Origin of the sequence: Lentzea sp. NPDC020367, from assembly GCF_044387305.1 — a bacterium.
Classification (GTDB): domain Bacteria; phylum Actinomycetota; class Actinomycetes; order Mycobacteriales; family Pseudonocardiaceae; genus Lentzea.
This window is the reverse complement of the sequence record NZ_JBIRVV010000001.1, coordinates 513042-628384: the sequence shown is the minus strand read 5'-3', so window position 1 is coordinate 628384 and position 115343 is coordinate 513042. Positions and strand designations below refer to the sequence as shown.

Here is a 115343-nt window from a genome sequence, read left to right as displayed (position 1 = left end):
AAGGGGTTCTCCCGCTCCCGGCCGTCCTGGCTCACCGCGGTGGCGTAGCCGCCCGGCACCTCGTTCAGCCGCACCTTCGCCGACACCGTGTAGTCCTTGGTCGTGTCGACGACCGGGCCGTAGGTGTCCGCCGAGCCGTTGCGGAACTCCAGCGCGCCGTCCTTCCAGGTGGCGCCGGTCGGGCTGAGCGTCAGCGGGTTCTTGCCGGTCGAGTCCTTGGCCGTCGCGCCCTTGGTCTCGCTCAGCTTCCACTCGCCGCTGCCCGCGTAGTCGTACGGCTTGCCCGCGTTCGCCCCGGCCTCGATGACGCGCCGGTTGATCTCGCGGACCGGACCGGGATCGACCTTGATGCGCTTGCGGTCGTAGGTCCAGAGCCCGTTGAGCTCGCCTTCCAGGTCGGTGACCTGCGTGTAGACCGACGCGGACATCTCAGCGCGGGCCTGACCGAGGTAGAACGTGCGGGTGTTGTCGACGTACTTCGCCGTCAGCGCCGCCTTGTCCGCCACACCGCTGTAGATCGCGATCGGCGCACCGGGCCACTGGTGTCCCGGCGTGCGCAGCGTGAAGCCGCCGTGCTCACCGTCCATCACGACGCGCTTGCCGTCCGGACGGGCCGGGTCGGTGTTGTTGTAGTCGTGGTGGTCGATGACGTCGCCCTTGCCGCTGTCACCCTTGGAGGCGCAGCAGTTCACGCCGCTGTGCGCGCTGACGATCCGGCTCGGGTCGATGGCCTTGACCTCGTCGGTGATCTGGCCGGTCACCGTGCGGTCCCACTCGCCCCAGCCCTCGTTGAACACGATCCAGGCGTAGATGGACGGGTAGTTCTGGAGCTGGTGCATCAGCTCCTTGCCCTCCTTGACGAACCGCTCCTGCGAGAGCGGGTTGTTGCCGTCCTCGAGGGCCACGAAGTCCTGCCACACCAGCAGTCCGAGCCGGTCAGCGTGGTAGTACCAGCGGGCGGGTTCCGCCTTGATGTGCTTGCGGACCGCGTTGAAGCCGAGGTCCTTCTGCGCCTTCAGGTCGAAGACCAGCGCCTCGTCGCTCGGCGCGGTGTTCAGGCCGTCCGGGTAGAAGCCCTGGTCGAGCTGCATCAGGTTGAAGATCGGCTGGCCGTTGAGCGTCAGCTTCGGCGTGCCACCGATGGTCGTCATGCCGGTGGACCGCATGCCGAAGTAGCTCTTGACCTTGTCCTTGCCGAGCGTGATGTCGAGCTTGTAGAGGTACGGGTCGTCCGGCGTCCACAGGTGCGCGTTCGGCACCGGCAGCGTGAGCTTGGAGTTCGCCGGTCCGGTGACCGTGCCGACCTGCTTGCCCTTGGCGTCCCTGGCGACCGCCGTGACGGTGGCGTTGCCCGCGGACTTGACGGTGACCGCGAGCGAACTGGTGGCGAGGTCGGGGGTCGTCTTGATCTCGTCGATGCCCTTGTCCGCGACCGGTTCCAGCCACACGGTCTGCCAGATGCCCGACGACGGCGTGTAGAAGATGCCGCTGGGGTTGGGCGACTGCTTGCCCTTGGGCTGGTTCGGGCCGGTGGTGTCGGTGACGGCGACGACGATCTCCTGCTCACCGCGCTTGAGGGCGTCGGTGATGTCCGCGCTGAACGCCGTGTAGCCACCGGTGTGCTCGGCGACGAGCTTGCCGTTCACCCAGACCTTGGCCTCGTAGTCGACCGCGCCGAAGTTGAGCTTCAGCCGCTGCCCGGAACCGATCTTCCAGTCGTTCGGGACGTTGACCGTGCGGCGGTAGAACATGTGGTCCTCGTGCCGTTCGAGCCCGGAGAGCTGCGACTCGATCGGATAAGGCACGACGACCTTCTCGCGCAGCTTCTTGCCGAACACCGGCTGCTCGCCCGCCTTGGCGCCGGCGAACTCCCACGGGCCGTTGAGGTTGAGCCACTTGTCGCGTTCCAGCTGCGGCCTCGGATACTCCGGCAACGGGTTGCGCGTGTCGACCTTCTCGCCCCACGGCGTCCTGAGCCGTTCCGTGGAGACGTTGCCCGTCGTGCGAGCGGTCTTCTCGACCTTCTTGCCGTCGACCGCGAGCGCGCCCGCGCCGTCGTAGTAGATGCGGATCCGCTGACCCTTCAGCACCCGCTCGCCCAGCCGGATCGTCACCTTGTTCCGGCTCGTGGTGATGAGCGAGATCGGGAACGGGGTGGCGTCGACGTCGACGCGCAGGTGGTCCTTCAGGTCGTTCGCGCCCGTGACGCGGCCACCGAAGTCCGCGGTGAGGGTGCGCCCGTCCTTGGAGACCTCGGCCGTGCGCGGCACGACCTGGAAGTCTGCGGGCGGCGTGAACGCGGACTCCGGCACGAGCTGCTTCGCGATCGTCGGGCTCGACCAGCGCAGGAACATGTTGGCGCCGCCGACGTCCTGGAACATCTCCAGCTTGAACGCGTACTGGCGCCCGGCGGTGAGCGTCACCGGCGCGCTGGTCTGCTCGCGGTCCCAGTCGGGCACCCAGTGGTCGATCACCGGTTTGTCGTCGATCAGCAGCCGGAACCCGTTGTCGCCGATGGCGTGGAACGTGTAGTCGCCGGACTGCGGCACCGCGATCTGCCCGGTCCAGCGGGCCGTCGTGTGCTCGGTGCGGCCGTTGAGGAATCCGAAGACGCCGGTGAGGTCACCCTGGTTGACGTCGGCGTCCAGCACGGTCCCACCCAGGGTCGCGAAGTCCCGCGCACCCGGTGCCGACATGCTGAAGTACTCGCCCTTGAGGCCGTGCACGGGCTCGGCGGCACTCGCGGACGGCAGTCCGGGCGCTATGCCCAACGCCAGCAGCAGAGCGACGAGTACGGGGGCGGCTTTCTTCATCAGCGAAGATCCCCTTCGTTTTTACAACGTTGTAAGAGCGCTCCCCTACATCCACGCACACGGTTCTGGCGCCGGGCTACGTCCGAACGGAGGTATCGGGCATGTCAAACCGGACAAGTTTCCGGGAAGTTACGGATGGTGCCTGGATCGTTTGACCTGGAGACCCACCGGACAGGCCGCAGGTCACGCACGACAGCGGCGGGCTCGGCGCGCGCGTTCGGCGGCGACCGTCGAGTCGACCAGCGCCCCGGCAGGCCGGGTTCATCGGTCTCCTCACCACGCCGGCAACGTCGTCCTGATCGAGTCGTGGCCGTCGCGCAGGCGCCGCCCGGACCGCGCGTTGCCCACCGCCACCACCTCCGCGAGGATCGACAGCGCGGTCTCGGCGAGCGACGTGCCACCGAGGTCGAGCCCGGCCGGACCGCACACCCGTTCCAGTCCGGGCACTCCCGCCAGCCGCCGCAACCGCTGGGCGTGCGTCGCTCTGCTGCCCAGCGCGGCGACGTGCCCGGCTCCGCTGCTCAGCGCGGCACGGATCGCCCGGTCGTCGATGCGCGGGTCGTGCGTGAGCGTGACCACGGCGTCCCCCGGACCGAGCGAGGTGATCCACTCGTCCGGCCACGCGCGGATCACCTGGCAGGACACCGGAAACGCTCCCGATTCGACGTGGCCGGGCCGGGGATCGAGGACGACCACCCTGTGGTGCGACGACTCCGCCAGCACGGCCACGCTCGCGGCGAGGTCGGTGGCGCCGACCAGGACGAGCGTGTTCCGTCCCGGCAGATCCTCGACGAACGCCGGACCGTCGCCGGGAGCGGTCCCCACCGACCACGCGTACGGCGGCGTGAGGTCGATCCGCACCGACAGCGGCCGGTCGTTCGAGATCGCCGAGGTGATCGCCGAACGCACCGGATCATCCGGTACGTGCGTGAGCAGCACCCGCAGTTCTCCAGCGCACGCAGGGGTTTCCTCCCACGGCATGAGGTGCGCGCCCGGCGCGACGACGGCGACGCCGGGCGCCTCGCCGTCGAGCACGGCACGGGCTGCGTCGAGCACCATCCCCTCGACGCAGCCGCCGGACACCGACCCGCGCCACGTTCCGTCCGCGGCGATCGCCATGGTGGCGCCGAGCGGGCGCGCACCCGGACCGTCGCGATCGACGAGCCGGGCGAGCACCACCGGTTCGTTCTGCTTCTCCAGCACGAACGGCCACACCTCGCGCAGCACGGTCAGTCCTCGATCACGCGGTCGAGCGTGATCGGCAACCGGCGCTGCCGCTTGCCCGTCGCGTGCCACACGGCGTTCGCGACGGCCGCGGCGACCGCCACCGTGCCGATCTCCCCTGGTCCCTTGAGCCCCAGCGGGTTGTCCGGCTCGTGGTCCTCCACGACGTCGGCGTCGATGAACGGCACGTCCGCGTTCGCCGCGAAGTGGTAGCCGGCGAAGTCCGCGTTCACCTGTCTGCCCGTGACCTCGTCGCGCACGACCTGCTCGTGCAACGCCATGGACAGCCCCATGATCATGCCGCCGACCAGCTGGCTGCGCACCATCAGCGGGTTCACCACCCGCCCGACCGCGAACCGCCCGACCAGCCTGCGCACCCGCACCTCCCCGGTCGCGGGATCGACCGCGACCTCGGCGAAGATCGCGCTGTAGGCGTGCCGCTCGCGTGGCGGCAGGCTGAAGATCTCGTTGGTCGTGTCGGACGTGACCGACACCGGCAGCGGCGGCTTCGACTCCAGCAGGGCCAGCAACTCCCCGGCCGCCGAGGAGATCGCCCAGGACCACGACGTCGTGCCGAGTGAACCGCCCGCGCCCCAGGCCGGTCCCAGCGCGCTGTCGCCGATCTTCAACCGGATCTTGGAACGGTCGACGTGCAGCACGTCGGCGGAGATCGCGGTCAACGCCGTGCGGGCGCCGGTCCCGATGTCCATCGCCGCGATCGCGACGGTGAACGTGCCGTCCGGCTCCGCGGTGATCGTCGCCGAGGACGGGAAGGCGGTGGTGAGGAACGAGGTTCCGGCCATCCCGGTGCCGATCAGCAGGTGGCCTTCACGACGCCGTCGAGGCCGGTGGTCGCGACCGGCCCAGCCGAACGTCCGCGCGCCCTCCTCGACGCACAGCAGGAAGTTGCGGCTGGTGAACGGATGCCCGCTCACCGGACCGACCTCGGGTTCGTTGCGGCGGCGCAGGTCCAGCGGGTCGACCTGCAGGCGTTCAGCCAGTTCGTCCATCGCGGACTCCAGCGCGAACGAGCCGGGCGCGGTGCCGGGTGCGCGCAGCGAGTTCGGCGGCAGGATGTGCAGCGGCACCACGTTGATCCGGGTGCGGATGGCATCGGCGGCGTAGAGGACCTTGGCGACCTCGACGCAGTTCTCGATGTACTCGGCCTTCACCGAGAGCTCGAACGCGGCCTCGTGCCCGATCGCCCGCAACCGGCCGCCGGGGTCGGCGCCGAGCCGCACGCGCTGTTCGGTCGCGGCCCGCGCGGACGTCGTGAGGAACACCTCTTCCCTGGTCAGAGCAACCCGGATCGGCCGGTCGAAGACCATCGCCGCCATCGTCGCCAGGATCAGCTGTGGCCCCACACCCGTCTTGCCGCCGAACCCGCCGCCGAGTTGCTCCGCCTCGACGCGCACGTCCGTCAACGGCCGGTCGAACAACACCGACAGCATCTGTGCCGTGCCGAACGGGGCCTGGTTCGTGTCGAACGCGCGGATCTTGCCGTCCTCCAGCCACACCGTCGCCGCGTGCGGTTCCATCGCGCAGGCGGACTCCGGCGGCGTGAAGTACCGCTCGTCCACCGTGACGACGGACTGGGCCAGCTCGGCGTCGAGATCGCCCTTGTCAGCGTCCGGGCCGAACGAGGACAACGCGGGCCGCAGCAACGGGTGGCCGGCCGAGAAGCCGATGTCGTGCGGTTGCTCTACACAGGACACCCGCAGCCGCTCGGCTCCCGCTCGCGCCTGCTCCGGCGTCTCCGCCACGACGAGCGCCACCGGCCAGCCGCCGTGCTCGATCTCGTCGTTCTGCAGCAGCAGGAACTGTCCGTCCGGGCCGAAGAACGGTGAGCCCGCCTCCGGGTTGAGGCGCGGGGCGTTGCGGTGGTCGACGACGCCGATCACGCCTGGCGACGCGAGGGTTTCCGCGGTGTCGATGCCGGTGATCCGGCCGCGGGTGATCGTGGCCGTGACCAGGGCGCCGTGTGCCATGCCCTCGACCGGGATGTCGGCGGTGTAGCGGGCGCGGCCGCGCAGCTTGTCCTCGCCCTCGACCCTGGTCCACGACGAGCCGATCGCCTCGGGGGTTGTCGTCATCGTGTCACTCCGCTCGGGTCAGGTCGGTCAGCACGGCCTGGACGAGGTTGCGCGCGAGCGGCACCTTGTAGCCGTTGTGCGGCAACGGGGTCGCGGCGGCCAGCTCGGCTTCGGCGGCGGCACGGAACATCTCGGGCGTGGCCGGGCCGCCGAGCAGCCGTTCCTCGGCGATCTGCGCCCGCCACGGATGCGAGGCGACACCGCCGAGCGCGATGCGGACCTCCCGCACCCGGCCGAGCTCCACGCTCAGATCCGCCGCCACCGACACGTTCGCGAAGGCGTAGGACGCGCGCTCACGGACCTTGCGGTACCGGGATCGGCCGCCTTCCCTGTGCGGCAGGGTGACCGAGGTGATCAACGCACCGGCGGGCAGTGTGGTCTCGACGTGCGGGGTGTCGCCGACCGGCTGGAAGAACCGCGCGATCGGGATCTCGCCCGTGCCGGTCAGCGTCTCGTACCGCACGACCGCGTCGAACAGCATCAGCGCCACGGCCATGTCCGACGGGTTCGTCGCGACGCAGCTCGGCGACGTGCCGAGAACGGCGTGGTTGTGGTGCTCGCCCTCCAGAGCCGCACACCCACTGCCCGGCACGCGCTTGTTGCACGCGGAGGCCAGATCGGCGAAGTAGGCGCATCGGGTGCGTTGCAACAGGTTTCCGGCGGTGGTGGCCATGTTGCGCAGCTGCCCGGACGCACCCGCCAGCACCGCCTGCGCCAGCGCCGGATAGCGGCGGCGGATCTCCGGATGCGCGGCGGTCTCGCTGTTGGTCGTCGTCGCGCCGATGACCAGGTCACCGTTGGAGGCCTCACTGATGCCGTTCAACGGCAACGCGCGCACGTCGACCAGGCGGGCAGGAGTCTCGACACCGCGCTTCATCAGGTCGACGAGATTGGTGCCACCGGCCAGGAACTTCGTGTCGGCCTCGGCGACCGACGTCAACGCTTCGTGGACGGCGGTCGCGCGACGGTAGGCGAACTCCTTCATCGCTTCACCTCCTCCCGCCCGGCGGCGTCGAGCACCGCCCGCACGATCGACGGATAGGCACCGCACCGGCAGAGGTTCCCGCTCATCCGCTCGCGCACCTCGTCGGCGTCGAGTTCACACCTGTGCTCCGGCGACACGTCGGCCGTGACCGCGCTCGGCCAGCCCGCGCGGTGTTCGGCGAGCGCCCCGACCGCCGAGCAGAGCTGCCCCGGCGTGCAGAACCCGCACTGGAACCCGTCGAGCCGCAGGAACGCCTCCTGCACCGGCCGCAGCTCGTCGTCGGACGCGAGCCCTTCGACCGTGGTGACCTGGGCTCCGTCGGCGGCGACCGCGAGCGTCAGGCACGACACCACGCGCTTGCCGTCCAGCAGCACCGTGCACGCGCCGCACTGGCCGAAGTCGCAGCCCTTCTTGGGGCCGGTGTTCTCCGTGTCCTCGCGCAACGCGTCGAGCAACGACCTGCGGTGGTCGACCGTCAGGCGGTGGGTGTTTCCGTTGACCTGCAACGAGATCTGGCTGCGAGTGGCGTCAGTCATCGCCCTCCCCTTCGACTGATCCGATCGAATCAGCGAACGGCGGCCGGGACGTGAACGATGCTCTCGCGCTCTTGCCTGATCGTGCCGCGTGTCAGCGCGCCGGGCCGGTCGACCCCCTCTCCACCAGGTGGACGTCCAGGGTGGCGGGCCCCGGCGGTTGTTCGTCGCGTTCGATCTCGCCGATCAGCATCGCCACGGCCGTCGCGGCCTTCGCCGGGAGGTCCTGCGCGATCGTGGTCAGCGTCGGCCGGACGTACCGGCACAGGTCCAGGTCGTCGAACCCCATCACCGACACGTCGTCCGGCACGCTCGCCCCGGTCTCCTGCAACCCGGCCACGACGCCGATGGCGAGGATGTCGGCGGTGGCGAACACGGCCGTGGCCGACGGGTGGTCGGAACGCAGCCGACGGCCCAGCGCGACGCCGTCGTCGTAGGTGGTGTTGGCCGCCTCCACCGCGCAGTCGCCGCCGAGCGCCTCCTTGAAGCCCTGGAAGCGTTGCCAGACAACGCCTTGACCGGCGAAGCGCGGGCCGGCGAAGACGACGTCGACGTGGCCGAGGGCACGCAGGTGCTCGGCGGCCAGCCGGCCTCCGGTGGCGTCGTCGGTGCGCACGCCCCTGGTCACCGGGTTGTCCGCGTAGCTGTCCACCGCGACGATCCGGGTGCGGCCCGCCGAGCTCGCGGTGAACGTGGCGATCTCCTCGTCGAGGAAGCCCAGCAGCAGTGCCCCGTCGAGGTTCCACGCCCGCAACGCCTCCGCGACCTCGCCGGGCCGGGCGATGCCGCGCAGCAGCACGTCGTAGGCGCGTTTGCGCAGCTCTCGTTCCAGCTGGCCGATGATCGCGACGTTGTGCGGGCTGATCGTCAGGCTCTCCTCGTCGGCCGCCGGCACCAGCACGCCGACCATCCGCGACGACTTCGCGGCGAGGCTGCGCGCCGAGTGGCTGGGCACGTACCCCAGCTCCACGACGATCCGCTGGATACGCTCGATCGTCGCGGGAGAGACCCTCGCGCTGTTGCCGTTGATGACGTTCGAGACCGTCATCATGCTGACGCCCGCCCTCTGGGCGATGTCCTTCAACGTGACCCGCACGCTCGCGTTCCCGCCTTCCCCGCTCGGCTGCCGCTCGGTTGACAGCATGGCACGGGTCACATTACCGTCATTTCAGGTTGAGCGCTAAACCTACTTTCAACCTTCCCAGCGAGAACGGGGTCGACGTGAGCAGTGGCATTTCCGTCGCACCATCCGTGACCAGGCCCGCGAACAGCGCGGACTGGTGGCGGGACGCGGTGATCTACCAGATTTACCCGCGCAGTTTCGCGGACGGCGACGGCGACGGCGTCGGTGATCTCGCGGGCGTGCGATCGCGGTTGCCGTATCTCGCCTCGCTCGGCGTGGACGCGCTCTGGTTCACGCCCTGGTACGCCTCCCCGCTCGCGGACGGCGGCTACGACGTCGCGGACTACCGGGCGATCGACCCGGCGTTCGGCGACCTGGCCGCGGCCGAGCAGTTGATCACCGAGGCCGCCGGACTCGGCATCCGCACGATCGTCGACGTGGTGCCCAACCACGTGTCCGACCAGCACGCGTGGTTCCAGGCGGCGCTGGCGGCGGGGCCGGGGTCGCCCGAACGGGAGCGCTTCTGGTTCCGGCCGGGCCGCGGCGAGCACGGCGAACTCCCGCCCACCGACTGGGTGTCGAGCTTCTCCGGCGGCACGTGGACCCGCACCGCGAACCCGGACGGCACGCCCGGCGAGTGGTACCTGCACCTGTTCGCGCCGCAACAGCCCGACCTCAACTGGACCCACCCGGACGTGTGGCGCGAGCACGAGGCCGTGCTGCGCTTCTGGTTCGACCGCGGGGTGGCGGGCATCCGGATCGACTCGGCGACCATGCCGGTCAAGGATCCCGGGTTCCCCGAGGTCGCCGAGGCGGCCGGCCATCCGTTCGTCGACCGCGACGAGGTGCACGAGATCTACCGGCGCTGGCGCGCGGTCGCCGACTCCTACGCCGAGCCGAGGGTGCTGATCGGCGAGGTTTGGCTGGCGGACCAGCAGCGGTTCGCCCGCTACCTGCGTCCCGACGAGATGCACACGGCGTTCAACTTCGACTTCATGACCCGCCCGTGGGACGCCGCCGCGCTGCGCGCCTCGATCGAGTCCACACTGGACGCTCATCGGCCGGTCGGCGCGCCCGCCACGTGGGTGCTGGCGAACCACGACGTCACCCGGCCCGCCACCCGCTACGGCCGCCAGGACAGCTCGTTCGGGTTCGAGGCGCGGAGGTTCGGCATCGCGACGGATCTGTCCCAGGGCACGCGCAGGGCACGCGCGGCGGCGTTGCTGACGGGTGCGTTGCCCGGCTCGCTGTACGTCTACCAGGGCGACGAACTGGGTCTGCCCGAGGTGGAGGACCTGCCGCTGGACGTGCTGCAGGACCCCATGTTCTTCCGTTCCGACGGGGTCGATCCCGGCCGGGACGGGTGCCGCGTCCCGCTGCCGTGGACCACCGGCGGCAGCGCGTTCGGGTTCAGTCCACAGGGGACGGTCCCGGCGCCGTGGCTCCCGCAACCCTCCGGCTGGGGCTCCTACTCGGTGCAGCGGCAGGAGGCCGATCCCGGCTCGATGCTGAGCCTGTACCGCGCGTTGCTGTCGCTGCGCCCGCGCGACGCGGAGTTCGCCTGGCTCGACGCGGGCGAGGACGTGCTCGCGTTCCGCCGTGGCGCGGACTTCGTCTGCGTCGTGAACCTCGGTTCCACCCCTGTTGCCCTTCCGCCGCACACCGACGTGCTGCTCGCCAGCTCCGAAGTGCGCGACGGCCACCTCTCCCCCGACGCCGCCGCCTGGCTGCGCGGGTAAGCCGCCCGCAAGGAGTGACGATGAAGTCCTCGAGAATCAGCGCCGTCGTACTGGCCACGGCGCTCGCCGTCACCGGGTGCGCCGGTGGCGAGCCGGAGGGGTCGGGCGGCCGGCTCGCCCTGACCGTGGCGATCGACCCCGGTCTGGAGAAGGGCGCGGTCGACGCGTTCAACGCCAGGGTCGCCGAGTTCGAGAAGGCGCACCCGGACGTGGACGTGCAGCCCCAGGAGTACAAGTGGGACGCGACGACGTTCACCGCGCAGCTCGCGGGCGGCACGCTGCCCGCCGTGTTCACTGCACCGTTCACCGACGGCCGCGGGCTGATCGAGCGCAAGCAGATCGCGGACATCAGCGGCGAGGTCGCGAAACTGCCGTACGCCAAGGGGTTCAACACGTCGGTGGCCAAGGCCGGCCAGGCGGCGGACGGCGCCATGCAGGCCGTGCCGATCGCCGCGTACGGCCAGGCCCTGCACTACAACCGCACGCTGTTCAGGCAGGCGGGCCTCGACCCGGACAAGCCGCCCGCCACGTGGGCGGAGGTGCGCTCGGCCGCGAAGCAGATCGCCGAGCGCACCGGCCAGGCCGGCTACGCCCAGATGACGGCGGGCAACACCGGCGGCTGGATCCTCGCCACGCTCGACTACGCGTTCGGTGGCCGGGCCGAGCAGCTCTCCGGTGACAGCGCGAAGTCCACGCTGAACACGGATGAGATGCGGGCCGTGCTGAAGCAGCTGCAGGACATGCGGTGGACGGACAACAGCATGGGCGCGAACTTCCTCTACGACTGGGCGACGATCAACCAGGACTTCGCGGCGGGCCGCATCGGCATGTACGTCTCGGGCGGCGGCAACTACGGCTCGCTCAAGGCGCAGAACGCCTTGAAGGCCGAGGACTACGGCATCACCACGGTTCCGCTGGCGGACAAGGGCACGGCCGGTGTGCTCGGCGGCGGCTCGCTCGCCGTGGTGCGCGCGAAGTCGTCCGCCGCGGTGGTGTCCGCGGGCGTGCAGTGGATCGACTTCTACTACCTGTCGAAGCTCACCGCGCAGGACCAGGCCGTGGCCGACGCGAAGACGACGGCCGAGTCGTCCCAGGCGGTCGGCTCGCCCGAGCTGCCGGTGTTCGACCGCGCCCTGCACGACCAGCGGCAGCAGTGGATCGCGCAGTACGTCAACGTGCCGGTGCAGCAGATGAAGCCGTACACCGACAAGATGTTCGCGCAGCCTCTCGTGCCCGAACCGACGAGGTCGACCCAGCAGGTCTACGCGTTGCTCGACCCGGTCGTGCAGGCGGTGCTGACCGACCGGAACGCCGACGTGACCGCGCTGCTCACCCAGGCCGAGTCGCAGGCGCAGGCGCTGCTGGACCGCAAGTGACCACGACCGCCCCGCCCCGGCAGGCCGCGCCTCCTCGCGCGGCACGGCCTGCCGCGCACCCCCGTCGTCGACGGCGCCGCGGTGGCCTCGCGGCCCTGGTGTTCCTGCTGCCGATGTTCGCGGTGTTCGGCGTGTTCTCGTGGCTCCCGATCCTGCAGACCGCCGTGATGTCGTTGCAGCAGACGAACCTCGTCGACACCCCGGAGTTCGTCGGCCTGGACAACTTCGTGACGGTCCTGAACGACCCGCTGCTGTGGACGGCGGTCCGCAACACCCTGTGGTTCGCGTTCCTCGCGTTGCTCATCGGCTACCCGGCGCCTCTGGTGCTCGCGGTGCTGATGAACGAGGTGCGCAGGCTGCGCGGCCTCTACAGCGCGCTCGCCTACCTGCCCGTGGTGGTCCCGCCGGTGGTGGCGGTGCTGCTGTGGAAGTTCTTCTACGACGCGGGCCCGCACGGTCTGTTCAACACGGTGCTGGGCTGGTTCGGCATCGCGCCGGTCGCGTGGCTGCAGGACGGCGGCACCGCGATGGTGTCGCTCGTCGTGGAGTCCACCTGGGCGGCGATGGGCGGCACGGTCATCATCTACCTGGCCGCCCTGACCCGCGTACCACCCGAGCTCTACGAGGCCGCAGAGATCGACGGCGCCTCGGTGTGGCACAAGGTCTGGCACGTGACGCTGCCGCAACTGCGGGGCGTCCTGCTGATCACGTTCATCCTGCAGATCGTCGGCACGGCCCAGGTGTTCCTGGAACCGTTCCTGTTCACCGGCGGCGGCCCGGCGAACAGGACCACCACGATCCTCCTGCTGATCTACAACTACGCCTTCGCCTCCAGCCTGGGCGGCGACTACGGCGCCGCCACCGCACTCAGCCTGATGCTCGCCGTCGTGCTGGCCCTGCTGTCCGCCCTGTACTTCCGCCTCACGCGTTCGTGGAGCACGTCATGACCGACCGCAGCGGGGAGAGCCCTGCCGTGCGGCCGCCTCTCCTGGCAGCGCGAGAGCCGCTACCGGGTCAGGCGGCCCCACCAAGCCGGCCGCTCGCCACCTCGGACCACATCACCACCCGCCACGGTCGCCACAACCCGGCAGCCGCCACCAACCACCTGCCCGCCGCCGCGATCACCCCGTCCTCCGGCCTCCACCCCAGCCCGCGGAGCACACCATGACCGACCGCGGAGTCCTCTCCACCCACGACCGCAAGATCCCGGCCGTCCGGCGAACCATCCGGACCGTGCAGACCCTGCTGCTGGGCGGCCTGCTGCTCATCGGCCTGGGCCCGGTGCTCTGGCTCGCGAAGGCGGCGATCACCCCGACGCAGGACACCCTGCGCGCACCACTCGCGTTGTGGCCCAACGGCTTCGACTTCGCGAACCTCGTCACGGCGTGGACGCGGGTGGAGATCGACAAGTACTTCCTGAACACGGTGCTGCTCGCGTTCGGCGCGTGGGCGGTGCAGTTGCTGGTCGCGATGACGGCCGGGTTCGCCCTGTCGGTGTTGCGGCCGCGCTATCGGAAGGTCGTCACCGGTGTGGTGCTGGCGACGCTGTTCGTGCCGTCGGTGGTGCTGCTGGTGCCGCTCTACCTCACGATCACCGACCTGTCGCTGATCAACAGCTTCTGGGCGGTGTGGCTGCCGGCGGGCGCGAACGCGTTCAACGTCCTGCTGGTGCAACGGTTCCTCGACGGTCTGCCCCGCGAGGTGTTCGAGGCGGCGACCGTGGACGGCGCCGGTCCGTTGCGGTTGTTCGTCTCGGTCGTGTTGCCGATGTCCCGTCCGATCCTCGGGGTGGTGTCGGTGTTCGCCGTCATCGCGTCGTGGAAGGACTTCCTCTGGCCGATGCTGGTGCTGCCTGATCCGGCAGTGCAGCCGTTGTCGGTGCGTCTGCCCGCACTGCAGCGGTTCGTCGAGCTCGACGTGTTCCTCGCCGCGCTCGCCATCTCGACCCTCATCCCTGTCGTGCTCTTCCTCGTCTTCCAGCGCCTGTTCCTCAACGGCAGCGCGCTCAGCGGAGCGGTGAAGGGCTGAACGAACGGAACCCCCACATGGCAACGTCGCCATGGTTGCGCGCGCTCGCAACCGCCCTGGTCACCCTGACAGCCACAGTTCTTCCGGCCACCGCCACCGCGGCCACCACCCGTCTTGAGGCCGAGAACGCCGTTCTGACCGGTGGCGCGGTCGTCCAGACCGATCACCCGGGCTTCACCGGCAGCGGATTCGTCGGCGGCTTCACCGACGCGAACCGCAGCACCGCCAGCACCTCGTTCGCGTGGTCCGCGACGACCGCCGGCACCTACTCGCTCGCACTCAAGTACGCCAACGGCACCGGCTCGCCGCGCACCCTGACGCTGCGGGTCGACGGCACCGGTCCACGCCAGATCACCCTGCCCGCCACGGCGAACTGGGACACCTGGGGTTCGGTCTCGACAGCGGTCCAGCTGACGACGGGCGCGCACACCTTCGCGTACAGCTTCGGGTCGGCGGACAACGGCAACGTCAACCTCGACCACCTCGAGGTCGCGAACAGCGTGACCGAGGCCGGTCCCGCGTACGAGGCGGAGAACGCGACGCTCAGCGGTGGCGCGGTCGTCCAGTCCGATCACCCCGGCTACACGGGTGGCGGATTCGTCGGCGGGTACACGGACGCGAACCGGGGCACGGCGCGCACGACGTTCCGGGTCACCGCCGCGACCGCAGGCCAGCACGACCTCGCGATCCGGCTGGCGAACGGCACCGGGTCCGCCCGCACCCTCTCGTTGTACGTCGACGGTGCGAAACAAAGGCAGATCAGCCTTCCCACGACGGCGAACTGGGACACCTGGGCGACCTCGAGCGAGCAGGTCACGCTGACGGCCGGGCAGCACGACGTGGCGCTGGCGTTCGACTCGGGCGACTCCGGCAACCTGAACCTCGACAGCCTCACCGTCAGCACGGCGGTCCAGGCCGGTCCTGGCGAGGCCGAGTCGGCCTTCCGCTCCGGCGGAGCGACAGTCCAAACCGGACTCGCCGGCTACGCGGGTTCCGGCTACGTCGCCGGCTTCGGCACGGTCGGCGCCCGCGTCGTCCGCACGCTCAAAGCCGACAACGCCGGGAACTCGACCATCACCGTGCGGTTCCAGAGCACGTCGAACGCGACGCTGGCGCTGACGGCGAACGGCCGCGACGCGGGCACCATCTCGTTCCCGGCAGGCAGCGGATGGCGGACCACGACGGCGACGGTGCCGTTGCGCGCCGGAGTGAACACCATCGGCCTGACCAGCACGACAGCGGCAGACGTGGCCATCGACAGCATCTCGGCCACCGGTGAAGGCGCTCTCACCCAACGCGGCGCCACGGTCCCGTACACGACCTACGAGGCCGAAGCCGCCACCACCAACGGCACGGTGCTCGCGGCGAGCCGCACGTACCGGCAGATCCAGTCCGAGGCCAGCGGCCGCCGGGCGGTGGTTCTCGACGCCGCGGGCGAGCACGTCACCATCAAGCTGACCGCACCGGCGAACGGCCTGGTGCTGCGCTACTCGATCCCGGACAACGCGGCCGGCACCGGCCAGCGCGCGCCGATCTCGTTGTACGCCAACGGAACAAAGCAGCGCGACGTCACGCTGACGTCCGAGTACAGCTGGGTGTACGGCGACTACCCGTACTTCAACAACCCGGCGATGGGCGGCGGGCACCGGTTCTTCGACGAGACCAGGATCCTGGGTGACTGGGCGGCCGGCACCGAGCTGAAGTTCCAGGTGGACACCGCGAACGCACTGGCCTACGTGCTCGACTTCGTGGAGGCCGAGGCGGTGCCCGCGGCAGCGACCGCGCCGGTGAACGCCGTCTCGATCACCTCGCACGGTGCCGTCCCGAACAACGGCTCGGACGCCACCGCGGCCATCACCGCGGCGATCGCGGAGGGCGCTGCCCAGAACCGGCCGGTGTGGGTGCCGGCGGGCACGTTCCGCATCTCCTCGCGCATCAACGTCGGCAACGTGCGGATCATCGGTGCCGGTCCGTGGCACTCGGTCGTCCAGGGCACCGGCTCCAAGGGCGGTTTCCTCGCCACCGGCAAGGTGACGATCGCGGACCTGGCGATCTTCGGCGACGTCCGGGTGCGCGAGGACAACGGCTCCGATCCCGCGCTGGAAGGCAACTTCGGCTCAGGTTCGCTGCTGCAGAACCTGTGGATCGAGCACACCAAGGTCGGGCTCTGGGGCGACAACGGCACCAACGGCCTGTACGCGGTCGGCCTGCGGGTGCGCAACACGTTCGCGGACGGCGTGAACCTGAACGGCGACGTCGTCGACACCAGGATCGACCAGTCCACCACGCGCAACAACGGTGACGACGGCCTGGCGATGTGGTCCGAGGGCGCACCGGTGACCAGGACCGCGTTCACCAACAACACGGTCCAGTTGCCGGCGGGCGCGAACGGCATCGCGGTCTACGGCGGCGCGGACAACCGCATCGAGGACAACCACGTCTCGGACATCGTCACCTCGGGCTCCGGCATCGCGGTGAGCACCTGGCACCAGCCGGTCCCGTTCAGCGGCACGACGACGGTGCGCCGCAACACGTTGCTGCGCGCGGGCAGCTTCGAGCCGAACTGGAACTCGGCGATCGGCGCGCTGTGGATCTACACGGCGGACCACGAGATTCGCACGCCAGTGGTGATCAGCGACCTGACCATCACCGACAGCAGCTACCAGGGCGTGCTGATGAGCTGGCAGAAGACGATGACCCCGATCACCTTCGACAAGCTCACCATCGACGGTGCCACGTGGGGCTTCGAGATCCAGGCGGCCGGTAGCGGCACGATCTCGAACACCAAGGTCACCCGTGCGTCCTCCGGCGGACTGCTCAACGCCCAGGGCTTCGCGCTGACGCTGGGAGGGGGCAACTCCGGTATCTGACGGGGCACCCCGCTGCCGTCCTCACGGGGACGGCAGCGGGATCTCCAGGCTCACCGTGCCGCGCAGATCGAGCCACGCGCGGTCGCGTCCGCGCACCAGCCGCAGCACGACCTCCTCGCAGTGCGGGCAGCGCGCGACGATCCCCGGCGCGTTCTGGTAGACGCGCAGGGTCGCCACCGAACCCCGGTAGCCGCAGCCGGAGCACTGGCCGGTCGCCACCGTCAGGTCCACGGCGAAGATCTCCCGCAGGTCGCCCGCCAGCGCGTTGCCGTCGACGTGGTCGTCGCTCATCGGTGCTCTCCTGTCAGCCGAAGCGTTCGGTGCGGACGCGGCGGGGGTCGTGGCCGAGCGCCACGAAGATGTCGGACACCGTCTCGACGAACCCGGTCGGCCCGCACACGAACACGTTCGGCGCGAAGTCGGCCGGCCAGGCGTGGGTGTTCAGGGTGGCCAGCCCCAGACGTCCTGGCGGCGTGGGCGAGCCTTCCGGGGCCTGCCGGGTGTACACGACGTGCACGTCGAGGCCTGCGTCCTCGCGGGCACGGCGGCGCAGCTCGTCGGCGTAGTAGACGTCCTCGGGCGTGCGCACCGAGTAGATCAGCCGGAACGGCACCCGGCTGCCTTCCGCGGCCCGCGTGCGGACCATCGCCATCAACGGCGCGATGCCCGATCCACCCGCCACGAGCGTCACCGGTGCCTGGTCGGCCGAGCGCCACACGAACCAGCCGCCGACCGGGCCGCGCAGCTCGATCTGGTCGCCGGGCGAGAGCACGTCGCACAGGTACGGCGACACCTCGCCGTCGGCGACCTGCTGGACGCTCAGCTCGAACCGCTCCCCGTCCGGTGCGGAGGAGATCGAGTAGCTGCGCTGCACCGAGTAGCCGTCCTCGGCGGTCAGCCGGACGTCGACGTGCTGCCCCGGCAGGTGACCGGGCCAGCCGGGCACGTCGAAGACGAGGCTGCGCGCGCTCTTCGTGATGTCGGTGGACTCGGCCACCGAGGCCACCCGCCAGGTCAGTCGCCCTGATACCGCTGCTCGCGCCATGGGTCTCCGTAGTCGTGGTAGCCCGCGCTTTCCCAGAAGCCGGGTTCGTCCTCGAGCAGCAACTGGATCCCGCGGACCCACTTCGCCGACTTCCAGAAGTACAGGTGCGGCACCAGCAACCGGGCCGGGCCGCCGTGCTCGGGCGTGAGCTCGTCGCCGTCGTAGCGGTAGGCGATCCACGCCTGGCCGTCGATCAGGTCCTCCAGCGGCAGGTTCGTGGTGTAGCCGCCGTAGGACTGGACGAGCGCGAAGTCCGCCGCCGTCTCGACGTCCTCCAGCAGGACGTCCAGCGAGACGCCCTTCCAGCGGGTGCCGAGCTTCGACCACTTGGTGACGCAGTGGATGTCCGTGGTGATCTTCTCCGCGGGCAGTTCGATCAGCTGCTGCCACGACCAGTCGTAGCGCTGACCGGCCTCGGTGTTGATCGTGAACTGCCAGCGGTCGGTCGTCACTCGCGGCGTCGGCCCCGCCGTGAGGACCGGGAAGTCCTCTGCCAGGTACTGACCGGGCGGCAGCTGCACGTCCGGTGACTGGCGTCGCCCGGTGAAACCGGGAGAGACGATTGGCATCGTGTCAGTAGACGCCAGTGGCGCGCCGAACGCCACTGCTGATCACGGAGGTCACATGGACGTCAGGGTGGAGATCGCCGGCACCACGACGCTGATCTGGATGAACCGCCCGGACCGGCGCAACGCGGTCGACGGGCCGATGGCCGCGCAGCTGCGGGACGCGTTCCTGGCGTTCGAGGCGGACCCATCGCAACGGGTCGCGGTGCTCGCCGGCGAGGGCGGCACGTTCTGCGCGGGAGCGGATCTGAGCGTCGTCGGGGATCCCGCCCGGCGCAACGAGCTCGATCCCTCTGGCGGTGGCGCGGGCCCGATGGGACCGACCCGGTTGGAGCTGGGCAAGCCGGTGATCGCGGCGGTCAGCGGGTACGCGGTGGCGGGCGGGCTGGAGCTCGCGCTGCTGGCCGACCTGCGGGTGGTCGAGAGCAACGCGGTGTTCGGGGTGTTCTGCCGGCGGTGGGGTGTGCCGTTGATCGACGGGGGCACCGTGCGGCTGCCTCGGATCGTGGGGCTGGGTCGGGCGTTGGACCTGATCCTCACCGGACGTCCGGTGCACGCCGAGGAGGCGTTGGCGATCGGGCTGGCCAACCGGGTGGTCGAGCCCGGTCAGGCGGTGGCGGCCGCGCTGGAACTGGCCGAGCAGATCGCCGGGTTCCCGTTCGAGTGCGTGCTGGCAGATCGGGCCTCGACCTACGGCGGGCTCGACCTGCCGTTGGCCGAGGCGCTGCGGGCGGAAGGGGCGGCCGGGGTGCCGATCGTGGCTCGGGAAGGCGTGGCCGGCGCCGCCCGGTTCGCGGGCGGCGCCGGCAGGCACGGGAAGTTCAGCGGAGACGGCGAACGGTGAGATCGGGGTTGCGGGCGATCTCCCGTTCGGTGAACTCGCCCTTCACCCACTGCTTCTTCGCGTAGAGGCGTGCCTGGTCGGTGTGGTGCGGAGAGGCAGGATCAGCGGACTGGCCGTAGACCAGCATCGAGCTCATCCGCGGTCCGTTCTTCGTCAGCTCGACCGCCATGACGAAGCTGGTGCCGTGCGGGATCTCCGGGACGACTCCCGGCCGGGGCGGTCCGGGCACCGAGATGACGTTGAAGCAGCCTTCCGGGCCGCGGCAGCCGTGGATCGGGATGCCCTCGTACTGCTGGACGGCGTCGAGCGGCACGTCCACCGCGACGCCGGCGACGCCGAACGCCCGGACCGCCTCGGCGAAGGCGCGCTGGACGCCGGGATCGGCCGCGTTGATGCCGCGCGGGGTGTGGACGGGGTCGGCCGGGTCGAACGGCACCTGCCACAGGTTCGTCCCCGGCCGGCCGGTCAGCGTGATGAACGACCGCCAGAAGTAGGCGCCCCTGCTCGCTGAGCCGGTGTCTCCGGTGCCGGGCCAGGCGGCCAGGGCGGAGCAGGCCGCGCGGACGTCGACGGGCCGGCCGTCGTTCGCGGGCAGGGTCGGGTTGGCCTGGCACATCGCGACGACCGCGGCGCGTCCCTGCTCGGCGGTGAGGTTGCGGTCGCCGAACATCGCCTGTTCCAGAGTGGACAGTGTGAAGGTGTTGGCGCCGATCATGTCCAGGCCCATGCGGGTGCGCGCGGACCGTTCGGTGCCGACGTCGCCGACGATGGACGGGTAGCCGGTCAGCGGTGCGGCGGGGTTCGCGAGCCACGGGCTGTCGTTCATGTTGCTGACGTGGTCGCGCCGGATCAGCGTCGGCAACCGGTGAGGGCCGAACCTGCCCGACGTCACGGCGTCGGCGTCGGTGCCCCAGCCGCAGTCCGACCGGCTGCCGTCGAGGACCACCAGGCCGATGGGCACGTCGGTGCCGCACCGGGCGCGCTGCTCGTCGGTGACGTGCGGGACGACCTGGACGTCGCCGTAGTAGGCGGTGCCGGTGGAGTCCGAGGCGATCGTGTTGACCCACGGGAGGGCCTGGTGGCGGACGAGTGCCTTCTCCAGATCGGGCACGCTGCGGGCGCGGGCGATGGCCAGCCACTGGTCGATGATCTGCAGGTTGCCCTGGTTGGCGTCGCGCAGCACGAACGCGGTGGTGTCCGTCCACTGCAACGCGCGGTCGTCCTCGACGATCGGGCCGTCCGGGGTGCGGTAGAGGGTTCTCGTGGTGCCGCCGGCGGTGACCTGTTCGGCGATCATGCGGTGTGCCTTGCCGTCGACGAGGTAGCTGGTCGGGTCGCCGGGGACGAGCGTCAGCTTCGAGAGCGTCATCGTGTGCGCCTCGGACGCGGTGTGGGTCCAGCCGAGCCGGTCGTTGTGGCCGATGTTGACCACCGGCACGCCGAACAGGCCCGCGCCGCTGACGTTCAGCTCTCCGGGGATCGTGAGGTGGTGCTGGTAGAAGCGCCAGGTGTCGGCCCAGTCGAAGTGCGGGTTGCCCAGCACCATCCCGGTTCCGGCGGCGGTCGCCTGCTTGCCCAGCGCGATGCCGTTGCTGCCGGGCCGTTCCTTCTCCACCCGCGCCGGTGCCGCCAGAGCTGTTCCGGGCGGTTGAGCCGACACGAGTTGCTCCTGGAAACCCTCGCTGCCGGTCAGCCCGGCGACCTGGTGGACACGCCGCCACACGTCGATCTCGGTGATCGGCCGCGCCCAGTTCCGGCACGCTTCGGGTGCGCCGTTCTGGCCGAGGTAGCGGTTGAACCCGGCCACGTAACCGCGCACGAGGTCACGCGCCTGCTTCGACTGGCCGCCGAGCTGCCGTTCGACCACCTCGGACTGGTTGAGGCGCTGGTAGTAGAGGTCACTGGCCAGGTTGTCGGGTCCGAACCAGCGGGAACGCTCGGCGGACAGCGTCACGACGATCTCCGCCATGACGCAGGCGTTGTCCTCGGCGAACGCGTAACCGAGTCCTTGGCCGACGCCTCGGTAGTCGTGCGCGAGCACGTGCGGAATGCCGTAGGACGTTCGTCTGATCACCGTGCCGCTGTCGGCGACGGCGGGTGGACTTGTGGCCAGAACTCCTGCTGCCACAAGTGACAACGCGATGAACCTGCGCATTCTGCTCCCCCTATTCGTTGTGCAGGACGGTGGCGATCGAGAGACGCGCCGCTCCCCTGGCCGGCACGACCGCGCCCAGCACGGCGATGACGACGCCGGTGAGGGCCAGCAGCGCGAGCAACGGCGCGTGGTAGACGTTCATGAGGATGTCGACGGCGTCGGCCTGGCCTGCGTGGGCCATGGCGGGCACGACCAGTTGGTGCACGACGATGCCGACGGGCACGCCGATCAGTCCGCCGAGCACGCCCAGCGCGCCCATGGACGTCACCAGCAGCACGGTGACCTGGCGCGGGGTCATGCCGATCGACTTGAGCATGCCGAGGTCGCGGCGCCGTTCGCGGGCGTTGAGGACGACGGTGTTGAACACCCCCAGGGCTGCGACGGCACCCAGCACCAGCGTCAGCACGACGGCGGCGCTGATGATGATCACCGCGGTCGACGACGTGCCGTCGCGGGGCGGCAGGACGCGCAGTCCAGGATCTGCGGCGCTCGCGGCGGCGGTGTAGGCCGCGCGGTCGGTGCCAGAAGCCATTTGCGTCAGGTACGAGGTGGCGCGGGCACCGGGCGCGAGAACGTCCACAGTGGACCAGTCGGCGAAGATCTCGTCGGCGTTGTTCGTCAGCACGACGCCGACGATCTTCACCTGAGTCCGGTTTCCCCGCGCCTGCACGGTGATCGTGTCACCGACGGCGAGCCCGCGCTGGTTCAGGAACCTCGACGGCACGACGACCTGTCCCGGTCCGTCCGGCCAGTGTCCGGTGAGCACGCGCGGGCCGAGGGTGGCGGTGTCCCCGCGGTAGAAAAGGATCGTGGCCTTCTGGGTGCCGCCCGCAACCTCGGCGTCGAGCTGGGTACTGGCGAGGAACGCCGTCGTGCCGGGCAAGGAGCGCAGCATCGACTCGTCCTCGGCGTCGCCCAGTGTCGCGGCCGGTGCCTCCACGCCCTGCGGACGGACGGCGGGCAGGCCCGGCGGTGGTCCGGCCATCAGCTCGACGCGGTCGGTGAAGTGGGGCCGGACGGCGTCGTTGTAGGCCGTCATCGACATCGTCACGCCGGCCGCGAGGGTCACGGTCATGACGCCGAGCACGACCGAGGCCAGCGTCAACGCGCTGCGGCCGGTGCGGGCGAACGGCAGCCCGAGGCCGAGGCTGATCGACCGCGGCAGCCGCGTGCTCCCCAGCCAGCGCTGAACGCGCAACGCCCGGCCGGTGTGCGTGGTGGTGCCCGCGCTGATCGCCCGGGCCGCCGGAAGCCGACGGGCCCTCAGCGCCGGAACGAGCGCGGCCGACGCCACCAGCAACGGCATGCCGAGCGCCGCGACGATGTTCACCCACGGTGCGAAGCTCAGCTCGTCGACGCCGAAGCCCTCGACCGCGTCCTGCACGATCGGTTTGGCGACGAGGTTGCCCGCGATCGTGCCGAGCACGCAGCCGGCGAACGCCGGGATCGAGACCATCACCAGGTAGACGGCCATGACCTGGTTCGGGGTGAAGCCGATCGCCTTGAGCATCCCGATGTGCCGCAGGCCCGCCACGACGGCGCCGCTCACGACGTTGGCGACGATCAGGACCGCCACGGCGAGCCCGAGAATCCCGAAGATCAGCAGGAACGGGATGAACACACCGAGCTCGGACGTCGCCTTGTCCTTGACGGTGAGGTGCGACAACGTGCCGAGCAGTCCCTCCTGCGGCAAGGTCGCGGCGAACGCGGCCACGTCGACGGCCGTGTCCGCCTTGTCGAACCGGTAGAGCATCTGCAGCGCGTTCGGCTGCAGCGCGGCGATCTGCCCGGGAGTCACCCAGGCGTCGGCTGATCCCGTCACCGAGTGGGCGAACCCGACGACCTTCAGCGTCGGACGTCCTGGCAGCCGCAGCTCGAAGCCGATGCCCATCCGGCCGACGGATCCCGGCGTGCGGTTGAGGACGATCTCGCCGGCGTTGGTGGCCCATCTGCCCTGCCACACCGAGACGCGGTCGACCTGGCCACCGGGATCGGCCCGGCCCACCACGGTGAGCGTGCCGAGGAAGACCTCCCCGGTCGAAGTGTCCACAGTGGCCTGTTGGAGCGGCCCTGCCGTGGTTCCGGCCGCCTGCTTCAGCTGGGCCTCGGTCACCTTCGCCGGGTCGAACGCCGCCGCCAGGTGCGCGCCCTGCTGGGCGGCGAAGGCCCGGTCGAACGGCGCGGCCGACGCGTCCAGCAGGCCCAGCGCCATCACGAGCGTCGCACTGGCCGCGCAGACCACGACACCGATCACGATGGTCTGGAGCTTGCGCCGGCGCACGGCCGCCCAGGACGCCGACCACACCGCGCTCATGCGCGTTCCATGGTGTGCTCGCGGGCGATCCGGCCGTCGACGACCTCGATCACCCTGGTGGCGCAGCGGGTGGCGAGGCGTTCGTCGTGGGTGACGAGCAGCAGCGTCTGGCCGATCTGGTTGAGGTCGAGCAGCAGGTCCATGACCTGCTCGCCGGACCTGCTGTCGAGGGCGCCGGTCGGTTCGTCGGCGAGCAGCAGGGCGGGGCGGTTCATCAACGCCCGCGCCACCGCGACGCGCTGCCGTTCGCCGCCGCTGAGCTGCGCCGGGTAGACGTTCTTGCGGCTGGAGATGCCGAGCTCTCCGAACAACTCCAGGGCGCGTGCGCGGGCCTGGCTCGCCTTCATGCCGGTCAGCTGGGCGGCGAGGGCGACGTTGTCGAGCGCCGACAGGTCGTCCAGCAGGTTGAAGAACTGGAAGATCATGCCGATGCCGCGCCGGCGGAACAGGGCGAGGCCGGTCTCGCTGAGCACGCCGAGGTCGGAACCGTGCACGACCACCTCGCCCGACGTCGGGCGGTCGAGCCCGGCGATCATGTTGAGCAGCGTGGACTTGCCGCTGCCGGACGGTCCCATCACCGCGACGGCCTCCCCGGCGCGGACGACGAGGGACACCCCGTCCAGCGCGGTCGAGTCGCTGTACTCCTTGCGCACGTTCGTCAGCTCGACGACGGCGTCTGCGTTCTGCATGGCGGCCATCTTGCTGAGCCGTGCGTGCGGAGGCGTCAGTCTGCGGAGGTAACTCGGCGGGCGGGTCATCCTGGGGATGTAGGGACTGCATCCGGGGTTTGATGCGCGGGTGATCGCCGCTCTGGGACAGTGACGGGGTGTGGGAGCTGGTGGTGGCCGTCGTCGCCTGCCTGGCCGCCGGGTACTTCGCGGTGCGGCTGGTGGCGGCAAGGCGCGCGTACACCCGTGCGATGGAGGAACGCGGCTGGTTGCTGGAGCGGGAACGGGAGACCGCCGCCCGCACCGCCGTCGACGCCGAACGTGCCCGCATCGCACGGGAACTGCACGACATCGTGAGCCACAACGTGAGCGTGATGGTGGTGCAGGCCGGTGCGGCACGGCGGGTGATGTCCGCCGGTGACGCCACCGACGCGTTGCTGGCCGTCGAGAACGCGGGCCGCGACACGATGACCGAACTGCGGCACATGCTCGGACTGCTCGCCCCGTCCGCCGACAGCGACGACCTGCTGGCACCGCAACCGGGTCTGAGCCGGTTGAGCTCGCTGGTCGACCGGATGTGCTTCGCCGGACTGCCGGTCGAGGTGCGCATCTCCGGCGAGCCGCGGCCGTTGCCGTCCGGTGTCGACCTGACGGCGTACCGGATCGTGCAGGAGGCGCTGACCAACGCGTTGAAGCACGGCGACGGCCGCAAGGCGGAGGTGACCGTGCGGTACGCGGAGCACCACCTGCGGGTCGAGGTGCTCAACTCCGGGCCCAGCACGCTGTCCGGCGACCCGGTGTCCTTTGAGGACGGTCAGGGGCGGGGGCTGCTCGGGTTGCGGGAGCGCGTGGCGGTGCTGGGCGGCGACCTGGACGCGCGCCGGCGGCTCGGCGGCGGGTTCCGGGTCCGGGCCAAGATCCCGGTCGAGTCGTGACCGCGCCGCGCGTGGTGATCGCGGACGATCAGGCGTTCGTGCGCATCGGGTTCCGGATGATCCTGAACTCCGGCGGTGTCGAGGTCGTCGGCGAGGCGGCGGACGGGGCCGAGGCGGTGTCGGTGGTGCGCTCGGTGCGGCCGGACGTGGTGCTGATGGACATCCGCATGCCGGGGATGGACGGACTGGAGGCGTGCCGGCGGATCGTGAGCTCGGAGGGTGACTGCCGGGTGCTGATGCTGACGACGTTCGACCTAGACCGGTACGTGTACGAGGCGTTGGCGGCGGGTGCCAGCGGGTTCCTGCTGAAGGACGTCACGCCAGAGCACCTGATCGCGGCCGTGCGCCTGGTCGAGACCGGTGACGCCCTGCTCGCGCCGTCGATCACCCGGCGTCTCGTGGAACGCTTCGCCTCTGGCGTTGCCGCTCCGGCCGTGCACCGGGATCTCGCGGTGTTGACGCCACGGGAACGTGAGGTGCTCACGTTGGTCGGGAGTGGACGGTCGAACTCCGAGATCGCCGCGCACCTGACGTTGAGCGAGGCGACCGTGAAGACGCACGTGGCACGCATCTTCGCGAAGCTGGAACTGCGCGACCGGGCCCAGGCCGTCGTGCTGGCCTACGAGACGGGTCTCGTCACGCCCGGCGCGTGAGTTCCCAGGCGGCGATCTCGGTCCGGGTGCGCAACCCGAGCTTGGCCAGGACGCTGCGCACGTGCGTCTCGACGGTCCGTTCGCTCAGGTGCAGTGTCGTCGCGATCTCCCGGTTGGTGAGCGCCTGCGCCACCAGGTCCACGACCTCGGATTCGCGTGGCGACAACGGATCCCGCGCCTGTTCATCGGTCTTGATCTGCTTCAGGAGCCGATCGGCCTGAGCGAGCCGGATCGGCATGTCCAGCGCCCGGAACTCGGCCGCCGCCTCGGTCGCGAGCGTCCGCGCCTGCGCCGGGTCGGTCAGCGTTCTGGCGAGTCCGAGCCTGCTGAGCGCGGTGAACGGCCGCGCGCCGATGCGGGCGTTCATCTCCAGCGCCAGCCGGTAGTGCTCCGCCGCGGCCTCTCTGCGGCCGCACGTCAGCGCGAGATCGCCGAGCAACTGCGGTGTGGCGGCGTTGGAGAACACCGCACCGGACCCGTCCGCGCCGTAGTGCGGCTCCAACGCGGCCAGCACCTCGTACGCCCCGGCCGCCGCCTCGGCGTCGTCCAGCAGGCACGCGACCGCGCCGATGTGCGAGACCAGCGGTGCCCACGTGGGCGCGACCTCCAGCACCGCCGGCAACGCCCGGAACTCCTCGAACGTGGCCCGCGCCTGCTCGGTCTCCCCGAGCAGCGCGTGCAGGAACGGCACGTAGACACGGGCCAGCGGAATGTCGCCGACCTGTGCGAGCACCTCGAACGCCTCCCGCGCCGCCGCCTCGTCGATGCCGCCTTCGAGCTGCGCCAATCCGTTCTGGAACGCGTAGTACATGCCCTTGGTGGCCGTCGCCCCGATCCGGTCGGCCACGGCCTTCGCGGTCTCGTTGCACTCCCGCGCCCTCTGCAACTGCCCGACCAGCGCAGCCCTGGTGGCCCGCAACCGGTGCAGGTGCCACCACGCCACCGCGTGCTGCCGCGCCGCCGCGAACTGCTCGATCAGGTCCAGCTGCCGGTCGAGCTCGCCCAGGTCCCCGGCCTGCAACGCCGCGTCGACCAGCCACACGTGCCCCCACAGCTCGGCGTGCGGCTGCCGTGCCGCCTCGGCCAGGTCGACGGCCCGGTTCGCCAGCACGACCCGTTCGTCGCGGAACTGCGGCGCGCACAACGCCAGGTGCCGGGCGTGGATGCCGTCCAGTTCCGCGTCGGGGTCGCCGCTGCGCACCGCGAGTTCCAACGCCGTCGCGGACAACTCGCGCGCCCGTTCACCGTGGCCGGTCGTGGTGGCCGCCATGGCGCGGCGGGCGAGCAGCCGGGACGCGGTGGCCTCGCCGGGGTGGTGCCGCAGTGCGGTGACGCAGAGCTGGTCGACGGCGGTCAGCAGCGAGCGGTCGCCCAGGCCGGTGATGACGAGGGCCGCTTCGGCGATCAGGTCCGGGGTGCCCGACTGCTCGGCGAGGCGGGCGGCGGTGCGGCAGTGGTCGAGGCTGGCCGCGGTGTCGCCGGCGAGGAACTCGGCTCGGGCGAGTTCGAGGGTGAGCTCCGCCGTCTTCTCCTCGGACGAGGCGAGCGCGAGCGCGGCGAACCCGACCGCTTCGTCGTAGGCCAGCTCCGCAGTGGCGGCCCGCGCCGCCTCGGTCGCCCACCGGGTGCACTCCGCGGGCGCGTCCACTCCACCCGCGCGCCGCCACTGGGCCGCGATCCTCCCCGGCGCCCCACCCCCGGCGACCAGCGCCAGCGCCGACCGCCGATGCAGATCGGCGCGCACCGAGGGCGCGAGGTCCTCGTACACCGCGTCCCTGATCAAGGCGTGCGCGAAGGCCAGCGCCCCGTCGTGGACCTGCAGCACCCCGGCCGCGACGGCCTCGTCCAGCACCGCGGAAGGCTCGTCCCCGGTGACGGCCGCGAGCAGCGCGGGTTCGATCCGCTCCCCCAGCACGCTCGCCACCCCGAGCACGTCCCGAGCCCGCGCGCTCAGCCGGTCCAGCCGCGACAACACCAGCCGGTGGAGTTCCCCGGCCTCCTCACCGCTGTCGAGCAGCATCCGCACGTACAGCGGGTTGCCGCCGGTGCTGTCCACCAGTCGCGCGGCCACCGCGTCCGGGTCCGCCACGCCCGCCGAACGCACCCACCCGGCCACCTCACCCCTGCTCAGCCCGCCCAGCTGCAGCGTGCGGGCGGCGGGGGCGCGCATCAGCTCGGACAACTCGGCGTCGCGGTAGGTCGCGACCACCAGGATCCGCGCGGCGGGCAGCTCGGCCGCCAGGTGACCGAGCAGGCGCAACGACGTGCGGTCCGCCCAGTGCAGGTCCTCGAGCACGATCAGCAGTCCGGCCGCGGCCGCCTCGGCCACCAGCACGTCCGCGGCGTCGGCGAGCATGGCGAAGCGCGCGGAGTCGTCCAGGTGTGCCTCGGACAGCACGCGCTGCAACGCGGGCAGCGAACGAGCGAGCCGGCGCCAGGGCCACAGCGGAGGCATGCCGGGGTCGTCGACGGCGTGACCGCGCACGACCGGGATTCCGTACGACGCGGCCATCGAGACGACGGCCGCCGCCAGCCGGGTCTTGCCGATGCCCGCCTCGCCTCGCACCAGCACGAGACGGCCGGAGCCGCCCGCCGCCGCGACGAGGCTCGCACGCAGCGAGGCCAGTTCGCGGTCGCGGCCGAAGATCGGTGCTTCCTCCACGCCGGGAGTATCGCCGACCGGTGGAGGTTCAGTACCGCACTCCGTACTGGCACGGATCCGCGTCGCGCCGGACGGGCAGAGACTCGGTGCACCACCAAAGGAGGCGACCATGTACGCGCAGCTCACCTACTTCGACGGGCCCAGAGGCCCGGAACAGCTGGCCGCCGCGGACTTCGCGGCCCAGCAGCGGATCATGCCCGCGGCCCTGTCGGTGCCGGGCAACATCACGACCTACGTGCTGCGCCGGGAGGACGGCGCCGAGGTCGTGGTGTCGATCGCCGAGTCCGAGCAGGTGCTGATCGACACCCAGAAGGCGATCATGAGCACGCAGCTGCTGCCCGACGAGGACCCGGCCCTGCTGCGGGGCGCGGACCGCGTCGAGATCTACCCGGTGCTGCAGGTCGTCGAGTACGACGGCGGGCAGTCATGACCGCCGTGCGCACGCTCGCCGCGGGCGTCTGGCGGGCGGACCTCACCCGGAGCACCGCGGCCTTCCAGGTCGGCAACCTCGGCCGCAAGGCGCACGGCACCGTGCCCGTCACCGAGGGGTCGGTCGAGATCGGACCGGACGGCGCGCTGCTGGCCGTGCACGGCGTCCTGGACCTGGGCGCCATCGACACCGGGATCACCAGACGTGACCTGGACCTGCGCAAACCCGGTCTGCTCGACCTCGACCGGCACCCCACGATGAGGTTCACGGCGACGTCGGCACGGGTGGCCGACGGCGGCTGGCACGTCACCGGCACGCTCACCGCCAGGGGCGCGCACACCACGATCGAAGGCACCGTCGAACTGTCCTCGGTGGACGGTGCGACGGTGATGACCGCGACCTCCCGGCTGGACCGCCGCACGCTCGGCATCCGCGCGCCGGGGTTCCTGATCGGACGGTACGTCGACATCACCGTCACCGCGGTGATCAGGCCGGCGTGACGCGCGTCAGCCGCCGAGGGGCTTGCGGACCTCGGCGGCCTTCGCGGCGCCGTACTTCGTGACCAGCACCTCGTCGAACAGCTGGTCCCTGCTCAGGTTCTTCTCGTCGCGCAGCGCGTTCAGGTCGAAGTCGGTCAGTCCGAAGACGGCCAGGGAGTCGAACTTCCACCGGTCGCCTTCGCGCACGAATGTGAAGATCGGGCCGGTGGCCTCACCGTCGAGGAGCACCTTGGCGATGGCGTTGCCGTTGTGGACGGCCGGCTTGTCCAGGGTGACGTCGGCGATGCTCGCGGCGCTGACGATGTTCCGGTCGACCGCGGCCTTCACCAGGTCCTTCGGTGACGCACCGCGCACCGTCGAGGGGTCCAGGTCGGCGCGCATCGCGTACGCGAGAACGCGGCCGCTCGGCACCAGGGGGTCGAGCTCGCGCTCCGTCGCGGTGAGCGCGAGCTTCCTGATCTTGTCGAACTCGTCGAAGGTCCTGCTCGACACCACCTCGACGGCCTTGGCGCCGTCGTTGGCCAGCGCGGCCTTCGCGTAGGTCTCGAAGATGTCGCGAATGGACTGAGCGTCGTCCACCGGCGCCGCGGCCGGAGTGGAGGTGGTGCTGGTGCTGGGGGTGCTGACCGGCGCGGAAGTGCCGCACGCGGCCGCGAAAAGGCATAGCGATGCCACGATGAAACGTCTCACGCGCGGAGCGTAGATGTTCATTCCGCCTGAAGTACGAAGAACAGGAAGCTCGGCGCGGTGGCGAGCAGGTGGTACTCGGACGGGAACAGCTCGCGGGCTTCCGGTGCCGGTGGCGGTTCGGCGATCCGGGAGAGGCGGAACCCGGCCGCGGTGAACGCGTCGGTCATCGCGTGCAGCGGCCGGTTCCAGAAGGTCACGCTGATCACCTGGTCGCCCACCGACCACTCCGCCGGCTGTGCGCGGGTCTCGAAGTAGTCAGGCCGGGCGCAGCACCCGCCGCATCTCGGCCAGCGCCGGCCCCCAGTCCTCCAGGTAGTGCAGCACCAGCGACGCGATGACGTCGTCGAACTCGCCGTCGGTGAAGGGCAGCGGGTCGGCGATGTCCGCGACGCGCAGGTCGGCGTCCTCACCCAGGCGGAGCCGGGCTCGCCCGACCATGCCCGCGCTCACGTCGATGCCGCTGACCACCGCTCCTCGCTCGCGCAGCGCCGCGAACAACGGGCCCGCGCCGCACCCCGCGTCGAGGATCCGGCGTCCGGCCACCTCTCCGGCGAGGGCGAGGGTGGCGGGCCGCTCGTAGTAGGCGTTCGGCAGGCTCTTCTCGTTGTCGATGTCGTACGCCTCGGCCACGGCGTCGTAGTCGCTCATGCACTCGATCTTGCCAGCGTGGTCACCGAATCGACCCCAAGGCACCGGCGGAGACCGGACCGCGCGTTGTACCGGTCTTTTACACGTGCGGGACCGGGACGGACCGCGTTGTGCCTGGCCAGTGGACATGACTCGATCCCGAAGCCATGACATCGATGTCGTCAGCGCGAAATCCTGTCTCGTCTGTCTTGTTGACCAGTCGCGTAACGAGACCGAAGCTTCCTGGCAACGTTGTCAGGACAGGGATCGGAGCTCGCAATGGCGGAGGACAGCGGCGTCTCGCGCAGACAGGCACTGACCATGGGCGGTGGACTGCTCGCCGGTTTCGGTCTGACCACAGTGCTGTCGAGCGCCGCAGCGGGAGCACCGGAGCAGGCAGCGGCCCAGCAGAAGGCCGTCGACCTCGCGCTGTTCCGCCCGGTCTCGGTGTCCTCGACGGACTACGCGGCCACCCCGGCGAAGTTCGCCGTGGACGGTCTCGCGCAGGTCGGCGTGCAGGGTTCCGGCTGGCGTGCGGGTCAGGGCGACGGCCAGTGGCTGATCGTGGACCTGCAGGGCCGCTGCGAGATCAGCTCGATCGTGCTGACGTTCGAGGCCAAGCCGGGTGACGGGGCGTTCGACGCGAACGGCTCGCGCGCCGACACCCTCGGCACGGAGATCCTCTCGAGCTACGCGACGGTCTTCGACCTCGACGTGTCCGACGACGGCAAGGTCTGGCGGACGGTCCACTCCACCGAGTCCGGTGCCGGCGGCGTCGTCACGATCCCGCTCACGCCCGCCGCGAAGGCGCGCTGGGTCCGGTTCTCCGCCTCGCGCAGGTCTACGACGAACCCGTTGGGGCTGAACGGACTGCAGGTCTACGGCACCAGCAGGGACAACCGGCCCGCGCTCAAGGGCTGGACGAACTGGCCGGTGCGCAACCACGAGAACCCCGCGCTGACCGTGGACGCCAACGGCTCCGTGCCGCTGGAGTCTGGCTGGGTGCTGACCATGCAGGACTTCGCGCCCGCCAAGGACGGCGCCGCGCTGTCCGGCCCGAACGTCGACACCGGCGGCTGGGTCCCTGCCACCGTGCCCGGCACGGTGCTCGCGTCGCTGGTCGAGCAGGGCCACCTGCCCGACCCGGTGTACGGGATGAACAACCTCGAGATCCCGGAGGCCCTGTCCCGGCACGTGTGGTGGTACCGGCGCACGTTCAGCGTGCCGCGCGGCCTCGACACGGGTGCGGGCCGGCACGTGTGGCTGGAGTTCGACGGCATCAACCACGAGGCCGAGATCTGGCTCAACGGAGCCAAGATCGGCGCACTGAGCAACCCGTTCGGACGGGCCGCTCTCGACGTCACCTCCACGTTGCGCAAGAGCGGCGACCAGAACCTGGCGGTGCGGATCGCGCCGATGCCGTTCCCCGGCAGCCCCGGCGACAAGGGCCCGCGCGGTGAGGCGTGGGTCGGCGCGAACAGCACGATGTTCAAGAACTCCCCCACCTACCTGGCGGTGTCGGGCTGGGACTGGATGCCCGCCGTGCGCGACCGCGCCTCCGGCATCTGGAACCACGTCCGGCTGCGCTCGACCGGCGCCACGGTGCTCGGCGACCCGCGCATCGACACCGTGCTGCCGGACAAGACGACCGCCGAGGTCACCTTCACCGTGCCGGTGCGCAACGTCGAGTCGTCCGCGCAGAACGTCACCGTGACGGCGGCGTTCGACGGGATCAAGGTCAGCAAGACCGTCACCGTCGCCCCGAACTCCGAGTCCGCCGTCGTGTTCGCGCCGGCGGAGTTCTCCCAACTGCGGATCAAGAACCCGAAGCTGTGGTGGCCCAACGGGTACGGCGACCCGACGCTGCACGACCTGACCCTGACCGTCGCGAAGGGCAACGCGGTCAGCGACCGCAAGACGCTCAAGTTCGGCATCCGGCAGGTCACCTACCAGTACGACCTGCCGATCACGATCGTCGACGGCGCCGCGGACCAGACCGTCGACTTCCCGGCCCAGCAGGCCCGTTACGTGCGGATGCAGGGCGGCCGGCGCGCCACCAGCTGGGGATTCTCCGTCTTCACGATGTCCGTCCTGGACAGCAAGAACCCGGACGCGGACCTGGCGCGCGGAAAGACCGCCACCGCGTCGTCGGCAGCCGACTGGACCTCCCCCGGTGCCGTCACGGACGGGGACCCGAAGTCCCGCTGGACGTCGAACTACAACGACAACGAGTGGGTGCAGGTCGACCTGGGCGCCGCGACGTCGTTCGACCGCGTGACGCTGCGCTGGGAGACGGCCTACGCGGCCACGTTCAAGATCCAGGTCTCGCAGGACGGCGACACCTGGACCGACGTGGTGTCGCAGGACAACTCCCCCAAGCCGCTGATCATCCTCGTCAACGGTGTGAAGATCTTCGCCCGCGGCGGCAGCTGGGGCTGGGACGAACTGCTGCGCCGCATGCCCGGTTCGCGCGCGGACGCCGCCGTGGCGCTGCACAAGGACATGAACTTCACCCTGATCCGCAACTGGGTCGGCTCGTCGTACCGCGAAGAGTTGTTCGAGGCGTGCGACAAGTACGGAATCCTGCTGTGGAACGAGTTCTGGCTCGGCTGGTCCGCCGATCCCGCGAACCACGAGCAGTTCTTCGCGCAGGCCAAGGACACCGTGCTGCGTTACCGCTCGCACGCCTGCTGCGTGGTGTGGTTCGGCTGCAACGAGGGCAGCCCGCCCTACGCCGTCGACAAGGTGCTGCGCGAGATCGTGCACACCAACACGGACCTGATGTACCAGCCGAACTCGGCCGGCGGCGTGATCAGCGGCGACGGCACGTACCGGTGGGTGGACCCGCGCAGTTACGCCACCGGCGAGAACACGGGCGGGAAGTTCGGGTTCTGGAGCGAGATCGGCCTGCCGACGGTGTCGGTGGCCGAGAGCATGCAGAACCTCGTCGGCCAGGGCAACCCCGGCTGGCCCATCGGGGACGCCTGGTACATGCACGACTGGTCGGAGAACAGCAACCAGCAGCCGAAGGGCTATCAGGCCGCGATCGACGCCCGCCTCGCGCCGTCGAGCAGCATGGAGGAGTTCTGCCGCAAGGCGCAGTTCGTCAACTACGAGAACATGCGCGCGATCTTCGAGGCCTGGAACGCCAAGCTGTGGAACGACGCTTCCGGCGTGCTGCTGTGGATGTCGCACCCGGCGTGGCACAGCACGGTGTGGCAGACCTACGACTACGACATGGACGTCAACGGCAGCTACTACGGCTCCCGCAAGGGCTGCGAGCAACGGCACGTGCAGGCGAACCTGACGACCTGGCAGGTCACGGCCGTGAACCACACCCAGTCACACCTGATGGGCGTCACCGTCAAGGCGCAGCTGTTCGCCCTGGACGGCAAGGCGATCGGGCAGGCGCAGGAGCAGAAGCTCGACGTCGCGGCGACCTCGGCCGGCCACCTGTTCACCGTGCCGTTCGACGCCGCGCTGCCCGCGTTCCACCTGCTGCGCCTCACCCTGACCGACGCCCAGGGCAAGCAGATCTCCGAGAACACCTACTGGCGTTACCGCACACCGGAGTCCATGCACGCGCTCAACCAACTCGCGTACACGACGCTCACGACCACGTTGACCTCCAACAAGAACGGCTACACCGCGATCATCCGCAACACCGGCAAGACCGTGGCCGCGATGGTCCGGCTGTCGTTGCGGGAACGCGACGGCAAGGAACGCGTGCTGCCGACCCTGTACGGCGACAACTACTTCTGGTTGCTGCCCGGTGAGGTCCGGACCGTCACGATCGATCCGCGGAAGTCCGTTCGGAATCCGCGTCTGCTGGCGGAGGCGTACAACTCGGCGCCGAAGCTGAGCTGAGGTCCTCCCGGCCAGGGTGCCGTCGCGCCGACCACAGCGTCAGCGCGGCGGCACTCAGCCCCACCAGCAACGACGTCCAGATGTTCAGGCGCAGGCCCAGGATCGTGTTCGCCTCGTCGATCCGCAGCGCCTCGATCCACAGCCTGCCCAGCGTGTAGAGCACCACGTACAGCCCGAACGCCCGCCCGTGCCCGAGCCGGAACCGGCGGTCCGCCCAGATCACCACGGCCGCGGCGGCGAAGGTCCACAGCAGTTCGTAGAGGAACGCCGGGTGGAACGTGCCCAGCACCACGGGCTGCCCGTCCAGACCGATCACCGCACGGCCCGCGGCCTGGTCCCACTCGTGGATCGTGAGTGCCCACGGCAGGTCGGTCGGGCCGCCGTACACCTCGTTGTTGAACCAGTTGCCGAGCCGGCCGATCCCCTGTGCCAGAAGAATTCCCGGCGCGGCGGCGTCCGCAAGCGGAGGCAACGCCACTCCGGCACGCTTCGCACCGATCCAGGCTCCGAGCGCGCCGAACGCGATCGCGCCCCAGACACCCATCCCGCCCTCCCAGATGTAGAGGGCGCGAATCGGATCACCGCCGGGGCCGAAGTACGGCTGCCAGGACGTGGCCACGTGGTAGAGCCGGGCGCCGACGATGCCGAACGGCACACCCCAGGTGGCGATCTGGTTGATGACGCCGGGCCTGCCGCCCCGTTGCACCGAACGGCGTTCGGTCAGCCAGGCGGCCACGAGGATGCCGGCGATGATGCAGAAGGCGTAAGCGCGGATGGGCATCGGACCGAGGTGCCAGACGCCCTGGGTCGGACTGGGGATGGCGGCCAGAAGCATCGCGCCACCCTAACGACGCCGGGGCCCGCGCACTGTGAAGTCCGCAGGCCCCGGCCCGTCATCACTTGTTCAGCGCACCGCCGACGATCGGCAGCACCACCTTGCTGACGCCCAGCGACACCTTGAGCGAGACACCGCTCGCCGCCGTGTCCGAGGCCAGGTAGGCGTTGTGGTTCGTGACCAGCACGATCCCGATCCGGTGCCCGGCCGGGACCAACGCGTCACGCGCGTGCAACTTCCACGTGACGTCCGCGGTGGACCCGTTGGTGGGCAACGGGGTCGCGGACTCCAGCGACAACCGGTTCTTGGCGTCGATGGCGCCCTTGGTCAGCATCGTCGCCGACACCGCCTGGATCGACACGTCCGGCGGACGCGCGCAGCCGGTCTTGTCCCGCAGGTCGTTGCGGCCGCACACCTCCGTGGACAGCTGCAGCGGACTGCGTTCCGACAGCACCGCCTGCGTGCTCGGGCCGTAGTCCACCAGCAACGCCGTGAGCGGCGTCGACGCCCGGTTCGACGCGACCCGCACCGTCAGGCTGACCTCGCCGGACAACCGCGCGTCCTTCGTCAGCGGTGCCGTCACGTAGGCCAGCCGGCTGGTGTTCGCCGTCTCCGGGTTGGCCATCATGGCCGTCTCGCTGATGTTCGCGTTCGTGCCCAGGGTCTGCGTGCCACTGGAGACCGGCGTGGTGGTCAGCGAACCGGACATGCCGTTGGCCGCGGGACCGAGGTACAGCGTGGTGTCCTTCGTGTCCGGCCGCGGCCAGGCAGCGGCCTGTTCCCAGCTGCCGTCCGGCTTCTGCACGTCGGCCATGGGCTCGTCCATGATCCCGTTGTCCGCACCCTTGAGCCAGTGGTCCATCCACAGACCCATCACGCGCTGCCACTCGGCCTGGCGGAACGAGATCGGGTCGAGGTGACCGCCGCGGTGCAGCCAGATCTTGCGCGGCACGTTCCGGTCCGCGAGTTCCTTCCACCAGCGGCCGAACTGCGACGGCTTGACGTTCCAGTCCGCCTGGCCGTGCACCGCGAACACCGACGCGGTCACGTCCTTCGCACCCACCCGGTAGTCGCGGGCCTTCCAGAACGACGTGTAGTCCCAGGACTCGTCGCCGTCGTCTGCGGAGAGCTTGTCGAACACCGGCTTGCACTTGGCCTTCTGCGCCGAGCTCACGACGTAGTTGGCGAGGAAGGTCGGGTAGTTCGACTCCCAGCCCTTGTACCCGATGCCCTGGTCACGGGCGTACTCGTACCAGCTGGAGATCGCGGCGATCGGCACGATCGTCTTCACACCGGGGATGTTCGCCGCGGCCGCCGCGTTGGGCAGCGTGCCGTTGTAGGAGACGCCGAGCATGCCGACGTTGCCGGTGCTCCAGCTCGCGACCGCCGCCCGGCCGTCCGCGTAGAACGCCTTCGCCCGGCCGTTGAGCCAGTCCACGACCGCACGGACGCTCGCGGTGTCCTCGGGACCGCCGGTGGTCGGGCAGCCGGTCGACCGGGAGGTGCCTTGCATCTCCATCTCGACCACGGCGTACCCGCGCGGCACGAAGTACTCGTCGTACCAACGGCCGAAGCCGCGCGGCACGTTCGTCGCCGACGCGGCGGCGGCACCCAGCCCGTAGTACGGACTGGCCTCCATCACGATCGGCACCCGCTCGGCCGTGTCGGGCCGCATGACGTCGGCGGCGATCCGGTCGAGCGTGCCGTCCGCGTCACTGTCGATGGTGGACTCGACGTAGACGGTCTCGGTGATCGCCGCGGCGGCAGGGGCCGCGGCCGAGACAGGCGTGTAGATCGTCGCGGCCACGATGACGCTGGCCGCGACGAGGTAGACCCTTCGCATGTGTTCCTCCGTCGGAGGGCCCGATGAAGCAGCAGGGGTACAACATTTCGGGCCCTGCGAAGGAATCTCACCGAACTCGGCGGTGTCGCCGGTACGGCCGAAAGATCTAAACCATTCCCGGTCTTACGCGGCGACCAGTTCCTTGTCCTTGGCCGGCGTCTTGACCTTCGGCTTCTTGTTCGGCAGCGACAGGCGGAAGACCTTGTGCCACGCCGAGAAGACCTGCTTGGGCAGCGGGCCGGTCACGTAGTCCAGCTCGTACTTCTCGAACAGCGCCCGCACCTTCACCGCGACCTCGGCGTACCGGTTGCTCGGCAGGTCCGGGAACAGGTGGTGCTCGATCTGGTGCGACAGGTTGCCGGTCATGAAGTGCATGGCCTTGCTGCCGCTGATGTTCGCGGAGCCCATCATCTGGCGCAGGTACCACTGGCCGCGCGTCTCGCCCCTGATCGACCGGCGCTCGAAGGTCTGCACGCCCTCCGGGAAGTGCCCGCACATGATGACCGAGTGCGACCAGAGGTTGCGGATCAGGTTCGCGGTGAACGTCGCCGCGAGCGTGGTGAGGAACGACGGGCCCGACAGCAGCGGGTGGATCACGTAGTCCTTGAGCACCTGCTTGCGGATCTTGCGACCCACGGCCTTGGCCCGCGCGACGAACTCGGGGTTCTTGCGGCGGCGCTTGTGCAGGTTCTTGCCCAGCTCCAGGTCGTACGCGGCGATGCCGTACTCGAAGAAGCACGCGTTGATGAAGTTCCAGAGCGGCTGCGCCAGGTACATCGGGTGCCACTTCTGGTCCTCGTCCACGCGCATGATGCCGTAGCCGAGGTCGTTGTCCTTGCCGATCACGTTGGTGTACGTGTGGTGCAGCTCGTTGTGCGAGTGCTTCCACTGGTCGGCCGGCGAGACGTGGTCCCACTCCCAGGTCGTGGAGTGGATCTTCGGGTCGCGCATCCAGTCCCACTGGCCGTGCAGGATGTTGTGGCCGATCTCCATGTTGTCCATGATCTTCGCCACGGACAGACCGGCGGTGCCGATGATCCACGCCGGCGGGAAGAGCGAGAACAGCAGGATGCCGCGGCTCGTCAGCTCCAGCTTGCGCTGCACCGAGATGACCTTGCGGATGTAGGCCGCGTCCTTCTCACCGCGGCTCGCGATGACCTCGTCGCGGATCGCGTCGAGTTCGCGGCCGAGCTCCTCGATCTGCTCGTCGGTGAGGTGGGCGGTGGGATCGATGGCGGTCATGTAGCTCGCTTTCCGGGGAGCAGTGGCTGGGGGTGGGCCACTTCGCGGGGGGAGGACTGAATGTCTGTGGTGGGCGCTAGCGTTCGAGTTCGCAAGGGCCCGCGGCGGCGGACACGCAGGTCTGGACGAGCACGTGGGCGGTGGGGCTGTCCGAGGCCTCGGTGATCTCGCCGGTGCGCAGATCCCGCACGGCGCCGGACTTCAGCGGCGTCACGCAGCCGAAGCAGATGCCCATGCGGCACCCGGACGGCATCAGCACACCGGCCTCCTCGCCGATGTTCAGCAACGGGGTCGCGCCGTCGGCCTCGACGGTCTTGCCCGTCTTGCCGAACGTGACCTCGCCACCCTCACCGGCGACGACGACGGTGGGCCGGAAGCGCTCCATGTGCAGGCGCTCGGCGACACCGTGCTTCGCCCAGTGCTCCTCGGCGGCGTCGAGCAGACCGGTCGGACCGCAGGCCCAGGTCTCGCGCTCGGCCCAGTCGGGCACGAGCTTCTCCAGCTCGGCGACGTCGAGCATGCCGTCGGTGTCGGTGTGCAGCTCGACCAGCGTCAGCGCTTCGTCGGCCACGAGGTCGTGCAGGTCGTTGCGGAAGATCACGTCTTCCTTGCGCGGCGCGGAGTGCACCATCACGACGTCGGCGAACTTGGTGTCGCGCAGCATGCCCATCACGGGCGTGATGCCGCTGCCGGCCGTCAGGTAGAGCACCTTCGCGGGCTTGGCCGCGGGCAGCACGAACTCGCCGGTGGCCTGGTCGAGCTGGATGACCGTGCCGGGCTTGGCCTTGCGGACCAGGTGGTTGCTGACCTTGCCGTCGGGAATGGCCTTCACGGTGATCGTGATGCGGCCGTCGGCGCGGCTCGTCGGCGATGTCACCGAGTACGCACGCCACAGGCGCACGCCGTCGACGTCGATGCCGACCCGCACGTACTGGCCGGCGACGTGACCGCGCCAGCCCTTCCCGGGCCTGATCACGATGGTCGCGGCATCGTCTGTCTCGCGGTGCACGGCCTCGATGCGGCCACGCAGGTCAGCACCCGCTCGAAGTGGGCTGACCAGGTCGAGGTAGTCGGACGGCAGCAGCGGCGTCGTGACCAACTCAAGCAGTTTCCACGCCCTGCTGCGGAGGGCGGCACTAGTCATGACTCCAGCTTGATAGCCCCAGGGCGTAAAGTCCTGTCCGTAGGACGTGAATCTGCCGGGCTGGATTGTTCGCAGGGAACAAATCGTGAGTCACGCAATGCGGAGGGCCACCGAACTGGCCCTCGATGAGAAGACCGTCACCGCACTGAGGGCGGTGCTGAAGACGACCGCCGACGAGGTCGTGCGGGCCATCATCGACGAGGTGCCGAGCTACGCGAACGCACTTTCCGGACGCATGGGCGGCACCATCCGCCGCGCCGTTCGCACGGCGCTCGGACACTACCTGGACCTCGCCAGCGGCGCAGGTGGAGGCGGCGGCGCCGGCGACGCGGCCTACGAACTCGGCCGCGGCGAGGTGCGCGACGGCCGTTCGATGGACGCCCTGCTCAGCGCGTACCGCGTCGGCGCCCGCGTGGCCTGGCGAGGCCTGGCCGCAGGCGCCGTACCAGCGGGTCTGCCCGCCGCCGAGGTGGCGAAGTTCGCCGAACTGACCTTCGCCTACATCGACGAACTGTCCGCCGCGAGCGCCGCGGGCCACGCCGACGAACTGGCCGCGCGAGGCCTGGCCCACGAGCGTCACCTCGAACAACTCGCCCGCGACCTGATGGCCGGCGCGAGCACCGAGGTACTGCTCGCAGCCGCCCAACGGGCCGGATGGCAGCCGCCGACCACGCTGACCGTGGTCCTGCTGCCCGCCTTCCAGACCCGCCCCGCCTACCGCCTGCTCGACCCCAGCACGTTGGTACTGGACGACCTGCCCGACTCGACGGGCGTGTTGCTCGTCCCCGAGGCCGACCGCTCCCACCTGCTACGACAGCTCATCGGCCGCAACGCCGTAGTCGGTCCGGCCCGCCCGTGGATGCGCGCGAAGGACTCGTACGCACGAGCCGCACGCGCGCGCTCGCTCTCACTCGACATCCGCGACACCGAGGAACACCTCGCCGCTCTCGTGCTGAGCGCCGACCCCGACGCGTACGCCGACCTGCGAGCACGCGCGCTCGCTCCGCTGCTGGCACTGCCGGCCACGTCGGCGCAGAAGTTGGAGGAGACGTTGCGCGCCTGGCTGCTGCACCAGGGTCGGCGCGAGGACGTGGCGGCCGCGCTGTTCGTGCACCCGCAGACCGTCCGGTACCGGATGGGGCAGCTTCGCGACCTGTTCCCCGACCTCGGGTCTCCGTTGCGGGTTCTGGAACTGACGCTTGCGGTGGGGCTGCCGCCGTCGACGGATTAGTTTCGGTCAACACTGAAGCCATTGAACAGCTTGAGTTCGATCTCGTCGGGGGCGCGGCCGGTTTCCCGGGCCCAGCCGGGTCGCCACGACGCGGTCGAGGATCAGGCACGGGTGGTCCGGCGCTCCCCCGCCGGCGAAGTACAGGAACTTCGTGAAGAACGACGGGCCCAGGTACCGGATCGCGTTGCTGTTCCCAGGCCGGAGGAGCGCGAACGCGGAGGGCGGATCGCTGCGGGACAGGTCCGCGGCCCTGGTCAGCAGGTCCTCGCAGCGAGGCACGTCCGCCGCGATGATGGTGAGCCGGTCTTCGGTCGGCGGCCTGCCTGGAAGGTGACGTGCGCCGATCTCCGCCATCGGCACATCGCCTGCATCGCGCACCACGTCGACCCCCGTTACCGGCGCGCAGTGACCGGCGTCACAACATTCCGAGAACCTCAGGCGCACCACCCCCGTCTTGCCCATCAAGACCGGAATCACTTGAGGGAGAACGGGATGCAGGCGATCGAAGCCGACGGCCTGGTCGTGCGCGTGGGCGGGCGCAACGGCCGCAACGCGGTGAACGGGCTCAGCCTGAGGCTCGGCCGGGGTGTGCACGGGCTGCTCGGACCGAACGGCGCGGGCAAGACGACGCTGATCCGCACGCTGGCCACGGTGCGGTCCCCCACCTCGGGCACGTTGTCGTTGCTCGGCACGCCGGCGGACGGCAAGCTCAGGACCGTGCGGCGCAGGCTCGGGTATCTGCCTCAGCACTTCGGCTACTACAAGCGGTTCAAGGTGCGGGAGTTCGTGGAGTACCTGGCGTGGCTGAAGGAGATGCCGCCCGCGCGCATTCCCGGGGCCGTGCGCACCGCGCTGGAGCGGGTCGGGCTGACCGACCGCGCCGAGGACCGCATGAAGTCGTTGTCCGGCGGCATGGTCCGCAGGGCCGGCATCGCGCAGGCCATCGTCAACGACCCCGAGGTCCTGCTGCTGGACGAGCCGACGGTCGGGCTGGATCCCGCGCAACGGTTGCGGTTCCGCGAGCTCGTCGCCGAACTGGGCCAGCAGGCCTGCGTGCTGATCTCGACGCACCTGGTCGAGGACGTCGCGGCGGCGTGCACGGACGTCGTGCTCGTGTCGGAGGGATCCCTTGTCTTCCAAGGGACTCCTGCCGATCTCACCGCCGCGGGATCGGCCTCGCACGTCGGCGACACCCCGATCGAGCGCGGCTACTCGGCGTTGATCAGTGCGAATCCCGCCGGGGGTGCCTGGTGATCGCGTTGCGCATCGAACTGCGGCGCTCGACCGCGCTCTGGGCCGGGCTGCTCGTCCTGGTGTCCGGGGCCGGAATGCTCGCGCTGGTCATGTCGTCGAGCGTGCGGTGGACGGGCAACTCGACGTCGGCGGTGCTCGGGCTGCGGCTACCGCTGGCCTACGTGTGGGCTCTTGTCGTCGGACTGGCCGTCTTCCAGGGCATGCGGGACAGCCGTGCCGGGGTGACCGAGCTCTTCGCCGCCACCTCCCGTCCCGGCTGGGTCCGGCTCGGCACGCTCGCCTCCGCCGTGGCGGGGGTGGTCGCGATCGCGACGGCGCTGCTCTGCGCGGGACTGGTGGCCAACGTCGCGCTCGGCGGCGGGTTCGTCTCCGCCGGGTTCGTCCCGCTCCTGGTGACGGTCGTGCTCGCCCTCGCGTCGAGCGTCCTTCTGGGACTCGCGATCGGCCGGCTCCTGCCGCACCCGTTGACGGCGCCCGTGGCACTGGTGGGGACGTTCATGGTCGCGACCACGGCCGGGCGGGCGCTCGAAGCGAACGCTCCCGGTGACGAGATCTCTCCGCTGGCCCTGCTCACGCCCGTCATGGACGCGCCGGGCTCCGACCTCGTCACGACCTCGACCTCCGTCGACCTCGGCCAGATCGCGTGGTTCACCGGCCTGGGCGTGACGGCGTTCCTGCTGCTCGTCGCACGGACCCACCTCGGACGGCTCGCGGCACTCGTACCGGCCGGGCTGGCCGCGGTCCTCGCCCTGTCGATCATGCCGGTCAAGTACTCCGACGTGCTCGTCGCGGACTCGATCGCGAGCAAGCTGGTCTGCGAGGGGACGGTGTGCCTGAGCCAGGCGCACGCGGACGACCTCCCCAGGACCGCCTCGGTGGGACGGGACGTGCTGGCCAAGCTCGCCGTCCTGCCGGACGCACCCACCGAGATCCGCGAGGACACCTCGGCGATGGCGCACCTCACCGCGCCCCAACGCGATCAGAAGATCGTCTACGTGCCGTCGCAGGGCTATCCCCGTCCGCTGACCATGACCGACGGGCAACTGCGGCTCGAACTGCTCGCCGGAGCGGGCGTGGCCGGCTGCTCCGGCCCGAACACCTTCAGCACCTCCGAAGGCGTCGTCCGCTACCTGACGGCCGGCTACTTCAACGGCGAACTGGCCGAGCTGGCCTCGGAACCTCTCATGTGGAACAACAGCAGGCTGCGCGGCGAGATCGACCAGGCCTGGCAACAGTTCCGCGGCCAGTCCACGCAAGAACAGCTGAGCCGGGTGACCCAGGCACGGCAGATGTTGCTCACGTGCCAGGACTCCGAACGCGTGCTCGACGTGCTGAAGGCAAGCCGATGAGGCCGCTCGCGTTGTACGCGCAGTCGCGTGCGGTACCCGCCGCGCTGGTGATCCTGCCCGTCGTGGTGCTGATCGCCTGGTCGGCGCTTCACTCGCCGTGGACGCCGTTGAGCGCTTCGCTGACCTGCCTGGCCGCCGCGGTGGTGACCACGGCCGGCCTCGCGGGCCAGGACCCGGAACTCGACAGGTCGACTGCGATCCCTTGGCCGCTTTGGCGGTTCGGGCACCTCCTGCTCGCCACGGCGGTGGCCGCGGCCGCGGTGCTCTTCGTGCAGAAACTCGGCCAGGAGCCGTTCGAGGCGGCGTTCGTCGTGCGCGACACGGCGGGCATGGTCGGCCTGGCCGGACTGGCGGCCGCGGTGGCGGGCGCCCGGCTCGCTGCCACCGCCCCCGTGCTGTGGTGGGCGGTGGCAGCGATCATGCCGCCGAGCGCGTCGCTGACCGGCCGGATCGTGACGTGGCCGCTCGGTTCGCCGGACGACGCGGCGACGACGTGGACCGCGGCCGTGCTGTTCGTGGCCGGGATCGTCGCCTACAGCGCACGCGGCGGGCGGCGCTGACCTACGCGAGGTCCTCGATCGCGATGTAGTCGGCGATCGCCTGCTGCCCCACGATGTTGGCGTGCACGCCGTCACCCGTGTCGTACCGCGGGTTGACGGCGTTCGGCCTGATCGGGTCTTCCAGCACCTGGTCGAAGTCCTGCACCGACGCGCAGGCGTCCGAGCAGTCGCCGCCGCGCTTCACGAAGTCGTTGACGGCGTGGCGGTCCAGGTTGTTCTGGTCGCTGTAGCCGGGCCGGGGCGTGATCGGGGTGACGTGCACCGCGATCCCGGCCTTGCGCAGCCGTTCGAACACCGTCCGGTAGCTGGTCAGGATGGTCGCGGCGGTGCAGCCGTTCGCGAGGTCGTTCGTGCCGTAGTAGTAGATGACGTCCGTGACGCCGTGCAGCGCGAGGACGTCCCTTTCCAGTCGTGACAACGCATCCAGGCCGACGAACGGCGCCGGGGTGTTCGGGCACACGGCGCTCGTGGTGCCGCTGATGCCGGCGTTGGCGACGGCGAGCTGGGGGCGTGACGAGGCCACGATCCGGCGGGCCAGCACGTCGGCCCACCGCTTGTTGGTGCCGAGTTCGGTGCAGCCCTGGCCGCAGTTGGTGCTGCCCACGCCGTCGACGACCGAGCTGCCGAACGGCACGATCGTCCCCTTCAGCAGAGGGTTGAACACGTCGACCGCGCTGACCAGGTAGGTCGACTGGGTCTTCTCGGTGTACGCGGCACCGGCGTCGGTGGTGTGGTCGCCCGAGCCGGACGGGGTCAGGTAGTTCTCGCGGAACGCCGACTCGTGCCGGCCGGGCACGACGTCACCGGCGACGTGCATGCTGACGGCGAGATCGGTGCCGGGCTTGGTGGTCACCGTCGTCCGGTCGCTCCACAGCTCCCCTCCGGCGGGGATGGTGACGGCGCGCTGTCCTCCGAACGTCAGGTCGCGCGTGCCTTCCACTTCAGCGCCGCCGACGCTCAACGCGACCGTCGTGCGGTCGATCGTCAACGGCTGCGTGCCGAACGTGTTCTGCACCCGGATCCGGACCGCGCTGCCGCCCTGGCTGAGGTGCGTGATCATCCGCAGAGACTGGTCGTGCAACGTCACAGGGGCGAGGTGCTGCTGCGACTGCGCCCACGAGGTGAACCACAGGGGACGGTCGGCCGCGGCCGCTGGTGTCAGAAGCGCGCCCACGACCAGAACCGTGGACACGACGGCAGGGATTCTCATACCCAGGTTCTTATCGCTTCGTGACGATCACGTCACGTCTTGTAATTACCCGGTAAGAGAGCGTCAGGTCACCAGACCGCGGCGATACGCGTAGACGACTGCCTGCACGCGGTCGCGCAGGTCGAGCTTGGTCAGGATGCGGGACACGTACGTCTTCACCGTCTCCTGGCTGATCACCAGCGCCGCGGCGATCTCGCTGTTGGACAGACCCTCCGCGATCAGCTTGAGCACCTCCAGCTCACGCGGGGCGAGCTGGGTCTCCGCGACCTCCTCGACCGGCCGGATGCGCGCGGCGAACCTGCCGACGAGCTGCCGGGTCACCTCGGGAGCGAGCAGGGCGGCGCCGCTCGCGACGGTCCGGATGCCCTGCAGCAGCTGGGCCGGGGGCGCGTCCTTGAGCAGGAACCCGCTCGCACCGGCCCGCAGCGCCTCGTAGACGTACTCGTCGAGGTTGAACGTCGTCACCACGAGGACCTTGACGGGGTCGGGCACGCCGGCGCCCGCCAGCTGCCGGGTCGCCCCGATGCCGTCGAGCACCGGCATGCGCACGTCCATCACGACGACGTCCGGATCGAGCTTCCTGGCCAACTCGACCGCCGCGCGCCCGTCCCCGCACTCCCCCACGACCTCCAGGTCGGGCTGGGAGTCGATGATCGTGGCGAACCCGGTGCGGATGAGCGCCTGGTCGTCGCACACCAGCACGCGGACGGGTGCGGTCACGCCGGATTTCCCGCGGGGATGCGCGCGTGGACGACGAACCCGCTGGCCCGTTGCCCCGCCGAGAACTCGCCGCCCAGCACGTCGACGCGCTCGCGCAGCCCGGCCAGACCGCGCCCGCTGCCACCGACCGCTGTGGACGACCTGGCGCCCTCGGTGCCGACCTCCACGGTGATTTCCCTTTCGCCGTAACGCACGTACACGTTCGTCGGGTTGCCGTGCGCGTACTTCAGCGCGTTCGTCAACGCTTCCTGCACGACCCGGTAGGCGACGGCCTCGGCGCTGCCCGCGTCCCGCACGGCCTCGCCCTCCTCGGCGAACTCGATCGGCTGCCCGGCGAGCCGGGTCTGCTCGACCAGCGTCCGCACGTCGCCGACGGATTCCGGGCTGTGGTCCGGGTTCAGCAGGTCGAGCAGGTGCCGCAGGTCGGTCAGCGACCGCCGGCCGGTGTCGGTGATCGCCTGCAACGTCTGGTCCAGCCGCTCGGGCGCCGCGGTCAGGTAGCGCGCGGCCTCCGCCTGCACCACCATCGCCGTCACGTGGTGGGTCACGACGTCGTGCAACTCGCGGGCGATCGAGGTCCGTTCCGCGACACGGGTGGCCGCGGCGACGTGCCGGCGGCGTTCCTCCTCGGCGCTGCGCGAGAGCCGCAGCCACGCGCCGATCCCCCACGCGGCGGCCAGTGCCAGGTAGAACGTGACGAACCCGGCCACACCCTCGGTCGACCCGCGCAGGTCCAACCCGACGGCCAGCCCCACGTAAGCGACCGAGGCCGCGATCACCGCCGTGCGCCGGTGATGCGACAGGTGCAGCCCGGCGCTGATGAGCGCGATGGGCAACGCCGTGCCGCCGACTGTGTGGTAGCCGACCAGCTGGTCCACGGCGAACGCGATCGACACCAGCGCGAGGCAGACCAGGGGCCACTTGCGCCGCACGACCAGCGGCAGGCACTCGAGGGCGATCACCGCGATCGCGAGGGCGTCGAACGGCCGGTTCGGCAGGCCGCCGAGCTGGGTGCCCTTGTCGTGCAACGCGGGCACCACCGATCCCAGCACGAGCAGCAACGCGAGTGGCGCGTCCTGGACGCGGACGTCCCAGCCGCGCCACCGCTGGAGGCTGATCACGCGCCGAGCGTAGCGGCCGACGCGGCACGACCCCGGCGCGGCACCAGGTTGCCCCGGCGCTTGGCCAGCCACAGGAACACGACCGTCACGACCACACCGGTGAGCACCGAGTACACGCTGGCCTCCGGCCCGAACTCGCCGCCGGTGACGATCGCCGATCCGGACGTGACGCCGTCGAGCAGCCCCTGCGGCGCGTCCTGCCCGGACACACTGGTGCTGAAGATGCCGCCCTGGGCGAAGTTCCACGCGAAGTGCACCCCGATCGGCACCCACAGGTTGCGCGTGGCGGCGTACACGGCGGCGAGCATGAACCCGGCCTCGACCGCGATGGCGACCGAGCTCCACAGCGTCGCGTTGGGGTTGAAGTAGTGCGCCAGCCCGAACAGCACGCCGCTGAGTCCCAGCGAGATCCACGTGCCGAGGCGCTCCTCGACGATCCGGAACAGCACACCCCGGAACATCAGCTCCTCCGTCACCGCGGCGGCCGCCATGAACCCGAAGATCGCGACCGCGCCGGTCAGCGACCCCCAGCCGCGCACCTCGTAGCCACCGAGGAAGGCGATGTTCACGATCACCGCCACGAACATCCCGAGTCCGATCAGGACACCCCTGCCGAGTGCCGCCGGAGCCGTGCTCCGCGCGACCTCGACCGGTTCACGGCGTTCGGTCTTGCGCACCACCCAGGCGTAGGAGGCCAGTGCCAGCACGGCCGCGGCCACGCCGACGATCAACGTCAGCGGCGGGTTCCAGGTCACCGCCTGCACCGCCGTGCCACCGAGGAACGAGACCAGCACCACCACGACGAGTTGCTTCAGAAATCGCATGACCGGAACGCTAGGGATTTCGCACGTCAGGAACGTCCCCGCGCGGTGGACATCCGCGTGTAGCTCCTGCGGGGGACATGGAAGCGTTGAGCGCCGCGGACAGCCAGGCGAACGGCATGAACTCCGCGGCCTCCCGCGCCGTCCCGTCGATGATCGCCACCAGCGACTGGTACCGGGTGTACGGATCGGTGGACGTGGCGGCCTCCTCGATCGACTCCAGGTAGATCTGTTCGATGCCGAGCATGTCGGCCGCCAGCTTCGCTCGGTGCTCGGGACTGTCCGGGATCTCGGTGATCTCCCCCATGTGGGCGGCGTGGAGACCGGCGATCTCGCGTCCCAGCGGTGAGTCGGCGGGCGCACCGGACCGCTGCGCCTCCTGTGCCCGCACGAGGATCGCGCCTCCCCGTTCGAACACACCCACCATCTCCGCGGACGTCATGATCGCGGCGCCGGGCGAGGAGAAGGTCTCGCGCAGCGCCTCCTTGACCTCACGCCGGAAGTCCGCGTCCTGCAGGAGGTTCGCCAGCTCGATCCACGCCTCCAACTGCTCGGTGGCCGGTTCGTCCGGCAGGTTCAGGCGACCGTTGCGCATGAGCCCGAGGAACTCGGAGCTGACTTCGAGGCCCTCGCTGATCTCGTTCCAGAAGTCGTCGAACAGCCGGTCGCGCTCGTCGTCGGACATCCCTGCCAGCTTGTGCATGAGGATCACCTGCTCGGCCTCGGTGTCCTGCCGCGCGATCGTCCGCAGCACGGCCTTCCTCGAGCGGATGCGGCGGGCCTGGTCGTCCAGCCGGGACAGGTGCGCCGTCGCGAGGTCGGACAGCGTCACCCGTCCCTCGATCAGCCGCCGGATGTCGTCGAGGCCCGCGTCCAGTTCGCGCAACGTGCTGACGAACTCCAGCCGGGCGATGGCGTGCACGTCGTAGAGCCGGTGCCCGCCCGCGGTGACGTCGGCGGGTGTCACGATCCCCTGGTCGGAGTAGAACCGGATGGCACTCACGCTCAGCCCGGTGCGCCGTGCCACCTCTCCGATCGCGTACAGCCTGATGTCGTTCATGGGGCAAGTGTCGAACCTCGAGCCACTTGAGATGCAAGCCACGATCCGTCTTACTTGAGCATTACGATCTCTTTACCTATGCTTCGCGGCGAGGGGAGTACTTCCCAAGCGCCTGCCCGGTCAGTACGGACATCCGATGATGTCCTCGGGAGGCCACCCGCACCGGGTGAAGGAGACCTCGAACGCTCGTTGTTCGAGGAGGACCTGTGCCCGTGGAATCCGTGGCGTCGCCCGGTTTGTGGTTCGTGAGCATCGCGGCGCTGCTCGCCCTGCTGGTGGTCGACTTCCTGGTCACGCGCCGCCCGCACGAGGTGTCCGTCAAGGAAGCCGCGGGGTGGTCCGTCTTCTACCTGACGCTGCCACTGGTGTTCGGTCTCTGGCTGTGGTTCCAGTTCGACAGCGGCCAGTCGCTGGAGTTCGTCACCGGGTTCGTGGTAGAGAAGTCCCTCTCCGTCGACAACCTGTTCGTCTTCATGTTGCTGCTGGCCGCGTTCAGCGTGCCGGCGGAGATCCAGCAACGCGTGCTGCTCTACGGCATCGTCGGCGCTTTGGTGCTGCGCGGCATCTTCATCGCCGCCGGCGCGGCCATGCTGTCGGCCGGGACCTGGGCGTTCCTCGTGTTCGGGCTGGTGCTGCTCGTCTCGGCGGTGAAGATCCTGCAGACGGCGCTCGCCGGTCACCAGGAGACCAAGGACACCTCGAAGATGCGGTCGGTGCGGCTGCTGCGCAGGTTGATGCCGGTCACCGACGACTACCGCGGCACGAAGATGATCGTCCGCGAGAACGGCCGCAGGGCGCTCACGCCGCTCGCGATCGTGGTGGTGGCGATCTTCGCGACCGACGTCGTGTTCGCGATCGACTCGGTGCCCGCGGTGTACGGCATCACCGAGGACCCGTACCTGGTGTTCACCACCAACGCGTTCGCGCTGCTCGGCCTGCGCGCGCTGTACTTCGTCCTGCAGTCGTTGCTCGCCAAGCTCGTGCACCTCAACCACGGCCTCGCGATCATCCTGGCGTTCATCGGGGTGAAGCTGGTGCTGCACTGGGCGCACGGCGTCTGGCCGGCCGTGCCGACGATCCCGACCCCGGTCTCGCTGGCCGTCATCGTGGTCACACTCGGCGTCGTCACGCTGACCAGCCTTCGCTCGCGTCGCACGGAGGAAACGGTCCCCAGCCCGTAGGTTCGACGGATGCAGGAACAGCCTCTGGCCATCGAGGTGCGCGGCGCGCGGGTCCACAACCTGCGCGACGTCGACGTCACGGTGCCGCTGCGCAAGCTCGTCGCGATCGCCGGCGTGTCCGGTTCGGGCAAGTCGTCGCTCGCGATGGGCGTGCTGTACGCCGAGGGGTCGCGGCGCTACATCGAGGCGTTGTCGACCTACACCCGGCGCCGGATGTCCCAGGCACCGCGCGCGGCCGTCGACAGCGTGCGGCACGTCCCGGCGGCGCTCGCCCTGCGGCAACGGCCGGGCGTGCCGGGGGTGCGCAGCACGTTCGGCACCTCGACCGAGCTGCTCAACGTGTTGCGCCTGCTGTTCTCCCGGCTCGCCTCGCACCGCTGCCCGAACGGCCACCCGCAGGCGCCGACGATCGACGTGGCCCTGGAGGTCCCGCTGACCTGCCCGGTCTGCGGTGTCACGTTCTCCGCGCCGGGTGCGGAGGCGCTGGCGTTCAACTCCGACGGCGCGTGCCCGCACTGCACCGGCACCGGAGTCGTGCGGGAGATCGACGAGGACCGGCTGGTCCCCGATCCGTCGCTCACGATCGCGGGCGGGGCCGTCGCGCCGTGGTCGTTGTTCGGGCTGGCCGTGATGCCGGAGGTCGTCGGGGAGTTCGGCGTGCGCACCGACGTGCCGTTCGCGGACCTGACCGACCAGGAGCGCGAGATCGTCCTGCACGGTCCGGCCGAGAAGCGGAAGATCCGCGTGCCGTCCAAGAACGGCAGGCTGTTCGACCTGAACTTCACCTACCGCAACGCCACGCTGGCCGTGCAGGAGGCGCTGGACAACGCCACCACCGAACGTGGCCTGAACCGCGTCAACAGGTTCATCACCACCCAGACCTGCCCGACCTGCCGCGGCACCCGGCTCAGCGAGCAGGCGCTGGCACCGCGCGTCGACGGGATCGACCTCGCCGAGGCCACCGCCCTGACCCTGGACGACCTGGTCACCTGGGCGCCACTGGTCGAGAGGTCGCTGCCGCCGGACATGGTCGCGATGGCCCAGAGCATCGTCGGCCAGCTGCTGGGCACCGCGCGGCGGCTGGTCGAGCTGGGGCTGGGGTATCTGAGCCTCGACCGGGCGTCCTCGACGCTGTCCACCGGCGAACGGCAGCGCGTCCAGCTCGCGCGGGCGGTGCGCAACCAGACGACCGGCGTGCTCTACGTCCTGGACGAACCGTCCATCGGCCTGCATCCGTCCAACGTGGACGGTCTGCTCGGCGTCGTGCGGGACCTGTTGCGGGACGGCAACTCCGTGGTGCTGGTGGACCACGACGTCCAGGTGTTGCGCGAGGCCGACTGGCTGATCGAGATCGGTCCCGGTTCCGGGGCGGAGGGCGGCCGCGTTCTCGCCGCCGGGGACGTCGCCACGCTCGCAGACGACCCGAACTCGTTGCTGGGCGGCTTTCTCGTCGGCCGCGAACCGGTCGTCGTACGGCCTCGGGTCAGCGAAGAGGAGATGTTCGAGCACGGGCGCATCCACCTGACCACCCGCCCGTTGCACACCGTCCACGCCCTCGACCTCGACCTTCCGCAGGGGCGGCTGACCGCGGTCACCGGTGTCTCGGGTTCGGGCAAGACCACCCTGGTCCTCGAAAGTCTCGTACCAGCGCTGCAGGCCAAGAACTCCGGCGACCCGTTGCCCGCCTGGGTCGTGTCGGTGGACGCCGGGGCCATCACGCGGGTGAACGTGGTCGACGCGACGCCGATCGGCGTCAACGTCCGCTCCACCGTCGCCACCTACAGCGGCGTGCTGGACGATCTTCGCCGCGCGTACGCGGCCAACGCGGACGGGCTCACGGCCGGCGACTTCTCCTACAACACCGGCTCGCTGCGCTGCCCGCGTTGCGAGGGCACCGGCGAGGTCTCGCTCGACGTGCAGTTCCTGCCCGACGTCGACATCGCCTGCCCGGACTGCGAGGGCACCCGCTACTCCCCCGCGGCTGATGAGTTCCGCCGCACCGAGGACGGGCTCACGCTGCCCGAACTGCTCGCGCTGACCGTACGGCAGGCCGTCGAGCACGTCGCCGACATGCGCCGGGTCCGCACCCGGCTGCGGTCGTTGATCGACCTGGGCCTGGGCTACCTCACGCTCGGCGAGGCCACGACCGCGTTGTCCGGCGGCGAGGCCCAGCGGCTCAAGCTCGCGTCCGAACTGGACCGCGACCAGGCGGACGCGCTGTTCGTGCTGGACGAGCCCAGCGTCGGCCTGCACCCGCTCGACATCCGCACGCTGCTGTCGGTGATCGGCCGCCTCACCGACAGGGGCGCGACGGTCGTCGTCATCGAGCACGACCTCGACATGGTCGCGAACGCCGACCACGTCGTGGACATGGGTCCCGGCGGCGGCGCGGCGGGCGGCACGATCGTCGCCGCGGGCACGCCGGAGCAACTCGTGCGGGCACCTCAGAGCCTCACCGGCCAGTACCTCGGCAAACACCTCACCCATTAACGGACAAGTGTCCGATATCGTGGGGACATGCCTGCTCGCCCTGACACCGGCCCCGACTTCATCGAGGCGCTCGCCCGCGGCCTGGACGTGATCCGCGCGTTCCAGCCGTTGCGGCCGGTGATGACGCTGAGCGAGGTCGCCACGGCCACCGGGCTCGCGCGGCCGACCACGCGCCGCATCTTGCTGACGCTGGTCGAGCTCGGGTACGTGCGGCAGGGCGAGGCCGGCTTCGCGCTCACGCCGAGGGTGCTCGAACTCGGCGTCGCGTACGTGCGGTCGATGGGTCTGTGGGACGTGGCCCGCCCGCACATGGAACGCCTGTGCGCCCGCACCAACGAGTCGGTGTCGATCGCGCAGCTCGACGGGTCGGACATCATCTACGTCGCCCGCGTGGCCGTGCCGAAGATCGTCACGCTGTCCGTGCAGATCGGCACGCGGTTCCCGGCGCTGTCGACCTCGCTGGGAAAGGTGCAGCTCGCCGCGTTGCCACCGGCCGAGCTGGAGGCCGTGCTCGCGCAGCCGACCCGGTCGGGGCTGACGCCGAAGTGGCAGCCCGACGCGGCCGAGCGCGACGCGGTGCTGCGGGACGTGCGGGCGCGCGGGTGGGCGCTGACCGACGAGCAGCTCGCGCTGGGCATCCGGTCGGTCGCGGCGCCGTTGCGGGACGGGAACGGCGCGGTCGTCGCCGGGATCAACGTCAACTGCCACGCGTCGGAGACGTCGGTCGAGCACATGGTGGAGCACCACCTGCCCCTCCTGCTGCAGGTGGCGGGCGAGATCAGCGCCGACTTCGCCCGGCTCGGCACGGTGCCGCACGAGGTCGTCGCGTCCTAGGGCCTGTATCGAGGCCTGGTTCGAGGAGAGTCGAGCTTGAGGTGCTTCCTGGTGGTGCGGCCGAATGGCCCGCGTACCGGTGTTGTACGTGGGTCGTTCGGCCGCACCACCAGGGGCTGCCTCGGGCCCGGCTATCGCGGACCAGACCTCGATGCAGGCCCTTAGGGGTTGACCTGAGGCCGTCGAAGGTTGACGATTCAACGGACACCTGTCCGCCAGACGGTCAAGGAGTTCCCGATGAGTTCCGTCGTCCTGAGAAACGGCACTGTCCTGACCATGGACGGCCGCACTCCCCTCGTCGATCACGACGTCCTCGTCGTGGACGACCGGATCGCCGCGATCGGGCCCCGGCTGGAGGTGCCGGAGGGGACCGAGGAGGTCGACGCCACCAACGGCATCGTCATGCCGGGCATGATCGACACGCACCGGCACATGTGGCAGACGGCGATGCGCGGCTACGGCGCCGACTGGACGCTCACGCAGTACTTCGTCTGGTACTACCTGGAGTGGGGCAAGGTCTTCCGGCCTCAGGACATCCACGCCGGCAACCTGCTCGGCGCGGCCGAGGCGCTCGACGCCGGTGTCACCACGACCGTCGACTGGTCGCACGGTCTGCAGACCACCGAGCACGCGGACGCCGCCGTCGACGCGTTGCAGGCGGTGCCCGGCCGGTTCGTGCTGGCGTACGGGAACATCCAGGACAGCCCCGCCTCCTGGACGGCCACGCCCGAGTTCCGCGACTTCGTCTCCCGCCGCATCACCGGCGACGACATGCTGGGCTTCCAGCTCGCGTTCGACGTGACCGGCGACCCGTCGTTCCCCGAGAAGCCCGCCTTCGAGGTGGCACGGGAGCTCGGCGTCCCCGTCACGACGCACGCGGGCGTGTGGGGCGCGACGAACGACGACGGCATCAGGCTGATGTACGACAACGGGTTCATGACGCCGCAGTCGATCTACGTGCACGCGGCGACGTTGTCCGCCGACTCCTACCACCGCATCGCGGCGACCGGCGGGTCGATCTCCGTGTCGACCGAGAGCGAGCAGAGCGCGGGCCAGGGCTACCCGCCCACCTGGGCGATCCGCGAGCACGGCATCCCGGTGTCGCTGTCGATGGACACCTCGGTGTGGTGGAGCGGCGACCTGTTCTCCGCGATGCGCACGACGTTGGGCGCAGACCGATCGCGCGAGCACATGGCAGCGCACAGCAACAACGACACCGTCACGCACTCGTCGTTGCGCGCCCAGCAGGTCGTGGAGTGGGCGACGATGGGCGGCGCGCGGGCGTTGGGACGCGCGGACGACCTCGGCAGCCTGGAGGTCGGCAAGAAGGCCGACATCGTGTTGCTGCGCAACGAGAACTCCCCCGCGATGTTCCCGATCCTCAACCCGTACGGGCACGTGGCGTTCCAGGCACAACGGTCCGATGTGGACACCGTGATCGTCGACGGCCGGATCGTCAAGCGCGACCACAAGCTCGTCGGCGTCGACCTCGGCTCCATCCGCACCCAGGTCTCGGACACCGTCGACCACCTGCGGACGCAGCTCGGTGAAGAGGCATGGGCCAAGGGCATGAACCCGGACGTCCCGGAGTCCAAGGTGCTGGACAACCCCTACACCTACACCGAGTACCGCGGCGACACCCGGACGTCCGTCTGATGGGTGGTCCACTCGAAGGCCTGCTCATCGCGGACTTCTCGCGCGTGCTGGCGGGCCCGTACGCGACCATGCTCCTGGCCGACATGGGCGCCTCGGTCGTCAAGGTCGAAGGTCCGGCCGGCGACGAGACCCGCACGTGGATGCCACCGGTCCGCGACGACGTCTCGACCTACTACCTCGGCGTCAACCGGGGCAAGCGGTCGATCGCGCTCGACCTGCGCTCACCGGACGACGCCGCGCTGGGCCGTGAGCTCGCCCGGCGCGCGGACGTGGTGATCGAGAACTTCAAGCCCGGTGGCCTGGCCAAGTACGGGCTCGACCACGCGAGCGTGAGTGCGGACAACCCGAAGGTGATCTACGCGTCGATCACGGGTTTCGGTTCCGGGGACGGCAAGCACGTGCCCGGCTACGACCTGATGGTCCAGGCGATCTCCGGACTGATGAGCCTGACCGGCGATCCGGACGGGCCTCCGTACCGGGCGGGCATCTCGGTGTTCGACGTGATGGCGGGCAACCACGCCGTGATCGGCATCCTCGCGGCACTCCGTCACCGCGATCAGACCGGACAGGGCCAGCTGGTCGAGGTGAACCTGCTGTCCTCGGCGCTGACCGGCCTGGTGAACCACAGCTCGGCGTTCGTCGCGGGCGGGGTCGTGCCGTTCCGGATGGGCAACGCGCATCCCAGCGTGTTCCCGTACGAACCGCTGCCGACCGCCGACAACGACCTGATCATCGCGGCCGCCAACGACGGCCAGTTCCGCAAGCTGTGCGAGGTCCTGGGGCTGTCCGAGGTGCCGGACGACCCGCGGTTCGCCCGCAACGCCGACCGCACGCGCAACCGCGAGGAGCTGCGGCCGGTGCTGGTGGAACGGCTGCGGACCCGAGGTGCGGTCGAGTGGTTCGACCTGCTCGTGGCGGCCGGGGTGCCGTGCGGGCCGATCAACACGATCGACGGCGGGTTCGCGATGGCGGAACGGTTCGGGCTCGACCCGGTCGTGGTGGTCGGGGACGTGCCGACGACCCGGCACCCGATCCGCTTCTCGGAGACGCCGGCTGTCTACGAGCTGCCGCCACCGGAGTTGAACGAGCACGGCGACGAGCTGCGCAAGTGGTTGAAGGAGGACCGTGACGGTCTATGAGACAGCGCTCGGCGCGTCGACGCCCGACACGATCACGTTGCTGGGGCACGACCTCGCGCGGGACGTGATGGGCACCGTGGGCTTCGGCGAGCTGGCGTTCTGGCTCGCCACCCAGCGCAGGCCGAGCCCCGGCGAGACGCGCCTGTTCGAGGCGGTGCTGGCCGCGCTCGCCGACCACGGGTTCACGCCGACCGCGATCGTCAGCCGCCTGACCTTCCTGTCCGCTCCCGACTCCGTGCAGGGCGCGCTCGCCGCCGGGCTGCTCGGCGGCGGGTCGCGGTTCCTCGGCGTCACCGAGGACGCGGGCCGGTTCCTCAACGCCGTGATCAGCGCTCACGCGCCGCGCGAGGACTGGGACGAGCTCGCGCTGGAAACCGTTCGGGCGCAGGGGAAAGCACGCATCCCCGGGCTCGGCCACCACGTGCACAAGAACGGCGATCCCCGCACACCGCGCCTGTTCGAGATCGCCGAGGAGGAAGGCCTGATCGGGCCGCACCTCTCGCTGTTCGCCGCGATCGGGCGGGTGCATCCGCAGGTCCTCGGCAAGACGTTGCCGCTCAACGGCGCCGGCACGTGCGGCGCGGTGCTGGCCGACCTCGGTCTGCCGCTGGAGTTGTTGCGGGGCTTCGCGTTGCTGGCCCGCACCGCCGGGCTGATCGGGCAGCTCGCCGAGGAGCTGCGCAACCCCGTCGCCAACCAGATCTTCCTTTCTGTCGACACGAACACCAGGTCCGTAGCACCTGTCGAGGAGTGAGCAATGCAGCTCGTCACCGAGGACAACATCACCGCGCTCGCCGAGCAGCGCTGGGCCACCGCGAAGGACCCGCGGACCGCGCAGCTCATGACCGCGCTCATCCGGCACCTGCACGACTTCGCCCGCGAGGTGCGGCTGACCGAGGCCGAGTGGATGGCGCGATCCAGTGGCTCACCGCGACCGGGCACATCAGTGACGAGAAGCGCGAGGAGTTCATCCTCGCCTCGGACGTGCTCGGGCTGAGCATGCTGGTCGTGCAGATGAACCACCGGTTCGCGCCGGAGGCGACGCCGGCGACCGTGCTCGGGCCGTTCCACATCGACGGCTCCCCCGAACTCGGCTTCGGCGGTGACATGTCCGACGACGTGACCGGAACTCCGCTCTACCTCACCGGAACCGTGCGCTCGCTCGACGGTTCGCCGGTGGCCGGGGCGGTACTCGACGTCTGGCAGGCCGACGCCGACGGCGCGTACGAGGCCCAGCTCGACGTGGACGAGGCGCGGTTGCGGGCGAAGTACCGGGCCGAGCCGGACGGCTCCTACTGCGTGCGGACGATCACGCCGAAGGGCTACGCGATCCCGATGGACGGGCCGGTCGGCGCGTTGATCGAGCAGACCGAGATCAGCCACTTCCGGCCGGCGCACGTGCACTTCCTGCTCACCGCCGAAGGGTTCGAACCGCTGATCACGCACCTGTTCGAGGAGGGCGCCGAGTACCTCGACAGCGATGTCGTGTTCGGCACCAAGCAGGAACTGGTGGTCAGGTTCGTGCCGCGCGAACCCGGTGTCACCCCGGACGGCGGTCTGTCCGAGGTGCCCTGGGTGCTCGCCGAGTACGACTTCGTCCTGCAGCCGTGCGCGCCGCACTAGTCGTTCGTCCCGGTCAGCCGCCGTCGCTCGCTGACCGGGGCGAGCCTTCCGGCGAGGTCGTCGTGGACGTCCTCGCCGCACCCATCACACCGCTGGATCTCCTGTGCGCCAGTGGAACCTCGTACTTCGGCGTGCCCGCGACGCCATATGTGCCAGGAGTTCAGGGGATCGGGACGGTCGACGGCCGGACCGTGTGGTTTCCCACCACCGCAGGGATGGCTCCCGGCGACGGGAGCATGGCCGCGAAGGCGGTGGCACGGCAGGAAGATCTCGTGTTCCTGCCGAACGTCGACCCGGTGCTGATGGCCGCACTCGGGTTGTCCGCCGTCGCCGCGTACATGGCGTTGATCTGGCGGGGTGAGCTGACCGCCGGGGAGACCGTGATCGTGCTCGGCTGTGGCGCGGTCGGGCAGTCCGCGATCCAGCTCGCGCGACTGGCCGGTGCCGGACGGGTGATCGCCGCCGCACGGTCGGAACAGGGCCGGGAACGCGCGGCGCGAGCGGGAGCCGACGTCGTGGTGTCGCTGGAGGACGTGGCGGATCAGAGCGCCGACCTGCTGATCGACCCGTTGTTCGGAGCGCCCGCCGCCGCGGCCGCCCAGGCGTTGCGCCCAGGCGGCCGGTGGGTGAACCTCGGCGGTTCGGCGGGTGAGACGTCCCCGATCACCTCGTCCACGTTGCGCAGCAGGTCATTGCGGTTGTCCGGCTACACCAACAACGAGCTGACCGGGCGGCAGCGGGCCGACGCCATCTCGGTGATCGCCCGGCACGCCGCCGAGGGTGAGCTGACCGTCGACCACGAGGTGGTGCCGCTCGCCGACGTCACGGATGCCTGGCACCGCAAGGATCACGGCCGGGTCGTGCTGGCCATGTAGTCCTGGACCTTCTTCAGCGTCACCGGATCTTCCATGCCGCCGCCGTGGCCAACCTGGTCCGTCACGACGTGGATCGCCTTGCGCCCCAGCTGTTTCTGCACCGCGTCCGCCCAGACCTTCGGCGTCGCCGGGTCGAGCGTGTTGCTCAGCAACAGCGTGGGGTGCGTGCTGCGCGAGGACACCGGCTTGGGCCGCCCGGTCTTCGGGCCGCCGACGCAGATCGAGCTGTAGTTGCTGGAGTTCGTCGAGTACCCGACGACCGGCGCGGCCTTCCTGGTCGACGCCAGATCAGCACGAGCCTCCTCGACGTCCGGCACGGCGAACGGCCAGTCCGAGCAGGTGTTCGGGTCCGCGTACTCGAACCTCTGCGGCGGCTGCTCGCCGCCGGGCTCGTCCGGGAACGGGTTGCGCCCGTCAGCGAGATCGCGCAGTCCCTTGGCCACCCCGGCGAAGTCGCGGGGAGCGAAGATCTCGAAGTACCGCGTGATCATGACGTCCGACCACGGGAAGCCGAAGAACTTGCCGGGAAGCCTGCCGGCGTTCTGCTGGGCCTTGCGGAACACGTCGGCCGGGTTCTGGCCGTGCAGCGCGCTGTAGGGCGTTTCGGCGGACCACTGCGTGAACTTCGTGAAGATCGCCTCGACGCCCGCCGCGGCCGTGGTCATGAACTCCCGGCGGCTCTGGTCGGGGTTCATCACGCCCTCGATGATCGAGCGATCGACGTGCTGGCCGAACCTCTCCAGGTACCGCTCGGCCAGCAACGTGCCGTACGAGATGCCGTACACGTTGATCCGTTTGGCACCCACGGCCTTCCGCAATGCGTCAGCGTCGTTCGCGGTGCTGTACGCGTCGAGGTGGCCGTCGAGGTTCGCGACCCCGGTCGTGCACGTGGACCAGAAGTCCTTCTGGTTCTTCTTCAGCGCCTCGAACGCCCCGGCGTCCGTCGGCGGCACGTACGGGATCTTGAAGATCTTGTCGACGTCGCAGGTCATCGGGTGGCTCTCGCCGACGCCGCGCGGGTCCAGTGCGATCAGGTCGTAGCCGGGCAGAGCAGGCCGCAGGGTGCCGAAGGTGAAGTCACCGGGCTGACCGGGGCCGGACGGGAAGCCCAGGATCGTGCCCTTGCTGTTCTCGGCCTTCAGCCGGTAGGCGCGCAGCCCGACCGTGCCCTTGCCGGATTTCGCCCAGTCGATCGGCACGGTGAGCGTGCCGCACTCGACTCCGTCCGCGACCGGCTTGTCGCACGCACCCCATCCGAGGTCGGGTGTCGCCTGGGCTGGAGAGGCGAAGGTCAGCGGGATCATCCCCGCGACCGCCGCCACCGCTGTCATCCGTGCACTGCTGCGAAATGTCACGACCTGAGAGTGGATCTACGGCTCGTCAGCGGTCATCACGCTGCGGTCGGGGATGAAAGTCCACCTCAGGTCGTACAACCTGCACGGGTGATCATGGCGTGCCACCATGGACCGGGTGGATCGACGCAGGTTTCTGAAGGTCGCCGGGCTCGCCGGTGCCGGTGCCGCACTCGCGGCCTGCACCTCCCCCACCTCCCCGCTTCCGCCACCGTCCAGTTCGTCCGTTCCGAGTGGACCGCCCGACTGGACCGCTTTGCGCGAGAAGCTGTCCGGCCGGCTCGTGCTCGCGGGCGACGACGGGTTCGCCTACCAGGGCTTCAACCCCGTGTGGGACGGCCAGAAGCCCGCCGCAGTCGCCAAGGTCAGTTCGGCCGCGGACGTGCAGGCGTGCGTCGAGGCGGCGCGCGGACGGGTGGCTCTCGCGGCCCGCAGCGGTGGCCACAGCTATGCCGGGTACTCGTCGCCGTCCGGTGGCCTGCAGGTCGACGTGCGCGGGCTGGCCGGTATCGAGGTGCTGCCCGGTGACCAGGTCCGCGTCGGTTCCGGCGCCGCGCTCGGTGACGTGGCGAAGACGCTGGCGGCGTCCGGGCGGTGCCTGCCGACCGGTACGTGCCCGTCTGTAGGCGTCGCGGGTCTCACGCTCGGCGGCGGCATCGGCGTGCTCTCCCGCAAGTACGGGCTGACGTGCGATCACCTGGTATCGGCGCAGGTCGTGACGGCGGACGGACGGCTGCTCACCGCGTCCGCCCAGCAGGAGCCCGACCTGTTCTGGGCGTTGCGCGGCGGCGGTGGCGGCAACTTCGGGATCGTCACGGAGTTCGTGTTCGCCACCGTGCCCGCGCCGGAGGTCACCGTTTTCTCGCTGTCGTACCCGACCGGCGCCGCGGACGCGCTCGGGGCGTGGCAGACGTGGATCGCGGACGCGCCCAACGAGCTGTGGTCCAACGTCGTCGTGCGCGGCGGCGCCCAGCCGAGCTGCAAGATCGGCGGCTGCTTCATCGGCTCCGTCGGCGAACTCGCCGCGCTGGTCAACCAGTTGCCCGCCCCGGCCTCCCGGTTCATCCAGCCGCAGACCTACGCCGAGGCCACCCAGTACTTCGCGGGCGGCCCGATCGCCCGCGAGTCCGCCGTGGCGTCCTCGCGCGTGGTGCGCGAACCGATCAGCGACCCGGCGAAGGCCGTCACCCTGCTGGCAGGTCAGTCGGACGAGACGTACCTGATCTTCGACGGACTACGCGGCGCGGTGGCCGACGTCGCGCCGGACGCCACCGCGTTCCCGCACCGCACGGCTCTCGCGAACGTCCAGATCTACCTCAAGACACCACCCGAGGGCGCCGACGAGGCGCGCACGCGGCTCGCGAAGATCCGCGACGGCCTCGGCGCGCTGGTCGGCGACACCGGCTACGTCAACTACATCGACCCGCAGATGCCGCAGTGGGCGCAGGCGTACTACGGCGGCAACCTCGCCCGGCTGCAGAACGTCGCCGCGAAGTACGACCCGGACCACGTGTTCGCCTTCGCGCAGGCCGTTTCCCGGTGACACCGAGCCAGTGAGTTGGTGACCGGCCCGGTGTGACCCGTCCACTGGTCGGACGGTGTGGCGCGGAAGTTCCCGAACTCACCCGTCTGAGGGAACTGATCGGGTTCGCGCTCCGACTAGATGCTCGTGGAAACGACAGGTCTGCCGGTGCGGCTGGCGGGGGTGAGCTGCGCGCACGGCGGCAGAACGGTCGTGCGCGACGTCTCCCTCGACGTCGCGCCGGGCCAACGCGTGGCGCTGACCGGCACGAACGGCTCCGGCAAGACGACGCTGCTGCGCGCCGTGCTCGGGCTCCATCGCGCGGCGGACGGGGTCGTCGAGGTCGGTGAGCGGCAGGCCCGCACCGCCGGTGACTGGGCTCGGCGGCGGCGGGAGATCGCGTGGATTCCGCAACGGCAGGCGGCGGGCCGGTTCCCGTTGCTGGTCGACGAACTGCTGGCCAGCAGCGGCGCGCTGGAACCCGCCCGCGCGGCGGCCCGAGAACTCGGGGTCGGTGATCTCGGGCGGCAGCCGGTGCACACGTTGTCCGGTGGGCAGTTGCAGCGGGCTTACCTGGCTCGGGCCATCGGGTGCGTGGACGCCGGGGCCGGGCTGCTGCTGGCCGACGAACCCACTGCCGCGCTGGACTTCGAGGGTCAGGCCGCGGTCGCCGGGTTGCTGACGAGCCTGCCGGTCACGGTGGTGGTCGTGACGCACGACCGGGCCGTGGTGCAGCGGTGCGAACGGGTGCTGGAGATGGCCGCCGGGACGCTGCGGGAGATCACGTGATCGAGCTCCTGGAACTCGCCGCCGTGCAACGGGCCGCGTTCGCCCTGCTGCTCGGCGCGGTCGCCCTGCCCATCATCGGTGTCGTGATCATCGGACTCGACATCATGCCGGTCCGGTTCGCCATGATGCACATCGCGTTGCTGGGCATCGCGGTCGGCCTGCTGACCGGCCTGGACCCGTTGCTGTGCGCGGTGGTCGCGTGTGGACTGTCCGGCGCCGGCCTCGCTCCGCTGGCCCGCAGCTCCTCCGGGCTGTCCGGCGCAATGGGGCTGTTGATGAGCCTGGCGATCGCCGCCGCACTGCTGGTCCTGTCGATCTCCGGCGTGAACGCATCGGCGGCGTTCGAGCTGCTGTGGGGCTCGATCCTGGCGACCAAGACCGGTGATGTGATCCTGCTCGGCGCGCTCGCGGTCATCGTGCCCGGGCTGTTCCTGTGGCGGCGCAGGCAACTCGCGCTTCTCCTGCACGACCGGGAGCTGGCCGCGTGCTCGGGTGTGCCGGTCAACCGGCTGACGCTCGTGCTGCTGGTGCTGGTGGCGATCGCGATCGCCGGTGCCATCCGGTTGACCGGGGCGTTGCTCGTCGACGCGCTGACGTTGCTGCCCGCCCTGGCCGCCCGCCGGCTCGCGCAGTCCCTGACCGGGATGGCGTTGTGGGCCGTCGGGATCGGCATCGTCGTGAACCTGGCCGGGTTCGCCCTGGCCCTGCTGCTGGACCAGCCACCTGGTCCGGTCCTCGTACTTCTCGCGGGTGCTGTCGCGCTCGCCGCCCATTTCATTCCCGAACGGAGAACCCTCGCATGGCAGTCCGCCTCCTCACACTGACCGCCGCACTGCTGCTGGCCGGGTGCGGAACGACCCCGCAGACCCAGCCGCAGTCCGCGCAGACCGGGCCCAAGGTCGTGGCGACGACGAGCTGGGAGGCCGGGTTCGCGAAGGCGGCCGGGGCCGGCAACGTCACGGTGATCGTGCCCAAGTCCGTGCTGCACGCGCCGGACTACGACCCGAAGCCGTCCGACCTGAAGGCGGTGGCGGACGCGGACTACGTGCTCTACGCGCCGTTCGAGTCGTTCGCGCCGAAGATCACCGACGCGGCCGGGTCGAAGGCGAAGAAGGTCGAGGTCGCGCTCGACAACTCGCGCGACAAGGTCAAGGCCGAGGTCACGCGGCTCGGTGAGCTGTTCGGCACGCAGGACGCGGCCAAGAAGTGGATCGCGGGGTTCGACGCCGAGTACGCCAAGCTCGCCGGTGAGGTGAAGGCCAAGTGGCCGGGCGGGCAGCAGCCCAAGGTCGTCGCGCAGATGTTCGTCGGCTACGCGGCCGACCTCGCGGGCGCGGAACTGCTCGGCGTGTACGGACCGGAACCGGTGACGGCGTCGCAGGTCGCGGAGCTCAAGAACAAGGCGCCGCAGTTCGTCTTCGAGAACTCCCACATGAGCACCGGAACCGTGCTGCCGGACGCGAACGCCAAGCAGGTCAACCTCGTCAACTACCCCGACGACGACAACGACCTGCTCGGCGTCTACCGCGCCAACGCGAAGACGATCAGCGACGCTCTCGCCTAGCCAGCACGCGCAGGGCGTCCCGGTCGACCTTGCCCGCGGGGGTGAGGGGGAACTCGGGCAGCACCAGCAGGTGTTCCGGGTGCTTGAACCGGGACAGCTCGCCCAGGAACTCCCCCAGCTCCGCGACGGTCACCGGGGCGCTCACGACGAGGCACGCGCACAGCCGCTCACCCATCAGCTGGTCCGGCACGCCGACGCAGGCGACGTCCCGGATCGACGGGTGGGCGGCCAGCGCCTGCTCCACCTCGGCCGGGCTGATGTTCGCGCCACCGCGGATCACGATGTCCTTGCGGCGCCCGACAACGGAGAGATAGCCCTCGGCGTCGAACACGCCGAGGTCGCCGGTGCGCACCCAGCCGTCCGGGGTGCGGTAGCGGGCGTTGAGGTCGTCGTCGACGTAGCGCAACGGGCTCATCGGGCCGCGCGCGATGATCTCGCCGACCGCACCGGTGGGCACGGGCCGCAGCGCGTCGTCCACGACGAGAATCGAGGCCACGGCGGGGTTGGGGCGTCCGGCACCGCGGTTCGGCGGGTCGTCCAGAGCGGTGTGGCAGTTGACGCCGTCGGCGGACCCGTAGACGTTGACCACGATGGCGTCGAACACCTCGCGGCACGCTTCGGCGGTCGCCGCGTCGAGCTGGGCACCACCGGGGGCGATCACCCGGATCGACGAGTAGTCACCGGGCTGGTCCAGCAGCATCTTGAACATCGTGGGCACGCCGAACAGATGCGTCGGCCGGGCCCGTGCGATCAGCTCCACAGTGGACTTGACGCTGAACTTGCTTTGCAGCACAAGAGTGCCGCCGTGCCGGGCGAGCGTGACCGTGGTTCCGTTGCTGCCGAACGACGACGCGAGCGGCACCAGGAACAGCGCCCGCAGCTCCTCCCCCGGCGGAATCAGCCTGCCGACGAACGCCCCGCGCCCGCCGAGCAACGCGTTGTGCGAGTACAGCACCATCTTGGGCTCGGCCTCCGAGCCCGACGACACGAGGATCCGCGCCGGGCCGTGGGGATCTGACCGCACCGGCTCGAACACGTCCGCTGGGGCCAGCAACGAGACGGTGGACCAGGCCTCGGGCAGGTCATCTGCGATCAGGCCCACCGCACCGCTGCGGGTGACGAGCGACCGTGCCTCGTGCTCGCCGCGTCCAACCGGGAACGGCAACACCACACCACCCACCGCGGCGACGGCGAGGTCGGCCGCGACCGCGTACCGGCCGTTGGGCAGCTGCACGGCCACGACGTCACCGGGCCGGACGCCGCGTTCGCGCAGGTTCGCGGCCATCCGGAGAGCGAGTTCGTTGAGCTGCAGGTAGGTCAGCTCGCCGTCGTCGTCGATCACGGCTGTTCGCGACGGGTGTAAGAAGACGCGCACCGCGAACAGGTCGTAGAGGTCGCGGTCCGGGTAGTGGCCCTGCGCGGCCCACTGCTGGCGGAGCGCGGCGGGGACGAGGTCGTGGACGGTGGTGGTCGTCATCTGAACCTCCAGGGTGTCAGGACTTCGGGGCAACGGTCTTGGTCGAGCGCGATCACGTCGGCGAACCGCGAGTCTGTGGTGATCGAGGCGAGGTCGTCGGTGACCGGGACGCCCTCGTGGATCCAGCCGCCGTCGCCGAGCAGCGGGCGGCGGAAACCCGGTGCGGGACGGTCTTTCGCTTCCAGTCGCAGGAGTTCGGCCGCTGCCAGCAGGGACGACTCGGCACGGATCGCACGGCCGGTGCGTTCGCGCTGGAGGAGCGCGGCGACGGTCGTGTAGGCGCCGAGCAGGCCGCCCAGCACGTCGAGCAGCGTCATCAGCGACGGGGCCGGGGGCTCGTCGGCGGGACGCAGGAGTGCACCGAGGCCGGTGCGGGCCTGGGCCATGAAGTCGGTGCCCATCGGGGCGTCGGGGAGTCTGCCCGCCCAGCCCGAGGTGTGGACGAAGACCAGCGCCGGGTTCACCGCGGCCAGGTCGTGCGCGCCGAGGCCGAGGCGTTCCGCGGTGCCGGGAGCCCAGTTGTGCAGGAAGACGTCGGCGGTGCGGACGAGGTCGCGGAGCCGGTCGCGGTCCTGCGGGTCCTTGATGTCGATCTCGATGGCGGACTTGCCGCGGTTGAGGGCCAGCCAGCGGGCCGAGGCGTCGCCGCACATGGGTGGCATGCCGCGCAACGGATCGCCGCCGGGTGGTTCGATCCGGATGACGGTGGCGCCGAGCAGGCCTAGGAGGTGGGCGGCCAAGGGGGCCTGGACCCGGCGGCCGGCCTCCAGCACCAAGACGCCGGACAACGGGAGCGTGGCCGCGGTGTGCGGTGCCGAGGCCTGCCTCTCCCCCACCCGCATCCGTCCACTCGCCGCGCCTCGCCGCCCTGCGAAGTCCAGTGTGGTCAGTTCGAAGGCCGGTCCGCCCGTCGAGTCGGGCGCGTGCAGGTGGCAGATGCTCATCGCCTTCGCCTGTGCGTGCGTCGTCAGTTCAGCGAACGTCCGTGCCTCTGTCGCGGCGTGCAGCTCTGCCGGGAGGGGCGCGGTCGCGGTCGGATATCGGAACTGGAACGGCCGCCACCCAGCGCCGATCACCCTGCCCGGCACGCCGAGTCCAGCCCAGAACGCCTGCCACACCGCCGGATCCAGCGCCTCGATCTCGAACAGCACCCCGTCGGCGCTGCGGAACGGCGGCCCGCCCGGTTCGAGCGCCGTGGCCTCGGCCTCCGGCGCACCGGCGGCGGCGAGGTACTGCGAGACCGTCATCAGGGCGGACTGCGCGACGCTCGTCGTGACGCTCGATCGGCCGTCGAACAGCGCCGCGAGCAATCCCGCGCCGCCGATGACCCCGGCCGCGGTGGCGCAGTAGTCCAGGCCGAGGCCTCGCGGTGAGCCCTGGCTGCGGCCGTGCACGTGCATCGGGCCGCACACGGCCTGGGCGCTCGCCTCGTCGGTGACCTCACCGCCGCCCAACGGTCCGGCCCAGCTGACGGCCAGTTCGGCGGCGGCCTCGACGTGGGCGGGCTCACCGCCGGCGTCCGGGAACCGGGAGACGGTCGCGCCCGACTGGTGCAGGAGCGTGCCGAGCACGCCGGCCGCGGCCGAGTCGCCGCGGACGGTGATCTCGGTGGCGGACAACGGCGGATCGCTCGTCGTCCGGTCGAGGTGCAGGGTCACGCGGGCCTCCTCCTGGCGACGGCGGTCGGTCGTCCACCAGTCGGACGGGACACCGCCCGAGTTCCCAGCGGAGAGGAAGTGCCGGTGCTGGAACAGGTTTCCGCGTTCGTGCGTGAGCACGTGCAGCCAAGTGAGACGGTGCTCGACGCCGGAGGTGAGGCAGGTCAGGCAGAACTCGCGCGGCTGCGGGGGCTGGCGAGGCCCGCCGGGCTGTGGGCTTTGCCACTGCCGCGCGAACTCGGCGGTGGCGGGCTGGGTCTGACGGAGTACTTCGCGTTGGCGGAGCAGGAAGGGAGCAGCGACCACGGACCGGCGGCGCTCGGTTCCGCGTGTCTGCTGGACGTGCGGATGTTCCAGCGGTTCGCCCGTCCGGCGGTGCTGGAGTTGCTGAAGCCGTTGGTGGCCGGGGAGATCAGCGGCAGTTACGCGATGACGGAGCCGGGCGTGGCGGGCTCCGATCCGGCCGCCGCGCGCACGACGGCCGTTCGGACCAACGGCGGATGGCTGCTCAACGGGCGGAAGTGGTTCACCACCGGCGCCGGAAACGCCTCCTACGTCACGGTTCTGGCGAGCGGGTCGTTGTTCGTCGCGACGGATTTCCGCGTGGTGCGAGAGATTCCGGTGCTCGGCGCGGCCGGTCAGTTCGAGATCGCGCTGGAGGACGTGTTCGTGCCGGACGGCCACCTGCTCGGCGAGGGCGGCGACGGACTCGCCATCGCGGGGACCCGGCTCGCACTCGGCAGGACGTTGCGGTGCCTGCGGTGGATCGGGATGGCGGAGCGCGCGTTCGACCTGATGTGCCTGCGAGCCAACGAACGCCAGGTGCGCGGCAGTGCGCTGGCCGACCGGCAACTGGTGCAGCAGCACGTCTTCGAGTCGTTGCTGGCCATCCGGTCGGCGCGGGCGCTCACCCGGCAGGCCGCCGAACTCGTTGCGGCACAGCAGGACGCGCGGACCGAGATCGGACTCGCGAAGGTCGCGGCGGCGCGCACCCTGCACCAGGTGACGGACGCGGCCATCCAGGTGTTCGGGGCGGAGGGACTTGCCCCCGGCACGTTGCCGATGCTCGCCAGGATCGGCCGGGCGGCCCGGATCCTCGACGGCGCCGACGAGATGCACGTCTCCGACACCGCGCGGCGGGTGCTCAGAACTCGCGCGAACTGACCTCCCCGGACGCGATCGCCAGTGCCAGGGCGTAGAAGAACGTGCCCCAGATCAGTTCGTGGTCTTCCAAGTCGTCGTAGGTGCCGCCGAGCAGCCTGCCGTCGCGCACGGAATTGCCCAACCGGGCGAGGGGTGCCGACGCGTCGAGGCCGAGCTTGAGCATCGCGACGGCGGCGATGGCGTCCGCGGCGGTGTCGCCGGGCACGTGCCACTCGTGTGCCATCGACTCAGCGCGTGCGCGGTACTCGTCGCCGAGCCACTGGACCGCGTCCGCCGCCGCCAGCATCAGCCACGCGCGGCCACGCGGCCAGGTCTCGGTCAACACCAGATGCGCGTCCACATGAGACCGGGCGAGGTCGCGCCGGCCGGCGGAAGCCAGCAACGGCACCACACCGGCCGCGCCGTCTGCCCGGTTTCCGGTGTCCGGACCGAACGCCGTGCCCCACGGGATCACGCCGTCGACCGCGCGGGAGGCCAGCGAATTCGCGGCCCGTTCGACGTCTCCCCTGCCGTACCAGAAGATCAGGCCCTGCAGCACGGTGTCGGTGTCGTGCCAGCAGTCGAGCTTCGCCGTCCAGCGGGCCGCGTCGCGGTGACCGTTGAGCCACAACAACCCCGCCCAGCACCCGCCCGCCCACGAACCGCGAGCCGTTGTGCGCCAACGGCCTGAAAGACCGGCGTAGAGCGGAAAACGCTCGCCCACCTCCGCCAGCGTCGCCTCGAGGCGGTTCATCGGGCTCGCCAGGCGACGACCGCCGCAGCGAGGAACTCCGCCGCCACCAGCACCCACCCGGCGGTGTAGCCGAGCAGCCCGAAGAGCGGCGGGCCAAGAGCGAACCCGGCGAAGAACCCGGCCGACACGAGCGCGGAGTTCCGTCCCAGTTCAGGGCCTTGCGAGGCCGCCACGACCAGCAGCATCGAGATCGCGTTCGCCGCGACGGCGCACCCGCCCACGACCACCATCGCCGCCCAGGCCAGTGCGGGAACCCCGGTCAGCAGGAGAAGCGGCGACAGGACGGCCGCCGCGGACAGCCAGACCAGCAACGTTCCTGCCGACGTCCCCGCCATCCTGGACCACAGGATCCGGCCCGCGATCCCGACCACGCCGAGCACCGCGACCAACCCGGCTGCGACCGGTGCGGTGAAGCCGAGTTCCTCGGTGGCGAACAGCGCCACGTAGGTGTTCACCGCCGCGATGCCGGAGCCGAGCAGCACCGAGAATCCCGCGAGCCGCCAGATCAACGCTTCCGCGGTCAGCGAGACCTTCAGCGGTAGACGCCGAGCCGGCGCGGGATCTTCGGGAAGCGCCATACAGGCCAACGCCGCCAGTGCGGCCATGGCTGCGGCGACACCGACCGCGAGCCGCCAGTCGACGCCCTCGGCGAGCCAGGCCAGCGGTAGTCCGGCAACGAACGCACCGAGTTGCACACCGGATTGCTTGACGCCCAGGAGAACGGGCCGCCGCGGCGCGGGCACGGACGTCGCGATCAGCTTGTTGGTCGAAGGATTCGCGAGCGCCTGTGGAATGCCACCCAGCGCGACCGCGATCACCAGCACGGCGTAGTGCGGCGCGGTCGCGAAGACGGCCAACGCCACCGCACTCGTCGCGAACAACGCGATGATCGAGCGCCGAGGTCCGAGCGCGTCCACCGCCGGCCCGATCGCGAGCGACAGCACCACCGCCACCCCGAACCCGGCCGTCACGAGCACGCCGAGCAACGGCCGCGCGATGCCGAACTCCCCCACCAGCGCGGGTGAAAGCGCTCCCAGCAGGAACAACGGCAGCATCGACGCGGTCATCGCCGCCGTCGTCAGCACCGGCACCGCTGCCCGCCCGCGCAGGTGAACCTTCTCCACGGCCACTAGTCGCGCGAACGAGCCGTGAAGTTCCCCGGAACCGAACGCGTTTCCGCACCGACCTGTGAACCATGGAACGTCGAACCTTCTTGCGCGCTTCGGCGCTGTCACTGGGACTCACCGGAACCGCCACCGCTACCGCCGCGACACCCCTGCGAGTGCAGGTGCTGGTGTTCGAGGGCGTCGAGGAACAGGACTTCATCGCCCCCGTCGAGGTTCTCGGCCTGGCTGGGAAACTCAGCGGCGGCGCCCTCCGCACCACCCTCGTCTCGACCGACCGCCCCCGCGTGGTGACCTGCACGTACGGCACCAAGGTCGACGTGCCGAACGGGTGGTCGCCCGGCGAGGCGGACGTGCTCGTGGTGCCCGGCGGCGGTTACGCCAACCCCAGCGCTCCCGGCGTGCACCCGCTGATCCGCGACCGCGCGTTCCTGCGCAGGCTGGCCGAGTCCGACGCGCTCAAGGCAGGCATCTGCACGGGCACGATGATCCTGTCCGCGGCGGGGATCACCAAGGGCCGCAACGCGACCACGCACTCCGCCGCCAAGGCCGACCTCGCGGCCCAGGGCGCAACGGTGATCAACGCTCGCGTGGTCGACGACGGCGACCTGGTGACCGGCGGCGGCATCACCTCGGGCCTGGACGTGGCGTTGTGGCTGGTCGAACGGTTCGTCGGCGCCCAAGTGGCCCAGCGCGCGGAGACCGTGCTGGAGTACGAACGGCGTGGCACCGTCTGGCGGCGCTAGACGACGCCGACGTCCTCGTGGCCCTGCCCGTTGATCAGGTCCTCACGGGCACGGGCCACCCGCGACCGCACGGTCCCGATCGGGCAGCCCGCCACCTCGGCGGCCTCGGCGTAGGACAGGCCGAGCACCTGGGTCAGCAGCAACGCCTCCCGCCGCTCGGGCGCGAGACCGGCGAGCATCACGTTGAGCTCCACCACGTCCTCGAACCCCGCGTACCGGGCGTGCTCGGCGTAACGGTCCGCGTCCGAGGCGAGCTGGTAGTCGGCCGACCAGGCGATCGACGGGCGCGCGACGGCCGCCCGGATGTGGTCGACGACGGTGCGGCGGGCGATCGACAGGAGCCAGGTGCGGGCCGAGGAACGGGCCTCGAACCCCGGCAGGCTGCGCAAAGCGCGCAGGTAGACGTCCTGGGTGAGGTCGTCGGCGACCCCGATGCCGCCGAGGTGGGCGACCAGCCGCCAGACGTCGCGCTGCGTCAGGCGGATGAACCGCTCCAGCGCCTCGCGATCACCGGCACCGGCGGCCAGCGCGCACGCCGTCACCGCCTCGTCGTCACTCCTCGAAGTCGACACGATTCGGCAGAGTAACCCAACGCTCAAGATTGCTGGGAACTGTGAACGCTCAATAGCCGACAATGTCGGTGTGGAGTGCTACACCTGCCGCGAAGCCCTGTCCGCGAGGCTCGACGGGGAACCAGAGGGCGTGCCCGCCGACCAGGTGGACGCGCATCTCGACAGCTGCGCGTCCTGCCGGGAATGGCACGACAGCGCCGCCGCGCTCACCCGCACGCTCCGGGTGAGACCGGCCACGCGGGTTCCGGACCTGGCCGCGACGATCCTCGACGCCGCGCCCCCGATCACCCCGCCCGCACCACGCGGCTGGTTGCCGCGCGGGCTGCTCACCGGGGTCGCCGTCGCACAGCTCACCCTCGGCGTGGCTCAGGTGGTGGGCGTCAACGCGTCCGCCCACGGCGGCCACACGACCGGCGTCGACAGCAGCCACCTGTTCAACGAGAGCACGGCCTGGAACCTCGCACTCGGCCTCGGTCTGTTGTGGACGGCACTGCGCCCGGCCGCGGTGGCGGGCATGTTGCCCGTCACTGCCGCGTTCGTCGCCGTGCTGATTCCCTACTCCGCCAGCGATCTCGTCAGCGGCACGGCGACGGCGGCCCGCGTGTTCTCCCACTCGCTGCTGCTCGTCGGCTTGGTGCTGCTGGCGTTCGTGCACTTCAGCGAACGCGGCCCGGGCGACCGCACTCCCTTGGCGCACAACGAGGGTGACACCGCGCACGACGCGTCCAGCACGGCGGACCGTGCTGGACGCCAGCGCGTACGGCGCCGGATCAGGCTGCGCCCCGTGAGCAGACGGGACGCCGCCTGAAACTCAGGGAATGCGCGCGCCCACCGCGGCGAGCGCCTTCGTGACGGGCTGGAAGAACGTCACACCACCGCTGCGGCAGTTGCCACTGCCGCCTGACGTGAGGCCGATCGCATTGCCGTTGGCCGTGAAGGCCGGTCCGCCGCTGTCGCCGCCTTCCGCGCACACGGTCGTCTGGATCAGGCCGGTGACACGACCTTCGGGGTAGTTCACCGTGGCGTTCAACCCGGTGACGCGGCCAGAACGCAGTCCGGTCGTGCTGCCCATGCGCTGGACCTGCGTGCCGACGCGGGCCTCGGCGGCCCGCTGGATGCGCACCTTGCGGCCGTTGCCGGTGTCGACCTCGCTGGGCGCGTTGGCGTTGCGGTCGTTGTAGGTGAGCAGGGCGAAGTCGCCGTTGCCCGGGAACGTCGACCGCGCGACCGTGGCGGCGGCTCTTCCGCCCGGTGTCAGGGAGAACTGCCTGCCCGCGGCCGTGCAGTGGCCCGCGGTGAGGATGGCGGGGCGGTTGTCGCCGGTGACGACGTTGAAGCCGAGCGAGCAGCGGCTGTTGCCGGCGAAGATCGCGTCGCCGCCCTCGGCGAACAGCTGGAACGTGCCGGTGGTGCGTTGCAGTTTCACGCCGGCGCCCATGGCGTTGACCGTGGACACCAGGTTGTCCCACTTGGCGCCGGTCACGGTGCTGTCGGCGGTGACGAGGACCTCGTTCGTGGCCGGGTTGACGGCCCACGCGGTGCCCGGCACGGAAGCCTTCTCCCGCAACGTCTCGGTGGCCTGCTCCGGTGCTGTGCGCTGCTGCGGCGCCGCCTGGCTCGCGGTGAACGTGGCGGCGGTGATCGCCACGGCGACGAGGCCGATGGCACCCGCGATCACCTTCCCGCGGCGGTGGTCATCGTGGTGTTTGCCCATGTGGCGCCCTCTCGTTACCGGACTGAGATCCGCTCCTGTCTGGGTGTACGTACAGCGCCGAGGTCCGGTTTAGGTGAATTGTCAGCGAGAGAGGGGCAAGCGCAGCTGGAGCCGGAACCCTCCGGTCGACGTTGGGCCGGACGTGATCACCCCGCCGAGCAGGGCCGCCCGCTCCTGGAGGCCGAGCAGTCCGTGCCGGGCGCTGGGCAACGCGAGCGTGGGATGGGTCGGCGCGGTGTTCGTGACGGTCACGGTCAGGTGGGTGTCGTGCGCGATCTCGACGTGGGCCGTGCTGCCGGGGGCGTGCTTGCGGACGTTGGTGAGGGCTTCCTGGATCGTCCGGTAGATCGTGCGCTGGAACGCCGAGTCGATGCCGGCGGGAGCGGACCCGGTCAGCGTGGCCTCGATGCCGCTGCCCGCGACCAGTCCGTCCACATCGGACAACGTCGGTTGGGGCGCCAGCTCGGTGGCGGAACTTCCGGACGCGCGCAGCAGGTTCACCATGTGCCGCAACTCGTCCAGCGTGTCGACGGACAACCGGCGAACGTTCTCGGCGGCGGCCCTGGCGTCGGGATCGGCAGTGGACACGCTCAGCGCTCCCGCCTGGACCGCGATCAGGCTGACCTTGTGCGAGACGACGTCGTGCATCTCGCGCGCCAGCTGGTTGCGTTCCCTGGCCAGCACGGCCTGCGCGTGCAGCTCCCGTTCGTACTCGCGTGCCCAGACGAGCCTGCCGAAGAAGATCGGCGCCACGGCCGTCATCACCGCGTAGATCCCCACGAGCAGCACGTCGGCGTGCTCCACCTCGAGATCCATGCCGGGAAAGAGATATCCGGCCGTCCCGAGCACCGCGCACCCCGTCAAGAGCACCCGATCCGAATGCCGCACCGCCACCGAGTAGAGCGCGAACACGGTCGCGAGCAGCCCGCCGACGATCGCCAACGCCGGCAACGTCGCCAGGAACACCAGAACGGGCCAGCGACTCCGGAACACCAGCGCGACCACCGCCAGAACCGCGACACAAGACGAAAGCGGATCGTGCGGCGCGTTGAGCCCCGACTCGACGGCCGCGACCACGACCAACGCGGCGTTGACGAGCAGCGCCCGGTTCACAGCAACCCCGCGCGCTGGGCCAGCAGGGCCGCCTGCACGCGGCTGCCGACGCCCAGCTTGGCCAGGATCGCGGACACGTGGTCCTTCACCGTGCCGACGCTGACGTGGATGCGCGCGGCGATGTCCGCATTGGACAGTCCCTCGGCCACCAGCACCAGCACGGCCCGTTCGCGCTCGGTCAGCCGCTCGATCCGCACCGCCTCCGGGGAACCGGCACCCGACCCCAGATACCCGTCCACCACCGTGCGCGTGACCTTCGGCGACAGCACCACACCACCCGCCGCGAGCGTGCGGACGAACTGCGCGAGCTGGTCCGGTGCGGTGTCCTTCAGCAGGAACCCGGCCGCGCCCGACCGCAGCGCCGTCGCGATGTACTCGTCCGAGTCGAACGTCGTGAGCATCGCCACCACCGGTGGCTCCGCGAAGCCGCGCAGCTGCCGCAGGATCGTGAGCCCGTCCACGTCGGGCATCCGGATGTCGAGCAGCACGACGTCCGGGCGGTGCAGGCTCACCTCCTTCACCGCCTGCGCGCCCGTCACCGTCGCGACGACCTCGATGTCCCCCGCCGCCCGCAGGATCAGGCGGAACCCCGAGCGCACCAACTCCTCGTCGTCGACGACGATCACGCGAACCATGCGCTCCAGTCTCGGCCCGCGCGGCACGAGCGCGCATCCGGGGCTGGTCGGTCCGGCCTCCCCCGACCGGCTGGATCACACCCGACGATCGGCGGGGTGCGGCCGAGTCGGACGTCCTCTTAGGACACAGTCCGCCAGGATGAGCGGATGAACTCGCTGTTGCTCGCCGCCGCGTTCGCCATGGTCGTCAGGTCACTGGCGGCGAACCGGCTGGACCGCTGGCTCCTCGGCGCGCCGCTGGTGATGGTGCTGGCCGGGGTCGTGGTCGGGTTGTTCGAGCCGAACGGCATCGCGGACGGTCTCAACACCGAGTCGGTGCAGCACGCGGCCGAGATCATCCTCGCGGTGCTGCTGTTCGTCGACGCCACCGAGGTGCGCGCGGGCCGCCTGTGGGGCGCCTATCCCGGGCTGGTGGCACGGGTGCTGCTGGTGGCCATGCCGGTGAGCATCGCCGTGGCCGCGCTGCTGGGCTGGCTGCTGTTCCCCACCCTGCCGTGGGCGGTCCTGCTGCTGGTCGCGTGCGTGACGGTGCCGATCGACTTCGCCCCGGCGGAACGGGTCGTGCGCGACCCCGGGCTGTCGGTGCGGGTGCGCGGCACGTTGAACGTCGAGAGCGGCTACAACGACGGCATCGTCACCCCGCTGTTCCTGTTCGCGCTGATCCTGGCGGGCGACGACTCCCAGGACCGCACGCCGCTGGAAGCGCTGGGCACGGTGCTGCCGTTCGCGCTGAAGGCCCTGCTGGCCGGTGTCGTGATCGGCGCGCTGCTCGGCTGGCTGATGGACCTCGCGCACCAGGCCGGCTGGGTGAGCGACCAGTCCGCACGGGTCGCGGTGCTGCTGGCGCCGCTGCTGACCTACACCGCGACGGTCGCGATCGACGGCAACGGCTTCGTCGCCTCGTTCGTCTGCGGCATCGCGTTCCGGTACGTGCACCGGCTGCTCAAGGCCCGTAGGGTCCGCACGGGACGGGCCGAGGCGCGCACGGACGCGTTGAACACCGACCTGCACCTGCTGGAGGACGTCACCGGGCTGCTGACGATGACCATGTGGTTCGTGGTCGGCATCGCCGCCGTGCTCACGTTCTACCTGGGCGTCTCGTGGCAGATCCTGCTGTTCTGCGCGGCCGTGCTCACCGTGGTCCGGATCGTGCCCGTGTTCCTCGCCTTCACGGGCTCACGGATGCCTCGCCGCGAACGCCTGCTCGTCGGCGCGCTGGGCCCGCGCGGCACGACGACGATCGTGTTCGGGCTGCTGGCCTACAACCGGCTGCCGGAGGGGAACACCGCCGACACGATCCTGGCGCTCACCGTCGGCTGCGTGCTCGGCAGCGTCGTCCTGCACGGCGTCGGGGCGAAGCCCTTTCAGAGGCTCTTGGCGAAGTGGAACGCGGGGATGACGAAGCCCGAGGCCAGGTAGAGGCGATGTGCGTTGTGCCTCGGCGTCCCGGAGTCGAGGTGCACGCCCGCGCAGCCGAGACGGCGGGCCTCGTCGTCGACCCACCGCAGCAGGGCGCTCGCGTGGCCCTGGCCGCGGGCGGACGGGAGCGTGCTCAGGTCGTCGATGTAGAGGTGCGATCCGGCGTAGAGGTTGGTCATGTGCCGGAACCCGGCCACCGCCACGACCTGGCCGTTCGCGTCGGAGGAGGCGGCGATCCGGTAGCCCTCACGGCGCTGGCCGCGCACGAGCTCCACGAACTCGTCGACGTCGGTGAGGTGCGGGCGAAGCTCTCGCATCGCGTCGAACGCCAGGGCGGTCTCGGCGCCGTCGAGCTCGGTGATGGCGTGGGTGAAGGTGGTCACGGTGCTGATGTTCGTCCACCAAGTGGCATCTCAGAAGACCCATTCCAGACGTAAACCAAGAGGCCACTCCAGGCCGCCGAAGTGACGTGGGTCTCATTCGTTCGGATCAACGGGACGCGGGCGGGTGCTCGCGACAACTCCTATCGTGACCCGCATCGCCGAGCAGGGGCACCGGCCCGACCTTGCCACGCAGGACCCGAAGGAGGTCTTCGCGTGGCTTTTCGACACCTACGCCGGGCAGATCCGCGCCTATCTCGCCGGACGGGTGGGCCCCGACGTGGCCGACGACCTCGTGGCCGAGACGTTCCTCGTCGCGCTGCGAAGACGCCGGACGTACGACCCCACCCAGGCCACCGCCCGCAGCTGGCTGTACGGCATCGCGACGAACCTGCTGCGCAACCACGTGCGGCAGGAGGTGCGGGGCCTGCGGCTGACGTCCCGGGCGGCCGGCGGCGAGACCGAGGTCGAGAACCACGACACCGTGGTCGCCGACCGCGTCGACGCCGCCGCCAGGATGCGCGTGCTCGCCGGGGCGCTCGCCCAGCTCGGCGAGCAGGACCGCGACGTCCTGCTGCTGACCTCGTGGGCCGGACTGGAACCGGCCGAGGTCGCCGACGCGCTCGGCGTGCCGTCCAGCACGGTCCGCTCGCGCCTGCACCGGCTGCGCCACCGCCTGCAGTCCCTGCTCACGAACTCCACGGAGGAAGCACCCCGATGAAAGAGCTCGACGAGGCATTCGAGCTGCTGCACCGCGACGCCCGCGAGGCGCCCGGCGACCTGGCGGGGGCGCGCGCCAGGCTGATGGCCGAACTCGACGGCGTGACGCCGTTGCGGAAGCGCCGCAGGTGGGTGCTGCCGGCGGCCGCGGCGGCGGTCGTGCTGCTGGCCGCGGGCACCGCCGGGGTCGTGGTCAGCAGGCAGCGGACGCTGACCGTCGCGACGGCGTCCGAGGTGCTGCTGCGGGCGGCGGACAGCATCGACGTCGGCGCGGTGGCACCGAAGGTCGGCCCCGGCCAGTACCTGCTGCGCGTCGAACGCGTGAGGTCCGGCCGTTCGAACGCCGAGAAACCGGACAGCACCGTCGGCTTCACCTACCTGGTGGAGCAGGAGATCTCGCGCTGGATCCCGGCGAACGACCGCGACGTCTGGCAGGAGACGCGCAAGGTACTGGGACCGCCGCGGTTGATCGGCCAGAACCTGCCGGAGGGGCAGGTCCCGCCGCCGCTGGGGATCCAGCCCACCGACCAGGGCCAGTGGGCCGGCGCGTGCGGCGACTTCTTCCCGGAGGCCAAGCCGAAGAAGGTGTGCGGCGATCCGGACGACTGGGACAGCCCGGAGTTCTACGCGCGACTGCCACGCGATCCGGACGAGCTGTACGGCCGGCTCAAAGAGCTGACGGCGAACCGCGGCAGCGCACCGGACACGATGTTCCACTACGCCATCCAGATCCTGGCCACCGGCATGATGCCCGCGGACCTGCGGGCCCAGTGGTACCGCGCCATCGCGAAGATCCCCGGCATCCAGATCGCCCACCAGGCGACCACTGTGGACGGACGCGAGGGTGTCGCGCTGGGCCTCACGACCGAGCACGAGCAACGGCAGCTGATCATCGATCCCACGACCGGCGAGTTCATCGGTGAGCGCACGGTGGCCGGCGTCCAGCCTTACCAGGCCTGGATCAGGCCCGGTGTCGAGACCTACTCCAGCTCCATCACCACGTCCGTGGTCAACGGGCGCGGCCAGACGAAGTGACGGGTGGGGCCTCCCCCGACGGAAGCCCCACCCGTTCTCAGACAGCGGGCTTCGCCAGCACCGGCTTGGTCAGCAGCTGCGACGCCGCCCGCTTCGGCCGCGGGTCGATGCTCCCGGTCACGAAGATCTCGTACCAGAGGCAGAAGACCAGCACGGTCCAGATCTTCCGGCTGTGGTCGGCCACGCCGTCCCTGTGCTCTTCGAGCAATCGGCGCACCAGATCGAGGTCGATGAGCCAGTCGGCGCGCGAGGTGTCGAGGACGTGCGACGCCCACTGGTACATCTCGGCGCGCAGCCACACCCGGATCGGTGTGGGGAACCCGAGCTTCACCCGGTTCACGACGTGCGGCGGCACCACGCCTTCGAGGGCGCGGCGCAGCGCGTACTTCGTGTCGGCCGACCGCGGCGGCAGCTTGAGTTCACGTGGAATCGTCGCGGCCACGTCGAACACCGCGTAGTCGAGGAACGGCACCCGCACCTCCAGCGAGTTCGCCATCGACATCCGGTCGGCCTTCACCAGGATGTCGCCGCGCAGCCACGTGTAGAGGTCGACGTACTGCATCTTCTCGACGTCGCCGAGGTGCTGCGCCTCGGCGTAGATCGGCCCGGTGACGTCGGTGTAGCTCACGCCGGAGTCGTACTGCTTGAGCAGCAACGACTTCTCCGCCTCGGTGAACATCCGCGCGTTGCCGTAGTAGCGTTCCGCGATCGGCGTGGTGCCACGTTCGAGGAAGCTCTTGCCCTTCACGCCCTGCGGGATGGCCTTCGACACGGCCCTGAGTCCGCGCCGCACGCCGTCGGGCAGGCCGGTGACCGCCTTGAGCGACAACGGTTCCCGGTAGATGGTGTAGCCGGCGAAGAACTCGTCGGAACCCTCGCCGGACAGCGCGACCGTGACGTGCTCGCTCGCCTTCTTCGCCACGTAGTACAACGGCACGAGCGCCGGGTCGGCCACCGGTTCGTCGAGATGCCAGATGATCTCGGGCAGCGCGTCCATCATCATCTGCGCGTCGACCACGACCGGATGCATCGTCACGCCGAGGGCTTTCGCGGTCTCCTCGGCGACCGGCAGCTCGGAGTAGCCCTCGACCTCCAGGGCGGCGGTGAACGTCAGGATGTCCGGGTTGACCTCCCGCGCCAGCGCGACGACCGCCGTCGAGTCGATGCCGCTCGACAGGAACGCGCCGACCGGCACGTCCGAACGCATGTGGATCCGGACGCTTTCCCTGAGAGCGTCCCGGATCCGGGCGTAGAGCCGTTCCGGATCGTCCTGCGGCACCGGCCGGAACTCCGGCTGGTAGTACCGCCGCACGGCCAGGCCGTCCTCGGCGCGGTAGGTGAAGCACTCCCCCGAGCCGATCCGCTTGATCTGCCTGTGCAGCGTCGCCGGCTCCGGCACGTACTGCAGCGTCAGGTAGTACGACAGGCTCGCGTGGTCGAGGGTCTGGTCGCCCCACGCGGCGAACGGCAGCAGCGCCTTCTTCTCGCTCGCGAAGAACACGCCCTCGTCGGTGACGAGGTGGAACAGCGGCTTGATGCCGAACGGGTCGCGCGCGCCGAACGCGACCCGTTCCTGACGGTCCCAGAGGACGAACGCGAACATCCCGCGCAGCCGCCGGACGGCCGCCTGGCCCCAGTGGTGATAGGCGGCGACGATGACCTCGGTGTCGCCTTTCGTCGAGAACGTGAGCCCGGCGGCGATCAGTTCATCTCTGAGTTCCAGGTAGTTGTAGATCTCGCCGTTGAACGTGATGACATAGCGTCCGTCCTCGTACTCGAGCGGTTGCTCGCTGTGTTCGACGTCGATGATGGACAGCCGTTTGAAGCCCATCACCACTTCGTCGCCGACGGTCACGCAGCCGGTGTCGTCCGGGCCGCGGTGGTGCAGGGTTTCGAGCGCCCTCTCGATCCCGGCGGTCTTGTCCTTCGCCGAACCGGAGGAGCAGATGTAGGTCAGCAGTCCACACATGGGATTGGGAACGTCCTCAGTCAGGGAATCAGGGCGGGAATGCTGGAGTCAAGAAGACCGCGTGCGGCCAGTTCGCCGTAAAGCGGAGTGGTTTCCGGGAAATGCCCCCAGGCGTGGTCGCCACTGCCGTCGCCGGCGTTTCCGAGCAGCTGGCGCTGGACCGGGGAGATGTTCTTCCACCACGGCTGCGCGGGCAGGTCCTCGACCTCGTCCCGAATGTGGATCCACCGCGAGGTGTACCCGAAGAAAGCGACCTTGCGGGTCACGTCGGAGTGGTTGTCGGAGCGCGCGTGCCAGATCCGGCGGTCGAAGAACAGCACGTCGCCGGGCTCGACGAGCACCTGCCGCGCACCGTCGGGCGTGGGCCACTCGACGCCCCTGCTGGGCGGACCGGGAAGCCAGTTGGTCTTGTGACTACCAGGCACGATGGTCAGATTGCCGCGTCCGGGCCGCGAGACGTCCGAGAACCAGTAGGCGAGCTTCACCGACAGTCTCGGCCGCGGGTCCGTCTCGATCTCGCGGTTCTGCCGGCCACCGTCCTGGTGCCAGTGCCACCAGAACGGCTTCTCCTCTTTCACGCGCGGGTGCACGTCGATGTGCGAGTGGTAGACGTGCGTGTTCCAGCCCATCATCGACCACACATAACCGAAAACGGCGGGATGGTCGAGCAGTCCGGCGAGATCCGGGCAGTGCCGCACCGCACTGAGCAAATGCAGCGGCTCGCCCGAGGTGTGTCGTGCATAAACCCGATCGATCGCATCACGATAAAACTCGACCTCGTCCGGGGAAAGCGCCCCGCGAATCAGCAGATAGCCGTCCTCGTCGAACTGTTCGCGTTCCGCCCTGGTCATCGTCGTCCAGGCAGCATTCATCACGGGTGCGTTCAAGGCAACAGCCTTTCGGGTCCGAAGAATCGATGCGAGCTCAGCGGCTCGGCGCATTTCGATTTCAATCCCGATCAACCCGGAAAAGCGAGCCTTTGTGGGATGGGTCTCAAGGTGCCGGATTCGCGGGACGCACCCGGGTACCGCGGACAAGCGCACTTCAGCGTTGTGTAACAGTCCAAAAAGGTCTCCGCGACAGCCAACCTCCGCCGGATTCGGCGCGTCGACACGAACATGACCGCAGAAATGGGTGAGGGCCCTGGTCGCCCAGGGCCCTCGGGGAACTGCTCGGGAAAAACCGCCTACGGGGCCAGGTTGATGCCCCAGGTGTCGATCGTGCCGACGTCCTGCGCCGCCAGGTCGCGAACGCGGAGCTTCCACGTCCCGTTGGCGGTCTCGCTCGACACGTCGGCCGTGAACGTGCGGTCGATGTTGTCGGCGGAACCACCGGTGCGGTTGTGGAGCGTGTAGGACGTGCCGTCCGGCGCGATGAGCGCCACCGTCAGGTCACCGACGTACGGGTGGACGATCCGCACCGTCACCACGGAACTGGCGGACGGCGTCGAGGAACAGCCGGAGATCACGACGTCGCTGTCGACCGCGGCGCCCGCGTCCGGGATGGCGACGTCGTTGGGGTTCGTGCCGGTGCAGCTGCCGCCACCGCCGCCCGTGACGGTCAGCGAGTAGGTGGCCGTGCGGGAGGCGGAACCGGCGGCGGTGATCGTCACCGGGTAGGTGCCCGCGGCGACCGACGCCGTGGTGCTGATCGTCAGCGTCGAGCTCGACCCGGTGGTGACCGAGGCCGGGCTGAACGAAGCCGTCGCGCCGGAGGGAAGTCCGGACGCGGACAGCGTGACGGACTGCGCGTCACCGCTCACCGTGGTGGTGCCGACGGTGGCCGTGACGGACGAGCCCGCCGCGACGGAACCGGACGTCGGCGACACCGAGACGGAGAAGTCGGCGCCCGGCGTGCCGGTGCCCACGGCCGACTTCCACAGGGTGTAGGCGATGCCGTCGACCGCGCGGTTGAGGTGCGTGTCGCTGATGTTCGCGGTGGTGTCGCAGGACGCGTGGTAGCAGGGGTCGAACGCGGCACCCGAGGTACCGCCCCACTTCGTCGCCTGGGCCGCCGTCTTGCGCGCGCTGGCACCCATCGCGTACCCGGACGCGGGGATGCCCGCGTTGGTGAAGGACGCGTCGTCGGACCGGTTGCGGCCCTCGGTGTTCTCCTCCGGCTGCAGGCCCAGGGAGTCCCAGTACGCCTTCATGTGCGTGGACTGGGTGCTGGTGATGTTGTTGATGAAGTAGCCGCCGTTGGTCGACCCGACCATGTCGAAGTTGTGGTAGGTCTTGATCTTCGAACGCTCGGCGGCAGGCAGCTGGGAGACGTAGAAGCGCGAGCCGTTGAGGCCCTGCTCCTCGTCGGTCCACCAGCCGAAGCGGACCTTGTTCAGCATCGACGGGTTGCGCTGGGCGAGCACCAGCGCGGTCTCCAGCAACGACGCCGAACCGGAACCGTTGTCGTTGATGCCGGGACCCGCGGACACGCCGTCGAGGTGGGCGCCGAACATGTAGACGTTGTTCGCGTTGCCGCCGGGCCACTCCGCGATCACGTTCGGGCCGGCGCCGCTGGTGCAGCCCGAGGTGCAGGGCTGCTCGGTCACGCTGTACCCGGCCGCGGTGAGCTTGTCCTTCACGTACGTCACCGACGCGCGGTAGCCGGCCGAGGTGGAACGCCGGTTGCCGCCGTTCTGCGAGGCGATCGTGCCGAACTGGGCGAGGTGCGCCTTGACCGCCGCGATGTCGATGTCCGGGATCTGCGGACCGGTGCCACCGGTGACCGTCAGCGTGTAGGTCGCGGTCTTGGTCGTGGTGCCCGCGGCCCGGACGGTGATCGGGTAGGTGCCCGAGGAGATCGACGCCGTGGTGCTGATCGACAGCGTCGAGTTCGAGCCCGTCGTGACGGACGACGGGGAGAACGACGCGGTGGCACCGGAGGGCAGCCCGGTGGCGGTGAGCGCGACGGTCTGCGCCTGGCCGGCCGTCGTCTGCGTCTGCACGGTGGTCGAGGCGGTCGAGCCCGCCGCCACCGAACCGGACGTCGGTGACACGGCGACGGAGAAGTCGTTGGCCGGGTTGGAGCCGCCGAGGTTCAGCGACCAGGTGTCGATCCGGCCGGTGTCGTTGTTCGCGTTGTCGTTGACCCGCAGCTTCCACGTGCCGTTCGAGGTCTCGCCCGACAGGTCGACGGTGTAGGTCTGGTCGATGTTGTCCGCGGAGCCGCCGGAGCGGTTGTGCAGGACGTAGGCGGAGCCGTCCGGGGCGACCAGGCTGACCTGGAGGTCACCGATGTAGGTGTGGACGATCTTCACCGGCACCGTGGCGGTGGCCGACGGGGCCGACGCGCAGTCGCTGATGGCGATGGACGACTCGACCGTCGTGTTGTCGCCGATCGCCACGTCGGCGTCGTTGGTGCCGGAACACCCGGCTGCCAGGGCGGGCGCGGAGGCCGCAGGGAGGGCCAGCGCTGCCACGGTGACAGACACCAGTGCTGTGGCGAGCAGAGATCTTCTTCTTCGCACAGTCGGGCTCCTTCGCAGGGATGCAGGGTCACGCGACCGTAGCTGTCGAAGTCCCGCCGGACATCCGGTCGTTCGGATGGTTGTCGTCACGATTGACGTGCGGCGTTCCACCGATGTCCGATTTCACTTTTAAGTCCCGGCATCCGTTGCGCCATCAGAGGGATAGCGTCGGTGCACCCGCCGGAAGGAGACAACGATGTCGCTCCCGATGCCCGACTTCGCGTCCACGTTGCGGGACGCGGTCGGAGCGCGTGGCCTGTCGCTCGAACGGATCCGCGACCACCTCGCCCGCCGAGGCGTCTCGGTGAGCCTCGCGACGCTGAGCTACTGGCAGACGGGCCGCAGCCGGCCGGAACGCCGTGCGTCGCTCGCCGCCGTCACGCACCTGGAAGAAGTGCTGGAACTGGAGCCCGGCGCGTTGTCCGCCCTGCTCGCCCCGGCGTTGCGCGGGAGCCGGCTGCAGAGTTCCATCAGCGCGTTCTGGCCGATGCCCGCGGTGATCGAGGACGTGGTCGGCGGAGTCGACACGCGCTGGGACTCGCGGCTGACGCGGATCAGTCAGCACGACCGCGTGACGGTCGGACCGGAGCGGGGTGAGCGGTCGTTCGTGTCGCGGCAGGTGCTGCGGGCGGAGGAGGACGGGCCGGACCGGTGGGTGGTGATCCTGCACCTCGACGAGCACGACCGGCCGTTGCCGATCATCAGGCCGCTGCACAACTGCCGGCTCGGACGGGTCGTCACGCGTCCGTCCGACGGGCTGCTGGTGGCGGAGCTGTTGTTCCGGGCGCCGTTGCGGCGGGGGCAGACGGTGATCACCGAGCACGAGCTGGTGAACCAGGCGCCGTACCCGTTGGCCACCAACTACTCCCGGAAGTTCCGGCGGCCGGTGCACGAGTACGTCCTGGAGGTCACGTTCGACGCGGTTCCGCGCACCTGCCGCCGGGTGGTGCAGGACGCGGACGGGGCGCGGCAGTCGTTCGGGGTGCAGCTGGACGAGGGCGGGTCGGTGCTGGGGGTGGCCCTGAAGTTCGGGCCGGGGTGCTACGGGTTCGAGTGGACCTGGTGAACGACCGTTCACCAGGTCCACCCTTCTCCTAGACCGTGAGCGACCAGCTGCTCAGGACGCCCGTGTCACCGGGGCCGTTGTCCCCGATGCGCAGCGTCCAGCTGCCGCTCGCGGTCTCCCCTGCACCGGGGACCACGGTGAACGTCCTGCCCGCCGGGAACGGGTGGCAGCTGTAGCTGCCGCCGGGCGTGCGCAGCAGCGGATACGTGCGGCCGCTCGGCGCGACGAGCGTGACGTTCAGGTCTTCCAGACAGGTGTGGGTGGCGTCCACCTTGACCGTGATGGGGTTCTGGGCGGAGCCGGTGGCGGTGGATCGCACCGCGCTGATCGCCGTCTGGAAGTCACGGATCTGGTAGTCCGTGTCGTTCGTGAAGGTGCGCCCGCCGGTGTTGCCGGACGACGTGCGCGCGTTGACCGCCGTGGACGGCTTCGACTGGTTGCCGGCGGCGTCCAGTGCGCGGACCGTGAACGTGTACGCGGTGTCGGCGGTCAGTCCGCTCACGGTCGCGGTGGTGCCCGTGACCTTCGCGGCGACCGTGCTGCCGTTGAGCACCTCGTAACCCGTCACGCCGACGTTGTCCGTCGAGACGTCCCAGGCCAGCGAGACGCTCGACGCCGTGACGCCGGTGGAGCGGAAGTTGTTCGGTGCGGTCGGCGGTTCCGCGTCGGCGCTGCCCGGCTGGGTGCGGGCGGTGACCGACGCGCTCGCGGCGGACGCGTTGCCCGCGGCGTCCTTGGCCTTGATGGTGAACGTGTAGTCCGTGTCCGCCTTCAGGCCTGTGACGGTCGCCGTGGTGCCGGTGACGGTCGTGGCGAGCGTGCCGCCGTTGTAGACGTCGTAGCCCGTCACCGCGACGTTGTCCGTGGACGCGTCCCAGGCCAGGGCGACGCTGGACGCGGTGGTGCCCGTCGAGCGCGGGTTGCCGGGTGCGCTGGGGGCCGCGGTGTCGCCGCCCCCGGTCACCAGGGTGAGGTTCCACTTGCGCAACGCCTCGTTGACCGGCTGGAAGATCGACAGGTCGGCGTCGTTGGTGGGGTTCTGCACGCACTTCGACGGACCGCCGTCGTGCAGGCCCACCGCCTTGTCGCCGAGCAGCCACGCGCCTCCGGAGTCGCCGCCGAGCGAGCACGCCGTGGTCCAGGTCAACCCCTCGATGACCAGGCCGCCGCCGTAGTCCACGGACTTGTTGACGTACTTGACCTCGCCGCACTGCCACTTCGAGGTGTTGCCCGAGTGGCAGACTCGGTCGCCGACCATCGCCTCGGCCGAGCCGGTCAGGGTGATGGCGGGCGAGCCGTACGTGTTGACGACCGGGGACAGGTTCCAGCCGGACTCGGTCACCGCGACGACGCCCATGTCGCCCTCGCGGGCGTTGACGCTGCGGCTGCCGCCGACGTTCGACGTGCCCAGGCGGTTCTGCTGGCTGATCTGCCCGTACGCGGCCTGGTTGGCGTCGTTCGTGCAGTGTCCGGCGGTCAGGAAGTGCTTGCCGCCGTTGGCATCCGTCGCGGGGAAGCCGACGGAGCAGTACGTCTCCGAGCCCGGCCACCACGGGCTGCCCGCCTGGACGGTGCCGGCCTGCTGTTGTGGCTGGGACCGCGTTTCCGCGATGTTGACGCCGCCGAGCGCCCGCACCTTCTCCAGGAACCGTTCGGTGGCCTCGGTCTTCTTCGTCGTGTTGACCGTGACGTCGACCTGGTTGTCGCGCACGTCGATGCCCCAGCTGTAGACGCCGGGCACGCCGCCGCCGACCAGCTTCCTGACCTCGCCGAGCGTCCGGTCGAGTTCGGCGGCACTGCGTTGCACCACAACGGCGTTGGCGCCCTCGGCGCGTGCTTGCCGTGCCGCGTCCTCGGTCGGGACGGCGACGGTGAGCTTGCCGGCCGACGCGTCGAACCAGTGCCCGGCGAGCCGGCCGCGCAGGTCCTGCGACAGCCCCTGGAACCGCTGGTGGGCCTCGTTCTGCTGGGCCGCCGGATCCGGCTGGGCCGCGGCCACGCTCTGCACGGCGTTGAGCGCGCTGATCGTCAGGACCGATCCGCACGCGGCAGCGATGAATTTGCTGCGCAATCGCATGAGTGGAACTCCTTCGCAGGCAGGGATGCCGAAACCGTATTCCGGAATACCTGCGACCTGCGAATTTAACTTTTCGGTTCTACCTCTTCAATTCAGGCCACCGCACGTGGTCGGAGTTGATTCGGAACTCGTGCGAATGCGTCCACACACCGCCGGTGGGGTCGCGGTGCTCGTGCTCGACGACCTCCGGGTCGTACGTGGGCCAAAGCTTGAGTGCACCCAGCGCACCCACAGCGGTCATCGCGCCGAGCACGACGAACGCGGTGGTGATGCCCGCGGTCGTGGCCAGCCACCCGGCGAGCGGGTAGCAGAGCAGCCAGCAGGCGTGGGACAGCGCGAAGTCCGCGGCGAACAACGCGGGCCGGTCGTGCGGATCGGCCGAGCGGCGCAGCAGCCGGGCGCCCGGCGTGAGAGCGAGCGAACACCCCGCACCGATCAACGCCCACAGCACCAGCAAAGTCGACCAATTCCCGGCGAACACCATTCCGGCGAACAGCACGACCACGAGCGTGACCGCCGCGCGCAGCACCACAGCGCGATCCGTGAATCGTTCGAGCAGCCGGGGCAACAACAATGCCGCCGTCAGCGACCCCAGTCCGTTGGCGGCCAAGGCGATGGCGACGTCGGACGCGTCACGGCCGAGTCCGTCCCGCACGTGCGCCACGGTGTTCACGAACACCATCGAGCCCGCGGCCGCCGCGGCGAGATGCACGGCGAGAAGGCCGCGCAACCGCGGCGTGGCGAGGTAGATGCGGATGCCGCGCGTGGTGTTGTCGTACCGGCCTCCCTTGCGCGGCAACGGCTTCGGGCGCGGCAGGGTGACCGACAGAACGAGCAGGGCGGAGGCGGCGAACCCGAGCGCGGTGCCGAGGAAGAGCTGGTGGAAGCTGAAGACCGCCAGCGCCGCGGCGGCGAGCGCCGGGCTGAGCAGGCTCTCCAGGTCGTAGGCCGTGCGGGACAACGTGATCGCGCGGGTGTACTCGCGTTCGTCGGGCAGCACGTCCGGGATGGTCGCCTGGAACAACGGCGTGAACGCGGCCGATCCGGCCTGCAGCAGGAAGATCAGCACGTAGACCTGCCACACCTCGCTGACCCACGGCAGCGACGCGGCCACCACGACCCGCACCAGGTCGAGCGCGATCAGCACGGCACGGCGAGGCAGCGCGCCGAGCACCGCAGTGGCGATCGGCGCCACCGTGACGTAGGCGATCATCTTGATCGCCAGCGCGGTGCCGAGCACCGCGCCCGCCTCCGCTCCGGCGAGGTCGTAGGCCAGCAGGCCGAGCGCGACGGTGGCCAGTCCCGTTCCGGTCAGCGCGACGACCTGGGCGCCGAACAGACTCCGGTACGTCGGATCGCGCAGAACGGAAATCACGGCCGCACTATATGCACGGAAATAGGTTTGCGTCGACGGTGCAATAGCCGCTCTATGGCAACAGCCACTCACTCACAACAATTCACGGTAGGGTTTTCGCCGTGACTCCGTACGACGAAGTGGCGTCCCTCTACGCCGAACTCTTCAGCGACGTGCTCGACACCCGACCGCTCGAACGCGCGATGCTGGCCGCGTTCGCCGAACTCACCGACGGGCCGGTCGCCGACCTCGGGTGCGGCCCCGGCCATCTGACCGCGCACCTGCGCTCGCTCGGGCTGGACGTGTCCGGGCTCGACCTCTCCCCCGCGATGATCGCGATCGCCCGCGAGGCCCATCCGGACCTGAGGTTCGAGGTGGGGTCGATGGCCGCGCTGGACCTCGAGGACGGGGCTCTCGGCGGCATTCTGGCGTTCTACTCGGTCATTCACATGCCACCGCGCGAACTGCCGGCCGTGTTCGCCGAGTTCTTCCGCGTGCTCAAGCCCGGAGGTCACCTGATGCTCGGGTTCTTCGCCGGTGACGATCCCGAGCCGCAGGAGTTCGACCACAAGGTGACGCTCGCCTACCGCTGGTCGCCGTCCAGCCTGGCGGATCTCCTGAAGCAGGCGGGTTTCGCCGAGGTCGGCAGGCTGGTGCGGGAACCGATCGACGGCGAACGGTTCCTGCAGGCCCAGATGCTCGTGCGCAAGGACTAGCGGAAGACGACGGTTCCGTTGCCGTTGAGCAGAACCCGGTGCTCGCAGTGCCAGCGGACGGCCCGCGACAGGGCGAGCGCCTCGGCGTCACGACCGGCGGCGGTGAGCGCGCGGGGGTCGAAGGAGTGGTCCACGCGCAGCACCTCCTGTTCGATGATCGGGCCCTCGTCGAGGTCCGGGGTGACGTAGTGGGCCGTCGCGCCCACGTACTTCACGCCCCGGTCGTAGGCCTGGTGGTAGGGCTTGGCGCCCTTGAAGCCCGGCAGGAACGAGTGGTGGATGTTGATCACGCGGCCGGCCAGCTTGGCGCACAGGTCGTTGGACAGCACCTGCATGTACCGCGCCAGCACCACCAGATCGGCCTGGTACTCGTCGACCAGTTCGACCAGGCGTTGCTCGGCCAGGTGCTTGGTGTCGGCGGTGTTGGGCACGTGCACGAAGTCGAGGCTGGCCGCCTCCGCCATCGGGCGCAGGTCCTCGTGGTTCGAGACGATCGCGGCGATCTCACCGCCGAGACCGCCCGCGCGCCAGCGGAAGAGCAGGTCGTTCAGGCAGTGGCCGGCCTTCGACACCATCACGAGCACGCGCGGCGGCCGGTCGTCCCACAGGTCGAAGTCCATCTCGAACTGGGTCGCGACCTTCGCGAACTCACCGGCGAGGTCGTCCGCTTCGACGCCGTCGCAGGAGAACGCGGTGCGCAGGAACAACTTCCCGCGCACGTCGTCGTCGAACTGCTGGTGCTGCACGATGTCGCAGCCGTGGTCGACCAGGAACGACGTCACGGCGTGCACGATGCCCGCGCGTTCCGGACAGTTCAGGGTCAGGGTGAACTGGGGCATCACGCCACCGCCAGGTACTCGGAGCACGCGTCCACGAGCCACGCCGCGAAGTACTCGGCGAACGACGAGCGCACCAGGACCGTGAACCGGTCGTCGCCGTTCACCTGCAGGACGATTCCCGTCCTGGCGAGCAGCGTCTGCACGCAAGTGCCGCCGGGAGCCGAAGCCGGGTGCAGGTCCACGGAACATCCGTGAGCCAGCACGTCTCGGACTTCCGGCCCTTCCAGGACCACGGTCGTGCGTTGAGCCGAAGTGTCCACAACGGACCCTCTGACAGTCCCGAGCGCGCCACGCAACACCTCCTCGATCGTGACCTGCAGGTCGGGCGGGGCCACGACGAGGAACTCGTCAGGACCCAGCCACAGCACCTCGACGTCCCCGAACTGTCCGGTACCCGAGGTGAAAGTGCAAGCGGCAGAAGGGAACCGGACGCCGAGCGCCGCGCCCATCGCCGCGATGGCGTCCTGGTCGGACACGCGGACGGTGAGCTGCGAGCGGAACGGCACCTCGGCGGCGGTCAGCACGGGGGCGAGCGCCGCCAGCCGATCAGTCCACGCGGAGAGAGGGCTAGCCGTCACGACGGGCTCCTTCCTTGTCGTACAGCACGGATTCGGTGACGGTGACCGGCACGAGCGCGTCCTCGACGGGCACGTACAACGTCTCGCCGATGCGTTCGTGGCCCGAGCGCACCAGCGCCAACGCGAACGTTCGTCCCAACGCGGCACTCGGGTAGCTGGACGTGACGTGGCCGAGCATCCGCACCGGCGGTTCGGGCAGCCGGTCGGTCTCGACGATCTGCGACCCCTCCGGCAGCAGCACCGCCGGATCGACGGGCAGGAGCCCCACCAGCTGTTTGCGGTCCGTGCGGTTGTTCTCGGCGCGGGCGAAGGAGCGCTTGCCGATGAAGTCCGGCTTCTTCTTCGACACGGCCCACGACATGCCCAGGTCCTGCGGCGTCACCGTCGCGTCGGTCTCCTGGCCGATGATCGGGTAGCCCTTCTCGGCGCGGAGCACGTGCATGGTCTCGGTGCCGTACGGCGTGATCCCGTACTGCTCCCCCGCCGCCATCAACGCCTCCCAGACGGCGATGCCGTGCCAGGCGGTCACGTTGATCTCGTAGGCCAGCTCGCCGGAGAAGCTGATCCGGCACACCCGCGCCGGGACTCCGGCGACGACGGTGTCGTGCCAGGTCATGAACTCGAACGCCTCGTTCGACACGTCCAGCTCGGGAGCGACGGCGGCGAGCACGTCCCGGGATCGCGGGCCCACCAACGGGATCGTGGCCCAGTGCTCGGTGACCGAGGTGCAGTGCACGTCGAGGTGCGGCCACTCCGTCTGGAGCCACTCCTCCATCCAGTCGAGGATCTTCGCGGCGTTGCCGGTGGTCGTGGTGATGAGGTAGCGCTCCTCGCCGACTCGGATCACCGTGCCGTCGTCGATCACCATGCCGTCGACGCCGCACATCACGCCGTAGCGGATCTTGCCGACCTTCAGCGTGCTCATCATGTTCGTGTAGAGCATGTCCAGGAACTTGCCGGCGTCACGGCCCTGCACGTCGATCTTGCCGAGCGTCGAGCCGTCCATCATGCCGACGCTCTCCCGCGTGGCACGGCACTCGCGCAGCACGGCCGTGTGCAGGTCCTCGCCCGGCCTCGGGTAGTACCAGGGCCGCTTCCACTGCCCGACGTCCTCGAACAACGCGCCGTGCGCCACGTGCCACGGGTGGATCGCGGTGACGCGCACCGGGTCGTGCAGCTCGCCGCGGTCGCGTCCGGCCAGTGCGGCGAAGGAGATGGAGGTGTAGGGCGGGCGGAACGTCGTGGGCCGCTGGTCTTCCAGTTCGACGCCGAGCGCCTCGGCGACGATGCCCGCCGCGATCATGCCGGACGTCTTGCCCTGGTCGTGCGCGGTGCCGATGGTCGTGTAGCGCTTGATGTGCTCCAACGACCGCAGGCCCGCGCCGGTCGCCCGCAGCACGTCCGCGACCGTCGAATCCCTTTGCAGGTCGACGAAGCTGGCGTCGTCGTCGCCCGGCACCCGCCACAGCACGAGGCCGGAGCGTGCCGTGCACCGCGAGTCCGACACGGGCAGCGGAACCTGACCACCCGGCGCGAACCCGGCAGCGGTGGCGGCCTCCGCACCGGCGTCCCGTCCCTGCCGCGCACACGCGTTCAGGTCGAGCTCACCGGTCGCGGACCCGGCCGCCCGGACCGTGGAAAGCTTCTCACCCGGTACGAAAGCTCCGAGTTCCGCGTCGTAGCGCAGCTTCCCGCGCGCCTGGCTGAACAGGCTCACCACTGGGTTCCAGCCACCCGACACGAGGACGGTGTCGCAGTGAACGGTGACGTCCGGCGAAGCGGGGGCCAGTGCGCCGATCCGCACCGCGGTCACCCGTCCGTCGCCCTCGGTTCCGACCACCACGTGCCCGGCGCGGACCTCGATGCCCCGTGCCGCGCACTCGGTCGCGAGCCGGGCGGGAGCCTCCTGGCGGGCGTCGACGATCAGCGCGATGTCCACACCGGACTCCGCGAGGTCGATCGCCGCGCAGTACGCGCTGTCGTTGGTGGTGAACACGACGGCCCGCGAGCCGGGCAGCACGCCGTAGCGGTGCAGGAACGTGCGGGCGGACGAGGCCAGCATGATGCCGGGCCGGTCGTTGCCCGCGAACACCACCGGACGTTCGTGGGCACCGGTCGCGAGCACGGTCTGCCTGGTCCGGATCCGCCAGACCCGTTGCCGGGCAACGCCTTCCGGTGCCGCGAACCCGAGGTGGTCGGTGCGCTTCTGCAGGGCGAGCACGAACCCGTCCTGGTACATGCCGAACGCCGTCGTGCGCTCCAGCACCAGCACACCCGGCGTGCTCCTGAGTTCCGCGACGATGTCCGCGACCCACTCGGCGGACGGCCGCTCGTCCAGGTACTCGTCCACGCCCAGCAACGCGCCGCCGGCCTGGTTCTGCTCGTCCACCAGCACCACCCGCGCGCCGCTGCGGGCAGCGGTCAGCGCCGCCATCAGACCAGCGGGCCCGGCGCCCACGACCAGCACGTCGCAGTGCTCGTGCTTGGCGTCGTACCGAGCCGGATCGGGTTCGGCCGCGAGCTTTCCCTGGCCTGCAAGCCCGCGCGCCACCAGACCGTCGTAAAGCTCCACCGTCGTCGCGAGCAGCATCGGCTCGGAGAACGGCGCCTCGATCTGGACCAGCGAGGTCGGGTCCTCGGAGCCCGCCGCGACGATGCCGCGCGGACGGCCCAGCTTCACGCTGCTGCCGACCTCGTGCACGCCGTTGGCGAGCAGGGCCGACGCGAGCGTGTCCCCGGGGTGCCCGGCGTAGGTCTGGCCGTTGAAGGTGAAGTGCAGCACCGTGTCCCGGTCGATCGCGCCACCGGTGGGCGTGCGGAACGTCATGCGATCACCTCGGGCATGGGCTCGCCCACGCGGTAGACGGCCAGCAGGTCGTGGGTGCGGGTGTCGCGGACGGCGTTGAACCACCGCCGGCACCCGGCGTTGTGGCTCCAGCGCTCGGCGAACGGGCCGCTCGGGTTCTCCCGGAAGAACACGTACTGGGCCCATTCCTCGTCGGTCAGCGCCGACGGGTCCTCGGGATACGCGACGTGGGCCTGGCCGCCGTAGTGGAACTCCGCTTCCTCGCGCGGCCCGCACCACGGACACGGGATGAGTTGCATCGTCAGCTCCTACTAGTGGGCCACGGCGGCGGCGCCGTGCTCGTCGACGAGAGCGCCCGTGGTGAAGCGCTCGAGGGTGAACGGCTCGTTGAACGGGTGCGGCTTGTCGTGGGCGATGGTGTGCGCGAAGCAGTCACCGACACCGGGGGTGGCCTTGAACCCGCCGGTTCCCCAGCCGCAGTTCAGGTACAGCCCGCCCACCGGCGTGAGGCCGACGATCGGCGAGGCGTCCGGGCTGACGTCGACGATGCCCGCCCACGTCCGCAGCAGGTGCGCGCGGGCGAAGACCGGGAACAACTCCAGCGCCGCCGACATCTGCTGCTCGATGATGTGGAACGACCCCCGCTGGCCGTACCCGTTGTAGCTGTCGATCCCGGCGCCCATCACCAGTTCTCCCTTGTGCGCCTGGGAGACGTAGACGTGCACGGCGTTCGACATCACGACGGTCGGGTGCACGGGTTCGAGGAGTTCGGAAACCAGGGCCTGCAACGGGTGCGAGGCGAGCGGGAGGCGCAGGCCGACCATCTTCGCGAGCACCGAGCTGTGCCCGGCGGCGCACAACGCGACCTTGCCGGCGGCGATGCGCCCGCGACTCGTTTCTACTGCGGTGATGCGGCCTTGCGACGTCTCCAGCCCGGTGACCTCGCAGTTCTGGATGAGGTCGACACCCATCGCGTGCGCGGCCCGCGCGTAGCCCCACGCCACGTAGTCGTGCTTCGCGATGCCCGCGCGCGGCTGGTAGGTCGCGCCCAGCACCGGGTAGCGGACGTCCGGCGAGGTGTTGACGATCGGGCAGATCTCCTTGACCCCGGCCGGATCCACCCACTCCGCGTCGATGCCGTTGAGCCGGTTCGCGTTGACCCGCCGGACGCTGTCGCGCACGTCCTGCAGGCTGTGCGCGAGGTTCAGCACACCGCGCTGGTCGAACAGGATCGGGTAGCCGAGGTCCTCCTCCAGGCCCTCCCACAGCTTCAGCGAGTGCTCGTAGATGCCGGAGCTCTCGTCCCACAGGTAGTTCGACCGGATGATCGTCGTGTTGCGGGCCATGTTGCCGCCCGCGAGCCAGCCCTTCTCGAGCACCGCGACGTTCGTGATCCCGTGCACCTTCGCGAGGTAGTAGGCGGTCGCGATGCCGTGCCCACCCCCGCCGACGATCACGACGTCGTAGGAGGCCTTCGGTTCCGGGTTGTCCCAGAGGAAGTCCGGGTGCTCGGGCAGATGTGCTCCGGGCGGGCTGGTCATTGCGACGCCTCCAGCGAAATCATCTGGTCGACTACTGGTATATCAGTCTGTGCAGTACCGTAGGTCACATGAACGCACGGGTCAACGACGAGCCCGCCTCCGTCTCACTCACCGAACAGGCGTACGCCGTGCTGCGCGATCGCCTGGTCATGCTGGAGATCAAGCCGGGCGAGCCCATCAACGAGGACAGGCTGCGCACCGAGCTCGGCGTGGGCCGCACCCCGATCCGTGAAGCGCTGAAACGCCTGGAACAGGAACGGCTCGTCGTCGCCTTCCCGCGCCGCGGCACGTTCGCCACCGACGTGAACATCTCCGACCTCTCGCACATCTCCGAGGTGCGCAGGACCCTGGAACCCCTCGCCGCGGCCGCCTCCGCCGAGAGGGCCACGGCCGCGGACAGGACCGCGCTCACCGAACTGCGCTCGCGGCTCGACACAGCACCTTCCGGCGACAACATCGAGCTGCTGCGCACCGACGTCGGCGTGCATCGCGCGATCTACGGGTGCGTGCACAACCCGTTCCTGGAAGACACGCTGATCTCGTACGACAACCTGGCGACCCGGATCTGGTGCGTCTTCCTGCCGCGACTGTCCGGGATGGCCGGTCACGTCGACGAGCACGTGCCGCTCCTCACCGCGATCATCGAGGGTGACGCGAAGAAGGCGAGCGAACTCGCCTCCCAGCACGTCGTCGGGTTCGAACAGGCGATCAGGGCGTTGATCTGACGAGCTTCCCCTGCACCCACGAGTGGAACTCCGCGATGTGGTGCTCGGACGGGACCAGCACACCGCCGTCCCTGTAGGCCCGCGATGACATGGCGGGCTGACACCGTTCGCAGGCCTCGAAGTCCTGCTCGTTGACCCGGTGGAACAGCTCGACGGACCGCGACACGTCCTTGCCGGTGGCGACGACGTCCTTGGCGTAGAGCCAGTCGCACTCGACGATCGTGCGGTCGGCGGCCATCGGGTACATGCGGTGGATGATCACGTGGTCCGGCACGAGGTTGATGAACACCTGCGGGCGCACGGTGATCGCGTAGTACCGGCGGTCCTGCTCGGCGTCCACTCCGGACAGGTTCTCGAAGCCCGCGCTGCCGTCGATCGTGAAGCCCTTGATCTCCTCGCCGAACACCGCGCCGTGCCCGACGTAGTACTGCGCCGCGTAGCCGTCCGCGAACTCCGGCAGGACCTCCGTGAGCTCGGGGTGGATGGTGGCGCAGTGGTAGCACTCCATGAAGTTCTCGATGATGAGCTTCCAGTTGGCCTTGACGTCGTAGGTGATCCGGCGGCCCAGGTCGAGTTCGCTGACCTGGTAGTTGCCGATCGCGTCGAGGTTGCCCAGCCGCTCGCGGACGTCCTGCTGCACGGTCTCTTCGAACGAGGCGGGCTCGTCGGCCAGCGACAGCCACGCGTAGCCGAGCCATTCGCGCAGGTGCACGGGCTTCAGGCCGTACTCGACGCGGTCGACGTCGGGCATCGACGTGAGGTTCGGCGCGGCCACCAGTTTGCCGTCGAGGCCGTAGGTCCAGGCGTGGTAGGGGCACTGGAAGTTCCGCTTGACCGTGCCGGTCTCCTCGACGCACAGCTTGGCGCCGCGGTGCCGGCAGATGTTGAGGAACGCGCGCAACGAGCCGTCGCGCGAGCGGGTCACCAGCACGCTCTCGCGTCCGATTTGGACGGTGCGGAAGTTGCCGGCGTCCGGGAGGTCGGCGCTGCGGACCGCGCAGAACCACATCCGCTCGAAGATGTTCTCCTGCTCCAGCGCGAAGATCGCCGGATCGGTGTAGGCGCTGCCGGGCAACGTGGGGATGAGGCTGGACGGCAACGAGGTCTGGGTCATGAGCGGATCCGCTTCATCTCGGGGTCGAACAGCGGTTCGGACGACACGACGGCCTGGACGCGTTCACCGAAGTACTCGATCTCGACGGGAGTTCCCTCCGTCGCGATCTCGGCGGGCAGCCAGGCGTAGGCGATGTTCCTGCCGATCGAGTAACCACGAGCCGCGCTGGTCACGTACCCGACCGGCACGCCACCGGCGAACACCGGCTCGGAACCCATGACCACCTGGAAGTCATCGGAGATGATCAAGCAGGTCAGCTTGCGCGCAACGGTGTCCTCGGACTTGCCCTCCAACGCCCTGCGGCCGTGGAAGTAACCCTTGTTCATGCGAACCGCGAAACCCAGCCCCGCCTCGTACGGGTCGTGCTCGGTGGTCACGTCGGCGCCCCACGAGCGGTAGCCCTTCTCCAGCCTCATGCTGGTGAACGCGCTGCGACCGGCGGCGATGACGCCGTGCTGCTGACCGGCCTCCCAGAGCGTGTCCCACAGACGCCGTCCCATGTCGGCCGTGGTGTAGAGCTCCCAGCCCAGTTCACCGACGTACGACAGGCGCATCGCGGTGACCGGCACCTCGCCGATGAAGGCTTCCTGTGCCTTGAAGTACCCCATGGCCTCGTGCGAGAAGTCCGTGCCGGTCAACGGTTGCAGGAGGTTGCGCGCCTCAGGTCCCCACAGCCCGATGCAGCAGGTGCCCGGGGTGATGTCCGAGATGTGCACGCCGCCGTTGGGCGGCAGGCGCCGGCGCAGCCAGTCGAGGTCGAGCGGGCCGTTCGCGCCGACCTGGAACCGGTTCTGGCCGAGCCTCGCGATCGTCAGGTCGCTGCGCACTCCCCCGTCCTCGTTGAGCAGCAACGTGTACACCACCGCGCCCGGCTTGCGGTCGAGCTGGTTGGTGGTCATCGTCTGCAGGAACGTCAACGCCTCCGGGCCGCTGACCTCCAGCCGTTTCAACGCGGTCATGTCGAACATCGCGACCCGCTTGCGGGCGACGAGGGCCTCGGCACCGGCGATCGGCGACCAGAACCGGGACGCCCACTCGTTGCGTTCCGGGATCTCCGCGACCTCGGGCAGCCCGGCGTTGGCCTCGTACCAGTGCGGCCGTTCCCAGCCCGACGCCTCCAGGAACACCGCGCCGAGTTCCTGCTGCCGCTCGTAGAACGGGCTGGTGCGCAACGGCCGCGGGCGTTCGGCGGGCTGCAACGGGTGCAGGATGTCGTAGACCTCGACGAACGCCCGGCAGCTGCGTTCGTGCACGTAACCGGGCGAGCGCTGGACGTCCTCGAACCGGTTGAGGTCGCAGCCGTGCAGGTCGATGTCCGGCTGCCCGTCCACCAGCCACTCGGCCATCGCCTTCGCGACACCGGCGGAATGCGTGATCCACACGGCCTCGGCGACCCAGAAGCCCTGCAGTCCGGGGTGTTCGCCGAGCAGCGGGTTGCCGTCCGGGGTGAAGGAGAACAGGCCGTTGACGCCCTCCTCGACCTTCGAGTCGCCGAGGGCCGGCAGCAGGTCGACGGCGGCGTCCCAGGAGGTCTCGAAGTCCTCCGGGGTGAACGCGATCTCGGACGGCATGGTCGGCGCCACGTCGAAGTCGAGAATGTCGTCGGCCGAGATCGGCATCGGCCGGTGCCCGTACGCGCCGATGCCGATCCGGTCGACGTGCTCGCGGAAGTACAGGTCGGCGTCCTGGTGCCGCAGCAACGGCTTCGACATCTCGGACAGCTCCGTGTTGACGCCCTTCAACGCCGCCAACGGAGCCGTCTTCGCGTACTGGTGCGCCATCGGGACGAGCGGGATGTCGAGGTCGACCATCCGTCCGATGCGCGGGCCCCACATGCCGACGCACGACACCACGATGTCGGCGGCGAACGTGTCGTGCTCGGTGACGACGGCCTTGACGCGGCGGCCGTTGCGTTCGATACCGGTGACCTTGTGGTGCGCCAGGAACTTCGCGCCGCGCTCCATCGCCCGGCGTGCCTGCGCTTCGGCCGCCCGCAACGGTTTCGCGATGCCGTCGCTCGGGATGTGGAAGCCGCCGAGGATCCGGGACGGGTCGAGCAACGGGTGCAGTCGCGCGCACTCCTCCGGGTCGCGCAGGTAGCTCTCGACGCCCCATGACGTCGCCCAGCCGTGGCGGCGCTTGATGTCCGTCCAGCGTTCGGGGGTGGTGGCGACCTCCAGCCCGCCGAGCTGCTGGAAGCACCACTGGCCGTCCATCGTCAGCGCCGTGTACTTCTCGACGGTGTACTTCGCGAACGAGGTCATCGTCTTGCAGCCGGTGGTCTGGAAGACCAGGCCCGGCGCATGCGAGCTCGACCCGCCCGTGGCGAACAGCGGTCCCTGTTCGAGCACGGTGACGTCGGTCCACCCACGTGCGGTGAGTTCGTCGGCGAGCGCGCATCCGACGATGCCCGCGCCGATCAGCACGACTCTCGGCTGGCTCACAGGACCACCACCGAGCGGAGCACGCGGCCGTGGTGCATGTCCTCGAACGCCTTCTCGACGTCGCCCAGCCCGATCGTCTCGGAGACGAACGCGCCGAGGTCGAGCCGGCCCTGCAGGTACAGGTCGATCAGCATCGGGAAGTCGCGGCTGGGCAGGCAGTCGCCGTACCAGGACGACTTCACCGCGCCACCGCGCGAGAACACGTCGATCAACGGCAGTTCGAGCTTCATGTCCGGGGTCGGCACACCGACGAGCACGGCGAGACCGGCGTGGTCACGGGCGTAGAACGCCTGCTGGAAGGTCTCGGGGCGGCCGACCGCGTCGATCACGACGTCGGCGCCGTTGCCCTCGGTGAGCTCGCGGATCGTCTCGACGACGTCCTGCTCGCGGGCGTTGATCGTGTGCGTGGCGCCGAAGCGTTCGGCCCACTGGAGTTTCGTGTCGTCGAGGTCGACGGCGATGATCGTGCGCGCCCCGGCCAGCCGGGCTCCCGCGATCGCCGCGTCACCGACGCCGCCGCAGCCGAGTACGGCCACGCTGTCGCCGCGGGTGACGCCGCCGGTGTTGATCGCGGCGCCGATGCCCGCCATCACGCCGCAGCCGAGCAGGCCCGCGACCTCCGCCGGTGCCTTGGGGTTCACCTTCGTGCATTGTCCACTGTGGACGAGCGTCTTCTCGGCGAACGCGCCGATGCCCAGCGCGGGCGACAGCGGCGTGCCGTCGGCGAGTGTCATGGGCTGCGCGGCGTTGTGGGTGTTGAAGCAGTACTGGGGCCGGCCGCGCAGGCAGGAGCGGCACGAACCGCACACCGCGCGCCAGTTCAGGATCACGAAGTCGCCCGGCTCCAGGTCGGTCACGCCCTCGCCGACCGCCTCGACGATCCCCGCGGCCTCGTGCCCGAGCAGGAACGGGAACTCGTCGTTGATCCCGCCCTCCCGGTAGTGCAGGTCGGTGTGGCACACCCCGCACGCCTGCACCTTCACCAGCGCCTCGCCCGGACCGGGATCGGGCACGAGGATCGTCTCGACCGAGACCTTCGCTCCGCGCCCCGCCGCCACGACACCCTTCACCGCATGTGCCACTTCGTTCGCTCCTGTCGGCGAGTTCCGTAATACGCAACGCAGTTCGCATTATGCAACTAGCGGCATCACGGTGCGGCTCGCCGGAGCCGTTGTCAAGACCTTGTCGCACGGACGGAGGCACCCCGAACGGCAGCGAGCCCCCGGCCGTGACCGAGGGCTCGCTGTGCGTGAACGCCTTTCACAGCATGGAATGCCCCATTCGGACCGAAAGGTCGCGCGACGCCACCCGCAGCTCCTCGACGATCTCCGGCATGCGCTTCTGCGAGAGCCGGTAGGCCGGACCGGCGGCGCTGATCGCCGCCACGACGTCGCCGTGCGAGCCGAACACCGGCACCGCGACCGCGTGCAGCCCGGCCTCCAGCTCCTCCATGCAGGTCGCGAACCCGTCCTCGGCCGTGCGTCGCAGCACGCACCGCAGCTTCACGGGATCGGTGATCGTGCGCGGGGCGCAGGGCTCCAGCTCTCCCGCCAGCAGGCGGTCCTGGTCGTCGGCCGACGCGGCGGCGAGCAGGACCTTGCCGCTCGACGTGGCGTGCAACGGCGTGCGCTGGCCGACCCAGTTCTGCGCCGCCACCGCGGAACCGCCCCGCGCCTGGCTCACGTTCAGCGCGACGCCGCTGTCGAGGATCGCGATGTTGACGGTCTCGCCCAGCCGGTCCGCGAGCTCCGTGCAGACCGGTCCGCCCACCCGGACGTAGTCGAGCTGCCCGGTCACCGCCCCGGCGAACCGGAGCATGCCGAGGCCGATCCGGAACGGGCCGCGTTCGCCGTCCTGCTCCACGAGGTCACGGGCCTGGAGCGTGTAAACGAGTCTGGACGCGGAGGACTTGTGCACGCCGAGCTCGGCGGCGATCTCGGTGATCCCCGCTTCCCCGTTGCGGGCCAGCAGCTCCAGCACCGCCACCGCCCGATCGACCGATTGCACCAGCGCCGTGTCGCGCGCCTCCCCGTTGTTGCTCATTACGCAACCGTAACCGATTGGTGCAACAACCCCAGACAGCCCAAACGCACCTTGACGCGCCCGCGTTCTGGCCTCATTCTGCTGTTGCGTATCGCACATCGCGTTCCGTAATACGCAACGGAGGGGTTCGAGATGATCACCGCATGCGCCGTGGCCGATCTTCCAGTCGGCGAATCCGTGCGTATTGATGGCGACCCGGCGATCGCCGTCTTCAACGCGGACGGCGAGTTCTACGCGATCGACGACACGTGCAGCCACCAGGACGCGTCGCTGTCGGAGGGCTGGCTGGAGGGCTGCTTCGTCGAGTGCCCGCTGCACGCGGCGAGCTTCGACCTGCGCACCGGCGTCCCGACGTGCCTGCCGGCTAAGAGGGCGGTGCGCACGTACCCGGTCGTCGTGCAGGACGGAATGATCTACGTGGACACGGGCAGCCGCGAGGCTGTGGCGTGAAAACGGTCGCCGTGGCCGGCGCATCGCTGGCCGGGCTGCGGTCCGTGGAGGAACTGCGCAAGCAGGGCTTCGACGGACGGATCGTGGTCATCGGCGAGGAACCCCACGCGCCCTACGACCGGCCGCCGCTGTCCAAGGCGTTCCTGAACGGCACGATGCCGGCCGAGGACCTCGCGCTCTCCGACGACGACTTCGGCGCCGAATGGCGACTCGGCGTCCGTGCCGACCAGCTCGATCCCTCGACCGGCGCGCTGTACCTGTCGACCGGCGAGATCCTGCGCGCGGACGGCGTGGTGATCGCGACCGGCGGCCGGCCCCGCGCCCTTCCCGGCACCGCGGACCTGGCCGGCGTCCACACCCTGCGCACCCTCGACGATGCCGTTGCGCTACAAGCGGATCTGCTGCCGGGCGCCCGTGTCGTGGTCGTCGGCGCGGGCTGGATCGGCGCCGAGGTCGCGTCCACGTGCCGTGCGCTCGGCCACGAGGTGACCGTCGTCGAGGCCGCCCCGGTGCCGATGGAACGCGCGCTCGGCCCCGTTCTCGGCTCGCTCTGCGCCGACCTGCACGCCGACCACGGCGTCGACCTGCACCTGGGCGTCGGCGTGGCTTCGTTCTCGCACAACGGTTCCAGGGTGACCGGTGTCCTGCTGCGCGATGGCACGCACCTGCCCGCCGACGTCGTGGTGGCCGGGATCGGCATGGCGCCCGCGACCGGCTGGCTCGCCGACTCAGGCCTCGCCGTGGACAACGGCGTGCTGTGCGACACCGGCTGCGTCACGTCCATCGCGTCCGTTGTCGCTGTGGGCGATGTGGCCCGTTATCGCACTGCCACGGGAGATCACGTCCGGCACGAGCACTGGACGAACGCCTCGGAACAGCCGGTCGTCGCCGTCCGCAACCTCCTCGCGGGCGCGACCGTGGAGACGTTCCGGCCGTCCGGGTACGTCTGGTCCGACCAGTACGGCGTCCGCCTGCAGGTCGCGGGCGAGACCGGCGGCGCGGACGAGGTGGCCGTGATCGACGGGTCGCCGGACGACCGCAGGTTCGTCGCCGAGTTCCGCCGCGCCGGCCGGCCCGTCGGGCTGCTCGCCATGAACAACGCCAAGCTGTTCGGCCGCCTGCGCCGGCAGCTCACCGCTCCCGTGTCATAGGCAGTCCAGGATGGCGGCCGTCCGCTTCTCCAGGTGCGGCCGCACGTCGTAGCCGGTGAAGATCCACGGCGAACGCTTCTCCATGCCCGCCAGCACCATCTCGCCCACGGCGTCGATGCCCGGCCCGCTCCGGAGGAACGCCTCGACGCCGGGCACGAGGTCGTCCCGCACCGCGACACCGGCGCTCGCCGCCCTCGTGTTCGCGATGATGCCCGTGTCGACCGGGCCAGGGCACAGCACGCTGACGTCGACGCCGTGCCCGGCCACGTCGTGGCGCAGCGCCTCCGACAGGCCGACGACCGCGAACTTGGCCGTCGCGTACAGAACGTTCCCGTCGGACACGAGCCCGGCGCCAGACGAGGTGTTCACGACGTAACCCGTCCGCCGCTCGATCATCCGCGGCAGGAACATCTGGATCCCGTTGACCACGCCGGTCAGGTTCACGCCGAGGGCCAGGTCCCACTTGTCGTAGGTCAGCTCGGCGGCGGGGGCGTACGGCGCGATGCCGGCGTTGTTGAACAGCAGGTCCACGGGCCCGAGCGCGCGTTCGGTCTGGTCGGCGGCCTTCTCGAACGCCTCCCGGTCGCGCACGTCCAGCCGGAACGTCTCCACGGCCGTCACCTGGGACAGCTCTTCCGCGGCGCGAGCCAGCGACTCCTCGTCGACGTCGGCCAGCGCGACGCTCACACCCCGGTGCGCGAGCGCCCGCGCGATGCCCAGGCCGATCCCCCTGCCGCCGCCGGTCACGAAGGCGGTCGATCCCGTCCAGTCCCGCATGGGAACACCTCTCTATGTTGATCTGATGACACTATGCTGGCCAACACAGTACCCTGCTCAGCATGCCTCTCAGTCAACAATCCGCTCCGACGTCGCTCCGGCAGGTCCTCGCCGCGGGCGGCCGCGCCACGATCGGCGTGCTGGTCGGCCTGCAGGTGCTGGACAGCGTCGACAACGTGATGTTCGTGGTCTTCGCGCCCGAGATCCGCGAGTCGCTCGGCATCAGCACGGCGGCCGTCGGCGTCGTCGGAGCCCTGGCCGGGGTGATGGTCGCGCTCGCCGCACTCCCGCTCGGTCTGCTGGGCGACCGGCACCGCCGCACGACGATCGCGGGCGTCGCCACCCTCGTCTGGGCCGCGGCGGCCGGGGTGCTGGGGATGGTCCAGCACCTCTGGCAGGCCGTCGCGGTGCGCGTGGTCGCGGGCGTCGGCAAGGCCAACGAAGGCCCGATCCAGTCGTCACTGCTGGTCGACGCCTACCCGCCGGCCGGGCGAGGGCGGGTGCTCGGGCTGCATCGCGGCGGGCAGCCGCTCGGCATCGTCGCCGGCCCCCTGCTGGCCGCCGCCTTCGCGGCGTTCGTCCCCGCGGAACACGAACCGTGGCGATGGGCGTTCGCCTTCCTCGCCGTGCCCGCGCTGCTGCTCGGCCTGGCCGCGCTGCGCCTGCCCGAACCGGTCCGGGAGCACTCCACCGCGACGCCGCGCGGGGCGTTGAAGGACCTCAGGAAGATCCCCACGTTCGTGGGGGTGATGGTCGCGCTCGGAGCGTTCGGCATCTCCGTGACGACGGTGCCGATCTACCTCAACGTGATCCTCGAGGAGCAACTCGGGCAGGGCGCGGCGGCACGCGGCGTGATCACGGCGGTCTGCGCGGCGGGCGGACTGCTCGGCGCGGCACTCGGCGGAATCCTGAGCGACCGGCTGTTCCGGCGCAGTCCCCCGGCGTGCCTGCACCTCGCCGCCGGCGCGCTTTCCGCGCTGGGCATCGGGTTCGCGGTGCAGGCGTACGCGCAGGACGTGACGACCTACGTGGTGATCGGGGTCGTCGTCCAGGCGATGACGTTCGCCGGCGTCGTGCCGCTGAGCCTGGTCGTGGCGTCGGTGACACCGAAGGAGTTCCGGGCGACGGCGTTCGCGCTGGTCGGCGTCTTCACGGCGGTGGTCGGCGGGCTCGGCGGCGCGGCGCTCACCGGCGTGGCGGAGAAGCTCTGGGGTGCGCAGGTCGCCGTCGCCGCGGTGGCACCGGTGGCCTCGGTCGCCGCGGGTCTGGTGCTGGTCGGGACGGCTCGTCACGTGCGGGGCGACATCGCCCGGGTCGTACGATGATCGCCGTGAACTCCCCCGCGCAGCGCCGGATCGACGAGATCGGCGACGAGAGCCGCCGCCGGATCCTGGACGCCGCCGAGGAGCTCTTCGCCGAACGCGGGTTCGACCGCACGTCCTTTGTGGACATCGCGAAGCGGTCGGGCATCAGCCGCGGTTCCATCCCGTGGCACTTCAAGAACAAGGACGGCCTCGTGATGGCCGTGGTCGAGCGCTTGGTCGGGCGGATCTGGCCGGCCGAGCGCTACGAGGCCGTGCCGTCCCTGACCGAGGTGTTCGCGGAGACGGCCGAACTGCTCAGGAGCGGCAACTCCGCGCTGGTGTTCATGATCCTGGTCGAGGCGCTGAGCGACCGCGGCGTCGTGCACGAGCAGTACCGGGAGTTCTTCGCGCGGCGCCGCGAGGGCATCGAGACCCTGCTGCGCCTCAAACGCCCGGCCACCGCCGATCAGGAGAAGGCCGCCGAGCAGGAGCGCACCGCCGCCGTGGCGCTCAACGGCGCACTCCTGGGCATCCACCTGCAGGCGCTCGTCGATCCGGGCAACGTCGACCTCGACGCGGCACTGGTGTCGATCGCGACCATGTTCGACCGCAACCTCGCCGACGTCTGGCGCTAACGCAGCCGTTCGAGGATCAGGTCGATGTCGGCCTCCGAGGTGCGGTGGTTGGTGACGCAGGCGCGGATGCCCCGCTTCCCCGCCACCACAACGGGTCCGAGCAGCGCGACGTTCTCGGCGGCCAGCGTCTCGAGCAACTTCGTGTGCTCCTCGGGCGAAGCGCCGTCCACCTGGAAGCACACCGCGGTCAGCGTCACGGGGGCCAGCAACGTGAGTCCGGGCGTGGCCGAAATGCCGTCGCCCAACCGCCGCGCCAGTGCGAGAGTGCGCTCGTAGCCGTCCAGCAGCGCGAGCAGCCGCGCTCCGGCCCTGTCGCGTTCGTCGTCGGTCAGCAGAAGTTCGTTCACGACAAGCAGATTAGGCTCTAAAGACTGGCACGCGATTGTCACTTCAACCCCGAAGGCGACTGATCGTGGCATGATCTGCCAGTGGACCGCATCGACCGCGCAATCATCCGCCTCCTCCGCGAGGACGGGCGCCTCACCAACACCGAACTGGCCGACAAGGTGGGCCTCACGCCGTCGCCGTGCCTGCGGCGAGTGCGGGCGCTGGAGGAGGCCGGGGTGATCACCGGCTACCACGCGGCCGTCGACCCCGCCGCGCTCGGCCGGGGCTTCCGGGTGCTGGTGCACATCGACCTCGCCGCGCAGGACACGGAGACCATCGAGGCGTTCGAGGCGAAGATCGCGGAGATCGACGCCGTCGAGCACTGCGTGCGGATGTTCGGGCAGCCCGACTACCACCTGTGGGTCTCCGTCGCCGGCCTCGCCGCCTACGAGCAGCTCTACATGTCCGCGCTCACGAGACTGCCGGGCGTGGCGCGCACGAACTCGCAGTTCCCGATGAAGACGGTGAAGGGCTAGGCCGTGTCCCTGCAAGTTCGTTGGGCGACAGTGGCAGCCGAGGGACCCGGAGACGGCACCGCCGCAACGCCCGAATACGCCCGGTATGAGGGCATTGCGGCGGCACCGTCTCCGAATCTCTCGCCCGCGCCTCTCACCGAACAAACTTGCAGGACACGACCTAGGCCAGGTCCTCGGCCTGCAGCTCGGCCCGCGACGACACCCCGAGCTTGCGCAGCACCCGTGCCGCGTGCTGCTCGACGGTCCGCGGCGACAGGAACAGCACGTCGGCGATCTTCCGGTTGGTGTGCCCGGCGACCAGCAGCCGCGCCACCTCCTGCTCGCGCGGCGACAGCTCGTCGCCGTACCCGCGCCTGCCCCGCCGCGACGGCTTGCCGCCACCGATGCCGCGCAGCTGGTGCCGGCACCGGGCCGCGTCGCGGGTGGCGCCCAGGCCGTCGAACGTGTCGACCAGCGCCGACAGGATCTCCGCCGCCTTCTCCTGGTCGCCGGGCAGCAGGCAGGCGGCCTCGCGTTCGGCGACCAGCGCGGTGAGGTACGGCGCGGGCAACGCCGTGTACCTGTCGGCGGCCTCCCGGTAGAGCGACACCGCGGCGTCGAGCTGACCGCGTGCCTCGGCGAGCAGGCCGCGGCACCAGGCCAGGGCGGCGAACGCCATCGGGGCGTCGCGGTCCTCGATGCCCGCGGCGATCTCCTCGATCAGCGTCTCGGCGTCGGTCTCGCGGCCGGCGGCGAGGAACGTGGCCACGGCGACCGGACCCAGTTCGGTCGCCCACACCCACACGCCCTTCGCGCGCACGATCGCCAGGCCGCGGTCGACGTCCACGCAGGCACGGGTGATCTCGTCCTGGGCCAGCATCGTGCGGGCGAGGGCCGCGCAGCCCGCGACGGCGACCGGGACGATCGACTCCTCGGGGACGAACGCGCCGGTCTCGGTGAGGTAGCTGGTCGCCTCCGCCCACTCACCCCGTGCCGTCGCCAGCGAACCCAGGATCAGCGACAGCTCGCTGGCCAGCGGATACAGGTCGCGGTACTCGTCGAGCAGGGTCTGCGCCCGGTCCGCGAGGCCCTCCCAGTCGCCGGTCAGCCAGTCGAGGCGGGCCCTCGTCGCGTGGGCCGTGCTCGCGGTGAACGGGGCACCGCACTCGGCGGCGAACCGCAGGCCGTCGCGCAGCAGCTCGGCGCACCGGCCGAAGTGACCGGTCGTGGTCATGGCGTCGGCGAGGTTGCAGTGGGCACGGGCGAGCTGGCGCAGTTCGCCGGACGTGGTCGCGGGCTGAAACCCCCACTCGGCCAGCACCGACGGGTCGCCCATGTGCATCTTGGAGCCGACCTCGTTGGCGTACAACGCCATCTTCTGCTCGGGGTCGGTCTCGGTCACGCGCGCCCGGCTGATGCGGTCGAGCCACGGCTGGACCTCGCTCATCGGCGTCATGCCCAGGTAGGACAGCCCCAGCACGGCCTCTCCGCGCGCCGCGAGGTCCGGGCGTTCGGTCAGGTCGGCGACCGCCCGTTCGAGCTCGGAGCGCGCCTCCTCGATCCCGCCCGCCTGACGGATCAGCAGCACGCCCCGGTAGTGCCGGACCTGCCCGCGCGCGGCGGTCGACAGGCGCCGGTCGGACAGCAGCCGTTCCAGTGCCTCGGCCGGATCGAGCTGGTCCAGGCCCTGATGGGCGATCTGACCGAGCTTGATCGCCAGCCGGTCGACGTCCGTCACGGGCACGGCGGGATCGAGCAGCAGCCGTTGCAGCAGGGCCGTGGCGGTGGCCGCGTCGCCGTTCTCGACGGCCCTGTCCGCGGCGGCCTCGCCGTAGTGCAGCCAGGCCGACGTGCGCCCGGCGCGTTCGCTGTGTTCCGCGAGCTGCACCAGCGGACGCGGTTCCACCTGGTCGAGCACCTCGACGGCGCGGCGGTGCAGTTCCTGCCGGTCCGGTCCGCTCAACGTGTCGTACACGGCCTGCTGAGCCAACGCGTGCCGGAAGCCGTACCGCCGTGCATCGACCTCGTGCAGAACGTGGCCCGTCAGCGCGTGCGTCAGGGCGGCACGACTCTCACCGATCTCGGCCACCTCGCCGAGCAGTTCGACGGACGCGGGCGCGCCCAGCACCGCGGCGGCCTGCACCAACCGGGTAGCAGCGGCGGGCAGCGCGGCGAGGCGCTCGGAGATGGCGTCGCGCAGCAGCACGGGCACGTCCACGTTGTCGAGCAACCGACGGGCCGTGGCGCCGTCCGCGTGCACGGCACCGGCGGGATTCCGCAACGCCCGCAACGTTTCCTCGACCACGAACGGGATGCCCGCCGTGCGTTCGTGCAGCTTGGCCGCGAACTCCAGCGACACGGACTCACCGTCGAGGATCGCGGACGTCAGCGCCCGCACCTCGGCCACGTCGAGCGGCTGGAGTTCGAGCAACGCGCTGGTGATCCCGGTCGGCGGCCGGTACGCCGACCCCAGCGGAACACCACCCGGCACGTCCTCGCGCCGGTAGGTGACCACGATGGACAGGTTCGCCGGCGGGTCGCCCATCAGGAACCGCAGCAGCTGCCGGGACCCGTCGTCGGCCCAGTGCAGGTCCTCGACGACCAGCAGCACCGGCCCGAGGACGCCGAGCAGTTCGCGCATGCCGCGGAACAACCGGTGCCGGTCGGCCCGCGGGTCACCGGTCGGGGGCAGTGGCGGCGGCAGGTACTCGGCGAGTTCCGGCAACAGCGAACCGAGCACACCGGACACCGGGCTGAGCCGTGAGTGGTTGCGCGCCAAGCGTTCCGTGCAGTCGCGCAACGCCTCCAGCACCGCGCCGTACGGGAACGGCTCCCCCACCGGCTGGCAGTGGCCCATGAGGACGGAGATCGGGCCGAGGTCCGCGTCGAGCAGCTCGCGCACCAGCCGCGACTTACCGACGCCGGCCTCGCCCTCGATCATGATCACCGCGGGGTGGTTCGGCACGGCGGCGCGCAGCGCGCCGAGCTGGTCACCTCGCCCCACCAGCACCGGCGAGCTCGTGCGCATCAGTCCGCCGGGGTCGCAGCGCCGCGCCCTGGACTTCGGTGTCCGGCTCATCCGCACCGATGGTAGGTGAAAGACGGGTATCCCTACGTAGCGATATCCGGATTGTTCGCCGTTCCCCGCCGCCCGATGGTGATCCGCACGTGGTCGCCCACCCCTGCCGAGGCGGCCGGAGAACGGAGAACCAGAGATGCGACTTGATCGCACAACACGCGTGCTCGCGGCGACGGGCCTGGGCCTGGCCGTCGCAGCGGCGGTGAGCAGCCCTGTTTCCGCTCAAACGGCGTCGATCCAGAAGACCGCCGACCCCGTCGCGGGCAGCTACATCGTGGTGTTCAAGGACGGCGCGAGCGACGTTCCCACCACCAACGCCAAGGCGCTCGACCTCGCCCGCAAGCACGGCGGCACGGTCAGCAACACCTACGTGGCGTCGGTGCGCGGCTTCGCGGTGAAGCTGGACGAGGCGGCGGCGCGCAGGCTCGCGGCCGACCCCGCCGTCGCCTACGTGCAGCAGGACGGCTGGGCGCGGATGTCCGACACCCAGACGAACCCGACGTGGGGCCTGGACCGGATCGACCAGGCGAACCTGCCCGTCGACGCGAAGTACACCTACCCGAACACCGCGTCGAACGTGACCGCGTACATCCTGGACACCGGGATCTACAAGGCACACACCGAGTTCGAGGGTCGCGCCAAGGACGGCTACGACTTCATCGACAACGACGCGGACGCCTCGGACTGCCAGGGCCACGGCACGCACGTCGCCGGCACGGTCGGTTCTAAGACGTACGGCGTGGCGAAGAAGGTCAACCTCGTCGCGGTGCGCGTGCTCGACTGCTCCGGCAACGGCCAGTACTCGCAGATCATCAAGGGCATCGACTGGGTCGCGCAGAACGCGAAGAAGCCCGCCGTGGCGAACATGAGCCTCGGCGGCGGCGCGGACTCCACTGTGGACAACGCGGTGAAGCGCGCGATCGCGGCGGGCGTGACGTTCGGCCTGGCGGCGGGCAACAACAACGGCGACGCCTGCCAGACCTCCCCCGCCCGCGTGCCGGAGGCCATCACGGTGGCCGCCAGCGACTCGGCCGACAAGCGCTCGATCTACACCGGTGGGCAGGCGTCGAACTGGGGCTCCTGCGTCGACCTCTTCGGGCCCGGCTCGAACATCACGTCGACCAAGAACGGCGGCGGCACGACGTCGATGGGCGGCACCTCGATGGCCACCCCGCACGTCGTCGGTGCCGCCGCGCTGTACGCGTCCGCGAACCCGTCCGCGACCCCTGCCCAGGTTCGCGACGCGCTGGTGAACAACGCCACGACCGGCAAGATCACCGACCTGCAGGGCTCGCCGAACAAGCTGCTCAACATCAGCTTCATCGGCGGCGGTAGCCCCGACCCGGAGCCGTGCGCCGCCGCCACCAACGGCGACGACGTGTCCATTCCGGACAACAACACCGCGGTGACCTCGTCGGTGAACGTGACCGGCTGCACCGGCAAGGCCTCGACCGGTACCAAGGTCAAGGTCGACATCAACCACCCCTACACCGCTGACCTGGCCATCGACCTGGTCGGTCCGTCCGGTGCGACCTACAGCCTCAAGAAGGCGAAGGGCGCGACCTCCTCGGCCGGTGTGCACGAGACCTTCACGGTCGACGCCTCCGCCGAGAACCGCAACGGCACGTGGAAGTTGCAGGTGACCGACGTCTGGACCTACGACGCCGGGAACATCGACACCTGGACCCTGACGTTCTGACGAGCACCGGAAGGACTTCCCATGCACCGCACCACCTGCGGGCTCGCCGTTCTCGCCGTCGCCTCCGCCCTGCTGGTCACCCCGGCTCAGGCGGCTGAGGCGGACTTCGTCAAGGCCAAGAACCCGGCCGCCGGCGGCAGTTTCATCGTCTCGCTCAAGCCCGGCGCCGCCATCCAGTCGGCGTCGAGCGCTCTCACCCAGAAGTACGGCGGCAACCTCGACGCCGTGTTCTCCCACGCCATGCGCGGCTTCCAGGTCAAGAACCTGACCGAGGCCGGCGCGCGGAAGCTGGCGGCAGATCCCGCCGTCAAGGCCGTCTACCAGGACGGCACCGCGAAGGCGCTGGACGTGCAGGACAACCCGACGTGGGGCCTGGACCGCGTGGACCAGGTCTCGCTGCCGCTGGACAAGAAGTACAACTACCCCAGCGGTGGCGCGTCGAACGTGACGGTCTACATCACCGACACGGGCGTCAAGACGTCGATCGCCGACTTCGAGGGACGCGCGTCCGTGGGCGCCGACTTCATCGAGGACGGCCAGAACGGTCAGGACTGTTCAGGCCACGGCACGCACGTGGCGGGCACGGTCGGGTCCAAGACCTACGGCGTGGCGAAGAAGGCCAAGCTGGTCTCGGTCCGCATGCTCGGCACGAGCTGCACCGGCAACGGCCCCGACTCGGCCGGTGTCAAGGCCATCGAGTGGATCACGGCGAACGCGCAGAAGCCCGCCGTGGTCAACGCTTCCTGGACCTTCGACACCGCCGACATCGGCAACGACGCCATCGCCGGCATGGTCGCCTCAGGCGTGCAGATGGCCGTCGCGTCGGGCAACAGCTCGACCGACGCCTGCTCGACCGGTCCGGCGAAGATCTCGTCGCTGATCACGGTGAACGCCACCTCGTCCAACGACGCGCGTGCCTCGTTCTCGAACTACGGCACCTGCACGGACATCTTCGCGCCGGGTGACAACATCACCTCGCTCGGGCTGAACGGCGGCAGCACCAACATGTCCGGCACGTCCATGGCCACCCCGCACGTCGCGGGGGTCGCGGCCCTGTACCTGTCGGCCAACCCGTCCGCGAGCCCCCAGGCCCTGCGCGACGCCCTGGTGAACGGCGCCACCTCCGGCAAGGTCACCAACCCGGGTTCCGGTTCGCCGAACAAGCTGCTGTACAGCGGTTTCATCGGCGGCGGTCCCGACCCGCAGTGCGGTCCCGGCACGAACGGCGACGACGTGTCCATTCCGGACACGAACACCGCCGTCTCGTCGTCGGTGACGATCTCGGGCTGCACCGGCAACTCCACGGCCTCGGCAACCGTCAAGGTCGACGTCAACCACACCTACACCGGTGATCTGGCCATCGACCTGGTCAGCCCGTCCGGCAAGACGTACGTGCTGAAGAAGGCGGGCGGCGTCTCGTCCTCGGCGGGTGTTCACGAGACCTACACCGTCGATCTGTCTTCAGAAGCGCGCAACGGCACGTGGAAGCTGCAGGTGAAGGACATCTACACCTACGACACCGGCAACATCGACACTTGGACCCTCACGGTCTGATTGTCGCGCAACGGAAACGAGCCCCGGAGCCGTGCTGGCTCCGGGGCTCTTCCCTGTTTCCCCCAACGGGGTCTAGCGGGTGACGGTCAGCGTGAACGTCGTCGTGCCGGTCTTCCCGTCGGCCGAGGTGGCCTTGATGGTGATCGGGTAGGTGCCGGGCGGGGTGGAGAAGTTGGTGAAGATCCAGACGTTGCTGCTGCCGTTCTGGCCGACCGTGGCCGGGTTGAACGAGAGCTGCGCGCCCGTCGGCACACCGGACGCGGTGAGCGTCAGGTTTCCGGTGCCACCACTGGCCTTCACCACGGTCTGGCCGAGCAGGCCCTGCTTGACGGTGGCCGACGACGGGGTCGCGGTCACCGTGACCTCACCGGTCGGCGGCTCCTGGGAACCCTCGACCGTCAGCGAGACCGTCGTGGTGGCGGTCTTGCCGTTCGCGTCGGTGCCGGTGACCGTGATGCTGGACGTGCCGGCGGTCGCGGTGCCGGCCACGTCCAGCGTCAGCTTCGACGAGCTGCCCGCGCCGATCGACGTCGGCTGGAACGTGGCCTTCACGCCGGTGGGGACACCCGACGCGGACAGGGTGATCGTCTGACCGTCGCCGTTCGACGAGATCGTGGTCGAGACGTACTTGCCCTTGGCCGCCTTCACACTGCTCGGCGAGGCTCCCAGCGTGAAGTCGCCCGGCTGCGGGTCGCCGCCACCGGTGACGGTCAGCGAGTACTTGCCGGACGCCGTCTTGCCGCTCGACGTGGTGCCGGTGATCGAGACCTCGTAGGTGCCGTTCGGCGCCGAGGTGGTGGCGTCGAACGTGACCTTCGCCGAGTTGCCGGTGGTGACCGACGTCGGCTGGAAGACCGCCTTCACGCCGCTGGGCAGACCGGACGCGGACAGCGTGGCGTTCTCCGCGCCACCCGAACCGGCCGTGGTGGTGATGCCCGCGGAGATCGTCTTGCCGGCCGCGACCGAACCGCTGCCGGGCGCGACGGTCAGCCCGAAGTCACCGACCGGGGGCTGCTCGCCGACCTCGGTCTTGACCCAGTCGCCCATCTCGTTGTCGAGGCGGCCGTAGACCGAGTACCACTTGAAGTCGGACCGGCTCCACGACGCGACGCCGTAGATCTTGCCGTCGAAGATCAGCGGGCCGCCGCTGTCACCGGGCAGGATCGAGATCCGGCCGTCGGAGTACCCGGCGCAGATCATGTACGCCGACTTGAAGCCCGCGCCGACGCCCTGGCAGACGCTGTCGCCGTTGACGACCGGCAGGCTCGCCTTGTCGAGGGTGACGTCCGCCGAGTTGTCGTTGAAATCCTTCTTGCCGTAGCCGAAACCGAGGCCGGTCTTGCCCGGCGCGGCACCGCCGGAGTCCGCCGAGGTGGCGAACTTCGGGTACGCGGCACCGCCCTTCAGAGCGATGTCGCGGTCCACGGTCACGACGGCGACGTCGTAGCCCTGGTCGAAGTTGACGTACTTCGGGTGCTTCTTGTAGCTGACAACGTTCACGGCGAACCCGGTGCCGTTGCCGTTGTTGTAGTCCTTGAGGTCGTCGAGTCCGTAGACGAACTTCTTCTCCCCCTGGGCGTCCGCGCAGTGCGCCGCGATCAGGATCTTGCGCGGCGCCACGACCGTGCCGGTGCAGGTCTGGCCCTGCGGCCGGGTGCCACCGGCGCGGATGCCCGCGATGATGCCGGGGAACTCGCTCACGGTGGCGTTCTGCCCGCCGACGAACATGGGCGAGGCGTCACCGAGGTTCGCGGGGACGGTGTCCCCCAGGTAGTTCGCCGCAGGGGCGTTCGGTGCGGCAGCGTTCGCGATGCTGACGGGTGCCAGCACCGCGGCCGCGACCAGGGCCAGCAGGCCCCAGGACCGTGGTGTTCTCGTCACGTTGGTTCCTCTCGGATCAGGAACGCCCACCTCAGGGCAGGGGCGGCGGTCGTTCGCTGCGATCACTGTCGGAGGACTGCACGTGCGGAACAATCAGGGTGCGCATCCGTAGGGGTACGGAACTTTCCTACCTACGGCCGGCGGAAGATCGTGATGGAGTGGCCCACGACGTCGATCGGCGTGCTCGTGTCGATCAACGCTCGCAGGGCCTCGTCGGCCTTCGCGATGGCCGTGTTGGACACGACGAGCAGGCCGTGCACCTGGTCCTCCGCCACCTTGCGCGGGTCCTCGGCGTGGATCCCGTAGTACTCGGGCACTCCGGCGCCCTTGTAGACGAGCCACATCCGTTCACCGGGGTACCGCTTCAGCCGCTCGGCCAGCCGTCCCAGGTCCTGTCCCCAGTCGACGTTCGAGTCGTGCAGGTGCAGGTGGGTCTTCGACGGGCCGCCGAACACCTCGTTGGAGTACGGCAGGTAGTACGGGAACGTCCACAGTGAACTCACGGCGACCAGCACGACCGCGATCCCCGCCCAGCGCCGGTGCGCGACCACCGCGGCGGCGACCGCGAGGAACATCGGCACGAAGATC

General features: G+C 70.2%; 97 protein-coding genes and 2 pseudogenes (2 of these 99 cut by a window edge). 45 read left to right on the top strand and 54 right to left on the bottom strand.

The window, feature by feature from the left end; genetic code table 11:
* The 6 genes from ACH413_RS02740 to ACH413_RS02715 all read right to left on the bottom strand — a co-directional run.
* Window positions 1–2813, bottom strand: partial view of a PA14 domain-containing protein gene (locus ACH413_RS02740; protein WP_360029904.1) — the 5' portion only. It extends 280 nt beyond the left edge of the window; 2813 of the gene's 3093 nt are visible here — the first part of the coding sequence; the start codon lies at window positions 2811–2813; its stop codon lies off the left edge, out of view.
* Window positions 2814–3086: 273 nt separating this feature from the next.
* Window positions 3087–4040, bottom strand: coding sequence for an XdhC family protein (locus ACH413_RS02735; protein WP_360029902.1), 954 nt, complete (start codon window positions 4038–4040; stop codon window positions 3087–3089).
* Between the two features lie 2 nt (window positions 4041–4042).
* On the bottom strand, window positions 4043–6130 hold the full coding sequence (locus ACH413_RS02730) for a xanthine dehydrogenase family protein molybdopterin-binding subunit (protein WP_360029900.1): 2088 nt from the start codon (window positions 6128–6130) through the stop codon (window positions 4043–4045).
* Window positions 6131–6134: 4 nt separating this feature from the next.
* Window positions 6135–7115 (bottom strand): xanthine dehydrogenase family protein subunit M, encoded by a 981-nt coding sequence (locus ACH413_RS02725; RefSeq protein WP_360029898.1) that lies wholly within the window; start codon window positions 7113–7115, stop codon window positions 6135–6137.
* Window positions 7112–7651, bottom strand: a complete 540-nt coding sequence (locus ACH413_RS02720) for a 2Fe-2S iron-sulfur cluster-binding protein (protein ID WP_360029896.1) — start codon at window positions 7649–7651, stop codon at window positions 7112–7114. Before ACH413_RS02720 ends, ACH413_RS02725 begins: the two co-directional genes overlap by 4 nt.
* Window positions 7652–7742: 91 nt before the next feature.
* Entirely contained in the window at window positions 7743–8792 is a 1050-nt protein-coding gene (locus ACH413_RS02715; protein ID WP_360029895.1) for a LacI family DNA-binding transcriptional regulator, read from the bottom strand.
* 77 nt (window positions 8793–8869) lie between these two features.
* On the opposite strand from ACH413_RS02715, the gene ACH413_RS02710 reads away from it, so the two are divergent.
* From ACH413_RS02710 to ACH413_RS02685, 6 genes are read left to right on the top strand one after another with little or no spacing between them, the layout of a single operon-like run.
* Window positions 8870–10510 carry a glycoside hydrolase family 13 protein gene (locus tag ACH413_RS02710; RefSeq protein WP_360029894.1) on the top strand — a complete coding sequence of 547 codons (1641 nt, stop codon included), beginning with the start codon at window positions 8870–8872 and terminating at the stop codon, window positions 10508–10510.
* A 20-nt stretch (window positions 10511–10530) separates the two neighbouring features.
* A complete protein-coding gene (locus tag ACH413_RS02705) occupies window positions 10531–11886 on the top strand; it encodes an extracellular solute-binding protein (RefSeq protein ID WP_360029893.1) in 1356 nt (451 codons plus the stop codon).
* A complete protein-coding gene (locus ACH413_RS02700) occupies window positions 11883–12833 on the top strand; it encodes a sugar ABC transporter permease (protein ID WP_360029892.1) in 951 nt (316 codons plus the stop codon). Before ACH413_RS02705 ends, ACH413_RS02700 begins: the two co-directional genes overlap by 4 nt.
* Window positions 12830–13054: a hypothetical protein gene (locus ACH413_RS02695; protein WP_360029891.1), complete on the top strand. Its 225-nt coding sequence runs from the start codon at window positions 12830–12832 to the stop codon at window positions 13052–13054. Before ACH413_RS02700 ends, ACH413_RS02695 begins: the two co-directional genes overlap by 4 nt.
* Window positions 13051–13914 (top strand): carbohydrate ABC transporter permease, encoded by an 864-nt coding sequence (locus ACH413_RS02690; RefSeq protein ID WP_360029890.1) that lies wholly within the window; start codon window positions 13051–13053, stop codon window positions 13912–13914. Before ACH413_RS02695 ends, ACH413_RS02690 begins: the two co-directional genes overlap by 4 nt.
* Before the next feature lie 35 nt (window positions 13915–13949).
* The gene (locus ACH413_RS02685) at window positions 13950–16784 is read left to right on the top strand and encodes a carbohydrate-binding protein (RefSeq protein WP_360029889.1); all 2835 of its coding nucleotides are present in this window, start codon (window positions 13950–13952) and stop codon (window positions 16782–16784) included.
* Window positions 16785–16805: 21 nt separating this feature from the next.
* On the opposite strand, the gene ACH413_RS02680 is transcribed toward ACH413_RS02685, so the two are convergent.
* Genes ACH413_RS02680 through ACH413_RS02670 form a run of 3 tightly spaced genes read right to left on the bottom strand, consistent with a single transcriptional unit; the run spans window position 16806 to window position 18398 of the window.
* Window positions 16806–17075 carry a DUF6510 family protein gene (locus tag ACH413_RS02680; protein ID WP_093601719.1) on the bottom strand — a complete coding sequence of 90 codons (270 nt, stop codon included), beginning with the start codon at window positions 17073–17075 and terminating at the stop codon, window positions 16806–16808.
* A 13-nt stretch (window positions 17076–17088) separates the two neighbouring features.
* Window positions 17089–17829, bottom strand: coding sequence for a ferredoxin reductase (locus tag ACH413_RS02675; RefSeq protein WP_360029888.1), 741 nt, complete (start codon window positions 17827–17829; stop codon window positions 17089–17091).
* Entirely contained in the window at window positions 17799–18398 is a 600-nt protein-coding gene (locus ACH413_RS02670; protein ID WP_093602083.1) for a sulfite oxidase-like oxidoreductase, read from the bottom strand. Before ACH413_RS02670 ends, ACH413_RS02675 begins: the two co-directional genes overlap by 31 nt.
* A gap of 55 nt (window positions 18399–18453) precedes the next feature.
* Between ACH413_RS02670 and ACH413_RS02665 the strand changes: the two genes are divergently transcribed.
* Window positions 18454–19239, top strand: a complete 786-nt coding sequence (locus ACH413_RS02665) for a crotonase/enoyl-CoA hydratase family protein (RefSeq protein ID WP_360029887.1) — start codon at window positions 18454–18456, stop codon at window positions 19237–19239.
* Here the strand turns inward: ACH413_RS02665 and ACH413_RS02660 are convergent.
* Genes ACH413_RS02660 through ACH413_RS02650 form a run of 3 tightly spaced genes read right to left on the bottom strand, consistent with a single transcriptional unit; the run spans window position 19217 to window position 24397 of the window.
* Window positions 19217–21394 carry a penicillin acylase family protein gene (locus tag ACH413_RS02660; protein WP_360029886.1) on the bottom strand — a complete coding sequence of 726 codons (2178 nt, stop codon included), beginning with the start codon at window positions 21392–21394 and terminating at the stop codon, window positions 19217–19219. The two genes, ACH413_RS02665 and ACH413_RS02660, sit on opposite strands and share 23 nt — an antisense overlap.
* 10 nt (window positions 21395–21404) lie before the next feature.
* Entirely contained in the window at window positions 21405–23708 is a 2304-nt protein-coding gene (locus ACH413_RS02655; protein WP_360029884.1) for an FtsX-like permease family protein, read from the bottom strand.
* Window positions 23705–24397: an ABC transporter ATP-binding protein gene (locus ACH413_RS02650; RefSeq protein WP_360029883.1), complete on the bottom strand. Its 693-nt coding sequence runs from the start codon at window positions 24395–24397 to the stop codon at window positions 23705–23707. Before ACH413_RS02650 ends, ACH413_RS02655 begins: the two co-directional genes overlap by 4 nt.
* Before the next feature lie 137 nt (window positions 24398–24534).
* On the opposite strand from ACH413_RS02650, the gene ACH413_RS02645 reads away from it, so the two are divergent.
* Window positions 24535–25311, top strand: a complete 777-nt coding sequence (locus tag ACH413_RS02645) for a histidine kinase (RefSeq protein ID WP_360029882.1) — start codon at window positions 24535–24537, stop codon at window positions 25309–25311.
* A complete protein-coding gene (locus ACH413_RS02640) occupies window positions 25308–25964 on the top strand; it encodes a response regulator transcription factor (protein WP_360029881.1) in 657 nt (218 codons plus the stop codon). The genes ACH413_RS02645 and ACH413_RS02640 overlap by 4 nt, the downstream gene beginning before the upstream one ends.
* Here the strand turns inward: ACH413_RS02640 and ACH413_RS02635 are convergent.
* On the bottom strand, window positions 25948–28626 hold the full coding sequence (locus ACH413_RS02635; protein WP_360029880.1) for an AAA family ATPase: 2679 nt from the start codon (window positions 28624–28626) through the stop codon (window positions 25948–25950). The two genes, ACH413_RS02640 and ACH413_RS02635, sit on opposite strands and share 17 nt — an antisense overlap.
* Before the next feature lie 109 nt (window positions 28627–28735).
* Between ACH413_RS02635 and ACH413_RS02630 the strand changes: the two genes are divergently transcribed.
* Complete coding sequence (locus ACH413_RS02630; RefSeq protein ID WP_360029879.1) at window positions 28736–29056, top strand: hypothetical protein; 321 nt, start codon at window positions 28736–28738, stop codon at window positions 29054–29056.
* Window positions 29053–29556: a YceI family protein gene (locus tag ACH413_RS02625; RefSeq protein ID WP_360029878.1), complete on the top strand. Its 504-nt coding sequence runs from the start codon at window positions 29053–29055 to the stop codon at window positions 29554–29556. The genes ACH413_RS02630 and ACH413_RS02625 overlap by 4 nt, the downstream gene beginning before the upstream one ends.
* 6 nt (window positions 29557–29562) lie before the next feature.
* On the opposite strand, the gene ACH413_RS02620 is transcribed toward ACH413_RS02625, so the two are convergent.
* Together ACH413_RS02620 and ACH413_RS02615 are read right to left on the bottom strand one after the other, a co-directional pair.
* Window positions 29563–30246, bottom strand: coding sequence for a hypothetical protein (locus tag ACH413_RS02620; protein WP_360029877.1), 684 nt, complete (start codon window positions 30244–30246; stop codon window positions 29563–29565).
* Between the two features lie 17 nt (window positions 30247–30263).
* Window positions 30264–30894, bottom strand: a pseudogene (locus ACH413_RS02615) (class I SAM-dependent methyltransferase).
* Window positions 30895–31152: 258 nt separating this feature from the next.
* On the opposite strand from ACH413_RS02615, the gene ACH413_RS02610 reads away from it, so the two are divergent.
* A complete protein-coding gene (locus ACH413_RS02610; protein ID WP_360029876.1) occupies window positions 31153–34740 on the top strand; it encodes a discoidin domain-containing protein in 3588 nt (1195 codons plus the stop codon).
* Here the strand turns inward: ACH413_RS02610 and lgt are convergent.
* The 4 genes from lgt to ACH413_RS02590 all read right to left on the bottom strand — a co-directional run bounded on the left by lgt (window position 34661) and on the right by ACH413_RS02590 (window position 39804).
* The gene (gene lgt, locus ACH413_RS02605; protein ID WP_360029875.1) at window positions 34661–35575 is read right to left on the bottom strand and encodes a prolipoprotein diacylglyceryl transferase; all 915 of its coding nucleotides are present in this window, start codon (window positions 35573–35575) and stop codon (window positions 34661–34663) included. The two genes, ACH413_RS02610 and lgt, sit on opposite strands and share 80 nt — an antisense overlap.
* A gap of 61 nt (window positions 35576–35636) precedes the next feature.
* Window positions 35637–37418 carry a CocE/NonD family hydrolase gene (locus tag ACH413_RS02600; protein WP_360029874.1) on the bottom strand — a complete coding sequence of 594 codons (1782 nt, stop codon included), beginning with the start codon at window positions 37416–37418 and terminating at the stop codon, window positions 35637–35639.
* 123 nt (window positions 37419–37541) lie between these two features.
* Complete coding sequence (locus ACH413_RS02595; RefSeq protein ID WP_360029873.1) at window positions 37542–38660, bottom strand: acyl-CoA desaturase; 1119 nt, start codon at window positions 38658–38660, stop codon at window positions 37542–37544.
* A 76-nt stretch (window positions 38661–38736) separates the two neighbouring features.
* Window positions 38737–39804, bottom strand: coding sequence for a ferredoxin reductase (locus ACH413_RS02590; protein ID WP_360029872.1), 1068 nt, complete (start codon window positions 39802–39804; stop codon window positions 38737–38739).
* A gap of 85 nt (window positions 39805–39889) precedes the next feature.
* Between ACH413_RS02590 and ACH413_RS02585 the strand changes: the two genes are divergently transcribed.
* Complete coding sequence (locus tag ACH413_RS02585) at window positions 39890–41035, top strand: helix-turn-helix domain-containing protein (RefSeq protein WP_360029871.1); 1146 nt, start codon at window positions 39890–39892, stop codon at window positions 41033–41035.
* A 6-nt stretch (window positions 41036–41041) separates the two neighbouring features.
* On the opposite strand, the gene ACH413_RS02580 is transcribed toward ACH413_RS02585, so the two are convergent.
* Window positions 41042–41416 carry a hypothetical protein gene (locus ACH413_RS02580; protein ID WP_360029870.1) on the bottom strand — a complete coding sequence of 125 codons (375 nt, stop codon included), beginning with the start codon at window positions 41414–41416 and terminating at the stop codon, window positions 41042–41044.
* 111 nt (window positions 41417–41527) lie between these two features.
* Between ACH413_RS02580 and ACH413_RS02575 the strand changes: the two genes are divergently transcribed.
* The 3 genes from ACH413_RS02575 to ACH413_RS02565 are packed head-to-tail and all read left to right on the top strand — an operon-like array spanning window position 41528 to window position 44198.
* Window positions 41528–42289 (top strand): ABC transporter ATP-binding protein, encoded by a 762-nt coding sequence (locus ACH413_RS02575; protein WP_360029869.1) that lies wholly within the window; start codon window positions 41528–41530, stop codon window positions 42287–42289.
* Window positions 42286–43638 carry a hypothetical protein gene (locus tag ACH413_RS02570; protein WP_360029868.1) on the top strand — a complete coding sequence of 451 codons (1353 nt, stop codon included), beginning with the start codon at window positions 42286–42288 and terminating at the stop codon, window positions 43636–43638. Before ACH413_RS02575 ends, ACH413_RS02570 begins: the two co-directional genes overlap by 4 nt.
* Entirely contained in the window at window positions 43635–44198 is a 564-nt protein-coding gene (locus tag ACH413_RS02565; protein ID WP_360029867.1) for a hypothetical protein, read from the top strand. The genes ACH413_RS02570 and ACH413_RS02565 overlap by 4 nt, the downstream gene beginning before the upstream one ends.
* Window position 44199: 1 nt before the next feature.
* On the opposite strand, the gene ACH413_RS02560 is transcribed toward ACH413_RS02565, so the two are convergent.
* The 5 genes from ACH413_RS02560 to ACH413_RS02540 all read right to left on the bottom strand — a co-directional run bounded on the left by ACH413_RS02560 (window position 44200) and on the right by ACH413_RS02540 (window position 49130).
* Window positions 44200–45408 carry a GDSL-type esterase/lipase family protein gene (locus ACH413_RS02560; RefSeq protein ID WP_360029866.1) on the bottom strand — a complete coding sequence of 403 codons (1209 nt, stop codon included), beginning with the start codon at window positions 45406–45408 and terminating at the stop codon, window positions 44200–44202.
* 63 nt (window positions 45409–45471) lie between these two features.
* A complete protein-coding gene (locus ACH413_RS02555; RefSeq protein WP_360029865.1) occupies window positions 45472–46128 on the bottom strand; it encodes a response regulator transcription factor in 657 nt (218 codons plus the stop codon).
* Window positions 46125–47249, bottom strand: a complete 1125-nt coding sequence (locus ACH413_RS02550; RefSeq protein ID WP_360029864.1) for a histidine kinase — start codon at window positions 47247–47249, stop codon at window positions 46125–46127. Before ACH413_RS02550 ends, ACH413_RS02555 begins: the two co-directional genes overlap by 4 nt.
* Window positions 47246–48073, bottom strand: a complete 828-nt coding sequence (locus ACH413_RS02545; protein WP_360029863.1) for a CPBP family intramembrane glutamic endopeptidase — start codon at window positions 48071–48073, stop codon at window positions 47246–47248. The genes ACH413_RS02550 and ACH413_RS02545 overlap by 4 nt, the downstream gene beginning before the upstream one ends.
* 10 nt (window positions 48074–48083) lie before the next feature.
* Window positions 48084–49130: a MerR family transcriptional regulator gene (locus tag ACH413_RS02540; protein WP_360029862.1), complete on the bottom strand. Its 1047-nt coding sequence runs from the start codon at window positions 49128–49130 to the stop codon at window positions 48084–48086.
* A gap of 206 nt (window positions 49131–49336) precedes the next feature.
* On the opposite strand from ACH413_RS02540, the gene ACH413_RS02535 reads away from it, so the two are divergent.
* The 9 genes and pseudogenes from ACH413_RS02535 (at window position 49337) to ACH413_RS02495 (ending at window position 58928) form a co-directional block, all read left to right on the top strand.
* Window positions 49337–50311, top strand: a complete 975-nt coding sequence (locus tag ACH413_RS02535) for a TerC/Alx family metal homeostasis membrane protein (RefSeq protein WP_360029861.1) — start codon at window positions 49337–49339, stop codon at window positions 50309–50311.
* A 9-nt stretch (window positions 50312–50320) separates the two neighbouring features.
* On the top strand, window positions 50321–52801 hold the full coding sequence (locus ACH413_RS02530; RefSeq protein WP_360029860.1) for an excinuclease ABC subunit UvrA: 2481 nt from the start codon (window positions 50321–50323) through the stop codon (window positions 52799–52801).
* A gap of 27 nt (window positions 52802–52828) precedes the next feature.
* Entirely contained in the window at window positions 52829–53635 is an 807-nt protein-coding gene (locus ACH413_RS02525; protein WP_360029859.1) for an IclR family transcriptional regulator C-terminal domain-containing protein, read from the top strand.
* Between the two features lie 237 nt (window positions 53636–53872).
* A complete protein-coding gene (locus ACH413_RS02520; RefSeq protein WP_360029858.1) occupies window positions 53873–55291 on the top strand; it encodes an amidohydrolase family protein in 1419 nt (472 codons plus the stop codon).
* Window positions 55291–56430 carry a CoA transferase gene (locus tag ACH413_RS02515; RefSeq protein WP_360029857.1) on the top strand — a complete coding sequence of 380 codons (1140 nt, stop codon included), beginning with the start codon at window positions 55291–55293 and terminating at the stop codon, window positions 56428–56430. The genes ACH413_RS02520 and ACH413_RS02515 overlap by 1 nt, the downstream gene beginning before the upstream one ends.
* Window positions 56417–57184 (top strand): citryl-CoA lyase, encoded by a 768-nt coding sequence (locus ACH413_RS02510; protein ID WP_360029856.1) that lies wholly within the window; start codon window positions 56417–56419, stop codon window positions 57182–57184. The genes ACH413_RS02515 and ACH413_RS02510 overlap by 14 nt, the downstream gene beginning before the upstream one ends.
* Before the next feature lie 3 nt (window positions 57185–57187).
* Window positions 57188–57408 (top strand): annotated as a pseudogene (locus tag ACH413_RS02505) (dioxygenase); the annotation flags it as partial.
* Window positions 57409–57429: 21 nt separating this feature from the next.
* Window positions 57430–58053 carry a catechol 1,2-dioxygenase gene (locus ACH413_RS02500; RefSeq protein ID WP_360030364.1) on the top strand — a complete coding sequence of 208 codons (624 nt, stop codon included), beginning with the start codon at window positions 57430–57432 and terminating at the stop codon, window positions 58051–58053.
* A complete protein-coding gene (locus ACH413_RS02495; RefSeq protein WP_360029855.1) occupies window positions 58038–58928 on the top strand; it encodes a zinc-binding dehydrogenase in 891 nt (296 codons plus the stop codon). The genes ACH413_RS02500 and ACH413_RS02495 overlap by 16 nt, the downstream gene beginning before the upstream one ends.
* On the opposite strand, the gene ACH413_RS02490 is transcribed toward ACH413_RS02495, so the two are convergent.
* Window positions 58901–60259: an alpha/beta fold hydrolase gene (locus ACH413_RS02490; protein WP_360029854.1), complete on the bottom strand. Its 1359-nt coding sequence runs from the start codon at window positions 60257–60259 to the stop codon at window positions 58901–58903. The two genes, ACH413_RS02495 and ACH413_RS02490, sit on opposite strands and share 28 nt — an antisense overlap.
* Before the next feature lie 130 nt (window positions 60260–60389).
* Between ACH413_RS02490 and ACH413_RS02485 the strand changes: the two genes are divergently transcribed.
* From ACH413_RS02485 to ACH413_RS02470, 4 genes are all read left to right on the top strand, one after another.
* On the top strand, window positions 60390–61823 hold the full coding sequence (locus tag ACH413_RS02485; protein ID WP_360029853.1) for an FAD-binding oxidoreductase: 1434 nt from the start codon (window positions 60390–60392) through the stop codon (window positions 61821–61823).
* 126 nt (window positions 61824–61949) lie between these two features.
* A complete protein-coding gene (locus ACH413_RS02480; RefSeq protein WP_360029851.1) occupies window positions 61950–62591 on the top strand; it encodes an ATP-binding cassette domain-containing protein in 642 nt (213 codons plus the stop codon).
* Window positions 62588–63415 (top strand): metal ABC transporter permease, encoded by an 828-nt coding sequence (locus ACH413_RS02475; protein WP_360029850.1) that lies wholly within the window; start codon window positions 62588–62590, stop codon window positions 63413–63415. The genes ACH413_RS02480 and ACH413_RS02475 overlap by 4 nt, the downstream gene beginning before the upstream one ends.
* Window positions 63391–64155, top strand: coding sequence for a metal ABC transporter solute-binding protein, Zn/Mn family (locus tag ACH413_RS02470; RefSeq protein ID WP_360029849.1), 765 nt, complete (start codon window positions 63391–63393; stop codon window positions 64153–64155). The genes ACH413_RS02475 and ACH413_RS02470 overlap by 25 nt, the downstream gene beginning before the upstream one ends.
* Here ACH413_RS02470 and ACH413_RS02465 read toward each other — a convergent pair.
* Window positions 64136–65632 (bottom strand): class I adenylate-forming enzyme family protein, encoded by a 1497-nt coding sequence (locus tag ACH413_RS02465; protein WP_360029848.1) that lies wholly within the window; start codon window positions 65630–65632, stop codon window positions 64136–64138. The genes ACH413_RS02470 and ACH413_RS02465 overlap by 20 nt on opposite strands.
* Window positions 65629–67410, bottom strand: coding sequence for a CoA transferase (locus ACH413_RS02460; RefSeq protein ID WP_360029847.1), 1782 nt, complete (start codon window positions 67408–67410; stop codon window positions 65629–65631). Before ACH413_RS02460 ends, ACH413_RS02465 begins: the two co-directional genes overlap by 4 nt.
* Here ACH413_RS02460 and ACH413_RS02455 point away from each other — a divergent pair.
* The gene (locus ACH413_RS02455; RefSeq protein ID WP_360029846.1) at window positions 67375–68454 is read left to right on the top strand and encodes an acyl-CoA dehydrogenase family protein; all 1080 of its coding nucleotides are present in this window, start codon (window positions 67375–67377) and stop codon (window positions 68452–68454) included. The genes ACH413_RS02460 and ACH413_RS02455 overlap by 36 nt on opposite strands.
* On the opposite strand, the gene ACH413_RS02450 is transcribed toward ACH413_RS02455, so the two are convergent.
* Together ACH413_RS02450 and ACH413_RS02445 are read right to left on the bottom strand one after the other, a co-directional pair.
* Window positions 68435–69187, bottom strand: coding sequence for a hypothetical protein (locus ACH413_RS02450; protein ID WP_360029845.1), 753 nt, complete (start codon window positions 69185–69187; stop codon window positions 68435–68437). The genes ACH413_RS02455 and ACH413_RS02450 overlap by 20 nt on opposite strands.
* Window positions 69184–70311, bottom strand: a complete 1128-nt coding sequence (locus ACH413_RS02445) for an MFS transporter (protein ID WP_360029844.1) — start codon at window positions 70309–70311, stop codon at window positions 69184–69186. Before ACH413_RS02445 ends, ACH413_RS02450 begins: the two co-directional genes overlap by 4 nt.
* 71 nt (window positions 70312–70382) lie before the next feature.
* Between ACH413_RS02445 and ACH413_RS02440 the strand changes: the two genes are divergently transcribed.
* A complete protein-coding gene (locus ACH413_RS02440) occupies window positions 70383–71057 on the top strand; it encodes a DJ-1/PfpI family protein (RefSeq protein WP_360029843.1) in 675 nt (224 codons plus the stop codon).
* On the opposite strand, the gene sigC is transcribed toward ACH413_RS02440, so the two are convergent.
* Window positions 71054–71629, bottom strand: coding sequence for an RNA polymerase sigma factor SigC (sigC, locus tag ACH413_RS02435; protein WP_360029842.1), 576 nt, complete (start codon window positions 71627–71629; stop codon window positions 71054–71056). The two genes, ACH413_RS02440 and sigC, sit on opposite strands and share 4 nt — an antisense overlap.
* A 70-nt stretch (window positions 71630–71699) precedes the next feature.
* On the opposite strand from sigC, the gene ACH413_RS02430 reads away from it, so the two are divergent.
* Window positions 71700–72437, top strand: coding sequence for a zf-HC2 domain-containing protein (locus ACH413_RS02430; RefSeq protein WP_360029841.1), 738 nt, complete (start codon window positions 71700–71702; stop codon window positions 72435–72437).
* A 3-nt stretch (window positions 72438–72440) separates the two neighbouring features.
* Here ACH413_RS02430 and ACH413_RS02425 read toward each other — a convergent pair whose 3' ends face one another.
* From ACH413_RS02425 to ACH413_RS02415, 3 genes are all read right to left on the bottom strand, one after another.
* Complete coding sequence (locus ACH413_RS02425; RefSeq protein ID WP_360029840.1) at window positions 72441–73343, bottom strand: S1 family peptidase; 903 nt, start codon at window positions 73341–73343, stop codon at window positions 72441–72443.
* A gap of 81 nt (window positions 73344–73424) precedes the next feature.
* The gene (locus ACH413_RS02420; RefSeq protein WP_360029839.1) at window positions 73425–74456 is read right to left on the bottom strand and encodes a histidine kinase; all 1032 of its coding nucleotides are present in this window, start codon (window positions 74454–74456) and stop codon (window positions 73425–73427) included.
* A complete protein-coding gene (locus ACH413_RS02415) occupies window positions 74453–75091 on the bottom strand; it encodes a response regulator transcription factor (protein WP_360029838.1) in 639 nt (212 codons plus the stop codon). The genes ACH413_RS02420 and ACH413_RS02415 overlap by 4 nt, the downstream gene beginning before the upstream one ends.
* 147 nt (window positions 75092–75238) lie before the next feature.
* On the opposite strand from ACH413_RS02415, the gene ACH413_RS02410 reads away from it, so the two are divergent.
* Window positions 75239–76510 (top strand): cation:proton antiporter, encoded by a 1272-nt coding sequence (locus tag ACH413_RS02410; RefSeq protein ID WP_360029837.1) that lies wholly within the window; start codon window positions 75239–75241, stop codon window positions 76508–76510.
* Here the strand turns inward: ACH413_RS02410 and ACH413_RS02405 are convergent.
* Window positions 76456–76893 (bottom strand): GNAT family N-acetyltransferase, encoded by a 438-nt coding sequence (locus ACH413_RS02405; protein ID WP_360029836.1) that lies wholly within the window; start codon window positions 76891–76893, stop codon window positions 76456–76458. The two genes, ACH413_RS02410 and ACH413_RS02405, sit on opposite strands and share 55 nt — an antisense overlap.
* 145 nt (window positions 76894–77038) lie before the next feature.
* On the opposite strand from ACH413_RS02405, the gene ACH413_RS02400 reads away from it, so the two are divergent.
* Both ACH413_RS02400 and ACH413_RS02395 read left to right on the top strand, forming a co-directional pair.
* Window positions 77039–77611 (top strand): sigma-70 family RNA polymerase sigma factor, encoded by a 573-nt coding sequence (locus ACH413_RS02400; RefSeq protein ID WP_360029835.1) that lies wholly within the window; start codon window positions 77039–77041, stop codon window positions 77609–77611.
* Window positions 77608–78645 carry a CU044_5270 family protein gene (locus ACH413_RS02395; protein WP_360029834.1) on the top strand — a complete coding sequence of 346 codons (1038 nt, stop codon included), beginning with the start codon at window positions 77608–77610 and terminating at the stop codon, window positions 78643–78645. The genes ACH413_RS02400 and ACH413_RS02395 overlap by 4 nt, the downstream gene beginning before the upstream one ends.
* Before the next feature lie 37 nt (window positions 78646–78682).
* Here ACH413_RS02395 and asnB read toward each other — a convergent pair whose 3' ends face one another.
* From asnB to ACH413_RS02380, 3 genes are all read right to left on the bottom strand, one after another.
* Window positions 78683–80614: an asparagine synthase (glutamine-hydrolyzing) gene (gene asnB, locus ACH413_RS02390; RefSeq protein ID WP_360029833.1), complete on the bottom strand. Its 1932-nt coding sequence runs from the start codon at window positions 80612–80614 to the stop codon at window positions 78683–78685.
* A 20-nt stretch (window positions 80615–80634) separates the two neighbouring features.
* The gene (locus ACH413_RS02385; RefSeq protein ID WP_360029831.1) at window positions 80635–81576 is read right to left on the bottom strand and encodes a phytanoyl-CoA dioxygenase family protein; all 942 of its coding nucleotides are present in this window, start codon (window positions 81574–81576) and stop codon (window positions 80635–80637) included.
* A gap of 224 nt (window positions 81577–81800) precedes the next feature.
* Window positions 81801–84080 carry a proprotein convertase P-domain-containing protein gene (locus tag ACH413_RS02380; RefSeq protein WP_360029830.1) on the bottom strand — a complete coding sequence of 760 codons (2280 nt, stop codon included), beginning with the start codon at window positions 84078–84080 and terminating at the stop codon, window positions 81801–81803.
* Window positions 84081–84276: 196 nt separating this feature from the next.
* Between ACH413_RS02380 and ACH413_RS02375 the strand changes: the two genes are divergently transcribed.
* A complete protein-coding gene (locus ACH413_RS02375; protein WP_360029829.1) occupies window positions 84277–85146 on the top strand; it encodes an XRE family transcriptional regulator in 870 nt (289 codons plus the stop codon).
* A 28-nt stretch (window positions 85147–85174) separates the two neighbouring features.
* Here the strand turns inward: ACH413_RS02375 and ACH413_RS02370 are convergent, their stop codons facing one another.
* Together ACH413_RS02370 and ACH413_RS02365 are read right to left on the bottom strand one after the other, a co-directional pair.
* Window positions 85175–87223, bottom strand: coding sequence for a fibronectin type III domain-containing protein (locus ACH413_RS02370; RefSeq protein ID WP_360029828.1), 2049 nt, complete (start codon window positions 87221–87223; stop codon window positions 85175–85177).
* Between the two features lie 79 nt (window positions 87224–87302).
* Entirely contained in the window at window positions 87303–88598 is a 1296-nt protein-coding gene (locus tag ACH413_RS02365; protein ID WP_360029827.1) for an MFS transporter, read from the bottom strand.
* A gap of 101 nt (window positions 88599–88699) precedes the next feature.
* Here ACH413_RS02365 and ACH413_RS02360 point away from each other — a divergent pair, with 101 nt between their 5' ends.
* Window positions 88700–89293 carry a class I SAM-dependent methyltransferase gene (locus ACH413_RS02360; protein WP_360029826.1) on the top strand — a complete coding sequence of 198 codons (594 nt, stop codon included), beginning with the start codon at window positions 88700–88702 and terminating at the stop codon, window positions 89291–89293.
* Here the strand turns inward: ACH413_RS02360 and purU are convergent.
* From purU to ACH413_RS02335, 5 genes are read right to left on the bottom strand one after another with little or no spacing between them, the layout of a single operon-like run.
* Complete coding sequence (purU, locus tag ACH413_RS02355) at window positions 89290–90132, bottom strand: formyltetrahydrofolate deformylase (RefSeq protein ID WP_360029825.1); 843 nt, start codon at window positions 90130–90132, stop codon at window positions 89290–89292. The genes ACH413_RS02360 and purU overlap by 4 nt on opposite strands.
* Window positions 90132–90710, bottom strand: coding sequence for a sarcosine oxidase subunit gamma family protein (locus ACH413_RS02350; protein WP_360029824.1), 579 nt, complete (start codon window positions 90708–90710; stop codon window positions 90132–90134). Before ACH413_RS02350 ends, purU begins: the two co-directional genes overlap by 1 nt.
* Window positions 90700–93537, bottom strand: a complete 2838-nt coding sequence (locus tag ACH413_RS02345; RefSeq protein ID WP_360029823.1) for a 2Fe-2S iron-sulfur cluster-binding protein — start codon at window positions 93535–93537, stop codon at window positions 90700–90702. Before ACH413_RS02345 ends, ACH413_RS02350 begins: the two co-directional genes overlap by 11 nt.
* Window positions 93534–93815 (bottom strand): sarcosine oxidase subunit delta, encoded by a 282-nt coding sequence (locus ACH413_RS02340; RefSeq protein WP_093601803.1) that lies wholly within the window; start codon window positions 93813–93815, stop codon window positions 93534–93536. Before ACH413_RS02340 ends, ACH413_RS02345 begins: the two co-directional genes overlap by 4 nt.
* A 12-nt stretch (window positions 93816–93827) precedes the next feature.
* Window positions 93828–95057 carry a sarcosine oxidase subunit beta family protein gene (locus ACH413_RS02335; RefSeq protein WP_360029822.1) on the bottom strand — a complete coding sequence of 410 codons (1230 nt, stop codon included), beginning with the start codon at window positions 95055–95057 and terminating at the stop codon, window positions 93828–93830.
* A 68-nt stretch (window positions 95058–95125) separates the two neighbouring features.
* On the opposite strand from ACH413_RS02335, the gene ACH413_RS02330 reads away from it, so the two are divergent.
* Window positions 95126–95782, top strand: coding sequence for a GntR family transcriptional regulator (locus ACH413_RS02330; RefSeq protein ID WP_360029821.1), 657 nt, complete (start codon window positions 95126–95128; stop codon window positions 95780–95782).
* Here ACH413_RS02330 and ACH413_RS02325 read toward each other — a convergent pair.
* The 4 genes from ACH413_RS02325 to ACH413_RS02310 all read right to left on the bottom strand — a co-directional run bounded on the left by ACH413_RS02325 (window position 95766) and on the right by ACH413_RS02310 (window position 101383).
* A complete protein-coding gene (locus ACH413_RS02325) occupies window positions 95766–96896 on the bottom strand; it encodes an aromatic ring-hydroxylating dioxygenase subunit alpha (protein WP_360029820.1) in 1131 nt (376 codons plus the stop codon). The two genes, ACH413_RS02330 and ACH413_RS02325, sit on opposite strands and share 17 nt — an antisense overlap.
* A complete protein-coding gene (locus ACH413_RS02320) occupies window positions 96893–99340 on the bottom strand; it encodes an FAD-dependent oxidoreductase (RefSeq protein WP_360029818.1) in 2448 nt (815 codons plus the stop codon). The genes ACH413_RS02325 and ACH413_RS02320 overlap by 4 nt, the downstream gene beginning before the upstream one ends.
* The gene (locus ACH413_RS02315) at window positions 99337–100422 is read right to left on the bottom strand and encodes an S-(hydroxymethyl)mycothiol dehydrogenase (protein WP_360029817.1); all 1086 of its coding nucleotides are present in this window, start codon (window positions 100420–100422) and stop codon (window positions 99337–99339) included. Before ACH413_RS02315 ends, ACH413_RS02320 begins: the two co-directional genes overlap by 4 nt.
* Window positions 100423–100600: 178 nt before the next feature.
* On the bottom strand, window positions 100601–101383 hold the full coding sequence (locus ACH413_RS02310; protein WP_360029816.1) for an IclR family transcriptional regulator: 783 nt from the start codon (window positions 101381–101383) through the stop codon (window positions 100601–100603).
* Window positions 101384–101515: 132 nt separating this feature from the next.
* Here ACH413_RS02310 and ACH413_RS02305 point away from each other — a divergent pair, with 132 nt between their 5' ends.
* Complete coding sequence (locus tag ACH413_RS02305; protein WP_360029815.1) at window positions 101516–101833, top strand: bifunctional 3-phenylpropionate/cinnamic acid dioxygenase ferredoxin subunit; 318 nt, start codon at window positions 101516–101518, stop codon at window positions 101831–101833.
* Window positions 101830–102984 (top strand): FAD-dependent oxidoreductase, encoded by a 1155-nt coding sequence (locus ACH413_RS02300; RefSeq protein WP_360029814.1) that lies wholly within the window; start codon window positions 101830–101832, stop codon window positions 102982–102984. Before ACH413_RS02305 ends, ACH413_RS02300 begins: the two co-directional genes overlap by 4 nt.
* On the opposite strand, the gene ACH413_RS02295 is transcribed toward ACH413_RS02300, so the two are convergent.
* Window positions 102979–103761, bottom strand: coding sequence for an SDR family NAD(P)-dependent oxidoreductase (locus ACH413_RS02295; RefSeq protein WP_360029813.1), 783 nt, complete (start codon window positions 103759–103761; stop codon window positions 102979–102981). The genes ACH413_RS02300 and ACH413_RS02295 overlap by 6 nt on opposite strands.
* A gap of 62 nt (window positions 103762–103823) precedes the next feature.
* On the opposite strand from ACH413_RS02295, the gene ACH413_RS02290 reads away from it, so the two are divergent.
* Window positions 103824–105086, top strand: a complete 1263-nt coding sequence (locus tag ACH413_RS02290) for an MFS transporter (protein WP_360029812.1) — start codon at window positions 103824–103826, stop codon at window positions 105084–105086.
* A gap of 5 nt (window positions 105087–105091) precedes the next feature.
* The gene (locus ACH413_RS02285; protein WP_360029811.1) at window positions 105092–105700 is read left to right on the top strand and encodes a TetR/AcrR family transcriptional regulator; all 609 of its coding nucleotides are present in this window, start codon (window positions 105092–105094) and stop codon (window positions 105698–105700) included.
* Here the strand turns inward: ACH413_RS02285 and ACH413_RS02280 are convergent.
* A complete protein-coding gene (locus tag ACH413_RS02280) occupies window positions 105697–106047 on the bottom strand; it encodes a hypothetical protein (RefSeq protein WP_360029810.1) in 351 nt (116 codons plus the stop codon). The two genes, ACH413_RS02285 and ACH413_RS02280, sit on opposite strands and share 4 nt — an antisense overlap.
* Before the next feature lie 81 nt (window positions 106048–106128).
* On the opposite strand from ACH413_RS02280, the gene ACH413_RS02275 reads away from it, so the two are divergent.
* A complete protein-coding gene (locus ACH413_RS02275; RefSeq protein ID WP_360029809.1) occupies window positions 106129–106563 on the top strand; it encodes an Lrp/AsnC family transcriptional regulator in 435 nt (144 codons plus the stop codon).
* 160 nt (window positions 106564–106723) lie between these two features.
* On the opposite strand, the gene ACH413_RS02270 is transcribed toward ACH413_RS02275, so the two are convergent.
* Window positions 106724–109621 (bottom strand): AAA family ATPase, encoded by a 2898-nt coding sequence (locus tag ACH413_RS02270; RefSeq protein ID WP_360029808.1) that lies wholly within the window; start codon window positions 109619–109621, stop codon window positions 106724–106726.
* A 136-nt stretch (window positions 109622–109757) separates the two neighbouring features.
* Between ACH413_RS02270 and ACH413_RS02265 the strand changes: the two genes are divergently transcribed.
* Both ACH413_RS02265 and ACH413_RS02260 read left to right on the top strand, forming a co-directional pair.
* Window positions 109758–111320 (top strand): S8 family serine peptidase, encoded by a 1563-nt coding sequence (locus ACH413_RS02265; protein WP_360029807.1) that lies wholly within the window; start codon window positions 109758–109760, stop codon window positions 111318–111320.
* A gap of 21 nt (window positions 111321–111341) precedes the next feature.
* Window positions 111342–112874 carry a S8 family serine peptidase gene (locus tag ACH413_RS02260; RefSeq protein WP_360029805.1) on the top strand — a complete coding sequence of 511 codons (1533 nt, stop codon included), beginning with the start codon at window positions 111342–111344 and terminating at the stop codon, window positions 112872–112874.
* Window positions 112875–112946: 72 nt separating this feature from the next.
* Here the strand turns inward: ACH413_RS02260 and ACH413_RS02255 are convergent, their stop codons facing one another.
* Window positions 112947–114755, bottom strand: a complete 1809-nt coding sequence (locus ACH413_RS02255) for a trypsin-like serine protease (RefSeq protein WP_360029804.1) — start codon at window positions 114753–114755, stop codon at window positions 112947–112949.
* Window positions 114756–114886: 131 nt separating this feature from the next.
* A protein-coding gene (locus ACH413_RS02250; RefSeq protein ID WP_360029803.1) for a phospholipid carrier-dependent glycosyltransferase crosses the window boundary here: on the bottom strand, window positions 114887–115343 show its 3' portion. The gene runs 1109 nt beyond the window's last position; the window shows 457 of its 1566 coding nt (coding positions 1110–1566); the start codon falls outside the window, past its right edge; the stop codon is at window positions 114887–114889.

Bases quoted from the DNA above. Each gene is read 5' to 3' on its own strand.
- ACH413_RS02470 (WP_360029849.1), top strand. From the start codon at position 63,391: ATGGCAGTCCGCCTCCTCACACTGACCGCCGCACTGCTGCTGGCCGGG.
- ACH413_RS02410 (WP_360029837.1), top strand. From the start codon at position 75,239: ATGAACTCGCTGTTGCTCGCCGCCGCGTTCGCCATGGTCGTCAGGTCA.
- ACH413_RS02340 (WP_093601803.1), bottom strand. From the start codon at position 93,815: ATGCAACTCATCCCGTGTCCGTGGTGCGGGCCGCGCGAGGAAGCGGAG.
- ACH413_RS02345 (WP_360029823.1), bottom strand. From the start codon at position 93,537: ATGACGTTCCGCACGCCCACCGGTGGCGCGATCGACCGGGACACGGTG.
- ACH413_RS02595 (WP_360029873.1), bottom strand. From the start codon at position 38,660: ATGACCGCCATCGATCCCACCGCCCACCTCACCGACGAGCAGATCGAG.
- ACH413_RS02260 (WP_360029805.1), top strand. From the start codon at position 111,342: ATGCACCGCACCACCTGCGGGCTCGCCGTTCTCGCCGTCGCCTCCGCC.
- ACH413_RS02325 (WP_360029820.1), bottom strand. From the start codon at position 96,896: ATGACCCAGACCTCGTTGCCGTCCAGCCTCATCCCCACGTTGCCCGGC.
- ACH413_RS02675 (WP_360029888.1), bottom strand. From the start codon at position 17,829: ATGGCGCGAGCAGCGGTATCAGGGCGACTGACCTGGCGGGTGGCCTCG.
- ACH413_RS02625 (WP_360029878.1), top strand. From the start codon at position 29,053: ATGACCGCCGTGCGCACGCTCGCCGCGGGCGTCTGGCGGGCGGACCTC.
- ACH413_RS02575 (WP_360029869.1), top strand. From the start codon at position 41,528: ATGCAGGCGATCGAAGCCGACGGCCTGGTCGTGCGCGTGGGCGGGCGC.
- ACH413_RS02485 (WP_360029853.1), top strand. From the start codon at position 60,390: ATGGACCGGGTGGATCGACGCAGGTTTCTGAAGGTCGCCGGGCTCGCC.
- ACH413_RS02305 (WP_360029815.1), top strand. From the start codon at position 101,516: ATGATCACCGCATGCGCCGTGGCCGATCTTCCAGTCGGCGAATCCGTG.
- ACH413_RS02665 (WP_360029887.1), top strand. From the start codon at position 18,454: ATGGACGTCAGGGTGGAGATCGCCGGCACCACGACGCTGATCTGGATG.
- ACH413_RS02310 (WP_360029816.1), bottom strand. From the start codon at position 101,383: ATGAGCAACAACGGGGAGGCGCGCGACACGGCGCTGGTGCAATCGGTC.
- ACH413_RS02520 (WP_360029858.1), top strand. From the start codon at position 53,873: ATGAGTTCCGTCGTCCTGAGAAACGGCACTGTCCTGACCATGGACGGC.
- ACH413_RS02565 (WP_360029867.1), top strand. From the start codon at position 43,635: ATGAGGCCGCTCGCGTTGTACGCGCAGTCGCGTGCGGTACCCGCCGCG.
- ACH413_RS02525 (WP_360029859.1), top strand. From the start codon at position 52,829: ATGCCTGCTCGCCCTGACACCGGCCCCGACTTCATCGAGGCGCTCGCC.
- ACH413_RS02295 (WP_360029813.1), bottom strand. From the start codon at position 103,761: ATGCGGGACTGGACGGGATCGACCGCCTTCGTGACCGGCGGCGGCAGG.
- ACH413_RS02630 (WP_360029879.1), top strand. From the start codon at position 28,736: ATGTACGCGCAGCTCACCTACTTCGACGGGCCCAGAGGCCCGGAACAG.
- ACH413_RS02425 (WP_360029840.1), bottom strand. From the start codon at position 73,343: ATGGGCAAACACCACGATGACCACCGCCGCGGGAAGGTGATCGCGGGT.
- ACH413_RS02465 (WP_360029848.1), bottom strand. From the start codon at position 65,632: ATGACGACCACCACCGTCCACGACCTCGTCCCCGCCGCGCTCCGCCAG.
- asnB (WP_360029833.1), bottom strand. From the start codon at position 80,614: ATGTGTGGACTGCTGACCTACATCTGCTCCTCCGGTTCGGCGAAGGAC.
- ACH413_RS02715 (WP_360029895.1), bottom strand. From the start codon at position 8,792: ATGCTGTCAACCGAGCGGCAGCCGAGCGGGGAAGGCGGGAACGCGAGC.
- ACH413_RS02270 (WP_360029808.1), bottom strand. From the start codon at position 109,621: ATGAGCCGGACACCGAAGTCCAGGGCGCGGCGCTGCGACCCCGGCGGA.
- ACH413_RS02515 (WP_360029857.1), top strand. From the start codon at position 55,291: ATGGGTGGTCCACTCGAAGGCCTGCTCATCGCGGACTTCTCGCGCGTG.
- ACH413_RS02440 (WP_360029843.1), top strand. From the start codon at position 70,383: ATGGAACGTCGAACCTTCTTGCGCGCTTCGGCGCTGTCACTGGGACTC.
- ACH413_RS02725 (WP_360029898.1), bottom strand. From the start codon at position 7,115: ATGAAGGAGTTCGCCTACCGTCGCGCGACCGCCGTCCACGAAGCGTTG.
- ACH413_RS02680 (WP_093601719.1), bottom strand. From the start codon at position 17,075: ATGAGCGACGACCACGTCGACGGCAACGCGCTGGCGGGCGACCTGCGG.
- ACH413_RS02335 (WP_360029822.1), bottom strand. From the start codon at position 95,057: ATGACCAGCCCGCCCGGAGCACATCTGCCCGAGCACCCGGACTTCCTC.
- ACH413_RS02690 (WP_360029890.1), top strand. From the start codon at position 13,051: ATGACCGACCGCGGAGTCCTCTCCACCCACGACCGCAAGATCCCGGCC.
- ACH413_RS02610 (WP_360029876.1), top strand. From the start codon at position 31,153: ATGGCGGAGGACAGCGGCGTCTCGCGCAGACAGGCACTGACCATGGGC.
- ACH413_RS02490 (WP_360029854.1), bottom strand. From the start codon at position 60,259: ATGACAGCGGTGGCGGCGGTCGCGGGGATGATCCCGCTGACCTTCGCC.
- ACH413_RS02730 (WP_360029900.1), bottom strand. From the start codon at position 6,130: ATGACGACAACCCCCGAGGCGATCGGCTCGTCGTGGACCAGGGTCGAG.
- lgt (WP_360029875.1), bottom strand. From the start codon at position 35,575: ATGCTTCTGGCCGCCATCCCCAGTCCGACCCAGGGCGTCTGGCACCTC.
- ACH413_RS02375 (WP_360029829.1), top strand. From the start codon at position 84,277: ATGTCGCTCCCGATGCCCGACTTCGCGTCCACGTTGCGGGACGCGGTC.
- ACH413_RS02395 (WP_360029834.1), top strand. From the start codon at position 77,608: ATGAAAGAGCTCGACGAGGCATTCGAGCTGCTGCACCGCGACGCCCGC.
- ACH413_RS02660 (WP_360029886.1), bottom strand. From the start codon at position 21,394: ATGCGCAGGTTCATCGCGTTGTCACTTGTGGCAGCAGGAGTTCTGGCC.
- ACH413_RS02545 (WP_360029863.1), bottom strand. From the start codon at position 48,073: ATGCGATTTCTGAAGCAACTCGTCGTGGTGGTGCTGGTCTCGTTCCTC.
- ACH413_RS02330 (WP_360029821.1), top strand. From the start codon at position 95,126: ATGAACGCACGGGTCAACGACGAGCCCGCCTCCGTCTCACTCACCGAA.
- purU (WP_360029825.1), bottom strand. From the start codon at position 90,132: ATGCCCCAGTTCACCCTGACCCTGAACTGTCCGGAACGCGCGGGCATC.
- ACH413_RS02265 (WP_360029807.1), top strand. From the start codon at position 109,758: ATGCGACTTGATCGCACAACACGCGTGCTCGCGGCGACGGGCCTGGGC.
- ACH413_RS02705 (WP_360029893.1), top strand. From the start codon at position 10,531: ATGAAGTCCTCGAGAATCAGCGCCGTCGTACTGGCCACGGCGCTCGCC.
- ACH413_RS02290 (WP_360029812.1), top strand. From the start codon at position 103,824: ATGCCTCTCAGTCAACAATCCGCTCCGACGTCGCTCCGGCAGGTCCTC.
- ACH413_RS02415 (WP_360029838.1), bottom strand. From the start codon at position 75,091: ATGGTTCGCGTGATCGTCGTCGACGACGAGGAGTTGGTGCGCTCGGGG.
- ACH413_RS02540 (WP_360029862.1), bottom strand. From the start codon at position 49,130: ATGAACGACATCAGGCTGTACGCGATCGGAGAGGTGGCACGGCGCACC.
- ACH413_RS02450 (WP_360029845.1), bottom strand. From the start codon at position 69,187: ATGAACCGCCTCGAGGCGACGCTGGCGGAGGTGGGCGAGCGTTTTCCG.
- ACH413_RS02670 (WP_093602083.1), bottom strand. From the start codon at position 18,398: ATGCCAATCGTCTCTCCCGGTTTCACCGGGCGACGCCAGTCACCGGAC.
- ACH413_RS02720 (WP_360029896.1), bottom strand. From the start codon at position 7,651: ATGACTGACGCCACTCGCAGCCAGATCTCGTTGCAGGTCAACGGAAAC.
- ACH413_RS02560 (WP_360029866.1), bottom strand. From the start codon at position 45,408: ATGAGAATCCCTGCCGTCGTGTCCACGGTTCTGGTCGTGGGCGCGCTT.
- ACH413_RS02500 (WP_360030364.1), top strand. From the start codon at position 57,430: ATGCTGGTCGTGCAGATGAACCACCGGTTCGCGCCGGAGGCGACGCCG.
- ACH413_RS02650 (WP_360029883.1), bottom strand. From the start codon at position 24,397: ATGCAGAACGCAGACGCCGTCGTCGAGCTGACGAACGTGCGCAAGGAG.
- ACH413_RS02370 (WP_360029828.1), bottom strand. From the start codon at position 87,223: ATGCGATTGCGCAGCAAATTCATCGCTGCCGCGTGCGGATCGGTCCTG.
- ACH413_RS02530 (WP_360029860.1), top strand. From the start codon at position 50,321: ATGCAGGAACAGCCTCTGGCCATCGAGGTGCGCGGCGCGCGGGTCCAC.
- ACH413_RS02600 (WP_360029874.1), bottom strand. From the start codon at position 37,418: ATGCGAAGGGTCTACCTCGTCGCGGCCAGCGTCATCGTGGCCGCGACG.
- ACH413_RS02655 (WP_360029884.1), bottom strand. From the start codon at position 23,708: ATGAGCGCGGTGTGGTCGGCGTCCTGGGCGGCCGTGCGCCGGCGCAAG.
- ACH413_RS02590 (WP_360029872.1), bottom strand. From the start codon at position 39,804: ATGACTAGTGCCGCCCTCCGCAGCAGGGCGTGGAAACTGCTTGAGTTG.
- ACH413_RS02695 (WP_360029891.1), top strand. From the start codon at position 12,830: ATGACCGACCGCAGCGGGGAGAGCCCTGCCGTGCGGCCGCCTCTCCTG.